This is a genomic window from Nocardia sp. NPDC056611, assembly GCF_042792755.1.
Classification (GTDB): Bacteria; Actinomycetota; Actinomycetes; order Mycobacteriales; family Mycobacteriaceae; genus Nocardia.
This window is the reverse complement of record NZ_JBHTVV010000002.1, coordinates 545,520-659,025: the sequence shown is the minus strand read 5'-3', so window position 1 is coordinate 659,025 and position 113,506 is coordinate 545,520. Positions and strand designations below refer to the sequence as shown.

The following is a 113,506-nucleotide window of genomic DNA, read 5'->3' as shown; positions in this document are numbered from 1 at the left end:
GGTTTCGAACACCACGCGCGGCAGCGGGCGGTCCAGTTGGGCGGCGGCCTCGACGTGACGCCCCTGCGCGGTGAGGGCGCGCACCATTACCGCGACCGCCCGGCCCAGCCACACCCCGAGCTGTTCGGCGGGCAGCAGGTTCAGCGCGGCGGCGGCGTGCCCGGCGGCCTCGACCGGATTGCCTTTGCGCAGCAGTGTTTCCGCGCGGGCCATGGCGAACAGCGCCTGCCAGGTCGGGGCGCGGCGCGCGGTCGCCTCCGCGAGCAGCGACGCGCACCAGGCGTCGGCGGCGTCGAGGCGGTCGGTGTACAGCAGACAGTCCACGGCGGCCACCAGCACTTCGACGGTGTCGGGCGCGAGGCGGTGCTGGGCGAGCATGCGTTGCGCCGCGGCGGCGGTCTCCTCCGGCGGACGCTGTTTCCACAGGCCGTCGAGCAGGTCGGCGGCCTGCCGGTGTGCCGAATCACGCTGCGGCGCACGCGGACCGGACGTCGCGGGGCGGGGTGTGCTCCGGGGAACCGGAGACCGTTTCGCGGCCGGCGAGCTCGCGGGATCGGCGTGTCCACCCGAGTGCGGGTCATGGTGTGCGATGACGGACGCCCGGGAGCCCGACGTCGCTCCGACGCTCGGTGCGGCGAGCAGCCAGGAGTGCCGCTGGGCTTGGACCGGGTGGGTGTAGCGCAGCCACGCGCCGAGGAACTCGAGCCGATCGCCGAGCGCGGCGTCCGCCTCCCGCCGCAGCCGCAGCAGGGCGTGGTCGGCGTGCAGTATGTGGCCGTGCCACAGCATCTGCAGCACGGTCATGGGTAGCTCCGGGCACGGCACCCGCCCGGTGCGCAGCGCCGCCTTGAGCCGCCCGAAGTTGCGGGTGCGACCGGACGGATTGATCCGCCATTCGACCGCGACCAGCTTCGTCGCGATCCCCGCCCGCTCGTCGGCTCGGCGACTGGCCCGATAGGCGAGCTCCAAATAGGTTCCGGCGCTATCCCATTCGTCCGCGTCGAAGGCGTGGTCGGCGACTTCCAGCAGCACCTGCGCCGCCCAGGACCCGCGCGTGTCCCCCGCCGCGACCAGGTGCGCCGCCACTACCGCCGCCGGAAGCCCCTCCCGGCACAGCAGTTCCGCCGCCGCCGCGTGCAACGCCCGCCGCTCCTCCTCCGGCAGTTCCCGCAGCACCAGCGCCGCCATGTCCGGATGCGGCCGACACTCCCCCACGATCAGTCCGGCCCGCACCAATTCCGCCGTCACCGCGCGGATCTCGCCCACGCCGCGGTCGAGTAGCGCCGCCACGCGGCCCAGGGAGGCGTGATCGCCCAGCACCGCCGAAACCCGCGCCACCCGCAACCGCTCGGCCTCGGCCGCGTTCGACCGAGGCACGGAGGCGTTCACCCGCCCGGCTCGCGCGATGACCGGAACCGCGGGGGCGGACCGTGGCTCGCCCGAATCCGTGTGTGCGCCGGACGCATCCGGCCGCGCTCGCGTCGCCGCCGGGCCGACCCGGCCCGCGGTCGTGCGGGTGGCGGGCGCGCCGCTCGTTCCGCCACCGGCCCCCACCGGTAATCCCCCTCGGTCCCGTGCGACCGACCGTGCCATCTGAGGTCCCTTCACCGAATCGCGGGCGCGCCCGGCTGTCGGACATGGCACGGCGAGCTTCGGTGTGCGCGAGCGGCATCATTGCAGCGAGGGCGTGTGGACGCCCAGGATCAGCCGGGGCACAGCGGGTTTCGAAATCTACTGCCAAACAGTGTATTTCACTTTCCCCTAGGAGGTGGGGGCGAGCACTCGCGGACGGTAGACCAGGGCGGCGGCCGCGTTGCCGTCCACGCCGAGGAACACCACGGACCGGGCCTCGTCGAGCAGGCCCTGGCCGGCCGCGCTCAGGTAGGCGTGCACCGGGCCTGCCGAATACGGGTCGCCCGCGAAGGGATCGATTCCGGCCACCGCCGCCGACGGCACCCCGACCCGGTAGGCCACGCGCTCGCGGAATCCGGCGGCCGGGGCCGGCGCGAGCAGCACCGCCGCGCCGGTCGCGAAGTCGCCGGGCTCCAGGCCCTCGCCGGAAAGGCATTCCCGCAGCACGGTTTCGGCGAGGTCCAGCGGATCGGAGGTGGCGGCGCGCACGGTCAGCGCGCCGCGGCCCGCGGTTCCGGCGGCTTCGAGGTCGGCCCACGCGGTCGGGGTGAGCGGGCCGCTGTTCCCCGCCGTGTAGAGGCGGCCGAAACCGCCCGCACCGCCGCCGGCGTGCAGCAGGATCGCCGCACCGCTGGCGGTGTACGGGAAGTCCTCCCGGCCGCGCTCGGTGGTGGGGTGGGTGTCCCCGGCGACGATGAGCGCGTACTCGACATCACCGAGCCCGGTGAAGCAGTGCGCGGTCATGAGGGCGTGCAGCACCCCGGTGCCGCCGTTGAGCAGATCGAAGGAGAAGGCGGGCAGGCGGCCGGTCTCGTACTCCAGGCCGACCTCGAGGCGCTTCTGGATCAGTGCGGCGACGGCGGGTTCGGCGATATTGCTGTCGCGGAACACCCCGGCGTTGATCACCAGGCCGACCCGGTCGGCGGAGATCTCGGCGGCGGCCAGCGCCTGCCGTCCCGCGCGGGCGGCGAGTTCGAAATAACTGCCGGTGTCGGCATCGGTGCACACGGCCGCGGAAACGATTGCGGTGGTCATGGATTCAGGCCTCCAGCCGGGAGATCGTCGCGGCGAGGTGACCGGATACCACCCCGGACGCCTCGGGGATCAGCAGCACCTTGGAACCGCGCGGAATTCGCCCCTGCGCCAGATGTTCGCGCAGCACCAGGAAGTGGGACGTGGACGCGGTATTGCCGTACTCGGCGTAGATATTGAGCGCCTGCGGCATGGGGGTGTCGAAATGGCGTTCGGTGAGCGAGCTGATGTACTCGATGGCCGGGCCGCTGAACTGGTGGTGGATCCAGTAGTCGTATTTCTCGCTCTCCCAGGCGCGGCCGGTCTCGAAGAGGAAATCGGCCATGCGGGAAATACCCTGCAGGAATCGCGATTCGCTGGCCAGTGCCCGGTTGTCGGTGTACATGGCGATGCCGGTCGTCTTGTCGCTCGGCATGCCGATGCAGTGTTCCGCTCCGGCCGAGGTGGTCATGAGTTCGATGTAGTGGATCTCGTCGTCATCGTCGCCGCGGTCGTCGACCACCACCGCCACCGCGGCGTCGCCGACGGTGAGCGCCGCGAACTGCGGGTCGTAGGGCTTGGAGATCTCGCGGGTGGCGGTCTCGGCGATGGGGGTGATCTGCTCGCCGCTGACCACCAGGCCGCGGCGCACCACGCCGGCCTTGATCATGCGGTCCAGCACCAGCACGCCGGTGATCATCCCCGCGCAGGCGTTGGACAGGTCGAAGTGCAGGGCCTTGCCCGCGCCGATGGCGGCGCCCAGCTGGGCGGCGAACGACGGGGCGAAGCAGTATTGCCCGGGCGCGGTGAAGCGGGTGATCGAGACCGAGATGATCACGTCCAGGTCCTCGGCCGTATAGCCGGAGCGTTCCAGGCAATCCTCGATGGCCCGCTGCGCGAGCACGAAGGAGGATTCATAGTCGCCGGGGTCGCTATTGTGCACGCGGCGATTCTTGATTCCGGTAATTCGTTCCAGATCCAAGGCCCGTGGAACCGACAGGGCATTGATGACGTCTTCCGTGGAACGGATAGTGCTGGGTGTATACGCGCCAATGGATTCGAAGCGTGTACGCATGTGGGATTCGAAGCGTGTACGCATGTGGCCCCCTGCTCTCTCGGGTGATTTTCGTAGGCCCCGATGCCGAGTCGAAGGCTACCGTACGGAGGGGTGGACGAGAGTCGGGCGATGATCACGGATCAGCCTGTTGTACACAGTATTTCGAATCCCCGTAGGGGTGGGATAGGGGGTGCGGAGTAACCGGTGTCGGTACCGCGAGACACACTAAAACTGTTGTATATCAAACGAATTCGAATCGCACGGCTGGCGGCCACGGTGAGCCCCGTGTAGCCTCACCGACATATTTCTCGCATTCCTCGACAATTCCCTGGGGGAAGTGTGTCGCATTCCTTGCCCACTGTCTATTGGCGCGCCCTCGATCGATTCACCGATATCGTTTCCGAGCATCCCGGCCGGGCGGCGGTGATCCATGCCGAGGGCCGGACCCGGGCCGGCCTGCCCGACTACCGGCAACTCACCTACACCGAACTCGACGCGTGGTCGGACACCATTGCCGAGCGGTTCCTCGCGGCCGGGGTGGGCCCCGGCGTGCGCACCATCGTGCTGGTGCGGCCGGGACCGGAGCTGTACGCGGTGCTGTACGGACTTTTCAAGATCGGTGCGGTGCCGGTGGTGATCGACCCCGGCATGGGGTTGTTCAAGATGCTGCGCTGCCTGCGTGCCGCCGACGCCGAGGCGTTCGTCGGGGTCACCGAGGCGCAGGCGCTGCGCATCGTGTTCCGCGCCTACTTCCGCAAGGTGCGGGTGGCGGTCACCGTGGGCCGCTCCTGGTGGCAGGGACCCACCCTCGAGAGCTGGGGCCGCACACCGGCTTCCGCCCTGCCCGAGCGCGAGCCCGCGCCCGATGACGAGCCGCTGCTCATCGCCTACACCACCGGCAGCACCGGACCCGCGAAGGCGGTGGTACTCACCCACGGCAATCTCGCCGCCATGATCGATCAGGTGGACGCCGCGCGCGAGCACGTCGCGCCGGAGACCTCGCTGATCACCGCGCCGGTGGCGGGCATCCTGGAACTGCTGCTCGGATCCCGGTGCGTGCTACCGCCGTTGATCCCGTCCAAGGTCGGGGCGACCGATCCCGCGCACGTGGTGGACGCGGTCGAACGGTTCCAGGTGCGGACCATGTTCGCCTCCCCCGCCGTACTGATCCCGCTGCTGGACCACATCCGCCGCACCGGGGCCGCCCTGCCGAGCATCCGCAGCGTCTACTCCGGCGGCGCGCCGGTGCCGGACAGCTGCATCGCCGGACTGCGCGAGGTGCTGCCCACCGACGCCCGGGTGTACTCGGGATACGGCGCGACCGAGGCGCTGCCCATGGCCACCATCGAATCCCGGGAACTGCTGGGCGAACTCGTGGCACAGGCTCACACCGGGCACGGGGTCTGTGTGGGCGCGCCCGCGCTGCACGTGCGGGCCCGCATCATCCCCATCACCGATGATCCGCTGCCCGACTGGTCGGATGTCGAGGGTCGGGGCGGCCTCGCGGGCCCGCTCGGGATCGGGGAACTGGTGGTCTCCGGGCCGAATGTCAGCACCCGCTACTTCTGGCCGCCGACCGCGGACCGGGTCGGCAAGATCGCCGACGACGAGGTGATCTGGCATCGCACCGGCGATCTGGCCTGGCTCGACGACGCGGGACGAATCCGGTTCTGCGGCCGCAAGAGTCAACGGCTGGAGACCGCGCGCGGCCCGATGTTCACCGTCCAGGTCGAGCAGGTGTTCAACACCGTCGCGGGCGTCGCCCGCACCGCGCTGGTGGGCGTGGGCACGCGCGGTGAGCAAGTGCCGGTGCTGTGCGTGGAGCTCGCGCCCGGCGCCGACCGCGACGCCGTCGAGCGCGAATTACGCGGGCGGCGCGACGAATTCGACATCACCAAGCCGGTGACCGAGTTCCTGTTCCATCCGCGCTTCCCGGTGGACATCCGCCACAACGCCAAGATCGGCCGCGAACGGCTGACGGTGTGGGCGGACAAGCAGCTCGGGCAGGGGGCGTCATGAAGGTCCTGGTGACCGGGGCCTCGGGGTTCCTCGGCGGTGCGCTGACCCGTCGCCTGGTCGGCGACGGCGAGCACGAGGTGTCGATTCTGGTGCGGCCCACCAGCGATCTGCGCGACCTGACCCCGGTCCTGGACCACGTCGAGCGGGTGGTCGGCGACCTGAGCGATCCGGTGTCCCTGGAGCGGGCGGCCGCGGGCGTGGACGTGGTGTTCCACAGTGCGGCCCGGGTCGACGAGCGCGGCACCCGCGCCCGCTTCTGGGCCGAGAACACCACGGCCACCGCGCGTTTGCTGGCCGCGGCCGCCGCCGGTGGCGCGCGCCGGTTCGTGTTCGTGTCGAGTCCGAGCGCGTTGATGGATCGTGACGGCGGCGACCAGATCGATATAGACGAGTCGGTTCCGTATCCGTCGCGCTATCTGAACCACTACTGCGAGACCAAGGCCGCCGCCGAACGCCTGGTGCTGGCGGCCGATGCGCCCGGCTTCACCACCTGCGCGCTGCGGCCGCGCGCCATCTGGGGCGCGGGCGATCGGTCCGGGCCCATCGTGCGGCTCCTGGAACGGGCGGCGGCGGGGACGCTGCCGGATCTGTCGGGCGGGCGCGGCGTCCACGCCTCGCTGTGCCACGTGGACAATATCGTCGACGCCATGGTCAAGGCCGCGGCCAGCGAGAATGTCGGTGGCAGAGCGTATTTCATCGCCGACGCCGAACGCACCGAGGTGTGGGGGTTCCTGGCCGAGGTCGCCGCCGACCTCGGGTATCCGCCGCCGGGCCGGGCACTGGACCCCCGTCTAGTGGCGCTGGTGGTGTCGGTGATCGAGAACCTGCGGCGGGTCCCCTATCTCGCCGAGCACTGGACCCCGCCGCTGTCGCGCTACTCGGTCGCGGTGCTCACCCGCACCGGCACCTACGACACCTCGGCCGCCGCCCGCGATTTCGGATACCGGCCCGTTATGGACCGCGACACCGGCATGGCCGAACTGAAATCCTGGATCCATCGCATGGGGGTGATCGCCGGATCCACCCACTGACCAGCGTTCGGGCGCTCTCCGCGAAACCTTGTGTTACGCGCGGTACCGGCTAGCATGGCTTGGATACAGCGCAGTACCGCACTCAATGAGGAGAGCGCCCGATGCCGGCATTCGACTATCACGGCGTATCCGTCGCCTACGACCACGCCGGATCCGGCGATCCGATCCTGTTCCTGCACAATATCGGCGGCGACCGCCACATCTGGGCCAACCAGACCCGCGCCCTGGCGGCCACGCACAGCGTCTACGCGCTGGACCTTTTCGGCTACGGCGACTCCGACTCCCCCACCGGCGGTTATACCGTCGCCAACTATGTGCGCCTGGTGTCGGAGTTCATCAGCGCCCACGATCTCACCAATGTGACGCTGGTCGGCAACTGCTTCGGCAGTGCGCTGTCGCTGCTCTACACCCGCGCCAACCCGCAGAACGTGCGCGCCCTGGTGCTGTGCAGCCCGCTCACCGCCGCCACGCTGCGGCCGACACCGACCGGTTGGACCGCCCGCGCCGCGTCCCGCATCCCCCTCGACTCCGTCGCGAGCGCCATCCGCCTGCCCGGCGTCGCCGCCAACCTGGTGGTCCGCGAACAGCTCGGCCCGCGCGGCCGCGCCATGACCTCCCCATCGTTCACGGCCCTGCGTCACCGCTGGTCCGAGCCGCGCCGCCTGTACCCGCCCGCCGCCATCGCGCGCGACCTCCCCACGCTGGCCACCCTCGACACCTTCCACCCCTCCCCCGCTTTCCCGCCCATCACCACGGTCTGGGGCGAGAAGAACCGCATCCTCTCCGCCGCCGCGGGCGCCCGTCTCAACGAAACCCTCCGCCCGGCCCACGCCATCACCCTCCCCGACTGCGGCCACCTGATCATGCTCGAGCGGCCCGAAACCGTCACCGCCGCAATCCGTTCCGCTACTACGACCGCTCTCGCGGGCTGAATTCATCAGCGCACGATCCGCTCAGCCGCCCCCGGCCGCGCGGTGCAGGAGCGTGGACAGTTCGCGCAGGCGGTCGACCAGTTCCGGTGGTTCGATGACCCGGAATTCGAAGCCGAAGCCCGCGACATGGACGGCTATCGCGTCCAGAGAGTTCGCGCCGGTGTGCAGGAGGCAGGTGGTCGCGTCGACGGCTTCGAGGACGCCGACCGTCGGGGAGATGCGGTCGGCGGCCCGATCGGCGGAGGTCAGCAGGGTGATCCGGGCGTGGTAGCGATAAGGCGCCGAGGTGACCCCGCGTGAAACCTGGTCGGCGGGGTCGGGGGCCTCGCGCGGGGTGAAACGCGGACCGGTGGGGAGGCGCGGGGTGAGACGGTCGACGCGGTAGGTGCGCCAGTCCTCGCGGTCGACATCCCAGCCGGTCAGGTACCAGCGGCGGCCGTGGTGGACCAGGCGGTGGGGTTCGGTGGTGCGGTAGGAGGTTTCGGCGCCCGCGTGGGTGCGGTAGTCGAAACGCAGACGGTGCTGGTCGCGGATGGCGGCGGCGATGGTGGTGAGGGTGTCGGGGTCGACGCGGGGGCCGCCGGAGGGGACCGACACGGTCGCGTCCTGGAGGGCGGTGAGCCGGTGACGCAGCCGCGACGGGAGCACCTGTTCGAGTTTGGTGAGCGCGCGCAGCGAGCTCTCCTCGATGCCCGCGATGGTGCCGCCCGCGGCGGTGCGCAGGCCCATGGCGACCGCGACGGCCTCCTCGTCGTCGAGCAGCAGCGGCGGCACATTCGCGCCCGCGCCCAGGCGGTATCCCGCGGAACCGGGCGTGGCGTCCACGGGATAGCCGAGGGCGCGCAACTTCTCGATATCGCGGCGCACGGTGCGCACGTCCACCGCGAGCTGGGCGGCCAGATCCGCGCCGCTCCACTCACGCGGGGTCTGCAACAACGACAGCAGTCGCAGCAGTCGAGCCGAGGTTTCCAACATGAATTCGATTCTTCCCGACAGCTAGGGCAGAACCTGTCCTAACCGGCTCGTAGCGTAGTTCTCATGAGCGAACAGGTCACTCCCTTCCGCATCGACATCCCTCAGACTCAGCTCGACGATCTGCGGCGGCGGCTCGAATCCGCCCAGCTGCCCGCCCCGCTGCCGGGCGACGACTGGGACACCGGCGTGCCCGTGCACTGGCTGCGGGAACTGGTGGAGCACTGGCGTACCGGATACGACTGGCGCGCGGCCGAAGCCGAACTCAACCGGTATCCGCAGTTCCACACCGAGATCGAGGGGCAGCGGGTGCATTTCCTGCACATCCGCTCGGCCGAACCGCGCGCGGTACCGCTGCTGCTGACCCACGGCTGGCCCGGCTCGGTGGTCGAATTCCTCGATGTCATCGGGCCGCTCACCGATCCGGCAGCGCACGGCGGCGACCCGGCCGACGCGTTCCACCTGGTCATTCCGTCGCTGCCCGGGTTCGGATTCTCCGGGCCGGTCGCCGACACCGGGTGGACGCGGGCGCGGATCGGCCGGCTGTGGGCCGAGCTCATGCGCCGCCTCGGCTATGAGCGCTACGGCGTACAGGGCGGCGACATCGGCGGCTCGGTCAGCCCCGAAGTGGCGCGGTCGGCACCGGACAAGGTGATCGGCGTGCACGTCAACGGCGGCACCAATCTGCCTCCGCAGTCGGCGGTGAACGACCTCGACGAACTCACCGACCTCGAACGCGATCGGATCCAGCGCATCCAGGCGTTCATGCGCGAGGAGTTCGGCTACATCGCGATCCAGTCCACCCGGCCGCAGGCGCTGGCCTACGGCCTGGTGGACTCCCCGGTCGGGCAGCTGGCCTGGATCATGGACAAGTTCCGCGAGTGGACGCACCCGCGCAATGTCGTGCCCGACAAGATCATCGACCGGGATCGCCTGCTCACCAATGTGATGCTGTACTGGCTGACCGGCACCGCGGGCTCCGCGGCCTATGTGGGCTACGCCCAGACCGGCGAATGGGGGGCTCCCGCAACCAATTCCGGTGTCCCGACCGGCGTCATCGCCTTCGCCCACGATGTCTGCATCCGGCGCTACTGCGAGCCGTCGAACACCATCACCCGCTGGACCGACGTCGACCGCGGCGGCCACTTCGCGGCGCTGGAGGAACCCGAGATCCTCGTCGGCGACATCCGCGAGTTCTTCCGCGACCTGCGCTGAGCGCCGGCGCCCGGAATCCGGTGCGGTCCGGCCGGATTCAGGGCACCAGCGGCCTGACCTGCTCGGCGGCGAAGCGGACGAAGCCGACCGGGTCAGGGTCGTCGCCGGTGGGTTGCAGCACGACACCGGTGGCCCCGGCCTCGGTCCAGGCGATCACCGCGTCGGCGATGGCCCGGGCGTCCCCGGTGACCCCGATCCCGGGGATGGTGTCGCGATTCTCGGCCCGCAGTTCCGCCGCCACCCGGTCGGCGGCTCCGGGCCCGGTGGCGGCCAGTAGGTACACGACGATCGGATATGGTTGCGCCGCCAGGGATTCCGGCCGGGCGGCCCGCACGATCTCGGCAGCCGTGCGGACGCCTGCGGCGGGAGTGGAGCTGGTGAGGATCACCCCGTCGGCCGCCGCGCCCACCAGTTCGAGGGTGCGGGGCCCGGTCGCGGCGGCCAGGATCGGCGGCGCGGCGGGCGGGGGCCAGTCGAGGGCGACGCCGTCGAGCTGAACATACCTGCCCCGCACCGAGATTCGCTGCCCGGCCAGCAGGGCCCGCAAGGCCTCGAGGTATTCGCGCAGCAGCGTGATCGGCGAGGCGACCCGCTCCCCCACCTGACCCATCCAGTCCTGCACCCCGTGCCCCACTCCCCAGATCCCGCGCCCGGGGAACATCCGTTCCAGCGTGGCCAGCTCCATGGCGGTGATCGCGACATTGCGCAGCGGTACGGGCAACACCCCGACGCCGATGCGCACGCGCTCACTCCAGGCCAGTGCGGCCGCCGCGGTGGCGATCCCGCCTTCGAGGAAGCAGTCCTCCCACAGCCACAGTTCGTCGAGCCCCGACGTGTCGGCTGCCCGCACCACCTCCCGCAGCCGCTCCGGCGGTTGCTGCGGCCGGAACACCACTCCCAGCGTCGTCATCCCCCATGCCTACCACGCGGACGGCGGAAACGACTGCGGCCCGGCCCCATTCGAGGGACCGGGCCGCGGGGAAGTGCTGCTCAGCCGAAGTGGCAGACGTAGTGGACCGGCTCCACGACCTCGATAACGAAGCTGGAGTCGCCCGGGACGGAGAAGGACTCGCCGCCCTTGTAGGCGACGGCCTCGGTCTCACCGGCGAGGGTGACGTTGCACTGACCCTCGAGCAGTTCCATGATCTCCGGCGCGCCCGTGTTGAAGGTCAGGGTGGCGGGGAGGATGACACCGACCGACTTGCTGGTGCCGTCGGCCAGCTCGATGTTGTGGCTCACGCACTTGCCATCGAAGTAGACGTTGGCGCGCTTGGTGACGGTGACATTCTCGAACTTCATGCTGCTACGGAGTCCTTTGCTCGGGTGGGGACCCGCCCTGGCGGGCGGTCCGGTTCGCGCCGATCGTACCGGTGACCTCCGGGCAATCGTTCAGTCGGGCAGGACGCCGGCGCCCGCGTCGGCAAGCGCGTCCAGGGCCGCGACGGCCAGCGCCCGGCCCTGCTCGATGATCGGGGCGGCGCGATGGAAATCCATGGTGCCGCAGATGTTCTGCGGCACCGAGATCACCAGGTCGGGCGGGTGGGCGGCGAGATGCTGGCGGGTGATGGAGGCCAGCATCAGATCGATCGCCCGCTGCGCGACATCGGTGGCGCGCACGCTGCTCAAGGCGGGCGGCTGCTCCTCGACGGTCGCGTCCGGGGTGCGCCCCAGCCGTTGCGCGGACGCCCGCCACCACTGGGTGAACCAGTTGGTCCGCGGTTGCGCCCGGTCGTAGGCGGGGTCGGGCGGACCGGACAGGTCGACCCCGACGAGCAGGTCGGCCGATCCCAGCGCCATGGTGGCGACCACCGGCAGCGGATCGAGGACGCCGCCGTCGACGAGGACATGGCCCTCGCGCAGTACCGGGGTGATGAAGCCGGGGATGGCGATCGAGGCACGGATGGCGGCGTCGAGTTCGCCGGCGCGGAACCAGGTCGAGCGACCCGTGGTGATGTCGGTGGCGACCGCGATGTAGGGAATCGGCAGCTGCTCGATGCACAGTTCGCCGAGCATCTCCCGGATCCGGTCCAGGATCTTCCCTGCCCGGATCACGCCGGGCTCACTGAATGCCGGATCCAGCAGGCGCGCCACCTCGAACTGGCCGAGAGTCGTTGCCCAGGAGGTGAATTCGTCGAGCTTGCCCGCCGCGTACAGTCCGCCGACCAGCGCGCCCATCGACGACCCGGCCACCCCGGTGATCTCGTAGCCGCGTTCGCGCAGCTCCGCGATCACGCCGATGTGCGCGTATCCGCGTGCCCCGCCGCTGCCCAGGGCGAGGGCCACCCGCTTGCCGGTCGGCACCGCGCCGCCCAGGGGCATCGCGCCGCCGATCGGCGCGGTGCTGCTCGTCGGCACCGAGTCGCTGCTCGTCGACACCGACTCGCTGCTCGTCGACGCCGAGTCGTCACGCGTCACCATGGCGTTCTCCCATCTCCACGACGACCGGACCGACGGGTTTCGGCTGCTCCCGCCGCCAGCGCCGCAGCAGGTAGACCCCGAGGGCACAGCCCGCGGTGATCCCCAGCGCCGCGTAGGCGGGCACCGGTTCGTGCGGCACCTGCGGCAGTCGATACCAGTGCGGTGAATACCCGATCCGCCCGAACGGCCTGCCGCGCAACGCGACCGCCGCCGACGGCACGAACAGCACCGACAGCGCGACCACCACACTCGTCGCGCGCCGCGGCAGCGCGGACCCGAGATTGCCGCCGCCCACCAGGCTGATGGCCACCACACCCAGCACCGCCCAGGTCGGATTCGCGACCCCGGTCACCGCGAGCAGCGCCGCCACGGCCGCCAGCACCGACGACGCCGCGATGGCGATGTAGGGGCGCGGCCGCAGCCAGGCCACCAGCAGTCCCGCCGCGACCGCCACGTCGATCAGCAGATTCGCCCAGCCCGGACGCGGCACGGTGACCACCGCGGACGCCGCGGTGGAGAAGGCGACCAGTAACAGCACCAGCACGCCGTCGCGGCCGGGCAGGATCAGCGCGGCCACGAACGCCCCGCCGATCACCAGCGCGACACCCGCGACGACCACCTCGACCCGGTCACCGCTCTCGGCGAGCCAGCGCGCGGCCCGCGCCAGCGTGAACACGGCGACCGCACCGGACAGGATCGGGGCCAGCGAGAAGTCCGGTCCCTCACCGGGCATCGGCCCGAGGTGATCGCGGGCCGGAAGATTCGCCGCCACCAGCGCAACGCCACCAGGATCAGCCACACCGGCGGCGCACCGCCGAACAGGCGGTCCAGGGTGCTCGACCACCGATCCTCGTCCGGAGGCTGGGCGAGATCCCCGAAGATCACCGAGCTCAGGCAGCCGAACAGATACGCGCCGCCCGCCAGGGACGGCGTCCACACCACGGGTGCGAGGCAGCCGATGATGACACCGGCGCACAGGGCGTCGACGTAGTTGACCGTGGTCAGCGAATCCATGCCGACCCCGGACATGCCCACGTGATTGACCAGGATGCCCAGCAGCGCGACCGCGACCGCGCACCAGGCGGCGCGGCTGCTGCCGATGCTGACCACCGCGGCCGCGCAGATCACCGCGACCATGGCACCGGACTCCATGGCCAGCGGCACGCTGCGCACCATGAGGTCGACCCTCTGGGGTGCGGAGGTGAACCAGCCGTAGCTGACGGGCATCATGATCGCCAGCCCGGCCGTCGCGGTGGCGGCGTACACCGCCGCGAACCGCACCAGCGCCCGCCACTCCACCATGTCCTTGACGGTACGGCGATCAGCGAACGGCCCGCAATCACGACTCGCGGACGCGCCGGACCGGATGGCGGGCGCTATCGTTCACCTATGTCTGCTGCAACTGAGAATGTTCGCGTAGATAGTGAGTTCGCGCCCCTGCGGACCGTGGTCGTCTCCCAGAGCGAATTCCGCGCCCCGGACAACACCGAGCTACTCGGCCACGCGATGCCGGTGGAACCGGCCGCGGTGGGCATCCTCGACGCTGTCTGGGGCAAGACGTTCGGTGAGGTGTACCCCGACAAGCAACGCGCGTGGGAGGCCGAACGCGACGAGCTGGCCGCGGTCCTGGAACGCCACGGCGTGGAGGTGCTGCGCCCGCGCCTGTTCACCGCCGCCGAGAAGGCGGCCGCCGGACCGGAGGGCTACGCCAACTTCTTCGTCCGCGATCCGTGGTTCACGGTGGGCGAGAACGTGATCGAGGGCGTACTCCAGTTCCCGCACCGCCGCCGCGAGGTCCTGCCCAGCCGGGATCTGCTGCTGGCGCGCGTGATGCCCGCCGCCGCGCACTACGTCTCGCTGCCGCAGCCGGGCATCGGCCATCCGGGACCCGGCCCGTTCCTCGAGGGCGGCGATGTCCTGGTCCTGGGCAAGCAGGTCTTCGTCGGGCTGTCCGGGATGGCGAGCAACGCCCTCGGCTACCATTGGCTCGCGAAATATCTTCGCCCCCAGGGCTTCACCGTCACCCCGGTCCGCATGCCCGAACACGTCCTGCACCTGGACTGCGCCCTGGGCCTGGTCCGCGAGGGCCTGCTCATCGCCTGCCCCGACCGCCTCCCCGACGGCTTGCCCGCGGCGCTGCGCGCTTGGGAGCGCATCGAGGTCACCGAGGACGAGGCCGCCGCCATGGCCACCAACGGCCTGCCCGTCGACAGCGAAACCTACATCACCGACCCGCGATTCGACCGGGTCGGCACCCTGCTGAAGGAGCGCGGCATCACCGTCGAGTACATCGACTTCTCGGTGTCGCGGCTGTTCGGCGGCGCGTTCCGCTGCTCCACCCAGCCGTTGCTGCGCGCCGAATGACCGCTCCCCCAACCCGTTTCGGGGCGGAGGGCGTCACGCGGCGGAGGTCACGCGGTAGACGTCGTAGACGCCTTCCACATTGCGGACCACATTGAGCAGGTGCCCGAGGTGCTTCGGGTCGCCCATCTCGAAGGTGAACTTGGAGATGGCGACGCGATCACCGGAAGTGGTGACCGCCGCGGAGAGGATATTGACCTTCTCGTCGGCGAGCACCTTGGTGACGTCGGAGAGCAGGCGGGTGCGGTCGAGGGCCTCGATCTGGATGGCGACCAGGAAGACCGACGACGGCGATGGCGCCCACTTGACCTCGATGATGCGTTCGGGCTCCGAGCGCAGCGAGTCGGCGTTGGTGCAGTCGGTGCGGTGCACGCTGACCGCGCCGCCGCGGGTCACGAAGCCCATGATCTCGTCGCCGGGCACCGGGGTGCAGCACTTGGCCAGCTTGGAGACGGTGCCGGGCGCGCCTGGAATCTCCACGCCCGCGTCACCGGTCGTGCGCTGGCGGGCCGGCACCGTGGACGGCGTGGACCGCTCGGCCAGTTCGTTCTCGACATCGCTGACGCCGCCGAGCTGGGCCATGAGCCGCTGCACCACGTGGTGCGCGGACACCTGGTTCTCGCCGACGGCCGCGTACAGCGCGGAGATGTCGGTGTAGTGCAGTTCGTGGGCGAGGGCGCTCATGGCGTCCACGCTCATCAGACGCTGCAGCGGCAGGCCCGAGCGACGGACCTCCTTGCTGATGGCGTCCTTGCCCGCCTCGAGGGCCTCCTCGCGGCGTTCCTTGGCGAACCACTGCCGGATCTTGGCCTTGGCGCGCGGGGACACCACGAAGTTCGACCAGTCCCGCGACGGTCCGGCGTTCTGCGCCTTGGAGGTGAAGATCTCGACGACCTCACCGTTCTCCAGCTGCCGTTCCAGCGCGACCAGGCGGCCGTTGACGCGCGCGCCGATGCAGCGGTGCCCGACCTCGGTGTGCACCGCGTAGGCGAAGTCGACCGGGGTGGACTTCTGCGGCAGCGTGATCACGTCGCCCTTGGGGGTGAACACGAAGATCTCCGGCGACTTCAGATCGAAGCGCAGCGACTCCAGGAATTCGGCCGGGTCGGCCGCCTCCCGCTGCCAGTCGAGCAGCTGACGCATCCACGCCATGTCGTCGACTTCGGTGGAGTCGTTGGAGTGCTTGCCCTTGGTCTCCTTGTACCGCCAGTGCGCGGCGATGCCGAACTCGGCGGTCCGGTGCATGTCCTGGGTGCGGATCTGCACTTCCAGCGGCTTCCCGTCGGGGCCGACCACCGTGGTGTGCAGCGACTGGTACACGCCGTAGCGGGGCTGGGCGATGTAGTCCTTGAACCGTCCGGCCATGGGCTGCCACAGCGAGTGCACGACGCCGACCGCGGCGTAGCAGTCGCGCACCTCGTCGCAGAGGATGCGGATGCCGACCAGGTCGTGGATGTCGTCGAAGTCCTTCCCCTTGACGATCATCTTCTGATAGATCGACCAGTAGTGCTTGGGGCGGCCCTCGACGACGGCCGTGATCCGGCTCGACGCGAGCGTGTTGACGATCTCGGCGCGCACCTTGGCCAGGTAGGTGTCGCGGGAGGGCGCGCGGTCGGCGACCAGGCGCACGATCTCGTCGTACTTCTTGGGGTGCAGGATCGCGAACGCGAGGTCCTCGAGCTCCCACTTGACGGTGGCCATACCGAGGCGGTGGGCCAGCGGCGCGATCACCTCGAGGGTTTCGCGCGCCTTCTTGGCCTGCTTCTCCGGCGGCAGGAAGCGCATGGTGCGCATGTTGTGCAGCCGGTCGGCGACCTTGATCACCAGCACGCGGGGATCGCGGGCCATGGCGATGATCATCTTGCGGATGGTCTCGGCCTCGGCCGCGGCGCCCAGGTTGACCTTGTCCAGCTTGGTGACGCCGTCGACCAGGTGGGCGACCTCGGTGCCGAATTCCGCGGTCAGCTCGTCGAGCGAGTACCCGGTGTCCTCGACGGTGTCGTGCAGCAGGGCGGCCACCAGGGTGGTGGTGTCCATGCCCAGCTCGGCCAGGATGTTGGCGACCGCGAGCGGATGGGTGATGTACGGGTCGCCGGACTTCCGGAACTGGTGCTGGTGCTTCTCATCGGCGACGTCGAAAGCCCGTTGCAGCAGAGCCAGATTCGCCTTCGGGTACAGCTCGCGGTGCACGCTGGCGAGCGGTTCCAGGACCGGCTTGACCGCCGCGATGCCGCGCTGCCCGGTCATACGGCGGGCCAGGCGGGCGCGGACGCGGCGGGAGGCGGAGGTGGGGACGGCGGTGGTGTTGCGGGCGGCGGCCGCGGACTGTGCGTTGGCCGCCGGGGTGGCGGATCCTTCCTCGGGCGATTGCCCCGAGTTCGCCTTCTCCAGATGCTGTGTCATGCCACCTCCGCTCGCGGCCTCGAAAGGAAAACCATATCGGACCGTTCAACCACCCAGATCATCCACTTTAGTCCTGGAATCGGATCACGACCGGGGCAGCGTCCACCGCCGGTGCCAACCGCTCCGGAGCGATGAACGATACCCGTCCTGCTCACTGTTCGCTCGGACTCGCCGCGAGCCCGTCGCGGGTCAATTCCAGCCGTCGTGTCACCCCGATGCCGGCCAGGAATCGCGGGTCGTGGCTGACCACCACGAGCGCGCCCTGGAAGCTCGCCAGCGCCTCGGTGAGATGCGCGAGGCTGGGCAGGTCCAGGTTGTTGGTCGGCTCGTCGAGCAGCAGCAGTTTCGGCGCCGGTTCGGCCAGCAACAGCATGGCCAGCGCCGCCCGCAACCGCTCCCCGCCCGAGAGCGCCCCGGCCGCGACGTCGGCGTCCGCGCCGCGGAACAGGAACCGGGCCAGCTGGGCGCGGATCCGCTCGGGTGCGGCGTGCGGCGCGGTGGCCGCGACGTTCTCGAACACGGTCTTCGATTCGTCGAAGACGTCGAGGCGTTGCGGCAGCATGCGCCACGGCACGGCCGGCCCCTCCTCCTGAATGCGGTGCAGCAGCGTGGTTTTGCCGATGCCGTTGCGTCCGGTGAGCGCGATGCGTTCGGGCCCGGTGATTTTCAGGGTCACGGTGGGTCCGCACGGCAGTCGCGCCTCGGTCAGGTCGAGGACGTCCTGGCCCGGGTAGAGCCGGGTGCCGGGTAGGTCGACACGGATCTCCCGGTCGTCGCGCAGCCGGTCCTGCATGTCGGTCAGATGATCCTTGGCCTCCTCGACCTTGCCGATGTGGTTGTTGCGCAGCTTGCCCGCCGACACCTGGGCCTGGCGTTTGCGTTCGCCCATGACGATCTTGGGTTCGCGCTTCTGGTCCCACATCTTCTGCCCGTACCGCTGGCGGCGGTCGAGTTTGATGCGGGCTTCGACGAGTTCGCGCGACTGCTTGCGGACATCGCTGCGCGCCTCCCGGATGGCCGCGCGGGCGGCTTCCTGTTCGGCGTCGATGATCCGTTCGTAGTCGGTGAAGTTGCCACCGAAGATCCGCACCTCGCCGTGCCGTAGTTCGGCGATGGTGGCGACCCGGTCGAGCAGTTCGCGGTCGTGGCTGACGGTGAGCACGGTGCCGGGGAACTGGCCGACGACCTCGTAGAGCCGCTCGCGCGCCACCCGGTCGAGGTTGTTGGTCGGTTCGTCCAGCAGCAGCACATCGGGTTCGCGCAGCAGTTCGGCAACCAGGCCGAGCAGCACGGTCTCCCCGCCGGACAGGGTGTCCAGGCGACGGTCCAGGTGCGCGACATCGCCTGCGACATAATGCAATCCGAGCCGCCCCAGCAAGGCCACCGCGCGTTCCTCGATGTCCCAGGCCGTGCCGACGGTCTCGAAGTCGGCATCGTCGCCGGTCCCGGATTCGATGCGGTGCAACGCCTTCCGGATATCCGACAGCCCGAGCACCTCGTCCACGCGCTGCCCCGCGGCGAGTCCGAGATCCTGCCGCAGGTACCCGAACCGCCCCGGCATGGTCACCGAGCCGCGCTGGGCGCGCAATTCCCCGGTGAGCAGGCGGAACAGGGTCGATTTCCCCGCGCCGTTGGTGCCGACCAGGCCGACGTGACCCGGCCCGAACTGGGCGTCGAGTCCGTCGAACACAGGGGTGCCGTCCGGCCACGCGAAGGTGAGATCGGAAACAGAAATAACAGGCATAGACATGCGGGCCTCCCGAGAGTGAGCGAATGCGGCGCGCGACTGCGGGCCACTCGGCGATCACCTCAGAAGATCAACGGCATGTCTCCGATCAGACGGGAATGAGAACCGAACTACGGTAACCGAGATCAACGGGCCGGGGCAAGAACATATTTCGTGAGCCGAGTCTCAGCGCACGTCAGCGCGCGGTGACACGCAGATACCCGAGCGCCGCCACCGCCAGCACGGCCGACACACCGCACATGACCGTCACGCCGCGCCCGAGGGTGATCCCGCCCAGCAAGCTCCCGGCCCCGATGCCGAGGTAGATGCAGGAGGCGTTCAAGGCCACCACCAGCCCGGATTCCGCGGGCGCGGCGGCGATGAGCCGGTGCTGCTGTGCGGGCGTCTGGCACCAGGTCGACGCACCCCAGCCGAGCGCCAGCACACCGACGAGCACGGGCAACCGCGCGCCGGTGGCGGCCAGCACGGCCATGACGCCGAGGGAGACGGCCATCAGCGCGTACCCGGAGGTGAGCACCGGGACGGGTCCGAACCGATCGGTGGCGTAACCCGAGAACAGATTGCCCGCGATCGCGCCGACCCCGTACAGCCCCAGCACCCAGGCGGTGGCCGAGGACCCGATTCCCAAGGCTCCCAACGCCGGAACCGCGTACGCGTACACGGTGTAGGCCGCACCCATGCCGAGCACGGTCAGTGGCAGCACGGCCGCCACGGACCGATCGCGCAGCACCGCCAGCCGAGTCGCCAACGGCACCATCGGATTTCCGGGCAGCGCGGGCACCCAGGCCGCGACTCCGGCCGCGGCCATCGCGCAGACCACCGCGACCCCGATCAACGCCGACCGCCACCCCATCCGCTCGGCCAGCAGGTCACCGAGCGGCACCCCGAGCGCCGTCGCGACGGTCAGGCCGCCCACGACGACGGCCAGCGCTCGCGCCCGGGTCTGCGGCGGGACGAGCGCCGAGGCCACGGCCGCCGCATTGGGGGTGAAGGCCGCGGCTCCGAGCGCGGCCACGATCCGGGTGGCCAGCAGCATCCAGAACGCCGGCGCCAGCGCCGAGCCGACATTGGCCAGGGCCAGCACCAGCAGCGCCGAGACCAGCAGGGTCCGGCGCGGCAGCCGCGCGGTCAGCGTCGCCAGCACCGGCGACCCGAGCGCGTACGTGGCGGCGAAGACGGTCACCGCCAGCCCCGCGCTCGCGAGCGAAACCCCCAGCGTCCCGGCCACATCCGGGAGAAATCCGGCGAGGATGAACGAGTCGGTGCCGACAGCGAACGTGCCCAGGGCCAGGATCCCCGTGCGCCGCAACCCGTTCCACGCACCCACCGCTCCCGACCCCGCGTCACCACCCACTCCCGCCGCCTGGTCCTCGGCTCGCACCGGGCGTTCAACCGGGATATTTCGCATCCCGAATCTCCTTCCGAAAAAACCCGGCGTATGCCGGGTCGGTTTCTCGCGTACGCGCGAACCGGTCATCCGGTCCTGTTCTCGTAGAAGCGCCGCGCGTACTTCGAGGCGTTGGCCGGGGTGCCCGCCATCACGTCGGCCACCGTCTGCGCCGTCAGCTCCCGTCGCCAAGCCAGTTCGGCCCGCCCCATGGCCGCGGCGATGCCGCACGGTTTGGCGAATTCCTCGCTCCCCCGCGCGGCCCCGGCGCCACGACGGCGAATCTCGGTGCACCGGAACGCCTCCGTGCGCCCTTCGACGGCGGCCACCACGTCCATCAAGGTGATGCGCTCGGGCGCGCGCGCCAGCCGGTATCCCCCGCGCGCTCCAGGTGTGGACTCGAGGATCCCTTCCCGCACGAGCGGCTGGAGCCGCTTCTTCAGGTATTCCGGCGGCAGTTCGAAGATTTCGGCGAGCCGGGCGGTGGCGATCGGCGCGTGGTCGTCGAGCCAGGCCAGGGCCACACAGCAGTGCAGCCCCCATTCGACGCCTTCACCCATCAACATGAATAGGGATAGTACATGTCCCGATAACCCGGGCCAACCCCGTTCAGCTGCCGATGCGGCGAGCCTTCATGCCATTGGCGAGGGGTACCTCGCCGACCTTGCCGCCGGCTTCGGCGTGCAGCATGCGGCCGCCACCGGTGTAGATGCCGACGTCGGAGGGCCCACGCGGCCCGAACGACCCGAAGACCAGGTCACCGGGCTTGGCCGACAGCAAAGGCACCTCGACGCCCTGTTCCCACTGCTGTTCGGCGGTCCGCGCCAGGGTGATGGTGCTGCCGCTGCCCGCGAACACCGCGGCCGCGGTCAATCCGGCCTGGTCGAAGCCGCCGTCGCTGGGCCCGCCGGGTCCACCGCCGCCGAAAACGTACGGCGTCCCGATCCACTGCTCACCGGCGGCCACGATCTGCGGCCCGAGATCGGCCCGCGAGTCGGCCTGGAACCGGCCCTCACTGCCGAGGCTGCGGAACCCGGGCTCGGCGGCGAGGATGCGCGCCACGTAGGGCCGGGTCTCGGTGTAGTGCCGCGAGATCTGGTTGGGCATGCCGCCCGAGGCCAGTACCGCGCCCTCACCGGCGTTGTAGGCCGCGACGGTCAGCGCGGTCAGATCACCGGACACCGTGCCCGCGGCCATCCAGCCCTCGATGGTCTTGGCGATGGCGCACATGTAGCGACCCTGCCCGATGATGGCGTCGGCCGGATCCAGCACGCTGGCATAGCCTTTGCCGTCGGCGTCGATCACGTAGGGCTGTCCGTCGGGGGCGAGGGCGCGGGCGGTGCCGGGCATGAACTGGGCGATGCCCTGCGCGCCGTCCGGGGAGACCGCGTCGGTGCGGAACCCGGATTCGGCCTGCCCCTGCGCCGCCAGCAGTGACGCGCCGATCTCCGGGCACAGCGAACCCGCGCGCCGGTACCAGATCTCGAGTTCGGCGGGCACCTTCCCGGAGGCGAGATTGCCGCCCGCGGTACCGAATCCGTTCTCGCAGTACGGCCCCGAGGGCGCGGGGATGCTGCCGCCGGCCAGCCACGGCATCGGGTCGACCTGATGCCCGCCGGTCATGCGCCCGCCCGGAACCAGCTCGAAATGCAGGTGCGGGCCCGAGGATTCGCCATTGCTGCCGACGTCGGCGATGTGGCGGCCCATCTGCACGATGTCGCCGGTGCGTACGAAGATGCCGTTCTCGTACATGTGCCCGTACACCGTGGAGTAGCGGCGGCCGCTCTCGTCGAGGGAGTCGATGACCACCCAGTCGCCGAAGCCCGAGGCCGCGCCCGAGGCCACCACCAGACCGTCGGCGGCCGCGTAGATGGGGGTGCCCGCGGCGGCGGCCATGTCCACGCCGAGGTGCGCGCCACCGCGCGCGCCGAAGGTGTCGGAGACGGTGAATGTGCCTGCGGCGAGCGGGTATTGGTGGCGGCCGGCGCCGGTGAGGCTGCCCGCCTCGTTCACCCGGCCGGGCGCGGCGGCCATGGAGGCGTTGGCGGGGGCGAGCACCGTCGAGGTGGGTGCCGCGTCCTTGACGCTGACCAGTACCCGGTCCAGGCGGTTGCGGGCCGCGTCGCCGCGATCGCCCAGCGGCGTCCACTGGATCCCGGCGGCCGCGCCGGGAGTCCAGCTGCGCTGCTTCCAGATCAGATAGTCGACGCGGAAGGCGGCGGCGTTCTCCTGGAGGAACGACACGATGGCGTCGCCCTTGCCGGAATCGCCGCCGACGATGAATTCCACGGCGCGCCCGGCCTTCAGGTCCGGGGTGGCGTCGTCGTCGACCACGCCGCGCATGTCCATCATCCCGAAGCGGGCCACCGTGCAGCGCAGGACGCGCAGCGCGCCCTCCTGTAGCCCCGCCTCGACGGGCGAGCCGGTGGACGGGCAGCTGGGTTCGGTGCGCGCGGAGGTGAGCGCGGGGATGGCGGGCGATCCGGGGCCGCAGCTGGTCTCACTGGCGGGCAGGATGATGACGAGCAGCAGCGTCATCATCCCCAATATCAGGCAGATCGCCCCACCCACGAGGTACTTGGGCCTCACGCCCGAAAGCTCCCGGCCGCCGCGCTGATCACTCGGACATCATGCCATGGCGGACACGCGGTTTCACGGACGTCCGCATCCGTCACACCCGTCGTGCGTGTCTCCACCGAACCGACCCGCGTGTCTGTTTCGGCGGGCGCAATGCGGGCATTCCTCGGATATGCCGTACCTTGCCCGCAATGAAGTCCGCGCCGCTGGCATCATCAGCGGCGTCGGCGCGCTCTTCGCCCTCATCGAGGGCATCTACATCCTGCTGCTGGTCTTCGACGCGGACCAGTCCAACAAGTTCTTCGGCTTCATCAAGCGGCTGGCCGAACCGCTCGCGCTGTTCTTCCCGGGGCTGTTCCACACCAGCAATGCCGACTTCAACATCATCCTGGACTACGGCCTCGCCGCGATCTTCTGGCTGGTGGTCACCGGATTCGTGGCCCGCATCATCGCCCGCTGACCGAGCGGCGCTGCGGGGACACGCCCCGCAACCCGATCCCCTTCCCCGCGGCGGCCGCGGGGAAGGGACGGCGCTGGCCTGAACGGATCAGAGCTTGACGATCGACGTCACCGGGTAGTCGCCCTGCCGTTCGCGGCCGTTCAGGAAACCCAGCTCCAAGACGACTGCCGCCGCCGTGACCTCGGCACCCGCGGCGGCGAACAGCTCGGCCGCGGCCGCCAGGGTGCCACCGGTTGCCAGAACATCGTCGAGCAGCAGCACTTTGCGGCCCTTCAGATCGATGCCATCGGCCGGGATTTCCAGTGCGGCGGAACCGTATTCGAGCGTGTATTCGCGGCTCAGCACCGGCGGCGGCAGCTTGCCCGCCTTGCGGACCGCGACCACGCCGGTGCCGAGGATGGCGGCCACGCCCGCGCCCAGCAGGAAGCCGCGCGCGTCGACACCGGCGACCAGATCGGCGTCGGGGGCGCAGGAGGCGAAGCAGTCGAGCACCGCACGGAAGCCCGCGGAATCGGCGAACACCGGGGTCAGATCGGCGAAACGCACGCCCGGCGTCGGGAAGTCATCGTGCCAGCGGGTCAGCCGCCGCACCGCTTCCTCGGCCCGCGCGGCCCGCTCCCCCACCAGTTCGGCCGTCTCCAGCATCTCGTGCTTGCTCATCTACACCCACTCCTCGTTCACCACGCCGGTCCGGCACAACTACCGTTTCAGTACCCAGCGATCCATATTCCAGCCCGCGCCCGCCTTCGTGGCGCTGGCGATCCCGTTCTCCATGCCGTTGCCGAACCCGATGGTGCGGGGGGAGGCGAACAGCGGAATCGACGGCATCTCGCTCCAGAGCAGGTTCTCCTGCTCATTGAGCAGATTCAGCACGGCTGTCGAGTTGTCGTCCGCCGCAAGCTGATCCGCGATGGCATCGTAGCGGCCGTTGCCGAACCGCCCGAAATTCAGGCCCGCGCCGGTGCGCAGCGCCGCGATGGCGTCGGTCGCGCCGAGCGTGCCGGAGGGGCCCGGCATGGCGGCGGTGCCGCCCAGGATCGCGTCGACCTTGCCCTCGGTGAGCTGCGCGGCGGTGAAATCCGGTGCGCCCGCGTCGATCACGTTCACCCCGGCGGCCTTGCAGGCGTCGGCGATGGCGGCGACCATGGCCGCGCGGCGTTCGTCGGGCTTGACGTAGCCGATCCGCACGGTCTGGTTGGCCACGCTCGAGGACGCGGCGGCCTGGGCGGCGGTGCCGTCGCCCTTGTACTTGTCGCCCGCACCCGAGATCGACTGGTAGTACACCGAATCCTGTTGCACGGTCCGCGAATTCAGCGGCCCGGCGCCCAGGCCGATCTTCACGGTGTAGTCCGGGTGCCCGAACTTCTCGAACAGCGCCTGCCGCGGCACGCACGAGGCGAACCCACGCCGCGCGTCCGCGCGGTCGAACACACCGCCGGTGGCGAGCACCAGCTGCTCGACACCGCGACCGGGCAGGTTCTGCCGGTGGAAGCTGCCCAGGCCCACGTCACCCAGTGATCCCGCGCCCACGTCCAGCACGCCGATCGAGTTGTCCGACACCTTGGACTTCAGGTCCGAGTGCCGGTCCCAGACCACGATGCGCCCGGTCCGAGGCTGGTTGCCCCACCACTTCTCGTTCTTCACCAGGACCAGGCCGTCCTTGTCGGTGAAGGAGTCGATCCGGTACGGGCCCGACGACGGCAGCACCGTGGTGTCCACCTTGCCGGGAGTGAGCTTCCAGCCGTTGTTCCAGAAGTCGGCGACCCGCTCCAGGGTGGGCTGGTCGCCGGTCTGCACCGGGGTCACCACGTTCGGGATCTTCACCTGGGTGGCGACCACGTGCGCGGGCATCAGCTCGGCGGCGTTGAACAGGGTCTTCCACGCCGAGTAATGCTTGCCCGGGCGGAACAGCACGGTGGCGTCCTTGGACCCGGGCTGGCAGTCGACGCGTTCGATATCGCGGTAGCCGTCGGTGCCGGCCGCCTCGAACAGCGGGACCGGGCCGCCCGGGGCGGGCTTGGTGAACCGCCCGCTGCGCGCGGCCCAGGTCAGCACCAGGTCGTCGCAGGAGGTCGGGATGCCGTCGGAGTAGACGCCCTCCGGGTTGAGCCGGTACTGGATGGTCTGGGCCTCGCCCGGCACCTCCTTGGCGGTGCCGGTGTCGGTGTCGGCCACCGGCTGCCCGTCGGGCCCGGTGTAGAAGAACCCGGTCAGCACCCGCGAGAACACCGCGGTCGCACCGCTGTTCGCGCCGAGCGCGCTGCCGCCGTTGTAGGAGGCGACGACCGCGTCCACGCCGTACCCGATCGAGGGCACCTGGTTCTTACCCGCGCAGCCCGCCAGCGCGCCGGCGGCGAGCGTGCCCGCCATCAGCGCGACGACGGTCCGGCGCACGGTCGTGTCGACGGCGGTCCGGCGCACAACCTTCTGGTCTTGCTTCACCCGCGAAACCCCCTGTGCGCCTAGTGCCGTCGCTGCTGTCGTTTCCCACTCGGCCGGGCGCCCGGACGCGGCGCCCGGGTGCCCTGGCTGCGCGGCCCGTGCTCGCGCGCGGCGCCGTTGGCGTCCGAACCGCGACCGGCGACCCCGGCCCGCTCAGCCGCCGCCGCGCCCACGCGGGCCCGGCTGCCGCCCGCGCGCCGGTTGAGCACCTTCTTGGTGTGCGCGGCGACCGGACCCCAGGTCTCCTTGAGCGACACCAGGATCGGGACGGCGAAGAAGATCGACGAGTAACCACCGACGATCATGCCGACCAGCTGCACCAGCGCCAGGTCCTTGAGCGTGCCGACGCCCAGCAGCCACACCGCGATCACCAGCATGCCGATGATCGGCAGGATGCCGATGACGGTGGTGTTGATCGATCGCATCAGGGTCTGGTTGGCGGCGAGGTTCGCCTTCTCCGCGTACGTGTGCTTGGTCAGGTGCAGCACACCGCTGGTGTTCTCCTCGACCTTGTCGAAGACGACCACGTTGTCGTAGAGCACGTAGCCCAGAATCGTGAGCAGACCGATCACCGCCGCGGGCGTCACCTCGAATCCGACCAGCGAGTAGATGCCCGCGGTCACGATGAGGTTGAACAGCAGCGAGGCGATGGCCGCGAACGACATATCGCGTTCGAAGCGGATCGCGATGTAGAGCATCGTCAATCCGACGAACACCACCAAGGCCAGCAAGGCCTTGTGGGTGACTTGGCCACCCCAGGTCTCACTGATCTCGGCCACGCTGATCGCGTTGCGGTTGGGTTGTCCGCTGGAGTCCTTCGGCTGGAACGAGTCGTACAGCGCGTTCTGCAGCTTGTCGGCCTGCTCGGCGTTCAGCGAATCCGAACGGATCTGGATGGTCGACGACGAGCCGGAGCCAACCTTCTGCACGGTCACCGGGTCGTGGCCGAGCGCGGATCGGTAGACATCCTCCACCTTGGAGGTGGTGACGCTGTCCGAGGCGGGCAGCTGGATGCGCGAACCGCCGGCGAAGTCGATGCCCAGGGTGAACCCCTTGAACACCATGCTGGCCATCGCGATCGCGATCAGCGCGGCGGCGATGCCGTAGTAGACCTTGCGCTTGCCGACGATCTCGAAACCGCCGGTGCCGGTGTAGAGCCGCTCGAACAGGCTGTGCCGCTTGTCCGCGGGCGTGGCCTCGTAGTCGAGCTCGGAGTCGGAATCCACCACGATGGGTGAGGACTTGGCCATGATCACGCCTCCTTCACCAGAACGCCGCCGGTGGCCTTGCGTTCCTGTGCCAGCTCTGCAATTGCGCCCAGGCCGTTCACCGACGGTTTCGCCCAGAACGGCGACCGCGAGACCAGCATCATCAGCGGCGCGGTCACCAGGTACAGGACGATGACGTCGAGGACGGTGGTGACACCGAGGGTGAAGGCGAAGCCCTTCACCTGACCCGCGGCCAGCAGATACAACACCGCGGAGGCGATCAGCGAGACCGTCTTACCCGAGAGGTTGGTGCGCTGGGCGCGCTGCCAACCACGCGGCACCGCGGAGCGGAAGCTGCGGCCCTCGCGCATCTGGTCCTTGATGCGTTCGAAGAACACGACGAACGAGTCCGCCGTCATACCGATACCGATGATCAGACCCGCGATACCGGCGAGGTCGAGGGTGAACCCGATCCACCGGCCCAGCAGCACGATCAGCGCGTACACCGCGACACCCGCCGCGAGCAGCGAGAAACCGGCCAGGAAGCCGAGCATGCGGTAGTAGAGCAGGCAGTACAGCAGCACCGCCACCAGGCCGATCGCGCCCGCGATCAGGCCCGCGCGCAGCGAGGACATGCCCAGGGTCGCCGAGACCGTCTCGGCCTCGGAGGTGGTGAACGACAGCGGCAGCGAACCGTACTTCAGGGAGTTCGCCAGCTCCTTGGCGGTGGTGGCGGTGAAGTTGCCGCTGATCTGGGTGCTGCCGCCGAACTGGTTGCCGGACTCGACCCGCGGCGCGCTGACCACCTTGGTGTCGAGCGCGAAGGCCAGCTGCTTGTTGAGGTACTCATTGGTCAGCTTGCCCCAGGCGTCCGAACCGCTCGACTTGAACTCGACGTCGACGACCCAGCGGCCCTGACGCGAATCCAGCTGGCCGGTCGCGTTCTTGATCTCCTGGCCGTCCAGCTTGGACTTGTCGAGGAGGTAGACCTCGGTGCCGTCACTGCTGCAGGCGACCAGAGGCAGGTTCGGATCGTCGTTGCCCTGCAGCGGATCCGGCTTGGTGCAGTCCATGGTGGCCATGGCCTGCAGCTGCGCGGCCTGATCGGTGCTCTGCCGCAACGCCTTCGCGGCCGCGATCTCCTGCTGCGACTGCTGTGGGCTCGGCGCCGGGGTCGGGGACGGGGTGGTGGGAGCCTGCGCCGGGAACACCCGGTTCTGCGGGACGGTCGCCTCGGTGGTCGCCGCGGCCGACGTGGTCGGCGCGGACGAAGTCGTCTCGGGCGTCACCGTGCTGGGCGCGGCCGGGGCGGTGGTCGGGGTGCCCGCGGGCGGCTGCTGCGGCTGAGTCTGCTTGCCGACCTGCGGTGCCGTCACATTGAGCACCGGGCGCACGTACAGCTTGGCGGTGGTGGCCAGCGACTTCGCCTGCGCGCCATCCTCGCCGGGGACCGTGATCACCAGGTTGTCACCCTCGATGACGACCTCGGAGCCGGCGACGCCGAGTCCGTTGACGCGCTTCTCGATGATGTCCTGGGCCTTCTTCAGGCTGTCCTGGCTGGGCTTGCCGCCGTCCGGGGTGCGAGCCGTCAGGGTGACCCGGGTACCGCCCTGCAGATCGATGCCGAGCTTCGGGGTGTGGACTTTGTCGCCGGTGAAGAAGATCAGGCCGAACATCAAAGCCACCAGCGCGGCGTAGACGCCGAGCAGGCGCAATGGATGCGCCGTTCCCTGTGAAGGTGGCACAGTACTTATCTCCTAGGCGGGATCGAGGGTGGAACTAGCGGGTACACACCGCAGCGCCACCGGCCGCCGGTGTACGTCGAGTACAGCCCGGAGCGGCCGATGGCGCCGGATGTGTTCAGTCCTTGGTCAGCCGCGGCGTGTCGTCGGCGGCTTCGGAGGCGGCGTCCCCGGCGGCCGCGGTGCCGTTGGCCGCAGCGGCGGTGCCGTTGGCCGCGGAGGGGGCGGCGGTGTCGTCGGCCGCAGGGGCGGCGGTGTCGTCGGCGGCGGCCGTGTCGTCGGCCTCGTCGTCGTTGCGCACCTCGAGCACCGACTTGCGCAGCCAGGTGGTGACGACCTCTTCCGCGATCTCCAGATCGACGGTGGCGTCATCGAGTTCGACCACGGTGCCGAACAGACCCGACGTGGTGACCACCCGGTCGCCGACCTTCAGGGCGTCCTGCATGTCGGTCACCTTCGCCATCTCCCGCTTCTGGCGGCGGACGCCGAGGAACATCGGGATGAGCAGGGCAACCAGCAGCAGTGGCAGCAGAAGATCCATCGTCGAAGTCAGCTCCTGGTCAGTGGTCAGACGGTTGTTTTCCAGACAGTCTGCCAGTAATCCCTGAGAGAACGCGCGGCGACCTGTCCCAGAGTCCACCCGTTTTCGCCCAGGGCTGATTCCCCGGGCCGCGCGGTCGACCCCCGACTGTGCCGACCGCGCAGTCTCACTCAGGCCGGCTGTTGTCCGTAGCTGTAGTCGTCGAGCGGGAAGCTGGACGCTTCGCGGTGGGCGTTCAGGGTGCTTGTCGGGCGCAGCAGGGCGGCCTCGCCGTGCTGGTTGAAGTAGTAACTGCGCGCGGTCGAGCACTGGCCGCCGTAGAAGACCGAGGAGCCGAGCTTGTCGGTGACGCGGTCCAGGAATTCGGCGTTGGCGCGCTCGGTGACCTCGAAGACCTGCTCGCCGCGGCGGAACATCTCACCGAACAGGCGCGTCATGTGCTTCATCTGCGCCTCGATGGTGGTGAAGTAGGACAGGCCGCTGTAGGAGTAGGGGCTGTTGAGGCTGACGAAGTTGGGGAACTTCGGCACCGTGATGCCCTCGTAGGCCTGGAAACGGTTGTCGCGCCAGAACTTTCCGAGGTTCACCCCGTCGCGGCCGATGATCTCGATGGCCGGGAAGTTGACGTCCCACAGGTTGAAGCCGGTGGCCAGGATGAGGGTGTCGACCTCGGTCTTGTGGCCGTCGGCGGTGACGATGCCGTCGGGCTCGATGCGCTCGATGGAGTTGGTCTCCAGGCGCACGTGCGGCTCGTTGAAGGTCTTGAAGTACAGGTTCGAGAAGGTGGGCCGCTTGCAGCCGAAATCGTAGTCGGGCGTGAGCTTCTCGCGCGTCTGCTTGTCGCGGACCTGGGTGCGCAGGTGGGCCTTGGCGAGTAGTCCGGCGGCCTTGTTGAGCGGCTTGGCCTGCTTGAAGTGCAGCACGCCGACCACCATGAGCGCCTCCAGCATGGAGGTGTTGACCAGGCGGGCGGCCTTCTGGGTGGCCGGGACTCGCGCGAACAGCTTCTGCACCGAGGGCGGGATGGGGGCGTCGACCTTGGGCACCACCCAGATCGGGGTGCGCTGGAAGACGGTGAGCGCCTGCGCCTTCTTGGCGACCTCGGGGATCAGCTGCACGGCGGTGGCGCCGGTGCCGATGATGGCGGCCTTGGTGCCGGTGAGGTCGAAGCCGTCCTCCCAGGCGGTGGTGTGGATGATCTTGCCCTCGAACGTGTCGATGCCCGGGAACGGCGGGGTGTAGGGCTGCGACAGGAAGCCGGTGGCGGCCATCAGGTAACGCGCGGTGAGGGATTCACCGTTCTCGACCGATACCACCCAGTGCTGCTGCTCGGCGTCCCAGCGGGCGCCGCCCACGGTGGTGCCGAAGCGCATGCGGCGGCGCAGGTCGTACTTGTCGGCGACATGTTCGGCGTACTTCTTGAGCTCCGAGCCCGGCGCGAACAGTCGCGACCAGTTCGGGTTGGGTTCGAAGGAGTACGAGTAGGTGACCGAGGCGATGTCCACCGCCAGGCCCGGATAGTGATTGACGTGCCAGGTGCCGCCGAGGTCGTCCTCGCGCTCGAGGATGAGGAAATTGCCCAGGCCGAGCCGATCCAGCTCGATTCCCGCACCCATACCGCCGAAACCCGCCCCGACCACGATGGCGTCGTACTGAGGTGCCACGCCGAACCTCCCGCTGAGCTGTGTTCTCTACGAAAACTGATTCATCTGTCACGGAATGACATCTCATTCCGTTTGTGATCACCGTATCATCGGCCTGGTGACGAAGCCATCCTCGAGAATCGAACGACGCAAGGCCGAACTCCGCCGGGAGATCATCGACACCGCGTTCGCGTGTTTCGCCGAGAAGGGCTATCACGCCACCGGCATCGCCGATATCGCCGCGGAGCTCGGCATCGGGCACGGCACCTTCTACCGGTACTTCGAGAACAAGCGCGACATCATCGACCACGTCATCGACGACCTGGCCGCGCGGATCATCGAAGCGCTGGGCACCGACAACGCCCCCGACGCGGCCGACAGTCTCGAGGAGTACCGGGCGCAGGTGGACCGGATCGGCGACGCGCTCAACCGGATCTTCCTGGAGGACCGGCGGGTGGCGCAGCTGCTGCTGTTCCAGGCCACCGGGATCGACTCCGAATTGACCGAGCGGCTCTACGGCCTGCTCGACACCGCCGACGCCCTGACCGCCGGATACCTCGAGCACGGGGTCGAACACGGTTATCTGCGTGCGGATCTCGACACCGTGAACACCGCGCGCGCGGTCACCGGCATGCTGCTGGCGGCCATCGTGCACGGCATCCGCACCCCCGACCCGCAGGCGGTGGACGATCTCAGCCATGCCATCCGGGCGCTGCTCATCGACGGCGTGCGCAAGCACTGAGGCGGCAATCCGGCAGGCGCTGACACCCGTGTACAAACAGACCCGTATGTCCGGTGCCGCCGGATCCGCATGGGGCGGAAGTAATTCGGACACGAAGCTCTTGGCACAATGGCGCGAGTGACCCCTGAGGACGTCCGCCGCCGCCGGTTCGGCCCCGCGCCGCACGGGCCGCACGGCTACCACCCCGCCCAGGTGGACGCCTTCTGCGCGCGCATCGCCGACACCATGGCGGGCCACGACCATCTGACCGTCGCCGAGATCCGGCTCGTCGAATTCGACGGTCCCCCACCCGGGCAACACGGTTACGACATCGAACAGGTCGACGATTTCCTCGACCGGCTGTGCATGGAACTGGAGTACCTACGCCTGGGCCGGACCCACCAGCCCGTGAGCCGCACCCACGACCAGCTCACCCCCGACGACGTCCTGCACATCCAATTCTCCACTCCCCCTTACGGTTTCCGCGGCTATCGAGCCGAGGAGGTGGGGGCTTTCCTGGACCGCCTGGCCGCCACCCTCGCCCATCACGGCCCCAACGGCCTCACCCCGGACGAGGTCCGGGCCATCACCTTCCACCTCGCGCCCATCGGCGATCCCGCCTACCACCTCGACGAGGTCGACGCTTTCCTGGACCTGGTGGTCCGCCAACTCGAAGCGGTGCGCGCGGAGCCACATCAGCCCCGCGCACACTCCTGACTGCTGTTCTTGAAGCCCCTTTTTCTGACTACTTTTCTTGACTGCCCTCTTCTTTTCTCGACTGCCCTCTTCTTTTCTTGACTGCCCTCTTCCTGACTGCTGTCCCGACCGCTTTCTGTCGGCCCGCCGGCTCGAGTTCAGCCCCGCTGCACGAGTTCAACCCCGCTACACGAGTTCAACCCCGCTACACGAGCTCAACCCCGCTACACAAGCTCAACCCGCTGCACAAGCTCAACCCGCTGCACGAGTTCAACCCCGCTACACGAGCTCAACCCTGCTGCTCGAGTTCAGCCCTGCTGTTTGAGTCCTCGTGCGGGGTCGATGAATTCGTTGGTGACCAGGGTGGTCGCCGTCAGATTGTCGGGGACCTCGCGGCCGCGGGCCTTCAGCAGCGGGGTGACCTGGGCTATGGACCGGGTGACGCGGTCGAGGTCGAAGTTGCCGAGGGTGTTGCCGGGGCCGTTGGCGACGATCTTCTCCTGCAGCTGCACTTTGACCGAGTCGGTGTTGCCCGCGGCGGACATGGGCGGGCCGTCGGGGATGGTCTGGGCGATGTGGAGCAGGGCCTGGTTGGTGGGTTCGGGGTTGGTGACGTAGTCGATTTCGGCCTGCTGCAGCAGGGGGACGAGTTTCTGCAGGCAGGGGCGGAGTTTGTCGAGTTCGCCGCTGCGGACCGACCAGGCGTGGGGGTAGCTCTCGTAGCCGGCGTCGGCGACCAGGAGGTGGCCGGTGGCCTTCTGCCAGCCCTTGACGTCGTGTTCCCAGCGGTAGGGCTCATTGGAGACGTAACCCTGTTGCATGACGCGGCCGTGTTCGGCGACGAAACGGCTGGGGGTGCCGTCGTAGGAGGCGTCGGCCTGTTCCTTCTTCACGTCTCCGTGGGCGATCAGGTAGTCCATGTAGATCTTGCCCTCGGAGTACAGGATCGGGGCGTTGGTGCCGGGCACGTCCTTCCACGAGTTGACCGTGTAGGTGGCCGGATCCCACATGACGATCTGCGGGTTCTTCTGCAGGGACGCGAAGACGCCGGTGAGCGGGAACTTGGCGGCGGCGCGGACCTGCTCGTCGGTGGGGACCAGGCCGAGGGTGATGGAGGTGTCCTGGTACATCTGGGCGGGTACCGGCTGCCCACCGAGGAACGGACCACCCAGTCGCACTTCGACATTCACGCCGGTGTCGCCGAGCGGGCCGGAGTAGGCGCCCTTCTTGGCGTCGACGGTGCCGTTCGGGCCGACCAGCTGATACGCGGCGGCGCGTTCGGGCGTCGCGAACCAGTCGGTCTGGATGACGACGGTGGACGGGCACACACCGGCCAGCGCGCCCTTCCCGGTCGGGGCGGGAGTCGATGCGCCGCCACCGCAGGCGGCGGTGAGCAGGACGCTACCGGCGAGCGCGGCAGCAGCGAGGACACGTTTCTTCACGAGCATTCCTTGGGTTGGGCACAGTGGGGTTGAGACACGACGGGGTTGGGCACAGTGGCGTTGAGACACGGTGCGGTTGAGACACCGTGGTGCTGCTAGCGGCGGGCGCGCTTGCCGTGGGCGCGGTCCACGCGTCCGGCGAGGAAGTCGAAGATCCAGAACAGGATCAGGCCGACGAGGGAGGACAGCAGCAGCGCGGTGAGCAGTTCCTCGGTGGCGAGCCGCTGCCGGTAGACGTCGATCATGCGACCGATGCCCGGATTGCCCTGGCGGAAGAAGAAATCCGCGACGATGGAGCCGATCACGGCCATCCCCGCGGAGATCTTGAAGCCGGAGATCATGGCCGGGAGGGCGGCGGGGAGCTGGAGTTTCAGCAGGCGCTGCCACCGGTTGGCGCCGTGCAGGGTGAACAGATCATGCTCGGAAGGCTGCACCGATTTCAGGCCGAACAGGGTGTTGGTGATGACCGGGAACAGCGACACCATGACGCAGACGATCACCCGGCTGCCGAACTCGTAGCCGAACCAGAATCCGAACAACGGCACCACGGCGAGCACCGGAATCGTCTGCAGGATGACCGCGTACGGGTAGAGCGAGTACTCGGCCCAGCGGGCCTGGCTCATGATCACCGCGAAGGTGACGCCGAGCACGATCGCGATCACCAGGCCCACCAGCGCGATCTGCACGGTCGCGCCCAGCGCCTGCAGGATCTCGGCGCGGGTGGCGGCGTCGAGCAGCCCCTTGGACACCACCGCTTCCGGCGGCGGCAGCAGGAACCGGGATTCCGGCGCGATCAGGACGTGGCTCGCGATCGACCACGCGGACATGACCAGCACGAACACGAAGATGGGCGCGAAGACCCGGACCGGCGCGATCGCGAAGGGCCAGCGCGGCTTCCGGATTCGACGCACGGGCTGCCCGCCTGCTTCGGGCGCGGCCGTGGCGCCGGCCGCCTCGGATACCGGGGCCGCATCCCCGTTCGCGGGCGACGTCGTCAGGTCACCGGCCTCACGCACCGTCGTCGGGTCGCCCGCCACGGATGCGGCGATCGGCGCGTCCGACCCGGACACAGCGATCTCGCTGTCCGCGGCCGCGGTCATGCCGCCCTCCCCAGCGTCTGGGCGGTGCCCCGTTCGGCGTCGTGCAACGCCGCCGAGACCTCCGCCGCGACGGCGCCGAACTCGGCCGTGTACCGCAGCTCGGGCGAGCGCGGAAAGTCCAGCGGCACCGCGATATCGGCCGCTACGCGTCCGGGCCGCCCGGTCAGCACAATGACCCGGGTCGACATGAAGACCGCTTCGGCGACCGAGTGGGTCACGAAGACCCCGGTGAATCCCGAGCGCCGGTACAGCCCGCTCACCTCCTCGTTCAACCGTTGCCGCGTAATCTCGTCGAGAGCGCCGAAGGGTTCGTCGAACAGGAACAGTTCGGGCGCTCCGGTGAGGGCGCGCGCGATCGAGGTGCGCATCCGCATGCCGCCGGAGAGCTGCGCCGGCTTGTGGTTCTCGAATCCGGTGAGCCCGACCAACTCCAGCGCCTCCCTCGCCGCGGCCCGGCGAGTCGTCTTGTCGACGCCCGCGAGTTCGGCGGGTAGCTCCACATTCCGCAGCACCGACCGCCACGGCAGCAAGGTCGCCTCCTGGAAGACGTAACCGAGCTTGCCGGTGCCGAGGGAAATCGTTCCGGCGGTGGGCTTCTCGAACCCGGCGGCCAGTCGCAGCAACGTGGACTTGCCGCAGCCGGAGGGACCGACCAGCGAGACGAATTCGCCGGGCCGGATGGCGATATCGATGCCGTCGAGCGCGTGGGTGCCGTTCTCGAAGGTCAGGCCCACATGATGAAAGGCCAGGGCCTGGTCGGTGTATACGGTGTCGGCGGCGGCGGTGGCATTCCCGCTCGCGGTGGCGTCCGTATTCCCGTCCGGGCCTTGGCCTTTGACGGTGGTTGAGGCGGTGGTGCGCATGTCCACATTTCTATCGGCGGCTCGTTGCCGAATGCGGTCCAGGCGATTACACCCTTGTTTCGTATACGATCAGTGTGGATCAGTTCGGCGGTCAGTCGCCGAGCAGGCGCCCGTCCCGCGCGACCACGCGGCCACGCTTGACCACCAGCGAACGTCGCGGCACGGAAACCACGGCGGCAGCGGGTGTTTCGGCGTCCACCGTGAACAGGTCGGCGGTCGCGCCTTCCCGCAGCCCGTAGTCCTCGATCCCGAGTAGGGCCGCTCCCCCGTAGGTGCCCGCGGCCAGGGCCAGTTCGATGTCCTCGTCGAAGACCAGGCGATCCCGGAACGCCACCTGCATGACCCGGCGCAGCATGTCGCCGTCACCGTAGGGGGTCCACAGGTCCCGGATGCCGTCATTGCCGAGGGCCAGCCCGGCCCCGGCGGCGTGCATGACCCGGACCGGCACCACGGGCGCGCTCCCGACGGCGCAGGTCACCATCGAAACCCCGGCCTCGGCGAGGCTTTCCGCGATCCGGCGCTGTTCGCCCGGCTCCAGCTCGCCCATCGCATAGGCGTGGCTGATGGTGACCCGGCCCGCCAGACCGGTGGCCTTGGTGCGAGCCACGATCAGGTCGTACTGCCAGGCGCCGAGCGCGCCACGGTCGTGCAGGTGGATGTCGATGCCGGCCCCGTACTTCTCGGCGAGGTCGAACAGCACATCCAGCTGCCCGGCCGGATTCCCGTCGTACCCGGCGGGATCCAGCCCGCCGACCACCTCCACCCCGTCGGCGAGCGCGGCTTCGAGAAGCTCGGCGGTGCCCGGCCGGGTCAGCAGCCCGCCCTGAGGGAAGGCCACGAGCTGGACGTCCACCCGATCGGCGTGCCGGGCCGCGGCCGCCCGCACCGCTTCCACGCCCCGCAACCCGACTTCGGGATCGATGTCGATGTGGCTGCGCACGTGCGCGGTCCCCGCGGACACCATGGCCCCCAGCAGGTTCGACGCGTAGTCGGCGCTCGGCAGCCCGAGTTCGTCGCGGCGGCCCTCACCGTTGGCGATCCGCCCGGCGAGCGTGCCGCCGCCGGTGTTCGGCACCCACGGCCCGCCGTACATGGTCTTGTCGAGGTGGCAGTGCGAGTCCACCAGGCCCGGGAGCACCAGCGCCCCCGCCAGATCCACGGACTCGACGCCGTCGGCGGTGAGCCCGTCCCCGATCGCGGCGATCCGCCCGTCGCGAATCAGGATGTCGGCGAGCGTGACCGGCGTACCGGGCGTCCAGGGCCGGCCGCCGCGGAGCAGGAGATCGTTCATGAGATGCACCACCTGTGTCGTAGGAGAAGGGAGAACGGAGTCGGGACGGAACAACGTCAGGACAGCAGCATGGCCGCGCCCGCGCCGACCCCGAACACGATGACCACCGCCCGGAAGGCTCCCGGCCGCAGCCGATCCGCCACCCGGGCGCCGAGAACGCCGCCGAGCAGGCAGGCCGGGGCGAGCACCGCGACCGCCCACCACTCGACGGGCCCGAACAGTGCGACCGCGATCACCGCGGTACTCGACACCGTGAGTGTGAGGAGGCTTTTCAACCCGTTGAGCCGGGTGATCGAGGCATCGATCCCCAGGGCCAGCGCGGTGAGCAGCACGATCCCCATACCCCCGTTGAAGTACGCGCCGTAGGCCGCGCCGAGGAACACGCCCGCGAACAGTCGCAGGCGTGAGTCCCCGCCGTGCTCGGACAGCTTGCGCGACACCAGCGGCTGCGCCGCGAACAGCGCGGTGGCGGCGAGAATCAGATAGGGCACCAGCGCCGCGAACACCTTGGGCGGTGCGGCCAGCAGCGCGATCACCCCGCCGGTGGCGCCCACCACGCCGGTGAGGACCAGCCCCGGGACCAGGGTGCGGTGTTCGTCGAGCCGCTTGCGCAGCGCGGCGGCGCCGCCGAGATAGCCGGGCCAGACCGACACCGAGTTGGTGACCGTCGCCGTGACCGGCGGCAGCCCCGTGGCCAGCAGCGCCGGGAACGACAGCAGACTGCCGCCCCCGGCGATGGCATTGCAGACGCCCGCCCCTACTCCGGCGGCGAACAGGAGCACGAGATGTGCGAGATCCATGAGTTCCTTCCGAACAGAATGGCCGCATCGTATACAAACTGCCGCAGGACGGCGACCCGAAACCGCTGTGGCGCAGTCGGACCCGTGAATACGACCGCCGTCCAGTGACTTTCGGGCGGATACAGTAGATTTGCCACATCCCGTCGGCCGAGGCCACGATGGATCGTATGCAACTCCCCGTTCCACCGAATCCCTGATGAGGCTGCCGTGACCAGCACCGCCGGGCGCATGACACCGCAACAACTGTGTCGCGCCATCCGTGACGACATCATCCGCGGCGCTTACGCCCCCGGCCAGCGCCTGACCGAGGACGCGCTCGCGGAGAGCTACGGGGTGTCCCGGGTGCCGGTCCGGGAGGCGCTCCGCACCCTGGAAGCCGAGGGTTTCGCCTCGTCACGACCCTACGCAGGTGTTTTCGTGGCGGCACTGACCGAGGACGAGGCCGCGGACCTCCTGGAGATCCGGGCTCGCCTGGAACCGCTGTGCGCGTCCCGCGCCGCCGTCCGGCGCACCCCCGAACAGCTCGGCCGCCTGAAGGAGCTCACGGCCCTCGGCCAGGACGCCGTGCGTGCGGGCCGTCTCGACGAGCTCGCTCGCCTCAACAGCCGCTTCCACGAGGTCCTCGCGGAGGCGTCCGGGAGTACCCTGCTCGCGCAGCTGATCATGCAGCTGAGCTGGAAGATCGCCTGGGTCTACTCGGTCGAACTCCCCCGCCGCGCGACCGACTCCTGGCACGAGCACGAACAGATCTGCGCCGCTCTGGAAGCCGGTGACCCCGACCGCGCCGCCGCCGTGGTCACCGCCCACATCGCCCACGCCGCCACCGCCTACCGGTTCCGGAAGCGCGCCGAAGACCCTGCGCCACAGCCCGGTTCGGCTCCGCGCGCTTCGTAACACCGGGGAAGCAATTACCGCCCCCGGACGAAACACGGCTCTCGTATACAAACGGAGTCACTTTCGTTTCCGGGAGGTAGCCATGACGGATTCGACTCCGCGCCAGGTGGATTTGCTGCTGCGGGCCGCCCGCATCGCCGACGACGCGGACCTGGTCGACATCGCGATCTCCGAGGGCGCCATCGTCGCGATCAGCCCCGAGCTCCCGGAGCACGGCGCCGAGGAGATCGACTGCGCCGGCCGCGTAGTCATCCCCGGCCTCGTCGAATCCCACGTCCACCTGGACAAGGCGCTCCTGGACGCCGAGAAGTCGAATCCCGACGGCACCCTGGCCGGAGCCATCAGCGTCACCGCCGAACTCAAACGCGGCTTCACCGTGGCCGCCATCCGCGACCGGGCCCGCCGCGTACTCGACATGGCGATCGCCAACGGCACCACCGCCATTCGCGCTCACCCCGACGTCGACCCGATCGTCGGTCTTCGCGGCGTCACCGCACTGCTCGACCTCCGCGAGGAGTACCGAGACCGCCTGGACCTCCAGATCGTCGCCTTCCCCCAAGAGGGCATCCTCCAGTCCCCCGGCACTCTCGACCTGCTGCGCGAAAGCCTGCACGCGGGCGCTGATGTACTCGGTGGCTGCTCGTACAACGAGCGCACTGTGGAGGACTGCCGCCGCCACATCGATCTCATCTTCGATCTGGCCGCCGAATTCGATGTCCCCCTGGACATTCACGCCGACTTCGCCGACGACGCCACCGATCCGCGGTACGCCATGGCGGACTACATCGCCTCGGTCACCGAGCTCACCAGCCGTCATGGTCGAGTGACGCTGGGGCACATGACGTCCCTCGCCGGTCGATCTCCATCGGATCGTGCGCGGACACTCGAGCGTCTCGCCTCCGCGGGGATCTCCGTGGTTCCACTTCCTGCGACGGACATGCATCTGGGTGGTCGGTCGGACGTCGCCAATGTGCGTCGTGGGATCGCGCCGATTCGGGAGCTGTGGGAGGCCGGGGTGACCACTGCGTACTCGTCCAACAACATTCGGAACGCCTTCACGCCGTATGGGAATGCCGACATGCTCGATATCGGGCTATTCCTGGCTCAGACCGGGCATTTGTCGGGGCCCGAGGACTTGAATCGGATTCTCGGGATGGCCACTACTGAGGCCGCGCGGACCATCGGGATCGCGGATCGATATGGCGTGCGGGTGGGGGCTGAGGCTGATCTCGTGGTGCTGTCGACCTATCGCGTTGCTGACGCGCTACTCGATCGGCCTGACCGGAACTATGTGTTCAAGGGTGGGCGTTTGACGGCTCGGACCACTCGGGTTCGGGAGCTCGTCGGGACTCGAACCGAACCCTAAGAACCAAAACCCAAAGACAGAGAAGCTCAAAGATAAAAGACGCCTGGAGAAGGAAGAGAGGTGGCCGAGCTTGCGAGGCCCCTCACCTACCAGCCCCCACCGGAGAAGACAGGAGCAGGAAGAGAGGTGGCCGAGTTTACGAGGCCCCTCACCTACCAGCCCCCACCGGAGAAGACAGGAAAAGGAAGAGAGGTGGCCGAGTTTACGAGGCCCCTCACCTACCAGCCTCCTCGAGGTTCGGCCGTGCATCGTCCCGGCGTAGGGGAACAGCGGCGGGTGGGATCCTCGAAGTGGCTTGTCGTCCAAGGGTTCTTCGGGTCTTCTCTCTCGAGAAGGTGATGCGTGCAGTCCGTGGGCCGGGGGCGGCGGGTAGCAGCTCCCAGCCCGGCGTCAACCCAAGTCCGGCAGGGCAGGCGAGGTGACCACACTCCGCGTAGCTTTGCGCACGCCAGTCAGGCACGAACGGCTCGGTTTCGACGACACCCGTGAGCGCCACTGCCGACAACTCGAATCGACCGCAGCAGCGATCACCTGCCCCACATGATGACGATCGTTCACACGCGGGATCCCGGTGGGATCAACACTCTTCGGAGCGATCCACCCCGTTCGGCCCGCATGAGGTGAGTCCTTGCCCATCACAACGGTTTTCCACCCATCCGGGCCGTCGTTGATCAACGCGTGGCAGTGATCGCACGCGAACGCCAGATTATCGATATCGGTCGGCCCGCCTTTGGCCCAATCAACAACGTGGTGGGCGGCGCACATACTGGCTGGTTGCTCACACCCGGGTCGGGTGCATCCTTTGTCGCGGGCCAGTAGTGCGAGGCGTTGGGCTTCGCTGGCGGTGCGGCGGGAACGTTGCAGATACAGCGGCATCCCGTCCCCGTCGAGGACCGCGATCACCGGATGCGAATCCCCGGCCATCTTCAACGCCTCAGCAACCGACACCTGGGTCCCGGAGGCGGTGGTGGCGACCCCGGTCCCGTTCTCGAAATCCGCCAAGCTCATCGTGAACACGACCTGGACCGGCATCCCACGATGCGAACCCAGATCACTCACATCCACACCGGGCTGCAGCAACGCGAACAACGCGTCATGAGTGCGCTGCCCCGCATCACGACGGTCACGACCGGCAGCAGCATCCAGGACCGCGTTCTCGATGAAACCGTCACGCGCGGTGGGGCTTTCACTGTCTTCGAGGTTACACATACCGGGCCGCGCCAGCTTCGCAAAAGCAGCATCCAGCAGCGCACGCAACTCAGGGGTGATCCACCCTTCGATCCGCGTCATCCCGTCCACACCGGGACGACACAACGTGATCCCACGACGGCGACGACGATCGGTATCGGAGACGACCTTCCCATCCGGATCCAAGCGCGCGAGAATGTCACGGCCGATCTTCAACAAATCATCCGGCCACCCGTTACGGGAGTAATCGACGAGGATCTGCTCGGCCTCGGCACGAGCCTCAGCGGGAACATCAAGGGGCAGGTGATTCATCACATCCATGATGTGACGCACATGATCACGCGAGATCTCCCCCGCGGCAAACGCTTCGGCGGCCACCGGCAACACCGGCGGTGCGACATGGCCCGTCTGCTGCACGAATTCCCCACAGTGGTGCGTGATCTTCACCCGAACCGACGCGTCATAACGGGACAGCCCGAGGGTATGACGCAAGAACGGCACCATCTTCCCCGCACCACTGCGTGAGTGCAGTGAACGTTCTCCGGCTTCGATGATCAGACGGGTATCCAGCGCGGCGAGCTGACGCTTACAGGTTTCGAGCTGCCGCATCAACGACACAACATCCTCGTCGGAGAACTCCACCATCTTCCCGCCCTGCAAGGATTCAGTCAGGCTCGCCACCGCGGCCGCCAGTTCAGCGATACCGCAGTCGTCGAGTGTCACCCCATTCGAATCCATTCCCCAATTTTACGCCTGTTCGATCATGCCGGGAACCCGAAATATCCAGTATCCCTTATCTTTTCACCCAATATCAACACCACATTCAAATCCGTACCGGGCGCCCCAACCAAACACAAACCACTCGGAATTCCCCGTATCCTCGCCAAGGGAAAGCTAACCGCCGGCCCGCCCACAATCGACGCCAAACACGTCAAATGCAACGTCCGCGCCCGCCCCGACTCCAACGCCCCAGCGGATGCCACCCGAAGCGGCGGAAGCGTAGCGACCGTCGGCAACACAAGAAACCGCCCACGCAAGGCATCCCGAAGCACGCCCACCGCATCCCGAAGCACCGAGCGCGCCGCGCACGCCTCCCCAGCAGTAACTGTCGAGGCGATACGAAACCGCTGCGCCACTTCCGATTCCAACGAACCCGGATGCGCCGAGATCCACGCGCCGTGGTTCCTCCAGGCTTCGAACGCCTGCACTGTCCGGAATGCCGTGAACCACGATTCGAGGTCGGCGTTCAGGCGGTAGTCGACCGCACCGAGCTGCCGGGCCGCCTTCAAGCCGGCTTCGGAGACCTCGGCATCGGCCACAGCGCACAAGTCGGGGTCCACGATGAGCTCGTAGGGTCCCGAATTCTGTTCGGGAAGCAGGCATTCCGCGACCGCTCGCAGCGTGTCCAGGTCCCGTGTCATCCAGCCCACGGTGTCGAAGGACTCCGCCAGCGGCAGTAGTCCCGCCGTGGAGATGCTCCCGTGCGTGGTTCGCATCCCCCACAGCCCCTGATACGCCGCGGGCACCCGAATCGATCCCGCCGTGTCGGTCCCCAACCCGATGGCGGCCTCCCCGCGCGCGACCGCCACCGCGGACCCGCTCGATGATCCACCCGGAATCCGCTGCGGGGCAGCCGGATTGATCGGCATACCATAACGCCCATTGCCGCCGGTGATGCTGTAGGCGAATTCATCGGTCTGCGCGATCCCGGCGATATCCGCCCCGGCCGCGAGCAGAGAAGCGACGACCGGCGCATGCGCATCCATGAGCGCTCCCAGAAACTCCGGGACCCCGCCGCCGAGTGGATACCCGGCGACAGCGTAGAGATCCTTCACCGCCACGGTGTGTCCACTGAGCACCCCGTCACCGGTAGCGGCAACCAGCGGCGCGCCCCGCTCCCGCCACACCCGGGGATCGAAATCGGCTGTCTGCTCGCCCAATCCGCGTGCCGCCGTCATCAAACCCTCGCCAGCACGCGCCTGGCCAGCTCGGTAGCGGCATGACCGGCGAAGTCCGCCACCCGCACCTCACCGTGCACACCCCGCACCTGGTCCACAGCCTGCGAGATAGTGAAATCCGCCGCGGCACTGAGATACAGATACGCCTGCTGCGGATCCGCGTCGAACAGCGACACCACCAGCTCGATGGCGTTCCGGACACACAGTTCCAGCGCCTGGTTCAGATCCTCGCTCAAACCCGTCGGGATCAATAGCCCATGTGAAGCCGCGAACGGTCCGATTCCCCGCCCCAGACCGGCCGCGACCTGGGCCGCCGGAATGACATCGACCGTCAACGTGGCCCGCAGCGGCGCTTCCAGCGCGGTGAGCGCCACTTCCCCGTTCCCTTGGGCGAAGTGTGGATCCCCGATATAGAACAGCGCCTCCGCGACCTGCACCGGCAGAAACAGTGTCGCCCCCGCCGTCAGCCTCCGGATGTCGATATTGCCGCCGTGCGCCCCGGGCGGCACCGACGACACCCGCGTATCCGTATCGGTCGCGACGCCGATGATGCCGAGGAACGGGTGCAGCGGAAACCCGGCCTGCCCCGGCCGATCCGGATGCAGCGGCATGGTCCCGTACCAGGCCCCGTCCCGCTCTTCGACAGCGCAGAACTGCCCGTAATTGCCGTCGAACCGGGGCTTGCCGGCCAGCACACCACGCCCGTGCCGAGTGGATACGACGCCATAGGGCGCACGCATGGCCAGCGCGTCGATCCGGATTGCGAGCAGGTCCCCCGGTTTCGCGCCCGCGACCGCGATCGGCCCGGTGATGATGTGCGGCCCCGCCAGCGAGTCCCGGCGGCGGGTTCCGGCCACCTCGATCGCGTCGGCGAGCACCTGGTCCCGCTCGACCCCGTGCCGCCCGAAGTAGGCCAGCGGATCGGACCCCTGATCCTCCAGAATCCCTTCGTGACTCACGGTGTCGACCACGATGGTCCCGCCCGCCTCGACGGTCGCCACCGGCTTGTCGCCGACTCGCGGCAGCCGCCCCCACAGCACCGCCGTGGGGTCGACCGGCAGATACCCGGCGTCCTCGATCCCCTCCCCCGGTTGCAGTACCGGAAACGCCGGGGCGAACCCCCGCACAATCGACGTCACGCGCCCTACCTTCCCTACCCGGCCAGAATTGGTCGGACCATCCGATATTCCGACCATAAGTCGGCCCGACCGACGGTGCGGGGCCACGAAACCTAACGTAACTGCCGTTTTACCTACCCGAAATGGTCTGCCTGGGAAGGGATTTAGACTCGGGGCGTGACGGCATCGATTCCGCCGCTCCGCCGGCGCGCACGCAGCGTCAGCGCGGAGGTCGCGGCGCACCTGGAGGGTTTGATCACCAGCGGGGAACTGCGGGCCGGGGATCGGCTGCCGCCGGAACGCGACCTGGCGGCCGGCTTGAGCGTGTCGCGATCCTCGTTGCGGCAGGCCATGTTCGAGCTGGAATCCAAGCAGCTCATCGAACGCCGTCAGGGCCGCGGCAGCACCGTCATCGAGAACCCGCGCCGGGCAGGTGATCTCGCGGGCGGGCTCGCGGACCTCGATATCGAGCTCGGCCACGCCATCGAACTCCGCGACCTGGTGGAACCGCGCATCGCCGAACTGGCCGCCCTCCGCGCCGTCGAATCCAACCTGCTGTCCCTCGACGACGTCCTGGCCCGCTCCAGCGACTCACTCTCCCCCGCCGAATCCCTGCGCCTCGACATCGAATTCCACACCCTCCTCGCCCGCGCCGCCCAGAACCCCTTGCTGGTAACCCTCTGCACCATGACCACCGACTGGACCCGCCGCACCCGAGCCCTCTCCCACCGCACCCGCCACGCCCGCGCCCTGTCCATAGACGGCCACCACCGCATCTACACCGCCGTCGCGGCCCACGACGGCCCGGGCGCGGCGGCGGCGATGGAACAGCACCTGCGTGAGGTTCGCGAGGTCAGCCGCCCGCGCCGGTGAGCACCGCTTCGCTCCGGAAGGTGCGGCGATAGGCCAGCGGTGCGACGCCGATCGCCTCGTGCAGATGCTGCCGCAGCGAGGCGCCGGTCGCGAACCCGACCTCACCGGCGATCCGGTCCACGGAAAGCTCTGTGGATTCGAGTAGTTCGCGCGCCCGGAACACGCGCTGCTGGATCAGCCACCGGCCGGGACTCGTCCCGACCTCGTCGCGGAAGCGTCGCGCGAAGGTGCGGCCGCTCATGCGCGCGCGATCGGCGAGGTCGGCCATGGTCAGTGGCCGGTGCAGGTTTTCCAGTGCCCACTGCCGGGCCTCGGCCGTGCCAGCGGCTGTCGGCGGCGGGACCGGCTGCTCGATGAATTGCGCCTGCCCGCCCTCGCGCCACGGCGGGACGACGCACCGCCGCGCGACGGCGTTCGCGACCTCGCTGCCGTGGTCGCCGCGAATCAGGTGCAGGCACAGGTCGACTCCGGCGGACGCGCCCGCGGAGGTCAGGAGGTCGCCGTCATCGACGTAGAGCACGTTGGGGTCGACGCGGATGCCCGGAAAGGCTCGCTGGAAGCGGTCGGCGATGTTCCAGTGGGTGGTGGCGGGCCGGTCGTCGAGCAGTCCGGCCGCGGCGAGCACGACAGCGCCGGTGCAGATGGACACGAGTCGCGTACCGGGACGGATCGACGCCAGCGCCGCCGAAACCTCGTGCGGCAGTCCCTGTTCCAGGATCGGATTCACATCGCACGGCGGAATCACCACGGTGTCCGCGTTTTCCAGCACGCGCGCGTCGTGCGCCACCGCGATATCGAAGTCCGAGCTGCTGCGCACCGGTCGACCGTCGAGCGAGCAGGTGATCACCCGGTACCGCCCGTCCGCGGTCCCGAACACCCGGTTCGGGATGCCGAGCTCGAACGGATACACCCCGTCGAGCGCCAGCACCACCACGGTGTGCGGCCGAGCAACCTCCGACTCCATGGCACGATCCTATCGAATAATGGCGATCATGCCATTTCCCGGGCCCGCCCCTGACGGCAGGCTGAGAGGCATGAGCGACAAGGACTACACCCTCCCCACCACCATGACGGCCATCGGACAGGACGTGCTCGGCGGACCCGAGGTCCTGCACGAGGTGAAAATGCCGGTGCCCCAGCCCGGTCCGAGCGAGCTGCTGGTCCGGGTTCGCGCCACCGCGCTGAACCCGACCGACTGGGGGCACCGTGCCCGCGCGGGCCTGTTCCTGCCCGCACCCCCGTTCGTGCTGGGCTGGGACGTCTCGGGCGAGGTGGTCGCCACCGGTGTCGGCGTCACCCTGTTCGAGCCCGGTGACGAGGTGTTCGGCATGCTGCCGTACCCGCACGGGCACGGCGCGGCGGCCGAATTCGTCACCGCACCGGCCCGCGCCTTCGCCCGCAAGCCCGCCAATCTGGGGCACCCGGAGGCGGCCGCGATCCCGCTGGCCGCACTGACCGCCTATCAAGCCCTGGTCGACACCGCGAATGTCGTGGCCGGGCAGCGGGTCCTGATCCACGCCGCCGCCGGGGGCGTGGGCCACTTCGCCGTACAGATCGCCAAGGCCCGCGGCGCGCACGTGATCGGCACCGCGAGCGCGGCCAATCACGATTTCCTGCGGAGCATCGGCGCGGACGAGGTACTCGACTACCGCACCACCGATTTCGCCGAGACGCTGCGCGATATCGACGTGGTTCTCGACCCCATCGACGCCGACCACGCGCTGCGCTCACTGCGGACCCTGCGCCCCGGCGGTCTCGTGGTCACGTTGCGCGCCTTGGGCACCGACCATCTGAAGGCCGCGGCCGAGGAACTCGGCGTCCGGGCCGCGGTCATGCTGGTCGAGGCTGATCACACGGGCATGAACGCGCTGCGCGAGCTCGCCGAGACCGGTGCGTTGCGGCCCGCCCTCGCGGGAGTGTTCCCGCTCGCCGAGGCCGCCGCGGCGCACGCCCTGGGCGAAACCGGCCACACCGTCGGCAAATTGGTTCTCACCGTGGACTGACGGCGCGCGACGCGCACCGGCTGTCGCGAGACGGCCGGTGCGGCACCGCCCTACGGCTCGAACAGGTCCATCTGCGGTTCGTGCCGCCGCACCTCGATCGAACCGAAGACCAGGTCCGGGGGCGGGACCAAGCCCAGGTGCTCCCAGGCGGCGGCGGTGGCGATGCGGCCGCGGGGTGTGCGGGCCACCAAACCTGCTCGCACCAGGAACGGTTCGCAGACTTCCTCGACCGTGGTCGCTTCCTCGCCGACAGCGACGGCCAGGGTGGACACGCCGACCGGGCCGCCGTTGAAGCTGCGGATCAGGGCGCTCAGGACGGCGCGGTCCAGGCGGTCGAGGCCGAGGGAGTCGACGTCGTACACCGCGAGTGCGGCGTGGGCGATTTCGGGAGTGACGAGGCCGTCGGCCTTGACTTCCGCGTAGTCGCGCACGCGGCGCAACAGGCGGTTCGCGATACGCGGCGTGCCACGGGAACGTCCGGCGATCTCGGCGGCCGCGTCGGATTCCAGGCGTACGCCCAGGATTCGGGCCGAGCGTTCGAGGATCTGCTGCAGTTCGAGCGGCTCGTAGAAGTCCATGTGGCCGGTGAAACCGAACCGATCGCGCAGCGGGCCGGTCAGCGCGCCCGAGCGGGTGGTCGCGCCGACCAGGGTGAACGGGGCGATGTCGAGGGGAATCGAGGTGGCGCCGGGGCCTTTGCCGACCACCACGTCGACGCGGAAGTCCTCCATCGCGAGGTACAGCATTTCCTCGGCGGGGCGCGCCATGCGGTGGATCTCGTCGATGAACAGGACGTCGCCCTCGACCAGGTTGCTGAGCATGGCGGCGAGGTCGCCGGCGCGTTCCAGGGCGGGGCCGGAGGTGAGGCGCAGGGCGGTGCCGAGTTCACCGGCGATGATCATGGCCATACTCGTCTTGCCCAGCCCCGGTGGGCCCGACAGCAAGACGTGGTCGGGGGTGCCGCCGCGCAGTTTCGCGCCGCGCAGCACCAGGGCCAGCTGTTCGCGCACCCGCGGCTGGCCGATGAAGTCGTCGAGCGACTTCGGGCGCAGGCTGGCCTCGATCTCGCCGTCGGACTGCAGATAGCTCGCGGTGACGCTGGATTCGTCCGCGTCGAAGCCCGCGTCGTCGAAGTCGTCGAAATCCTCTGCCATGACCGGTTATCGATTCTTGCCGAGCAGGCCCAGCGCCGTGCGCAGCGCCTGGGAGGTGCCGATGCCGGGTTCGTCGGCGAGCACCGCGTCGACGGCACCCTCGGCCTGCCGGGCCGGGAAGCCGAGACCGATGAGCGCGTCCACCACCTGCTCACGCACCGGCGTGACCATGGGCGCGGGACCCGATCCGGGCGGACCGGACTGCACCGGAACCAGATTCACCTTGTCGCGCAGCTCCACCACCATGCGCTCGGCGCCGCGCTTGCCGACGCCGGGCACCCGGGTCAGCGCGGTCACGTTCGATTCCGCGAGCGCCTTGCGCAGCGCCTCGGGCTCCAGCACCGCGAGCACCGCCATGGCCAGCTTCGGGCCGACGCCGGACACGGTCTGCAACAGCCCGAACAACTCTCGCGCCTCGGTGTCGGCGAAGCCGAACAGCGTCATGGAGTCCTCGCGCACGATCATGGTCGTGTAGAGGCGGGAATCCTCGCCGCGGGTCAATCCGGCCAGGGTCGCCGGGGTGGCGTTGAGCCGGTAGCCGACTCCCGCCGCCTCGATCACCACATGGTCGAGCCCGATCTCGAGCACCTCGCCGCGCACCGACGCGATCACCGCGTTACCGCCTTCCGATTCGGAGATTCACCACGCTGGGAACCAGCACCGCGCTGGCCGTCTCCGCTGCGCGGAGGGCGGCCGTTACCGCGTTGCTGGGCAAGCCTTTCCTCGTACAGCCGCCGCTGCTTCTCGGCCATCGCCTCCGCCTTGGCCATGCGATCCAGCATGGGCGCACGCCAGCAATGGCAGATGGCCAGGGCGAGCGCGTCGGCGGCGTCGGCGGGTTTCGGTGCGACGGACAGCCCGAGGATACGGGTCACCATCGCGGTCACTTGCGCCTTGTCCGCCGAACCGTTGCCGGTGACCGCGGCTTTCACCTGCGACGGGGTGTGGAAGTGCACCGGGATCCCGCGGCGCGCGGCCGCGAGGGCGATCACGCCGCCCGCCTGCGCGGTGGCCATGGCGGTGCGGACATTGTTCTGGGAGAAGACCCGTTCGATGGCGACGACTTCGGGCCGGTGATTGTCCATCCAGGCCTCGGCGGCGTCGGAGACCCGCAGAAGCCGTTGCGCCAGATCCATTTCCGGTGGGGTGCGCACCACGCCGACCTCCAGCATGGACACCTGCCGGCCGAGAGCTCCGACCACCATGGACAGACCGCACCGGGTGAGCCCGGGGTCGACGCCCATCACCCGCACCGAAACCCCTCTCACCGTGAACGAACAACTGTTCGAGAGTCTAACGGACCACCGCCGCGACATTGTCCATCGACACGGCCGGTCGGGGGCCGGATCCAGCGCTCACACCGCGAAGACGCGACGCGGGCCGCCTCCCGGAAGGGAAGCGGCCCGCGTCGTGAGAGCCGATGCCGGTTCGTGAGAGCGGACGCTAGGCGTCGAGCTCGGCCAGCACCTCGTCGCTGATGTCGACATTGGTGTAGACGTTCTGGACGTCGTCGCTGTCCTCGAGCGCGTCGACCAGCTTGAACACCTTGCGGGCCAGGTCCACGTCCGCGGGCACGGTCACCGACGGCTGGAAGCCGGACTCGGCGGAGGTGTAGTCGATCCCGGCCTTCTGCAGCGCGGAACGCACCGCGATCATGTCGCCCGGCTCGGAGATCACCTCGAACTCGTCGCCCAGGTCGTTGATCTCCTCGGCGCCCGCGTCGAGCACCACATCGAGGATGTCGTCCTCGGACTGCCCGGCCTTGTCCAGCACCACGACACCCTTGCGGGAGAACAGGTACGACACCGAACCGACGTCGGCCATATTGCCACCGTTGCGGGTGACGGCCAGACGCACCTCGCCGGCCGCGCGGTTGCGGTTGTCGGTGAGGCATTCGATCAGCAGGGCGACACCACTGGGGCCGTAGCCCTCGTACATGATGGTCTGCCAGTCCGCGCCGCCCGCCTCTTCACCGCCGCCACGCTTGCGCGCGCGCTCGATGTTGTCGTTGGGCACCGACGACTTCTTCGCCTTCTGGATGGCGTCGTACAGCGTCGGGTTGCCGTCCGGGTCACTACCACCGGTGCGGGCCGCCACCTCGATGTTCTTGATCAACTTGGCGAAGAGCTTGCCGCGCTTCGCGTCGATCCCGGCCTTCTTGTGCTTGGTGGTGGCCCATTTGGAGTGGCCGCTCATTCCCTACTTCCTCGTTTCAGGGGGCTGAATGGTTTCCGACATTCGAGCGTACGTCAGACCCCGGCGCGCGGACGCACCGCGGTGTCGACGAACAGCCTGTGGACCCGCAGATCACCGGTTACCTCCGGATGGAAGGACGTGGCGATGACATTGCCCTGCCGCACCGCCACGATCCGGCCCGCGGCCGGACCCGACGGCACCCGCGCCAGCACCTCGACGCCGTCACCGGCCCGCTCCACCCACGGCGCGCGGATGAACACCGCCCGCACCGGTCCGTCGGTGAGGCCCGCGAAATCCAGATCGGTCTCGAAGGAATCGACCTGACGACCGAAGGCATTGCGGCGCACCGTCATATCGATGCCGTGCAGCGCCTGCATGTCCGGGCGGGTGTCGAGCACCTCCGAGGCCAGCAGGATCATGCCCGCGCACGACCCGTAGGCGGGCAGGCCGTCGCGCAGCCGCTGCCGCAGCGGCTCCAGCAGCTCGAAGACTTCCAGCAGTTTGCTGATGGTGGTGGATTCGCCACCGGGGATGACCAGTCCGTCGACGGCGGCGAGCTCGGATTCCCGGCGCACCGGGACCGCCTCCGCACCACAGGCCTCGAGAGCGTGCAGATGTTCGCGCACATCGCCCTGCAGGGCCAGCACACCAATCGTCGGTTTCACGCCGTCGAGCATACGTTTGCCGGAGTGTGTGGCCCTGCTCACCCAGGGCGTCAGGGTTCCGTCAGGACGCGTGTCCACCGGGGATTTCGGGTGAACACTCGCGAATGTGACCGATGTACTTCCGCAAACCTCGCCCGGGCCGCGCGGCGGAGACCACTCCCCCTCCGCGCAGCCCGGGCTGACCGAATCCCGCTCCGGGCAGCCGACGTCGCGGCCCGGGCAGACCTCATCGCACCATCGGCAGGCGCGGCCTTCCCTCCTGCGTTCCCCGTCCTCGAACAGCCGGACGCGATCCCGGCGTGGTCCGAGTCGGTCCAGGTACGGGGTTACCCGGCCCCGGCACGGGCTGACGGTGGCTACAGGGCTGGCCGGGCTCTCGCTCGACGCGATGGCCTCGGTCGCCTACGGACCGGAGGCGATCGTGCTGGTCCTGGCCGCCGCGGGTGCGGCCGGACTGGGCTTCACGGTGCCGGTCACGCTGGCGATCGTGGTGCTGCTGGCGGTCCTGATCGCCTCCTACCGGCAGGTCATCGCGGCCTTCCCGAACGGCGGCGGCGCGTACGCGGTGGCGAAGGCACGGCTCGGGCGGCGGACCAGTCTGGTGGCCGCGGCGTCACTGATCGTGGACTACGTGCTGAACGTCGCGGTGTCCATCGCCGCGGGTGTGGCCGCACTGACATCGGCGTTCCCACAGCTGTTCCCCTACACGGTCTGGATCTGCCTGGCGGTGCTGGCGGGCATCACGGTGCTCAATCTGTACGGCATCCGCGAGAGCGCCCGCGCCTTCATGGCCCCGACCGCGGTGTTCGTGCTGGGCATCCTCACCGTGATCGTCGCCGGGCTGCTGCGCTCGGAACCGGCGACCGTCGCCACCGGCGTGGCCGTCTCCGAGAACGCGCGCACCATCGGAATCCTATTGCTGCTCAAGGCGTTCTCCAGCGGCTGTGCGGCGCTGACCGGTGTCGAGGCCATCGCCAACGCGGTACCCACCTTCGCCGAGCCCAAGGTCAAGCGCGCGCAGCGGGCCGAGGTGGCGCTCGGCGCGCTGCTCGGCGTCATGTTGATCGGACTGGCCGCCCTGATCGGCAAGTTCGCGATTCACCCGATCGAGGGCACCACCGTCCTGTCACAGCTGACCGAAGCCGCGCTCGGTCACGGCATCGCCTACTACATCGTGCAGTTCGCGACGGTGATCCTGCTGGCTCTGGCCGCCAACACCTCCTACGGCGGCCTGCCGACACTGACCAAGATCCTCGCCGACGACAACAGCCTGCCGCACCGGTTCGCGGTGAGCTCGCAGCGGCAGGTGTACCGCTTCGGTGTGCTCACGCTGGGCATCTCGTCGGCGGTGCTGCTGGTCGGCTCCGGCGGCGATATGAACGCGCTGGTGCCGCTGTTCGCGATCGGCGTGTTCGTGGGCTTCACCATCGCCCAGGCCGGGATGGTCCGGCACTGGCTGGCGGTGCGTGGCCCGGGCCGGCAGTGGCGTGCCGTCCTCAACGGTTTCGGCGCGGCGCTCACCTTCGTGGCGCTGATCGTCACCACCGCAATGAAATTCACCGAGGGCGCGTGGCTGATCGTGGTGGTGCTGCCGCTGCTGGTGGCCGCCATGGAACGGATTCGAACCATCTACACCCGCATCGACGGCTGCCGGGGCGCGGGCTGCGTGCCCGCCGAGCCGAAGGCCACCGAGACCGCGATCGTGGTGCCGGTGTCGGAGGTGTCGGAGCTCAGCCGGGAGGCGCTCTCGGCGGCGATGTCGCTGGGCCGGGACGTGACCGCGGTGCACGTGTGCCTGCCGGGCGAGAACATCACCGTCTTCACCAAGGAATGGGAGACCTGGCATCCGGACGTGCGCCTGGTCCTGCTCGAGGACGGCGATTCGACCGTCGGCGGCCCGGTGGCGCGCTACGTCGCCGACCATTTCGCCGGGCGCCGCAAGGTGGTGGTGATCGCGGAGGTCGAGCCGCCCGCCGGATGGAATCACGTGCTGCCCAGCCATCGCAGCGACGAGCTGGAACGGGTGCTGCGCAAGATGAACGACACCGTCGTGTGTCACCTGCGGGTGCAGACCGCCTGATCGCGAAACAACGAGCGCGCCGCCGGATTCCACCGGCGGCGCGCTCGATTCGTTTGTCGCTCAGGCGGTTCCGGGCGGGTACGACTGCGCCTGCGGATCCTTCAGGGTGCGGGTCAGCCCCTCCTGCATGACGACCGCCACCAGTTCCCCGGCCTGGTTCCAGATCCGGCCGCCGGTCAGCGCCCGGCCCGCGCCCGCCGACGGCGACTGCTGGTCGTAGAGCAGCCAGTCGTCGGCGCGGAACGGGCGCAGGAACCACATGGCGTGGTCGAGCGAGGCGTTCTGGGTGGGCTCGTCGGGGTGGATGACCTTCGAGGAGCCGAGCAGGGTCATATCGCTCATGTAGGCGAGCGTGCACACGTGGAACAGCGGGTCGTCGGGCAGCGGGTGCCGGTAGCGGAACCACACCTGCTGCTGGGCGGCCAGGCCGCCACGGCGGTCCACCTCGTCCTGCGGGATGGTGCGGATGTCCCAGTGCTCCCATTCGCGCATGGCCCACAGCCGTTCCGGGCTCATGGACTCCTTGGCGTCGGGCAGGTCCGCGGGCGGCGGGACGTTGGGCATCTGATCCTGATGCTCGGGCCCCTCGTCGCCCACATGGAACGAAGCCGACATGGTGAAGATGGCCTCGCCGTTCTGCACCCCGGTCACCCGGCGGGTGCAGAAGGAGCGGCCCTCACGGATGCGTTCCACCATGTAGACGGTGGGCCGCTCCGGGTTACCGGGCCGCAGGAAGTACCCGTGCAGCGAATGCACCTGATAGTGCGGATCCACCGTGCGGACGGCCGCCACCAGCGCCTGTCCGGCCACCTGCCCGCCGAATGTGCGGGGCAGCTGCGTCTTGATGGACGCGCCGCGGAAGATGTCGCGTTCGAGTTGCTCTATTTCGAGCGCCTCTTCGATCGTCGCCATGCACCCGTCCCTTCGCGTTTGTCCCGCTCAGGCTAACAACCGGAGCAATCTATCACTTTATGTACGATCGTTTCTGATACGATAGAATCATGTCCCGGAAGCGCCGCCTCCTGATCGCCGCGAGTTGCGTTGCCGCCCTGCTGTTGTCGGCGGGCGGATGCGTCGTCGTGCAGCACGACTTCGACATTCGCACCGAACAGGTCACCATCACCGGCGGAGCACACCCCCTGCACGGCACCCTGGCGCTACCCGAAAAGGGTGACGGCCCCTTCGGACTCGTGGTTTTCGTCCACGGCGACGGGGTGGCCACCGCCGACCGCGACGAGTTCTACCGGCCGATCTGGGAGAGCTTCGCCGAGGCCGGATACGCGTCGCTGGCGTGGGACAAGCCCGGGGTGAACGGCGCGCCCGGGAACTGGCTGGACCAGACCATGCACGACCGGGCCGTCGAGACCGAAGCGGCCATCGCCTGGTCACGCGGACGCCCCGAGATCGACGCGCAGCGCATCGGCCTGTGGGGCATCAGCCAAGCCGGATGGGTGCTGCCCGAGGTCGCGGCCCGGCACCCGGAACTGCGGTTCATGATCCTCGCCGGTCCGGCGATCAACTGGATCCGGCAGGGCGAATACAACCTGCGCGCCGAGCTGGATCAGCGCAACGCCTCCGCGGACGAGCTCGCCGACCAGCTGCGGCGACGCGAGAACGATCTGACCCTGTTGCGCGAGGGTGCCGACTATCCCCGATATCGCACGGCCACAACGGATTCCCCGCCGATGTCCGAGGATCGGTGGCGGTTCGTCGGCAAGAACTACCTCGCCGATATCACCGAAGCCCTGCCACGGGTGCGCGTTCCGACGCTGCTGGCACTGGGCGAGCGCGATCTCCATGTCGACGTCGCCGAGACCGCGCGCGTGTACCGCGAGTCGATGCCCGCGAGCCTGCTCACGGTGCGCACCTATCCCGACGCCTCGCACAACATCGTCACGTTCGAGCTGGACAAGCCCGACAGCGTCCGGTCCTTCCTGGTCGCCCTGTTCGCGCCCCGATCCCTGTACGCCCCCGGCTATCTCGACGCGCTGCGCGACTTCGCCGCCGATCCTTCGAAACACTGAACCACCGAGTCACGGGAGCACCGCCATGAAAGTCCTCGCCCTGGGCGCGGCCGGCGCGATGGGAGCCGCCGCCGTCGAGACCGCCGCCACCCTCCTCGGCGTCGAGCACATCGTGATCGCCGATCGCGACGGCGACGCGGCCGCCGCCACCGCCCGGCGGTTCGCCGCGGCGCGGGTACCGGTCGCCGCGCGCACCGTCGATGTCACCGACGCGGCCACCCTGCGCGACGCGCTGTCCCGAGCGGACCTGGTGCTCAACACCGTCGGCCCCTACTACCGTTTCGGCCGCACCGTGCTGAGCGCGGCCATCGACACCGGCACGCACTATCTCGACATCTGCGACGACTGGGAACCGACGCTCGACATGCTCGGGCTCGACGACGCGGCGCGCGAGGCCGGGGTGTGCGCGATCGTGGGCATGGGAGCCAGCCCCGGGATCAGCAACCTGCTGGCCGCGCTGGCGGCGGCCGAGCTCGACACCGTCCACGACGCGTATACCGCGTGGCCGGTGGATGTTCCGGGCGCGGGCGAGGACGAGTCGCTGCTCACCGGCGGGCAGCCGACCGCCGCGGCCGTGCACTGGATGCGGCAGAGCAGCGGCACCATCGCGGCGGTGACAGCGGGACGTCTGGTCTCCCAGCGCCCGCTGCGCCCGGTCGAGCTCACCCTGCCCGGCGGGCGGCGCGGCACCGCCTACACCGTCGGCCATCCCGAGCCGATCACCTTGCAGCGCAGCCTGAAACCGGTCGGCGACGCCGCCAATCTGATGGTGGTGACGCCCACGACGCTGGCCTACCTGGACATGCTGCGCCGCGACATCGACGCCGGGAAGCTCACCAACGAAGCCGCCGCACGAGAACTCGCGCGCCCGTCGCTGGGCCGGATCGCCCGCTCGGTGCCCACCGCGCTGCGCACCAGAGGGCCGGGCAATCTGCCGCCCTTCTTCGCCACCGTCTCGGGCCGGCGCGCCGGTCGCGAGCACCGGGTGCTGGCGCACCTGGGCCCGAACGCCGCCGGCGGTCTCGATAAGCTGTTCGCCGATATGGCGCGAGCGACCGGGATCCCGTTGGCACTGGGCATGTCCCAGGTCATCGACGGCTGTGCCCGCCGCCCGGGCGTGCACCCGCCGGAGGCCGTCATCGACGCGCCCCGCTTCTTCGCCGATCTGGGACGCGAATTCGGCGGCGCGTCACCGGTGGTCATCGAGCAGGAACCGGCCGGACAGTGAGGTTTACACAGTGGACGACCTGATTCCGGCCACCGAGATTCCCACCCGGTCGCTCGTGGAGAGCATGATCCGCGAGGACGCCACCATCGACGCCGGCGAACTCTACGATGTCGCGGCCGCGCTCGGCATGACCGATCAGCAGGTTCGGTTGTGCATCAAGAGGGTTGTCGCCGAAGGGCTGTTCACGCACGAGGGTCGCGGCCGCAAGGCGCTCCTGCGCGCCACCGAGGACACCCGCGCGGTGCTCGCACCCGAGCTCGAGTACCTGCGACTGATGTACGCGCAGGACCGCGGGCGGGCCGGCTGGGACGGCGTCTGGCACGTGGCGGCGTTCGCGGTGCCCGAGACCGACCGGACGGCACGCGATGCCATGCGCAACACCATCGTCGAACTCGGCGGCGCGCCGATCCAGGGCGGCCTGTACGCCTCGGCGCACCCGTGGGAGGAACGAATCCGTTCGGCAGCAGGCGAACTCGGTATCGCAGGCTCCCTCACCACCTTCTCCACCCGCGACCTGACCGTCGGCGAATCCACCGCGGCACGTGAGCTGGCAGCCCACCTGTGGCCGCTCGACCGGCTCGCGGCCTGCCACGAACGCCTCCTCGGCATCGCCGAACACGTGCGCTCGACCCTCCCGACCGCGCAGGAGACCGAACGCGTCACCCTCGCCATCACCCTGGCGGCCGAATTCGACCGCGCCCACAATCCGGACCCGCTGCTACCGCCCGAACTGCTCCCCCAGCCCTGGATCGGCGCGGCCGCGCGCGCGGTGGTCGCCGAATGCTGGGCAGCCCTGGACGCCGCTCCCCTGCCGCCGATCCGCCTGTTCCGCTGGTACGCGGACGCGGTCTCGGAGATCACCGACACAACACCCCGCCGCTGAACGAACCGGCGACCGAGCGCACGGCTCGGCACAATGCGCACACCTCGCATTCAGTGACTCCCACACAACGGCCGCCGTGAGCACCCCATCACCACCGCGCCCGCCGTGCTCGGTGCTCGGCGGCGCCGAGAAGGGCCCCAGTGCAACGGGATCGGCCCTGACGCCAGTGCGCAGGTTCGCGCCAGGGGAGCTCGCCGATCACGGTGGGAGCCGTCCGGGGGTCGCGCCCGATGACGGGGCAGGCCGCGGGCGGCGCCCAGGCCATGAGGTGGTCGGTGGCCGTTGCCCCCACGGGCGTCGGGTGCGAGACCTCCCGCAAGATGGTGCAGTGCCCGATTTCACTGCCCTCGCTCCGGACGCGCTGCTCGAGCTGATCGCCGAGCGGGCCGGGGCGCTGCCGGGATACGCGGTGGTGGCGGTGGACGGTGCGGATGCCGCCGAGCCGCTGCGGGTGGCGAGTGGCGTTGCCGACGTGCTGCGGACGCGCGGGCGTCCGGCCGAGGTGATTTCTCTGCACGACTTCGTGCGACCGGCGTCGGTGCGGCTGGAATACGACCGGGACAGTGAATTCACCTATCGAACAGGGTGGTTCGACTATGCCGCCGTGAATCGCGAAGTCGTGAAATCGCTTCGGGACAGCGGGCGATTCCTGCCCGCGTTGTGGAACGAGCGCACCGACCGGTCGGCCCGCGCCCGGATTCGGGACGCCGCCGGCTCGACGGTGTTGTTCGTCGCCGGGCCCATGCTCCTCGGGCGGGGACTGGACTTCGATCTGACTGTCTTCCTGCGCATGTCGGAGGGGGCGCTGCGGCGGCGGACCGATCCGGAGCAGGCGTTCACCGTGGACGGCCTGGTGGAATATCAGCGCGAGCACACCGAGCGACCGGACATTCTCGTCGCCTGGGACCACCCCGACCGCCCGGCCGTGCATGCCGGGTAGGTCCGGGCGCGGTCGAAGAGTCTCAGGCGGCCCCGGTTTCGAGCAATATCCTGGCGCGATCCAGCCCTGAGACCTCCGCGGTCATCGTCTTCTGGACCGGGCCGCTCATGAGCTTCTTCAGGCCGGACAACTGCGCCGACAGCGAGAAGGTCACCTCGGTGGCGGCGTCTCCCACCGGCACGAATGTGTAGCTGACAGTGGGCCGCAGCGGTCCGGCGATGCCGTGCAGCACCACCGCCCGGTTCGGCAGGTACTCGGTGATCTCGACATCGGCGGGGATACCGCGCCCGCCCGGCCCGGAGACGGTCTGGCGATAGATGGTGCCCACGGCCGGCACGCCCTCGGCGGTGATCTCCTTGACGCCGCTGCGCCACCGCGCGCTGTTGGTGGTGTCGGCGAAGAACGCGAAGACCTGGTCGATCGGGCGGGCAATGGTCACCGTGCGGGTCGCGGTGGGCATGACGGTCCTTTCCCCGGGGTGTGCGGAGCGATGCTGGCGTTCATGACACCAGCAACCGGACCGTCAGGCCACGACCGTCGCGGTGTGTCTCACCACTGCCGATGCCGGGCGTCGAAGGTGTCGGTCGGATACTCCTCGGCCGCGGGGGCGCTCCCGGCGCGGCGCGCGGGCCAGAACCGGCTGGCGTACTGCCCGCGGATGCGGCTCAGATCCGGCTCGTCGATCTCGGTGATCCCGACCTGGAACAGCAGGATCATGGTCGCCATGCTGACCGCGATGATCAACGGCGTCAGCAGCTGCGCGGGCTGCGCCCCCGACGGCGCCTGCATGTGCGCCGCCATGTGCGCGTGCATCGAGAACATCCCCGTGTAGTGCATGCCGCATACCGCGACCCCCATGATGAGCGCGGCGCTGACCGTGGAGATGATGCCGTTCACGTGCAGCGTGAACCAGAGCGCCGCGATGGCCGCGACCACCGCGATCACGATGGACAGCAACACCACCCACGGGTCGTACGCCACCATCGCGTCGGTCTTCATCGCGTACATCCCCGAGTAGTGCATCGCCCCCACCCCGAGCCCCGTGATGGTCCCGCCGGTGATCAGCGCGAACGCCTGCCCGTGCTGATGCACCACGATGTAGAGCCCCAGCCACACCACCCCCATCGCGATGGCGGCACTGAGCAGTGTGATCGGCACGTTGTACCGAATAGTGCTGTCCTGCACCGAGAACCCCAGCATCGCGATGAAATGCATGACCCAGATCCCGGTCCCCCCGAGCGCGATCGCCCCGGTGATGATCCACCCGCCGTGCCCCTGCTGATTCCGCGCCCGCACCATGCACCGCAGGGCCAGCAACGAGCCGGTAACGGACATGACATAGGCCAGGACGGGTGTCAGCCAGCCATAGGTGAAATGGTCGATCGCCAGCATGCGGGCTCCTTGCCAGAAACACGATATTTGACTGTTCACCGGTGACTCAGCCGAACACTAGCCACGAAACACCAGGTAGTAAATTTGCCGAACCCCACTGCCCGAAAAGCGATCACAGTTTGCCGGCCGGTATGCACGCAGGTAGCCACCGGTATGGACACCCCCACGCCCCGCCACGCTCCACGTCTGCCGCCCTTGACAGCTAGCACCCACCCCGCAAACTCAATAGGGCCGAAAGTCCCTCGCGCACAATGAAAAACCGCCGGGTGGTCACGAAAACCACCCGGCGGTGTGAATCAGACTGCGGCCGAATCGATTACCGGCCGCGCTCGGCGAGGATTACCAGCCGCGCTCGGCGAGGCGGTGGGGCTGGGGGATCTCCTCGACGTTGATGCCGACCATGGCCTCGCCCAGGCCGCGCGAGACCTTGGCCAGGACGTCGGGGTCGTCGTGGAAGGTGGTGGCCTTGACGATGGCGGCGGCGCGCTCGGCCGGGTTGCCGGACTTGAAGATGCCGGAGCCGACGAAGACGCCCTCGGCGCCGAGCTGCATCATCATGGCGGCGTCGGCGGGGGTGGCGATGCCACCGGCGGTGAACATCACGACGGGCAGCTTGCCGGTCTCGGCGACCTCGCACACCAGCTCGTAGGGGGCCTGCAGTTCCTTGGCGGCCACGTACAGCTCGTCCTTGGACAGCGAGGTCAGGCGGCGGATCTCGGCGCGGATCGTGCGCATGTGGGTGGTGGCGTTGGAGACGTCGCCGGTGCCGGCCTCACCCTTGGAGCGGATCATGGCCGCGCCCTCGGTGATACGGCGCAGCGCTTCGCCCAGGTTGGTGGCGCCACACACGAACGGGACGGTGAAGGCGAACTTGTCGATGTGGTTGGCGTAGTCCGCGGGGGTCAGCACCTCGGACTCGTCGATGTAGTCGACACCGAGCGACTGCAGGATCTGCGCCTCGACGAAGTGGCCGATCCGAGCCTTGGCCATGACCGGGATGGAGACGGCGTTGATGATGCCGTCGATCATGTCCGGATCCGACATGCGGGACACGCCACCCTGAGCACGGATGTCGGCCGGGACCCGCTCGAGCGCCATGACGGCGACCGCGCCGGCGTCCTCGGCGATCTTGGCCTGCTCCGGCGTGACGACATCCATGATCACACCGCCCTTCAGCATCTCGGCCATGCCGCGCTTGACGCGGGCGGTACCGATGGTGGGCGTGGTGTCGGGCGTGGTCACGGCAAACTCCTGGGTCATGTGGGCCAATCGGATCGTTTGAATTCGAACACCGGCTCGGAATCGAACACCACGATTCTAGGCTGCGGGTTCAGGCCACTTCATAGCCAGTCCGACACGACTGGACTGCCCACCTGCACCGGAATGACGGGCGTCACAATTCCGGGGCTACCGCGTCGCAAATACTCGTTTACCCGAACACGCCCCGCCCGCCAGGATCGACGGCGATGACAAGTGAATCGCACGAGGTCCGCGCGCTGCTCGCCGCGAACGGTGTGAGCGGCCCGGCACACACACTGCGCCGGATCGCCGACACCCTCCCCGTCGATGAAATGGCCTCGATCACAGCCGAATTGGCGGACCGCACAAAGCCGACGGCACCCCGGACTCGGGGGACGATCGCACTCCGCCCGACCCCGACCAGGTCCTGGCCGATTTCGTCGCCGCCACCCGGCACACCTGGCAGCTGGGCTCCCGGGCCCGGTGAATTCACCGGGCCCGGTGCGCAGCTCGTTCTTCGGCTGAGCGCTCGAGACCGGTGAGCGCTCAGCCCAGCTGAAAGAAGTAGCGGCTGGTGGGGACGAGGTCCAGGTTCAGGTGCGCCCCGAACCGGACCACGCTCTCCATCATGGCCGTGACCCGGCGCTGCAGTTCGGCATCGTCGCCGCCGCTGCCGTAGAAAGCGTGCGCGCTGGTCATGGCGGCCATCGGGAACAATTCCTCGACGAGCGCGTCGACCTGCTTGCCCTCGGTGACGGCCTGGGCGACGGTGTTCTGCACGTAGCCGAAGGTGTCCTGGGTCTCGATGGCCACCGGGGTGTGCAGGACGTGCCAGTTGTGCAGCCACTCCTCGCGGGTGAGGTTCTCGGGGATGCGCAGGATGGCGATATTGGCCAGTGCGTCGGTGCGCTCGCCGTCGGCGACCTCGGGCGGTTCGATCGGGCGGCGCTCGTGCACGACCCACCCGTTGACGTCGTCGGCCACCGCCCGCATCACGGCCGTCACGGCCTCGTGGTCACCCTCGGTCCACACGCTGACGATGGCGTCGATCGGCGCGTCATAGGTGGTGTGCCGCACCTGGGCGGCCTCCACATCGGCGTCCCGGACGTTCACCTGCAAGGCGCTGACCCCCAGCCCGGTCAGCTCTTTGCGCAGCTGCTCGCCCCGCAGCCGCTCCCCCAGATCCGCACCCCACAACGCGTACATCAACTTCATGCCGTAAGTCCTTGCCACAGATCACCATTGATCGGCCCACCGTAACCGCGGATCGGCTCCGGCGGACGAGTTCGCGCTCGCGGTCCCACCCAGCGGACGCGCCCGGGGTCAGCGGATGGAGCGGACTTCGGGATCGGTGTCGGAGTCGGCGGCGGTGATCGCCTCGGCGAGCAGGTGATCGAGGTGGTACGGATACACGGTTTCGCCCGAGTGGTCGAGGTGGGCGATGTCGGTGGGGGTGCACCACTTGTTGCCGGTGATGGAGCGGCGTTCGATGAAGTTCAGGTTGGTGGGGACCGGGTCGAAACTCTTGGCGCGCAGGGCGAAGAAGAGTTCCTCCGAGCGGATCAGCTCACCGTTGAACGGGAACACCGCGACGCGCCGCCACAGCGGACCGCGCAGCGCCGACGAGTCGGCGGCGTGACCGGTCTCCTCGTAGAGTTCGCGGATCGCGGCCTCACGCAACGTCTCCCCCGGATCGACGCCGCCGCCGATGGTGAACCAGAACGGCACATCCGGGATCTTCGGGTCGACGCCCTGCAACAGCAGGACCCGATCCTGCTCGTCGATCAGCACCACGCGGGCCGAGGTCCGGACGGTGTCGACCTCGAGGCCGGTCGAGGCGGCCGCGGTGACCCGTTCGGCGATCTCGAAGTACACCGGCAGCGGCGCGGTACCGCCGAGGTGCAGCCACCGGACCAGGCGGCGGGTGCGCAGGGCGAGGGTGTCGCGGACGGCGTCGTTGTGGAAGCGGCGGGCGATGAGCACCCGCGCCTCGGCGTCGGCCAGCTCGGCCACCAACTGCGGCGGCAGCAACGCGATGTCGACCGCGGACAGCGCCGCGGCGAGCTGATTCTCGACGGTCTCCCGGTCGCGCCAGTTGGAGCGTTCGGCGCGGTCGGCCAGCGCGGTCAGCCGGCGGGCCTGCTCGACCAGCGCCGGATCGTAGAGACCGGCCAGCGTGGTCGCCACCGACCGCGCGACGACCGCGCGCCGGGCCAGCGCCGCGTCCAGCGCGTGGCGGGCCTGGTCGGTGCGCACGTGCAGGCGGTCGAGGCGGTTGGCGGTGGTGTACGCCCAGACCGCGGCCGCGATGACGGCCGCCGCGACGAGCGCGAGAACCAGAATGGTCGTCGCGGAGAAAGTGATCATCCGGCGGTCCTGACGCGCACGTCACCGACGGTGACGGTCTCGTACACCCGCAGGATCTGCTCGGCCACGACCGGCCAATCGTATTCGCCGACAACCTGATTGGCGGTGCGGATGTACTCCTCGCGCCGCTCGTCGTCGGTGAGCATGGCGCTGATCGCCGCCGACAGCCGCGCGGAGTCGCCGACCGGCACCAGCATGCCCGCGGTGCCGTCGCGCAGCACCCGGCGGAAGGCGTCCAGATCGCTGGCCACCACGGCGGTCCCGGCGGCCATGGCCTCCACCAGCACGATGCCGAAGCTCTCCCCGCCCAGGTTGGGCGCGACGTACACGTCGGCACTGCGCATGGCCGAGGCCTTCTCCGCATCGGTGACCTGCCCCAGGAACCGCAGATGACCCGCGTTCTCCCCGGCCTCACGGCGCAACCGGTCCTCGTCACCGCGCCCGACGATCAGGATCTCCACGTCGGGATGCTCGCGGACCAGCTCGGGCAGCGCGCCCAGCAGGACCTCCATGCCCTTGCGCGGCTCGTCGAACCGGCCCAGGAACAGCACCGACTTGCCGGGCTTCGGATAGCCGTCCAGCAGCGGCGCGTGCGCGAACGCGGGCACGTCGACCCCATTGGGGATCTCGACCGCGTCGCCGCCGAGCGCCTCCACCTGCCAGCGCCGCGCCAGCTCGCTCACCGCGATCCGGCCACTGATCTTCTCGTGGTACGGCCGCAGCACGCCCTGGAAAGTACTCAGCACCAGCGATTTCGTGGTCGAGGTGTGGAAGGTGGCCACGATCGGCCCCTCCGCGATCTTCAACGCGAGCATGGACAGGCTGGGCGCGTTGGGTTCGTGGATGTGCAGGACATCGAAGTCGTTGTCGGCGATCCAGCGCCGGATGCGGGTGTAGGCGGTGGGCCCGAAGGACAGTCGCGCGACCGACCCGTTGTAGGGGATCGCGACCGCTTTACCGGCGGAGACCACGAAGTCGGGCAGCGGCGTGTCGTCGGCGGCGGGCGCGAGCACGCTCACCTTGTGGCCGCGCTCGATGAGCACCTGCGCCAGCTCCACGACATGCGACTGCACCCCGCCCGGAACGTCGAACGAGTACGGGCAGACCATGCCGATCTTCATAGTGCCCCTGTCCCCGGCTCCTCGGAGCCAAACGCCTGCTGCTCCCGAGAGCCCAGCGCCTGCTGCGCGGCCGCGATGCGATCCAGCCTGGCCTGCGATAAATCACTCTTCCACACCGGCTGCAACATGTGCCAGTCGGCCGGATGGGCGGCGATATTGGCCGCGAACACATCGGTCAGCGCCTGGGTGGCGGGGGCCATGCCGCCCGCCAGATCGAGGGCCTCGAACACCTGCATGCCCCAGCCTTCACGGCCGGCGGCGTCGACGGTGAACCAGCAGTGCACCGGCAGCAGCGCGGCCCCCGTGTCCTGGGCGAGCTTGGCCGCGCCCGCGGGCAACCAGCTGTCCTCGCCGAAGAACGTGACCGGCACGCCCTTGCCGGTGATGTCGCGTTCCCCCATCAGGCACACGATCTTGTTGTCCCGCAACCGATCCGCCAGCTGCGGGAACGGCGGCTGCTCACCGCCGGTCAGCGGGAACACCTCGAAGCCGAGGCTCTCGCGGTATTCGACGAACCGCTCGAACAGCGACTCCGGCTTCAAACGCTCGGCGACCGTGGAGAACTGGCCGTAGTTCTGGACCAGCCAGACCCCCGCCATGTCCCAGTTGCCCGAATGCGGCAGCACCAGCAGCACGCCCTTGCCGCGGGCCAGCGCGGCGTCGACGTGCTCGATGCCCTCCACGCGCAGCGACTTGCCCAGCGCCACGTGGTCCATCGACGGCAGCCGGAACGCCTCACGCCAGTAGCGGGCATACGAGCGCATGCTGTCGCGGATCAGGCTGTCCGGCACCAGGTCCGGCGTGGTGCCCAGCACCCGCGCCAGGTTCTTGCGGAGCTGGTTCGGATTGCCCCGGCGCGCGGCCTTGTTCGCCTTGCGGGCGGCGAGATCCGCGCCCCGGTCGAACAGGCGGCGCGCGGTGCGTTCGGGCAGAGCTCGGACCAGCCGCCATCCGGCCGCGTATGCCTTGTCGGTCATCGCGGACGTGAAATCGGTTGTCACCGCTGCGGTTCCTCCGGGGACTGCGCCGCGGGGGCGATGATGTCGCGGGCGCCGGGCGAATTGCGAACCGCCAGCACCCGCTGGAAGACGGTGACGATGCTGAGCACGGCCAGGATGTACATAGCGACATAGACCGCGTACGACAGCCATTCGATGCCGAAATAGCCGCCGATACCGGTCAATCCGGCGCCGACCAGCACGATGACCAGACGGTCGGGCCGCTCGATCAGGCCGCCGTCCGCCGAGAGCCCGCTGGCCTCCGCGCGCGCCTTGGCGTAGGAGATGACCTGCGAGGTCACCAGCACCACCAGCGTCGCCACGAACAGGTGCTTCGAGTGCTCGGTGTACACCGCCCACCAGGCCAGCGCCGCGAAGATGGCGCCGTCGGCCACGCGGTCACACGTGGCGTCCAGCACCGCACCGTATTTCGTGCCGCCGCCGCGCGCGCGGGCCATGGCGCCGTCCAGCATGTCGAACATGACGAACAGCCAGATCACCATGGTTCCCCAGAACAGGTGATCGGTCGGGAACAGCGTCACCGCCGCGGCGATCGAGGCGGTGGTGCCGATGAGCGTCATGGCGTCGGGGGTCAGCCCCGTGCTCACCAGCGCTTTGCCCAGGGGCGCGGTCGCTTTGGCGAACGTCTCGCGACCGAAGAAGCTCAGCACGCTACAAACTCCCGGCCACTACCGCTCATACGGGGCCCTTCGGGCATGAGCGGGGGCCCTCCATGGTCACGCTTCGCTACCGCTTCCGGGCCTGACCCGCTCATGCCGTATCCGCTTCCTTCCACGCCTGTGCCAGCAGCGCCCGGGTCTCCCGGAGCAGCTGCGGCATCACCTTCACTCCGCCGACGACGGTAATGAAGTTCGCGTCCCCACTCCAGCGCGGCACGATATGTTGATGCAGATGATCGGCGAGTGAACCCCCGGCAACGCCACCGAGATTCAGCCCGACATTGAAGCCCTCGGGCCGCGACACCTGCTTCATCACCCGGATCGCCTGCTGGGTGAACGCCATCAGCTCGGCGCTCTCCGCGGCGGTCAGGTCCTCCAGGTTGGCGACGCGACGGTAGGGCACCACCATCATGTGGCCGGGGTTGTACGGGTACAGATTCAGCACCGCGTACACCGATTCACCGCGCGCGATGATCAGCCCGTCCTCGTCCGACATCTCGGGGATGTCGGTGAAGGGGTGCCCGGTCTTCTTGGGCGCGTCGGCTTTCGGCTCGGTCGCGGTGTCGCGATCCTCGGCCTCGCCGGTGATGTAGGACATCCGGTACGGGGTCCACAACCGCTGCAGGCGATCCGGATCTCCCGCACCGGTGTCCACGATCTGCTCGGGCACGGGTACGAATGCTTCGCTCATCGACCCGCCTTGCGGATCTCGAAGCCCTCCGCGGTCGGCGAGCTGTTCTCCCGCCGCTGCACCCAGTCCACGACGGTGGCGACCGCGTCGGCCACCGGCACACCGTTGACCTGGGTGCCGTCGCGGAAGCGGAAGCTGACCGCGTCACCCTCCACGTCGCGCGCGCCGGCCAGCAGCATGAACGGCACCTTCTGCGCGGTCTGGTTGAAGATCTTCTTCTGCATGCGGTCGTCGCTGCGGTCGAGCTCGGCGCGAATCCCGTTGTCCTGCAACTGCTCGATCACCTTGTCCAGGTGCTCGGCGAAGGCCTCGGCGACCGGGATGCCGACGACCTGCACCGGCGACAGCCACGCCGGGAACGCGCCCGCGTAGTGCTCGGTGAGCACGCCGAAGAAGCGCTCGATGGAACCGAACAACGCGCGGTGGATCATGACCGGGCGGTGCTTGGCGCCGTCGGAGCCGGTGTACTCGAGCTCGAAGCGCTCGGGCAGGTTGAAGTCGAGCTGGATGGTCGACATCTGCCAGGTGCGGCCCAGGGCGTCCTTGGCCTGCACGGAGATCTTCGGGCCGTAGAACGCGGCGCCGCCCGGATCCGGGACCAGCTCCAGACCGGAGTCGGTGGCCACCTTCCGCAGGGTCTCGGTGGCCTCCTCCCACAGCTCGTCGGAGCCGACGAACTTCTTCGGGTCCTTGGTCGAGAGCTCCAGGTAGAAGTCGTCGAGGCCGTAGTCTCGCAGCAGCGAGAGCACGAACTGCAGCGTGGAGGTGAGCTCCGCGTGCATCTGCTCCTTGGTGCAGTAGATGTGCGCGTCGTCCTGCGTCATGCCGCGCACCCGGGTCAGGCCGTGCACGACGCCGGACTTCTCGTAGCGGTAGACCGAGCCGAATTCGAACATGCGCAGCGGCAGTTCACGGTAGGAGCGCCCGCGCGACCGGAAGATCAGGTTGTGCATCGGGCAGTTCATCGGCTTGACGTAGTAGTCCTGGCCGGGCTTGCGCACGGTGCCGTCCTCGTTGAGTTCGGCGTCCAGGTGCATGGCCGGGAACATGCCCTCGCGGTACCAGTCCAGGTGGCCGGAAACCTCGAAGAGGTGCCCCTTGGTGATGTGCGGGGTGTTGACGAACTCGTAGCCGGCGGCGGTGTGGCGGCGACGCGAGTAGTCCTCGAGCTCCTTGCGGATGATGCCGCCCTTGGGGTGGAACACCGGCAGGCCCGAGCCCAGCTCATCGGGGAAGGAGAACAGGTCCAGTTCCAGGCCGAGCTTGCGGTGGTCGCGCTTCTCGGCCTCTTCCAGCAGGCGCAGGTGCTCGTCCTGGGCCTCGGTGGACTCCCAGGCGGTGCCGTAGATGCGCTGCAGGTCCTCGCGGGACTGGTCACCGCGCCAGTAGGCGGCCGAGGAGCGGGTCAGTTTGAACGCGGGGATGTACTTGGTGGTCGGCAGGTGCGGGCCGCGGCACAGGTCGCCCCAGATCTTCTCGCCGCTGCGCGGGTCCAGGTTGTCGTAGATGGTCAGCTCTTTGCCGCCGACCTCCATGACCTCCGGATCGTCGATGCCCGACTTGTCGGAGATGAGCTCGAGCTTGAACGGCTCCTTGGCCAGTTCGACCCGGGCCTCGTCGATCTCGACCACCCGGCGCGAAAACCGCTGCGCGCCTTTGATGATCTTCTTCATCCGGGACTCCAGCTTGGCCAGATCCTCCGGGGTGAAGGGACGGTCGACCTGGAAGTCGTAGTAGAAGCCGTCCTTGATGTACGGGCCGATGCCCAGCTTGGCCTCGGGGAACTCCTGCTGCACGGCCTGGGCCAGCACGTGCGCGGCCGAATGCCGGATCACATTGCGGCCGTCCGGCGAATCGGCGGTCACGACCTCCACCTCGGTGTCCAGCTCCGGCACCCAGGTCAGATCCTTCAACGCGCCGTCCGCGTCCCGCACCACGAGCACCGCGCCCGGGCCCTTGCTCGGCAGGTCCGCCTCGCGCACCGCGGCCCCGGCGGTAGTCCCAGCCGTGACCCGGACGCGGGCGGCTGGGGTCTGCTGGGGTGAGGTGGTCACGGCTGGACACTCCTAGGCGTTTCACGGCGGCGATCCATCCGCCGTACAGGTTGGACATGACGACCGGGCACCCCCCTCGTGAAGGGCAGAGCCCCGGCGGCCACCACTCTATCGGCACGGTTGTCCCCGCGCGCCGATGGACCACCCCTGCGCCCCAGGGTGTTCGGCCCCGTACACGCCGTCAGCCGCGCGCGGCGACCTCGGCGAGCAGCACCTCGCGCTCCGCGGCGGGGCGTTTGGGGCAGCTGGTGCACATGGTGCAGCCGGGAACCTCGAAGACCAGGCAGCAGGAAATGCGGCGGACGAAGGTGCGGCCGCCGACGTCCTGGAATCGGGGTACGGGCAGGCGTCCGGCCACGTCGCGGGCCAGCCGCGCACCCGCTTCCTCGGCTCCGATGTCGAGGGCCCGGTTGCCGATGGCATCGGCCACGATCGCCCACAGTGCGGCCACGCCCGCACCGGACACCTCGGCGACCACCGGGATCACCCGGGAGAGGGTGTGGCGCAGCGCGTGCCCGACAGATGCTGTCGCGCAGCCGCTTTCGGGCCCCGAGACGCAGCCTCCGAGGTCGGTGGAGCGAACTTCGGGCTCGGTGTCACCGGTGGGCGCGGGCGTCAGCGGATCCACGATCGACGCGGCGGCCATGTCCGGGGCGGTCGCCGCGTCCGATCCGAGGGCGATCAGGCGGGCGGCGATCCGGTAGCCGTGCGGTTCGCCCAGCACACGCTCGACGCCGCCGTCCGGCCGGATCTCGAGGACGATGTGCTCGAGTGCGGGGTCGAACGCGGGCGCATCGCTGGCGATCGCCGCGACGATCGGGTCCACCAGGGACGACGCGGCCATGCACCACCACAGGGTGCCCGAGACCCGCGAGTCGGCAGTCCCCCACGAGATCCCCATGTCGGCGATCCGTTCGGCCAGCCACTCCGGGCGTAGCAGCTCGGTGCCCGGCACTAGGGCCTGTGAAACGGGGGGCTGCGCAACCATTTCCATTCGACTCCGATCCGGCCGTTCACGGTGATTACTACCCACGATGTCACGTTTGGACGCCGAAGTGGACCGCTCCCCCGCGACCCTCCCGCGCACCCGATCAACCCGCGATTCCGCGAGGCGCGCTCAGCGTACGGCGCGCGTGCCGAACCGCCCGGCAGACGCGCCAGGCGAACCCGCCCGAGGACGGTGCGGCGTCCCTCGGTCGACACCGGTCGGCGGAGGAGACCGATCACGAAGGGCCATGCGGCCCGACCACGCGACCGTGCGAGCTCGCCCCACCGGCCCTTCATGGTCCACGGGACCGAAAAGCACGGTGGCGCGGGCAATCCCGGATGGACTGCCCGCGCCACCGCGTGGTGTGGGTCGATCAGTGGGTGTGCGCCAAGGCCGATAGCTCGGGGGCGTCGATCTCCCGGATGCCCGCCGAGGTCACCTCGAGCACGCGGGCGGTGCCGATGTCGAAGAACAGGCCCTTGATCTGCAGGCCGTGTTCCGCCATGGCGCGCCGGACCACGGGGTGGGCCCGCAGGGTGTCCAGCTGCACCGCGACATTGACGATGGAGAGCTGGTCGTCCACGCCGTAGCCGGCCCGGGCGGCCGCGGCGGCGACCGGGTCGTCGGGGTGGAAGCGGTCCAGGCTGGCGCGGCCGTGGACCAGCCAGTTGCCCAGGCCGGGTCCGGTGGGTCCGCCCGCGACCAGGGCTTTCATCGCCCCGCAGGCCGAGTGGCCGCAGACCACGACATTGTCGACGCGTAGTTCCTCGATGGCGAACGACAGCGCCGCCTCGATGGAGGTGTCGCGGCCGCCGGGGACCACGAAGTTGCCGACATTGCGGATCGTGAACAGATCACCGGGTCCGGTATTGGTGATCACGTTGGGCACGATCCGCGAATCCGCGCAGGTCAGGAAGAGCGAGTGCGGGTTCTGGACGTTGCGTAGCTCGTCGAGGTGCGGGCGCACCACGTGGGCGTTGCGGCGGTGGAAGGCGGCCACGCCGTGGGTGATCGGGTTGCCGTCGTCCTCGCGCCAGGGGCGCAGCACGTCGTCGAGCAGGGTGCGGGCGCGGCCGCGGACCGGCGGGCCGGCCAGGGCGTGCGCCATGCGGGCGGTGCCGAGTTCCACGTATTCGACTGTGCCGCCGGTGTTCTCGTGCTGGCCGGCCCAGTCGTGGATGGCCTCGTAGGCGGCGTGGTCGAGGAAGTCGACGCTCAGCTCGACCAGCACGTCGGCGCCGGTCGGGACCTTGCCCAGTTCCGTGGACAGTTTCGGCAGCGCCAGGAAGGTGCAGGTGCCGTCGATGCTGACCAGCCAGCGATCGGTTCCGGCGACCTCGCCCGCGGTCACCGACACGCGCACGACTCGCCAGAGCAGCAGTCCGAAGGCCAGGACCAGGCCGATGATGACGCCCTCGAGCAGGTTCAGGAACACCACGCCGAGCACGGTCACCACATAGACGAGCAGGTCGCCGGTGCGGCGGGCCAGCTTGATGTGGGCCAGCTTCACCAGCTGCACGCCGACCACGATGAGCAGACCGGCCAGCGCCGACTTCGGAATCTGCTGTACCAGTCCGACCAGCGCGACCGAGAACACCAGTACCCAGACGCCGTGCATCAGGGCGGAGGCGCGGGAGCGGGCCCCGGCCTGCACATTGGTGGCACTGCGCACGATCACGCCGGTGACGGGCAGACCGCCCAGGGTGCCGGAGATCATGTTGGCCGCGCCCTGACCGATCAGTTCGCGGTCGAAGTTGGTGCGCGGGCCGGTGTGCATCTTGTCCACCGCGACCGCCGACAGCAGGCTCTCCACGCTGGCGATCAGAGCGATGGTCAGGGCGGCGAGCACCACCGCGCCCCAGTTGCCGGACGGCATTCCGGGCAGGCCGATGGCGTCGAACAGCGAGCCGCTCAACACGATTCGCTCCGGGGAGCCGGGCAGCACCAGCGACAGCACGGTGCCGACGACGACCGCGACCAGCGGGCCGGGCAGCACCTTCACCTTGCCGGGCACGTACTTCCAGCCGAACATGATGGCCATCACGACCGCGCCGATCAGGAAGTCGTCGCCGTGGATGCTGGACAGCTCACCGGGGAGCTGGATCACGTTCTGCCAGGCCGAACTATGGGACGCGCCGCCGAGCAGCACATGCAGCTGCTGCAGCGCGATGGTGATGCCGATTCCCGCCAGCATGGCGTGCACCACCACGGGTGCGATGGCCAGGGCGGCGCGGGCAATTCGGCTGAGCCCGAACAGAATCTGGAGCAGACCGGCCAGGACGGTAATGAAACACGCCGTCTTCCAACCGAACTGGGTGATGGTTTCGGCGACGACGACCGTCAGACCGGCTGCGGGGCCGCTGACCTGCAGCGGGGAACCGCCGAGCAGGCCGACCACGATACCGCCGACCACGGCGGCGATGAGTCCGGCCGCGATGGGCGCGCCGGAGGCGACCGCGATGCCGAGTGACAGCGGCAAGGCGACGAGAAAAACTACGAGGGATGCAGGCAGATCGTGACGCAGCAGGCTGTCGAGCCTGCCTTCGGATCTACCTGGCGGTGAATCGGTGTCGCGAGACATATCGCTCCTCAGCGAGCATGTACAGGGGCATCGAATAAAGACCGCGGACGGCGTTGGCCGCGCACTCACCGGACGAGCAAAGGCCAGGCTAAAGGTAAAGTCTTAGCAAAGTCTGAGAAAAACTGCCGCCCAACGTAACAAGGGGGTGAAGCCTGCCGGATTCACGCCCCTTTTGCCCGAAAACCCTCACTAACACCCCAAATCACACGCGCCTCACGCGGGCTGGGCCACCCTCCCCACGCCGTCGATCTCCGCGATCCCGTCCACGGTGACCTCCACCACCCGCGCCGTGGCGATGTCGAAGAACAGCCCCGACAGCACCACCCCGCGCTCCTCGACCCCGCGCCGCACCACCGGATGCGCGTACAGCGTCTCCAGCTGCACCGCCACATTCACCATGCCGAGCTGATCGATAGGACCGAATCCGGCTGCGGCGGCGGCTATTCCGACCGGATGCCCGAGCCGGAACCGGTCCAGGCTGGGCCGGGCGTGCGCGAGCCAGTCGTCGAGCCGGGACCCGGTGACCAGTTCACTGTGCAGCGCGCCCATCGCGCCGCATCCGGAGTGCCCGCACACCACCACCGAGCGCACATCGAGCTTGTCGAGGGCGTAGATCAGCGCGGCCTCCATGGACGAGTCCTGGGCGTCGCGCGGAATCAGATTGCCCACGTTGCGCACCGTGAACAGATCGCCGGGACCACTGTTGGTGATCACGTTCGGCACGATGCGCGAGTCGGCGCACGTGACGAAAAGCGAGTCCGGTTCCTGCCCGTCGCGCAGTACACCCAGGTGTGGCCGCACGACGTGCGCGTGACTGCGGTGGTAGGCCGCCACACCCGCGACGATCGGGTCCACATCGGTCGCGGTGCGCCGCCACGGCCCGAGCACCTCGTTGAGCAGGTGCCGCGAATGCCCGCGCGCGGACGGACCCGCCGCGGCGTCGGCCATGCGGACCGCGCCGACCTCGATGAACTCGACCGTGCCACCGTCGGCGCGGTGCTGGTCCACCCATTCCTGCAGGGCGTCGTAGGCGGCGTGGTCCATGAAGTCGACCGTCATCTCCAGCACCACCTCGGCGTTCGGCGGCACCTTGGCGAGTTCACTGGTGAGCTCGGGCAAGGCCAGGAAGGTGAAGCTGCCGTCCACCGTGACCCGCCAGCGCACGGCGTCGGTACCGCCCAGCCCGACCTCCTCGGCGGTCACCGTCACCCGCACCACCCGCCACAGCAGCAGCGCGAAGGCCAGTGCGAGACCAACGACCATGCCCAGCAACAGATTCCAGAACACCACCACGAACACGGTGGCCGCGTACACCACCAGGTCGCCGGTGCGCTGAGCGCGCCGGATGTGGGCCAGTTTGATCAGCTGGATCCCGACCACGATGAGCAGGCCGGCCAGCGCCGCCTTGGGAATCGAGCGCGCCACCTCGACCAGCGCCACCGAGAACAGCAGGATCCACAGCCCGTGCAGCATGGTCGAGGCCCGGGTACGCGCTCCCGCTTTGACATTGGTGATGCTGCGCACGATGACCGCGGCCACGGGCAGGCCGCCGATCAGGCCGGAGACCACGTTGGCCGCGCCCTGCCCGATCAGTTCGCGATCCAGATCGGTTCGGCGAGTGGCGTTTTGACGCATCCGGTCGACCGCGACGGCCGATAGCAGGGTCTCCACGCTGGCGATGAGCGCGATGGTCACCGCCATCAGGGCGATGGCGGCCCAGCTGCCGTGCGGCAGCTGCGGCAGCCGCAGTTCGTCCAGCAGCGATCCGTCGATGGTGATGTGCTCGACGCGCACCGGCAGCAGCCGGGCCAGCACCGTGGCGACCAGCACCGCGGCCAGCGGCGCGGGCACCTTGCGCACGGGTTCGGGCATGTGCCGCCAGCCGACCAGGATGGCGATCACCACCAGCCCGATGCACAGGTCGCCGGCCTTCACCGAGGCCAGCTGGTGCGGCAGCCCGGCGATGGCCGCCCAGGACGAGGTCAGGGTGTCACCGCCCAGCAGCACGTGCACCTGTTGCAGGGCGATGACGATGCCGATCCCGGCGAGCATGGCGTGCACCACGACCGGCGCGATGGCGAGCACGCCGCGCGCGATCCGGCTGAGCCCGAACAGGATCTGCAGTCCGCCCGCCAGCATGGTGATGAAACACGTGGCGGCCCAGCCGAACTGGTTGATGGATTCGGCGACCACCACGGTCAGCGACGCGGTGGGCCCACTGACCTGTAGCACCGAGCCGCCGCAGAGCGCGGCGACCACCCCGCCGACCACCGCCGCGATGAGACCGGCGGCGACGGGGGCGCCCGCGGCCACCGCGATGCCGATCGACAGCGGTAGCGAGACGAGGAAGACGACGAGCGAGGCCGGGAGGTCGTGGCGCACCAGGGTGGCCCACGAGTCCCGGCGCGCGGGACCGGGAAGCGACGTCCGTGGAGGCTGATCGGTGTCGGTGGACATATTTCTCCTTCGCCGGCACGGCGGGGCCGCCCGGTTCATCGGTCAACATGTACTGGCATCGAGAGGCAGCGGCGGGCGAGGCTGGAGAACCACGACGCTAGGCAGAACGCGGTAAGCGTAAAGACAAGGCAAAGGGAACGAAAAGCGTTTGCGGCGATTGATGCGAACCGCTACCAAACTGTGACACAGCTCACGCGTTGGCGCGAATCGGATATCACCGTTTGTTCACCCGATACACCCTGCGGGTTCGCCCGCGATGCCTACTGTGCGCGCGAGATTGCTGTGGAACCCGGAGTGAGTCGGGGTCCTTCGGAAAGGGTCCCGAGGAATGTCGCTCCCCCGCCGCGTCGTCGTCGCGGCCGTCGTCCTCGCGACCCTGTCCGCCGCCGCCTGCGGCAAGCCTCCGGAGCCGAAAACGGTTCCGGCGGCGACCAGCTCGTGGACCGCGCCGCCCGGGCTGCGCGGCGAACTGACCCTGTACTCGGCCAATCCGCAGGACCTCACCGACGATCTGGTGGCCGCCTTCACCAAGGCGTCGGGGGTCAAGGTGACCGTGTTCAGCGCCGAGACCGGCAAGATCACGGCCAAACTCGACAAGGAGGGCGCGAGTCCGGCCGCCGACGTGGTCTACCTGGCGTCGTGGACGCCCGCCGCGCAGTACGACCTCGACGGCCGCACCCTGCCCTACACCCCGCGCGGCGCGGACCGCGTGCACGACGGGTGGATCGGCAAGAACCACGGCTTCCTGGGCCGCGACGGGTCCGCGCTGACCATGGTGGTCAACACGAAGCTGTCCCCGCGCCTGCCCAACGACTGGGCCGACCTGGCCGCGCCGGAGTTCCGCGGCAAGGTGATCATGCCCGACCCCCGCGAATCGGGCACCGCGCGCGACCTGCTGGCGGCCATGGTCAGCGCGTGGGGCAAGGACGACACCTGGGCCGTCTTCGACGCGCTGTTCGCCAACGGGATGGTGGTGCGCGGCGGCAACGGTCCGGCCCTCGACGATGTCGGCTCGGGCAACGGCTGCGCGGTGATCCTCGGCGGCGTCGACTACGCGGCCTACGACGCGGCCGCCAAAGGCGTTCCGCTGCGGGTCATCTCGCCCGCCTCGGGCACCATCGTGACGCCGCGCCCGGTCTTCATCCTGAACACCACCAAGAACCCCGCCGCCGCGAAGGCGCTGGTGGACTACATGTTCACCCCCGAGGCCCAGCAGATCTCGGCGGCCCACAAGATGATTCCCGCCCGCACCGACATCCCGGTGGCCCCGGGCACCCGCACCTACGCCGAGGTCAAGCAGCTGCCGTTCTCCTGGGACCAGATCAAGGGCAACGGCGCCGCGATCCTCGCCGAGTTCATCCAGCGCTACCTGCACTGACCCCGCGCGACCTCAGCCGCGCCCGTGCGCCCGCTCGTAGGCCGCGCGGGCGTCGGCGGCGCGGGCGCGTTCGCGCTGATCGGCTAGATTCGGGTCCAGGCCGTGCTTGGCCAGGCGAGCCCGCCGGAACACGTACATCAGCGCCGCGGTGAAGTAGATGAGCGGCAGGTACAGCAGCGCCATCATCGACGCCCCCATCCACAGCGGCCCGGGAATCAGCAGGAACAGGCACAGCGGCGGAATGATCGGAATCAGGATGCGCAGCATGTAGCGGCGGGCCGCCCCGGGCCCGGTCAGATCCTCGATCACCCACGGGTGCATCGACGCGGGCAGGGCGCCGCCCGCGATATAGCGCAGGCGCTGCCAGAGATTCGGGGTGTCGTTCGTGCTCATCGATGCCTGCTTTCGGCGGGATGGGAGACGAGTTCGCGGGCGACCGCGATGGCGTCGGGGGTCTGATCGAACAGGTGGCCCGGGCCGGGCAGCGCGCCGACGGCCGCGAGCGTGCGCCGGTGGTCCTCGCGCAGGCCGGACATGAGCACGGTGATGTCGCGATGCTCGAGCTTGCCGACGGCGTCGCGCAGGGTGAGCGCGCCGGTGGTGTCGAGCGCGGTGAGGTGGGACATGCGCAGGATGACCACCCGCACCTGCGATACCTCGGCCAGTTCCAGCAGGAAGCGGTGCGCGGCGGCGAAGAAGAGCGGCCCGTCGAGGCGGTAGGCCACGATGTGGTCGTGCAGCAGCTCGTGCTCCTCGGCCAGGTGGTCGGCGTCGTCGAGCGGAATCTGGTGCAGCCGCGCCTCTTTGGCGACCGTGCGCAGCGCCAGCAGCACCGCGATGCCCACCCCGACGGCGACCGCGCTGACCAGGTCCAGGGCGACGGTGACCCCGAAGGTGATCGCCATGATGGCCGCGTCGCCGCGGGAGGCGCGGGCGATGGCGGCCAGCGAGGCGGTCTCGACCATGCGCACGGTGGTGGCCAGCAGCACGCCGGCCAAGGCCGCCAAGGGAATCGACGCGACCAGCCCGGAGCCGAGGAAGACGATGCCCGCCAGCACCACCGCATGGGTGAGCGCGGCCAGCCGGGTCCGCGCGCCCGAGCGCACGTTCACCGCGGTGCGCGCGATCGCCCCGGTGGCGGGCACTCCGCCGAACAGGGGGGCGGCGATATTGGCCAGGCCCTGCCCGAACAGTTCGCGGTCGGGATCGTGGCGGGTGCCCACGGCCATGGAGTCGGCCGCGGTCGCCGACAGCAGTGATTCCAGCGCCGCCAGCGCGGCCACGGCCACCGCCGGGGCGATCAGCCCGCCGAGCTGGTCCAGGTGCACGAAATCCAGTGTGGGCGCTCGCAATCCGGACGGGATGGCCCCGATCAGGGTCAGGTTCAGGTGAAAGACCTTGGCCGCCAGGGTCGCCAGCACCACGGTGAGCAGCGCGAACGGCAGTCGCGGCAGATAGCGGCCGCCGATCAGCACGACCGCCGCCACCACCAGCGCGGTGCCCGGGGACACCCAGCCGGGGGCGGCGGCGAACTGCCGCACCGCATCCCACGCCGACTGCCACACCTTCTCGCCCTGCGCGTGCGCGACCCCCAGCGCGGACGGGAACTGCTGCAGCGCGATGACCACCGCGATCCCCGCGGTGAATCCCTCGATCACCGGGGCGGGCATGTAGCGCACGGCGCGCCCGACCCCGGCGATCGCGAGCACCACCAGCACGAGCCCGGCCAGCAGCCCCACGGCCAGCACCCCGCTCGCTCCGTGCCGGTGGACGATCGGAACCAGCACCACGGTCATCGCGCCCGTGGGCCCGGTGACCTGGAACCGGGAGCCGCCGAAGACCGCGGCGAGCGCACCCGCCACCACCGCGGTCGCCAGCCCGGCGGCCGCGCCGAGCCCGGAGCTGATGCCGAAGCCCAGCGCGAGCGGCAGCGCGACCAGCGCGACGACGAGCCCGGCCAGCAGGTCCGCGCCCGGGGCGCGCACGGCGGGCAGCCAGTCGGCGCGGTTCGGCAGCAGGTGGGCCACGGTCAGAGCGCCTCGGCCAGACGTAATTTCAGCGCGGCCAGTTCGGCGCGCAAGGCGTCGGGCAGGCGGTTGCCGCCGATGCTCGCGTACCACTCGTCAATGGATTCCAGCTCGCGCACCCATTCGTCGACGTCTACGGCCAGGGCCGCGCCGGCCAGGCCGCGGTAGCCCGCGCCCAGGCCCTGGAGGTCGAGCGCGTCCGCGGTGGGCACGTGGCCGATGGGGGTGCGCACGGCGTCGGCGGTGCCGTCCAGACGTTCGAGCGCCCACTTCAGCACGCGCACATTGTCGCCGAAGCCGGGCCACAGGAACTTGCCGTCGGCGCTGCGGCGGAACCAGTTGACCTGGAAGATCTTCGGCAGCTGCGCCCCCTCGCGGGCGCCCATGGCCAGCCAGTGCGCGAAGTAGTCGCCCACGTGGTAGCCCAGGAACGGCAGCATGGCCATGGGGTCGCGGCGCACCACGCCGACCGCGCCCGCGGCGGCCGCGGTGGTCTCCGAGGACAGCACCGAGGCGGTGAACACGCCGTGCGCCCAGTCGAAGGACTCGGCGACCAGCGGGATGGTGGTGGCGCGGCGCCCGCCGAAGAAGATGGCCGAGATCGGCACCCCGCGCGGGTCGTTCCATTCCGGGGCCACCGACGGGCACTGCTCGATCGGGGTGCAGTAGCGCGAGTTCGGGTGCGCGGCCGGGGTTCCCGATTCGGGGGTCCAGTCATGGCCGCGCCAGTCGATCAGGTGGGCCGGGGGCTGTTCGGTCAGGCCCTCCCACCAGGCGTCGCCGTCGTCGGTGCGGGCGGTGTTGGTGAAGATGGAGTTGCCCGCCTCGATGGTGGCGATGGCGTTGGGATTGGTCTTGGCGCCGGTTCCCGGTGCGACGCCGAAGAATCCGGCCTCCGGGTTGACCGCGTAGAGCCGTCCGTCCGCGCCGAAGCGCATCCAGGCGATGTCGTCGCCCACGGTCTCGGCCTTCCAGCCGGGCAGGGTGGGTTCGAGCATGGCCAGGTTGGTCTTGCCGCACGACGACGGGAACGCGGCGGCGATGTAGTGCGTCTTCCCCTGCGGCGAGGTCAGTTTCAGGATGAGCATGTGCTCTGCCAGCCAGCCCTCGTCGCGGCCGATGACCGAGGCGATGCGCAGCGCGAAGCACTTCTTGCCCAGCAGCGCGTTGCCGCCGTAGCCGGACCCGTAGCTCCAGATGGTGCGGCTCTCGGGGAAGTGCGCGATGTACTTGGTCTTGTCGCACGGCCACGGCACATCGGCCTGGCCCTCCGACAGTGGAGCGCCCACCGAATGCAGGCACTTCACGAATTCGGTGCCGGGGGTGAGCTGTTCCCAGACCTGCGCGCCGGACCGGGTCATGATCTGCATCGAGACCGCCACGTACTCCGAATCGGTGATCTGCACACCGTATTTCGGTTCCCCGGCGTCGAGCGGGCCCATGCAGAAGGCGATCACGTACAGGGTGCGCCCGGCCATCGCGCCGCGGTAGTGCTCGGTGAGCACGGTGCGCATGTCGACCGGGTCCACCCAGTTGTTGGTGGGCCCGGCGTCGCTCTCGCGCTCGGAGCAGATGAAGGTCCGATCCTCCACGCGCGCCACGTCGTCCGGATCGGAGACGCACCAGAAGGAGTTGGGTTTGGCGGGCAGCGGGACGAACGTGCCCTTGGCGACCAGGTCCGCGGTGAGCCGGTCCCATTCGTCGCGGGACCCGTCGCAGTAGACGATCCGCTCGGGCGCGGTCAGCTCCGCGACCTCGGCGACCCAGGCCGCGATCTCCGGGTGCGCGGTCGGGGCCGCGGCGGGGGCGACGGTGGCGGTAGGACGTTCGGGCACGGCGAACCTCTCTTCACGAAACAACTAGGTTTTCATTTTAGAAAACATGCAATCAGTGGGTGGGCGGACCCCCGGGAAAACCGTGGGCCCCGCGGCTACGCGGAGTGCTCGAGCGCCTCCGCCTGGCCGGTCACCACGCCGGTGAGGATGGCTCGCGCGACCGCCAGCAGCTCCGCGACCTGCGGCGAGGTCAGTTCGTAGGTGACCGAGAGTCCTTCGCGGCGGGCCGAGACCAGCCCGGCGCGGCGCAGAATCGACAGCTGCTGCGACAGATTCGCGGCCTCGACGCCGATCTCGGTCAGCATCTCCGAGACCGCGTACTCGCGCTGGCTCAGCAATTCGAGGACCCGGATCCGCACGGGATGGCCGAGCGTCTTGAAGAAATCCGCCTTCATTTGATAGAGCGGCCGTTGCAGTCCTGGCATGTCGCGAGCCACTCCTTCCGAGGGCGGATGGGCATCCGGATGCGCTGCCCGACCCGGTGATTGCAGAGTTTAGCAAACAGGACAATCATGCTAGGTTCGGTCGTTCCCCGGACCGCCCACAGGAAGACCGAACGTGCCCATCGCCACCCTCAACGGGATTCGCCTCAACTACGACGTCACCGGCAACGGACCCCTGGTCGTCCTCGTCATGGGCACCGGCAGCCCGGGCCGGGTCTGGCGGACCTACCAGGTTCCGGCCCTGGTGAAGGCGGGTTTCCGGGTCGCCACCTTCGACAACCGCGGCATCGCGCCCTCGGAGGAGAGCGCCCACGGCATGCGGATCGAGGACCTGGTCGCCGACACCGCGGCCCTGATCGAACTGCTCGGCGGTCCCGCGCACGTGGTCGGCACCTCGCTGGGCGCGCGCGTCACCCAGGAACTCGCGCTGGCCCGGCCGGATCTGGTGACAAAGGCCGTCATGCTGGCCACCACCGGCCGCTCGCATCCCCTGGCCAGCACGCTGAACAAGGGTGAGCAGGCGTTGCAGCAGCAGGGCGTGAAGCTGCCGCCGGAGTACGCGGCCGCGGTCAAGGCGATGCTGAACCTCTCCCCCGCCACCCTCGAGGCCGACGACTCCGCGCAGCAGTGGCTCGACATCTTCGAGTACTCGGCGAGTGTCGCGCCCGGGCCGGGCGTGCTCGCGCAGATGCGCATGGACCGGACCGGCAACCGCCTGGCCGACTACGCCCGCATCACCGTCCCGAGCCTGGTGGTCGGATTCGCCGACGACCGCATGCTGCCCCCGATGTTCGGCCGCGAGGTGGCCGAGGCGATTCCAGGGGCGCGGTACGTGCAGCTCGACAAGTGCGGCCACTACGGGTATCTGGAGCAGCCCGAGGCGGTCAACAGCACCATCATCGACTTCCTCACCGGCGTCCACGCCTGAGCCCCACCGACTTCCGTCCCCGCCACCGACCGAGGAGCCGATCGTGTCCGACTCGCTGCCGCCGTGTCCCGCCTGTTCCAGTGAATACACCTACGAGGTGGGCGGATTGCTCACCTGCCCGGAGTGCGCGCACGAATGGACCGCCGAGACCGAGGCGGCGGCCGAGGACGGCGTGATCCGGGACGCGGTCGGCAACGTCCTCGCCGACGGCGACACCGTCACCGTGATCAAGTCGCTGAAGGTGAAGGGCAGCCCCACCGGCATCAAGGCGGGCACCAAGGTCCGCAATATCCGCCTCGTCCAGGGCGTCGGCGACCACGACATCGACTGCAAGGTCGACGGCATCGGCGCCATGCAGCTGAAATCCAGTGTGGTGAAGAAGGTCTAGAGCGGACCTCGCGCGCGGGTCAGTCGGCGGGTTCCTGCTGGGTGGTGCAGTGGATGCCGCCGCCGCCCGCGGCGATGGCGTCGATATTGATCTGCACCACCCGGCGATCCGGGAACAGCCGGGCCAGCGTGGCGTAGGCGGCCGAATCGGCTTCCGAGTCACCGAATTCCGGGGCGATGACGCCGCCGTTGCAGACGTAGAAGTTGACGTATCCGGCGGCGAAGTCGTCGCCCGCGCCGCGGTAGCGTAGATCGACCGGCGCTTCGAGGGTTTCGATCTCGAGCGGCCGTCCCTGCGCGTCGGTGGCGTTGTGCAGGATCTCGAGGTGGCGGCGGGTGACGTCGTAGTCGAAGGACTCCTCGTCATTGTCCAGGGCCGCGACCACCACGCCCGGGCGGGCGAAACGGGCGTAGAAATCGGTGTGGCCGTCGGTGATGTCCTGCCCGGCGATGCCGGGTAGCCAGATCACCTTCTTGATGCCCAGCACATGGTCGAGCTCGGCCTCCACGTCGGCCTTCTTCCAGCCGGGATTCCGATTCTTGTTCAGCACACAGGATTCGGTGATGAGCGCGGTGCCCTCGCCGTCGACCTCGATGCCGCCGCCCTCGAGCACCAGATCGGTGTGCGTGGTCTCCACGCCGGCGCGGCCGTCGACGACGGTGGCGACCTTGCTGTCGCGCTTGTGCTGCTGTTTGCCGCCCCACCCGTTGAAGTTGAAATCGACACCGGACTTGCCGTGATTGCCGTGCACGAATACCGGTCCGGTGTCACGCATCCACAGATCGTCGAGGTCGGCCACGATCAGTTCGACGTTCGCGCCGCCGATCAGCCGCCGCGCCAGATCGAGTTCGTCCTGGCGCACCAGCATGGACACCGGCTCGAAGCGGGAGATGGTGGAGGCGATGGTGGCCAGGTTCTCGCGCACCTGCGGCAGCAGCTGCCGGCCCCAGATCGCTTCGCTCGCACCGAAAGCCATCCAGGTGCGCTTGTGCGGCGCGCCCTCGTCGGGCATCACGCCGGAGTGACCCTCGTGGGACGAGCCCGTCGAGGGCTCGCCGTTGAACCACGACGAGATGGATCCCTCACAGCCCGCGAGCAGCAGCCCGCCCATCGTCAAGATTCCCGATCGCATGAACCGGCGTCGTCCTTGCATTGCACTGTCTCCTTTGAAAGAAGGCCCGGCGCGGCGATTCCTCTCCGGCGCGCTGAATCCACTGAACCCGCTGATCAAACGGCCGCCACACACGGAACGGCCCGAGCCGGGCACCAGCGACTCTAATCTCTGACTGAATTTTCAGTCAAGGCCGGTCGGTGTGATCCGGCTCCCTCCGCGACCGGGCGCGCGCAGACTGGGAAAGATGACCACCGCCCGCGTTTCCGCTGCTCTGGCCTCCGCAATCGTCATCACCGGGGTCGTGGCCGTCGGCCAGGCCACCGCACCCGCCCACGCCTACGGACCGGCCTCGTGCGTCCCCGGCGACCCCACCCGCCCCACCGGCGAGCTGTTCGCCACCACCAACACCGCCACCATCACCGACCCCGCCGACCCGCGCCTGGCCGATCGGCTGGAGCTGCTCGAGCTCGACGAGAACTTCACCGCCCTGACCGAACTGGCCCTGCCGGTCGCATCACAACTGGTCGACGGCGTGGCCTGGTCGGCCGGCACCGGCCTCACCTACGAACGCTCCAAGCGATTCCTGCTGGCCTGCACCGACTACAAGAACCTCTGCTGGGTCGCCGACGACCTGCGCGGGCGCTACCGCCAGGAAACGGTCCTGACCTTCGAATACCTGCCCGGCGCGGACACGCGCGCCGACGGCTTCAGCGTGACCGTCACCGGCGTGGACCGCACCCGCTTCGGCGAGGCGCTCGCCGCGAATCCCGCGGTGGCCGAACGGCTCGGCGGCGGCTCGTTCACCACGTCCGGCGATCTGATCCTGGTCGGCGACCGCGCCGACACCGCGGTGATCCACGACTTCGTCACCGGCCTGGGCGGCGCCTGGGATGGCACCCAATTCCGTTACGGCGACCGGGAATTCGTCCGTTCCACCGGCACCGACGCGCTGGCCTGCGCCGTGTGACCGGACCGGTCCGGTTAGTCTCGAATCATGGTGTCGCGCAGGAACGGGACGGTGCTGCCACCCAGCCTGGTGGAAATGGCGACGCGGCATCTGCGGGCGGAGGTGCTCAGCGGCGCGTTCGCGCCCGGCGACCGCATCGGCGAGGAAGCGCTGTGCGCGCGGCTGGGCACCAGCCGCGCGCCCGTGCGGGAAGCTTTGCGGCTCTTGGCGCAAGAAGGGCTGATCGAGCATCTGCCCCGGCGCGGATTCCGGGTGGCGGTGTGGTCGCGGACCGATATCCTGGAGCTGTTCGAGTTGCGTCGGGTGCTCGAGCGCTACGCCATCGACAGCGCGTTCCCGCTGGCCGCCGACGGCGACGGCGACCCGCTGCGACGGGTCCGAGCGGCACTCGAGGAGATGCGTGTCGCCGACGCCGCCGGGAACGCGTTCGAGCGCGACAATGCCCACCGCCGGTTCCACGCGGCCATCGTGGCGCTGTCCGGTAATCGGCAGCTGGAACTGGCCTACGAGCCGATCCTGGTGAAGCTCCAGCTGCCCATGGCGCGCAACCTGCGCGCCGAGGCCCGGCTCGCCCAGCGCCACAACGGCATTCGACGGCACGAGGAGCTGCTGACAGCCCTGGAATCCGGTGACGCCGCGACCGCGCGCGAGGCGCTGTTGCGGCACGGGGAGCGGGCCTACCTGGACCTCGATATCCGCTAACACAGCGGATACATTGCGACACCGCCGATTTCACACATTCTGTCGACAATCGACAAATGGTGAACCCGAGCCCCACGGTCGCGGAAATCCTGGCCTCGCACGAAAGCGGCAGCGGCTCTCCGACCCACACCGCCGCCCGGGTCGCGGACGCCATCGCGGCGCGCGGCGACGACGGCACCTGGATCACACCGGTCCCGCGCGAACAGCTGCTGGCCGCGGCCGCCGAGATCGAGCGACGGCCCGGCGCGCGCACGCTACCGCTGTACGGCGTGCCGTTCGGGGTCAAGGACAGCATCGATGTCGCGGGCCTGCCCACCACACTGGCCTGCCCCGACTACGCCTACACCGCCACCAGCACCGCGCCCGCGGTCGAGCGGCTGCTGGCGGCGGGCGCGCTGTTCGTCGGCAAGACGAACCTCGACCAGTTCGCGACCGGCCTCAACGGCACCCGCACGCCGTATCCGATCCCGCGCTCGGTGTTCGGCGGCGACTTGATCTGCGGCGGTTCCAGTTCCGGGTCCGCGCGCGCGGTGGCCCTCGGCGAGGTGCCGTTCTGCGTGGCCACCGACACCGCCGGGTCGGGGCGGGTTCCCGCGGCGCTCAACGGAATCCTGGGCTGGAAGCCCTCGCGGGGGCTGATCAGCGCGCGGGGCCTGGTCCCGGCGTGCAAGTCGCTGGACTGCCTGACGCTGATGGCGGGCACCGTCGAGGACCTCGATCGGGTCTTCGAGGTGATCGCGGGCGTGGATCCACGCGATCCGTGGAGCCGGGCGCGCGGGCCGCGCTTCGGCGGCGGGCGGCTGCGGGTCGGACTGCCCGATCCCGGCGAGCTGGAGTTCTTCGGGGACGAGGTGTTCCGCACCGCGCACCTCGACACCCGGAATCGACTGGAACGCCGCGGCTTCGACCGCGTGCCGACCAGCCTGGAACCGTTCCTGGCCGCGGGCGAATTGCTCTATCAGGGCCCGTGGGTGGCCGAGCGGCTGGTGGAGTTCGAGGACTTCCTCGCCGAGCGACCGGATTCGATCCTGCCGGTGATCCGCGAAATCCTCACCGGCGGTTTCCGATTCACCGCGGTGGACGTCTTCCGGGCGCAGCAGCGCCTGCAAGAACTGCGCGCCACGGTGGCCCGGGTCTGGGACGCCGTCGACGTGGTGATCACGCCGACCATCGGCACCACGTTCACCGTCGCGCAGGTGCTGGCCGATCCGATCGCCACGAACACCGTGCTGGGCCACTACACCCACTTCGGCAATCTGCTGGACCTCACCGCGATCTCGGTGCCGATGGGACTCGCCGCGGACGGCCGCCCACTGTCGGTGATGGTGTTCGGCCCGGCGTTGGCCGACGACGTGGTGCTCGCCGCGGCGGCCCGCCTGCTCGACGAACCGCGCCCGGTCGTGGCGCACGCGGATCTCCGGCTCGTACAGAAGGAACGGCAATGACGGCACTCTCCCGCGTCCCGGCGCAACCGGGCGACTTCACCTTCGACCCGAACAGGGTGGCGCTGCTGGTCATCGACATGCAACGCGACTTCCTGCTCCCCGGCGGCTTCGGCGAGAGCCTGGGCAATGATGTGGCCCTGCTGCGCACGGTCATCGAGCCGCTGGCCGGGCTGCTGGCCACCGCACGGGCGGCCCGGATTCCCGTGATCCATACCCGCGAAGGCCATCGGCCCGACCTGTCGGATTGCCCGCCCGCGAAACTGCTGCGCGGGGATCCCGCCCAGCGCATCGGCGACCCGGGCCGGTTCGGCCGCATCCTGATCCGCGGCGAGTACGGGCACGACATCATCGACGAGCTCGCGCCGGTGGACGGCGACATGGTGATCGACAAGCCCGGCAAAAGCGCGTTCTACGCGACCGACCTGGCAGATGTCCTGGCGGACCGGGGAATCCGCTCGCTGCTGGTCACCGGGGTCACCACCGAGGTCTGCGTGCACACCACGGTGCGCGAGGCCAACGACCGCGGATTCGAGTGCCTGGTGGTCTCCGACTGCGTCGGTTCGTATTTCCCGGAGTTCCAGCGTGTCGGGCTGGCCATGATCGCCGCCCAGGGCGGCATCTTCGGCTGGGTCGCCGACTCGGCCGCGGTCCGCGCCGCGCTCGCCTCCGCCGTCTCCCCCAGCCCGGCCCAGTGAACAGGAAAGCCCATGTCCGTCGAAACCCCGATCGCCGGTGAAACCGGCAGCGCCGCACCGCTGTCGCTGCCGTGGTGGACCCGCGGCGACACCAATGCCTTCTTCGGCCTGTCGTTCAACATCCTCGTCAATGTCCTGACCCTGACCACGCTGTCGATCGCGGTGGTGAAGATCCCGAGCGCCGACGTGCTGGGCACCGTACTGCCCGCACTGGGTGTGGCGCTGGTGCTGGGCAATCTGTACTACATGCTGCTGGCGCGGCGGCTCGCGCGGCGTGAGGGCCGCGCGACGGTCACCGCACTGCCCTACGGGCCGAGCGTCCCGCACATGTTCATCGTGGTGTTCGTGGTGATGCTGCCCATCTATCTGAAGACCAACGACCCGATGCGGGCGTGGTCCGCGGGTCTGGCGTGGGCGTTCATGATCGGCGTGATCGTCATGATCGGCGCGTTCGTCGGACCGTACATTCGCCGGATCACCCCGCGCGCGGCCATGCTCGGCACGCTGGCGGGCATCTCGATCACCTTCATCGCCATGCGGCCCGCCGCGCAGATGTGGGAAGCGGCCTGGATCGGATTGCCGGTGCTGGCCATCATTCTCATCGGCTTCTTCACCGATGTGCGACTGCCCGGCAATATTCCGGTCGGCCTGGTGGCGCTGCTGGTGGGCACCGCCATCGGGTGGATCGGCGGTTACATGTCGGTCCCCGACGTCTCCCGGGCCGCGCAGGATATCGCCCTCGGGTTGCCGGACCTGCGCCTGCACCTGCTCTTCGACGGGCTCGGGCACCTGGCGCCCCTGCTGGCGACCGCGATTCCGCTGGGCGTCTACAACTTCACCGAGGCCATGAGCAATGTCGAGAGCGCCGCCGCCGCGGGCGACAACTACAACCTGCGCAGCGTGCTGCTGGCCGACGGCTTCGGCGCGATCATCGGCTCCGGTTTCGGCTCGCCCTTCCCGCCCGCCGTCTACATCGGCCATCCCGGTTGGAAGGACGCGGGCGGACGCACCGGCTACTCGCTCGCCAGTGGAGCGATCATCGGATTGATGTGCCTGCTGGGCCTTTTCGGTGTGCTCGCCACCCTGCTCCCCATTCCGGCGATCGTCCCGATCCTGCTCTACATCGGCCTCCTGATCGGCGCTCAGGCTTTCCAGGCCGTCCCGCGCCTGCACGCGGTCGCGGTGGTCGCCGCGCTGCTGCCCAATCTGGCCGAGTGGGGCGTCGGCCAGATCGACAACGCGCTCAGCGCTGCCGGGACCTCCGCCGACAAGATCGGCGCGGGCGCGCTCGGCCAGGCCGGCGTGGTCTACGACGGCCTGAAGACCCTCGGCGCGGGCGCGGTGCTCGCCGGGCTGGTGCTCGGGACCATGGTTACCTTCATCCTCGAAAAGCGCTTCCGCGCAGCCGCTCTCGCTGCCGCGGTCGGCGCCGCGCTCAGCTTCGTCGGCCTCATCCACGCCGCCGAGGTGGCCTGGGCCGCCGCCCCGAAGGTCGCCCTCGGCTACCTCTTCTTCGGACTCGTCTGCCTCGCGTGTTCGTTCCTGCGCGGCACCCGCGCAGCCCCTGACGCCGTCCTCCCCGACTGAGCCGCCCGGACGGTCACCGTCCCGCATCCGACGGCGGCCGCCCCGCACCGCCCCCATCCGTCTCGTCCAGAAAGATCCGCAAGCCCTCTCCGATCTTGCCCGCGGCATTCTCCAACTGTTCGGGCGAGAGCACCTTCCCGAACGACGCCGCCTTCAGCAGCTGCCGCTGCACCTCTTTGAGGTTCATCGTCGCCCAGTCGCGTCGTGACAGTTCCGGCATGGTCCGGGACAATACCTCGAGTAGAACGTTTGTTCGAGTGACGATGGTCGTGACAGTGGCGCGTCAGGGCGGTGTCAGCTCCATGTAAGCGCGGGTGGGGATTGTCAGTGGCGTGAACAGCACCCTGATCGCCGATTCCGGACTGCGGACGATGCACGGCAACCCGATGGACTTCGAGGCCATCGATCTGGGCATCGAGCGTGGGCTCGCCGCCGCGAGCCGGTTTCTGCGCGGGGATCATGTGGTCGCGCAGCTGATCCGGTTCGCGGTGGTCGGCGGAGTCAGCAATATCGCGTATGTGCTGATGTTCATGGCGGTCAACGACAGTGGGGCGCTGGTGGCGAATATCGCGGGGTCGGTGGTCAGTACGGCGGTCGCGAACGAGCTGCACCGGCGGTTGACCTTCCGGGCGGCCGGGCGGGTCGGATGGTTCAGCGCACAATGGGAGGGCGGCGGGCTGGCCGCGGTCGGGCTGGTGATCAGTACGGCCGCGCTGGCGGGACTCGATGTCTGGGCGCCCGGGCTCGGGGAGCTCAGCCAGGCGACGGCCGTGCTCGCGGTGATGGCGGCGGTCGGGGGGATGCGGTTTCTCGCCTTGCGCGGGTTCGTGTTCTGAGGCGGGCTGTCACATGTCGATCGGCCGCGGTGTCCAGTGGATGACACGAAAGACGGGAGCCCACCCATGATCGGTACCACCGCCGCCACCGATGCGTTCGTCGCGCACCGGAATCTGTTGTTCACGGTCGCCTACGAGATGCTCGGGTCGGCGGCCGACGCCGAGGACGTGCTGCAGGAGACGTGGCTGCGCTGGATCGGCGTCGACCTCGCGGAGGTGCGGGATCAGCGGGCATATCTGGTGCGCATCACCACCCGGCAGGCGCTGGGCCGGTTGCGGACGCTGGGCCGGCGCAAGGAGTCCTATGTCGGGCAGTGGCTGCCGGAGCCACTGCTGACCGCGCCGGATGTGGCCGAGGACGTCGAACTGGCCGAAAGCGTGTCGATGGCCATGCTGCTGGTACTCGAGACGCTCGCCCCGACCGAGCGCGCGGTGTTCGTGCTGCGCGAGGTGTTCAACCTGCCGTACGACGAGATCGCCGCGGCGGTGGACAAGTCCGCGGCCGCGGTCCGGCAGATCGCGCACCGCGCCCGCGCGCACGTGGCGTCCCGCCGCCCGCGCGGCCCGGTGTCACCCGCCGAGTCCCGTGAGGTGCTCGACGCGTTCCACCGCGCGGTCGAGACCGGTGACCTGCGAGGTCTGCTGGATCTGCTCGCACCGGATGTCGTCGCCTTCGGTGACGGCGGTGGGCTCCGGGCCGCACTGCCGCACCCGATCGTGGGCGCCGACACGGTGGCTCGCGTACTCACCACGGGCTGGCGGCGATTCGGCGACAGCGCGTCGTTCGACACCACAATGGTCAACGGCCATCCCGCGCTGGTCATGCGACGGGAGGGCGAGGTGGACACCGTACTGGCGTTGCGGATCGACGACGGCCTCATCACCGGGCTGTACGCGGTCCGCAACCCGGAGAAGCACTCGCACATGGACCGGGTGACCGCCCTGAGCCGATGACCCGGCCGGGCGTCAGGCGGGTGAGGGTTGCGTTTCGCCCGGGCCGATAATGCCGTGCAGCACAAGGCCGACGAGGCGGTCGGTGGCCGCCGCGGCAACGTCGGACCGGTCACTGGTCCACGCGATGGCGGTAGCGAGCTTGACGATGTCGTCGGTGCTGACCTCGGGGTGCGCGCGTCCTGCCCGTTGGGCGCGGACCAGCACGGCGCCGGCCGCATCCAGTGCCGCGGCGCAATGCGGGGCCAAGGGGCTGTCGGGGATTTCGAGGGCTCGCAGGATCTCCTCGGACAGCCCCCGCACCCGGCGAATGTGCGATACCAGCGCGGCGATCCACCGCGAGAGAGCGGCCGCGGGGTCGGGTTCGGCGTCGAGAGCGCTCGCGAGCGCGGTGACCTCGTCGAGGCTGGTGCCGACCACGGCGGCGATGAGGTCTTCTCGCCGCGGGAAATGCCGATAGAGGGTGGCCGGGCCGACGCCGGCACGGCGGGCGATCTCATTGAACGACACGTCGACGCCATCGCTGGCGAACATCGCGCGGGCGGTGTCGAGCAGTCGTGCGCGGCTGCGCCGGGCATCGGCTCGGGCCCCGCCCGGCGGCGGTGATTCTGCTTGCTCCACAGGACTCCTCGGGCGAATCGGAATGCCATTCCGTATATTCGGAATGGCATTCCGAATTGTAGTGGACAGGAGTCGAACATGACGTTGCCGACCAACTTGCCGCGCACCGGCATCTGGGTGAACGGGCTCGATCTGCAAGCGCCGACGGTGGCGACGGGGCTGGCCGCAGAGCTGGAGGAACTGGGGCTGGGCGCGATCTGGCTCAGCGAAGGGCTCGCGCACGACCCGTTCGTCACGGCCGCCGGATTGCTCTCCGCGACAAGCGGACTGGTGGTCGGCACGGGGATCGCGGTGACATACGGCCGCCATCCGCACTGGATGCGAGCCTCGGCCCGAGCCGTCCTGGATGCCTATCCGGATCGGTTCGTGTTCGGGGCCGGCACCTCCAATCCCCGCGTCGTCGAAGGCGTGCTCGGACTCGAATACCGCAGACCGCTGGCCGCGCTGCGCGACTACCTCGACGATCTCGACACACCGGACGCCTTGCGGGCCCAGCTCGGATTGCCGGACGCCGGCCGGTTGCCTCGCGTGCTGGCGGCGCTCGGTCCGAGCGCGTTGCGGCTGGCTCGGGACCGGGCCGACGGCGCGATCACCTACCTCGTGACGCCCGAACACACCGCGCAGGCCCGCGCCGCGCTCGGACCGGACCGGACGCTCGTGGTCGAACAGGCTGTCGTGGTCGGGGCCGCCGGCGCGGACGCCCGAACCCGCGCACGGGCACACGTGGGCGCCTACCTGTCCAACCCCGGCTACCGTGCGAGCTGGCAGCGACTCGGCTTCACCGACGCCGATCTCGGCGGCAGCGACCGGCTCGTCGACGCGTTGGTCGCGATCGGGGAAGACCAGGTCCGGCAACGGATCACGGACCACATCGACGCCGGCGCCGATCATGTGTGCTTGCAGGCCCTACCGGCGGAGCCGTTCACCATCCCGGCACAGCAGTGGAAGCTGCTCGCCTCTCTGGATGACGGCCCCCGCCGACGACACGATGACACCGGAACGGCGGTCACCCCGTCCGGTCAGCCGCGGCCGATGTAGGGCATGCCCGTCGCCATCACGGTGACGAACGGGACGTTCACGTCCAACGGCAGGTCGACGGTCTGGGCGACGATCCGGGCGACATGCGCGGCGTCGATGGTCGGTTCGGGCCGGATGCTGCCGTCGGCCTGCAATGATCCCGCCGCGATGCCCGCGGTGAGTTCGGTTGCGGCATTGCCGATGTCGATCTGCCCGACCGCGATGTCGTACGCGCGGCCTTCCAGGTTGAGCGCCTTGGTGAGACCCGTGATGCCGTGCTTGCTGGCGGCGTAGGCCACCGTGTTGGGGCGCGGGGTGTGCGCGGAGATGGATCCGTTGTTGATGATCCGCCCGCCCCGCGGCGTCTGGGTCTTCATGAGCCGGAACGCGGCCTGCGCGCACAGGAACGCGCCGGTGAGGTTGATGTCGACGACCTGCCGCCACTCTCCCGCGGACAGTTCGTCGATCGGCTTGCTGGGCCCGAAGATCCCGGCATTGTTGACCAGTGCGTCGAGCCGCCCCCACTGCCGCGTGATGTGCGCGAACACCTCGTCCACCGCGGCGGGGTCGGTGACATCGGCGGGGACGACGTCCACGCCGCCCGCGCCGGGTGCGGCCGCGGCGGTCTCGTCGAGGGTGGCACGGGTGCGTCCCACCGCGACGACCTGATGCCCGGCGGCGGTCAGCGCGTGGGTCATGGCGCGCCCCAATCCGGCTCCGGCTCCGGTGACGAGAACGATCTTCGATGTGCTCACGGGATCCGAGCGTATTCGGTCAGTCCGCGGCCCGATCCGCCGGAAGCACGTTGGTGCGCAGGTGCCGGACCAGCGCGACCAGCCGTTCGAGGGTGGCGTGCTCGGGATCGGCGAGCCGCAACTGGAGCAGTTCGCGACCGGAGGCGTGCAGGATGCGCGCGGTGTATTCGGGATCGGGCAGTTTCGGAAACGCCTGCCGCAGTTCCTGTTCCAGGAATCCCCGGACGGCCGCCTGGGAGACGGCCTGGCGCTCGTGCAGTTCCGGCGGCGCGCCGGCGGGCGGGAACAGGAACAGCCGCCACGTCTCGGGATGCGCGTCGATGGCTCGGACCGCGCCCTCGAAGGCCCGCACGAACGGGTCCGGGTCGGCGGTCTCGTCCACCTGCGCGAAGCCTTCCGCGAACTGGGTCGCGGCACGGACGCTCTCCCGGTCGATGAGGGCGACGAAAAGCCCTGCCATATCGCCGAATTGCTGATACAGCACGGGCCGGGTGACCCCGGCCGCCTCGGCGATCCGGTTGGGGGTGGCCGCGGGGAAGCCTTCCGCCCCGACGATCTCGTGGGTGATGTCGAGGATCTGCTCGCGGCGGTTCTCTGCGCTCATCCGCCGCCGCGTCCGGGGAGCGGTGGTCACCCTTGACAGGGTAACTTACAACCTGTCAGCCTCTAACTAACAGGTTGAAAGTTGAGGTGCTCCGATGTCGCCGCACTACCCCGAACTCGCCGAGCGCGTGCGCAGTCAGCGCGCACTGCAGCCCGGCCTCTACGGCTCGATCGACTTCGACGAGTCCCCCTTCCGCTTCACCGTCGATCCCGGCGACAAGTCGTCGCTGCCCGGCTGGGTCGCGCCGCGCGAGCCGCTGCTGGCCGACGATCGGGTCGTCGAATTGATGCGCACCGCAACGATGCTCGGCGATGTGGTGGCCGACCCGTACGCGGCGCTCGCCCCGGAGTACGGCGTCCAGGGCTTGATCGGGATGCTGCGGCAGGCGTGCCGTGCGGGGGTCGACTCGGTGCCCGGCGCACCCGATGAACTGGGGGCGTTCCTGGCGGCCATGGAGGCGACGCCCGCCTGGCTGGACAGGGAGCTGGTCGAGGAGGGCGCGCGACATTCGCGGGTCGGCGCGGCGTTCCTGTCACCGGTCCTGATCCGGGGCGCGTTCCTGGCGACGTTCCTCAATACCTATGCGGCCCTGCCGATGACACTGACCGGGGCGCTGTCGGGGCGGCGGGCGGCGCGGCGGGTCAACGAGACCGCCTCGTTCTTCGCGGTGACCACGCTGCCCGGTGCGCTGGAACGGCACGGCGAGGGTTTCGAGGCCGCGGCCATGGTGCGCCTGATGCATTCGATGGTGCGCTACAACGCGTTGGCGCGCGGGGACCGGTGGGACGCCGACGTGTACGGGGTGCCGCTGCCGCAGGTCGATCAGATGCCCGCCGGGCTGATCAATATGTATCTGCTCGCGACGATGGCGATCCGCCGGGGCCGCACCGAGTTCAGCGCCCGCGAACGCGCGATCCTCGAATTCAGCCGCTACCGCTGCTTCCTGCTGGGCCTGCCGGAGGAATTGCTGCCGACCACCGCGGCGGGCATCCTCGAGGTCTTCCACGGCCGGGCCGCCGTCCTGCGCGACGACTTCGACGACGCCACCTGCGGTGCGCTGGTCCGCTCCACCATGTCCGCGTACCTGCGCCCGGGCCGCTCGCGCTACGACCGGGTCGCCGACGCGATCGAGAAGAGCTGGAGCCGGGTGTTCTTCCTCGGCTTCTGCGGCGGCAATCGCAAGGCCGCGGCCGCCATGAGCGTGACGCTGACCCTCCCCGACGCGATCCGGGTGGGCCTGACCGCGCCGTTCATCATCCTGCGGTTCATTCTCATGACCGTGGCGAGTCAGTCGCCCACCCTGCTCCGGGCGGCCGACGCCTACACGGTCCGCAAGGTGCGCGAGCAGCTCGTGGTCTACGGCAACCCCGAGTACACGACCGACTCCCGCGCGTATCCGGGAGCCGATTCGGGGGAATGACGCGCTGTCAGGCGGATCCGGCCGCCGTCACCCGGGCCGCCAGGCCGTCGAGCACCACGGCCCGCTCGGGTGGCACGCCGATGTGCATGTGCACCAGATCGGTTCCCGCGGCGGCGAATTCGAAGGTGAAGAAGGAACAGCAGCTGGTCTCACGCGCGGCGAGTTCGCGGGCCCGGGGCTCGGCGCTGCCGTCGAGATCCAGCCGCAGCCGGGTCGCCGAGATCCGGTCCCAGCCGAGCACCGCGTCACGGAAGAGGGCGTCGAATTCGGCGACGCGCAAGGGTTGTTCGGCGGTGGGTAGCGCGCAGGCTTCCACCGGGACCCACGACGGCGCGGAGAGGTTGCCGATCGATCGAATCTCGGGTTTGCCGGCCATGACTCGCACCTCCTGCCGCCCGGGCCGTCGGTCCGGGATCTCCCTACGATGCTATGCCGTTCCGGTGGGCGCGCCAGGGGCCGTTGTGATGTCGGCGCAGGTTGTCACATCCGCTCGCACAGCAGGAGATAGGCGTCGAGTTGGGCCGCGCCCGACAGCAGGGCGCGGCCGCGGGCGTTCAGGCGCTGCTGCCAGGCGGTGAGGAAGGCGGTGAGCGCCTCGGTTCCGCCTGCCTCGTGCAGGGATTCGAGGAAGTGCGCGACGCGTGCCAGCGGATATCCGCCGCGGCGGAGCTGCCGGGCGATCTCCGCGTCGCGCACGGCGTCGGGCCGGTAGTGGCGGTAGCCGGTGGCGGGGTCGCGTTCCGGACGCAGGATGCCTTCGGTCTCCCAGGTGCGCAGGGTGGCGGCGTGCACGCCGAGGCGGTGCGCGAGTTCGCCGACGGTCAGGGGGCGGCCGGGAATCGGGTCGGGCGGGGTGGCGGAGAGGTTGTCGAGCGCGGTCGCGACGTCGGTGTGGGTGCCGCGTTCGGTGTGCAGCGCGGTATGGGTGGCGTCGATGAGCCGGTAGGCGGATTCGGTGTCGCCGCGATGGCAGGAGCGCAGGATCTCCGCGGCGCGTTCGTGGCCGTGGCCGGCGCGCAGGGCGAGGAAGGCGCGCAGCGCTTGCGCGTGCGCGGGGGTGTAGCGGCGGTAGCCGTTGTCGGTGCGCTCGGTGGGCGGGAGGATTCCCGCATCGTCGTAGTTGCGGATCGCCTGTGCCGACAGGCCGTGCTCGCGGGCCAGATCGATCGGGCGCACAGCCACCTCCTTTGAGGGTTCTCCCGCTCCGAACAGGAAGAACATCACACAAGTTTCACTCCAACCTTCAACGATACTGTCAAAGGCAGTCCTGCTGGAAGGAGTGCCATGTCCGCAACCACCCCCACCTCGCCGAGCGCGATCGGCCACCGAGCCGATGATCTCGCGACCCTGGGCCTCGCTCTGGACGAGCTGTTGTCCGCCCGCACCACACCACCGGCCGTGTTCGCGCTCGGCGAGCCGACCCATGGGATCGCGGCATTCCCGCTGCTGCGCAACGACATTCTGAGCCGGCTAGCCGACCGGGGGTTCCGGTCGATCGCGCTGGAGATCGATTTCCTCGCGGCGGGGATCGTCGATGACTACGTCAATGGGTCGGCGGCGGCGATCGACACCGTGCTGGACAGCGGGTTCAGCCACGGGTTCGGATCGATACCCGGTAATCGCGAACTGGTCGAGTGGCTGCGCGAATACAACGCGGGCCGCGCGCCCTCGGAGCGGGTGCGGTTCTACGGATTCGATGCGCCGGTGGAGTATTCGGGTGCGCCGAGCCCCCGGTCCGCGCTGTGCGCGCTGGCCGACCGGCTGCCGAAGGCTCTGCTGCCCGCATCGGTCGCCGAGCTCGACGGGCTGCTCGGCGCGGACGCCGAGTGGACGAACCAGGCGGCCATGTACGATCCGTCCGCCTCGATCGGCGACTCCGACCGCGCCCGCGCGCTGCGTCTGATCGCCGACGACCTCGCCGATGCCCTGCACCGCGCGGGACCCTCGCTGCGCGCGACCGATCCGACCGGTTACGCCCAGGCCGTCACCCACGCGCGGACCGCGCTGGGGCTGCTGCGCTACCACGCCGCCATGGCCACCCCGGGCCCCGACCGCATCGGCGGCCTGTCCGGTGTGCGATCGGAGATGATGGCGGACAACATCCTGGCGATCGCCGAGCGCGAGCAGCAGCGCGGGCCGACGCTCGTCTTCGCACACAATGCGCACCTGCATCCCCGGGTGCCGGACCAGCCCGCATGGAGCAACGCGGGCGCGCTGACCGCCTTCACCCTGGGCGAGCGCTATCTGTTCGTGGCGACCGACGCGACGCCCGCCCCGGTTCCGGGCACCCTCCAGGGTGTGCTCGCCGAGGCGACCCCCGGCCGCGCCCTGTTCCCGGCACGGGCGCTCGTCGCCGCCCTGTCCCCCGCGATCGTGTCCGCCGAACCGATTGTGCGCGGCCATTTCCCGCTCACGATCGCCGATCTCGACGGCGCCGACGCGGTCGTCTTCATCACCGACACCGACGGCGCACAGCATCAATACTGGTTGACGTCATCTACTGCCTGAAGGCCGGAGATTCGGACGGAAAGACTGACGGTCCCTCCGCAGGCGTTCAGCCTCTCCGCCCGTCCGGCGGCGAGGATGTGGTGGGCGGCGTGCAGATCGCTGTCGTGGGTGGTTCCGCCGCCCGCGGCAACGGCACGCCGGCCAGCGCCCGACGCAGCCGATCGATCTCGATGCGGCCCCGATCCAGCGCCACATCTGGGGCCCACGACACAGTCCGCAGAGCTTGAAACTCGAGCTAGCGGAGGTACGGCGCCGGCTGAACCCAGTGGAACCCACGCGAGATCAACCGGAAGCGGTCGAGATCGACCCGGGTCAGGCGCAGATGGACCGGACGGCCGGCCAGCTGACCGTCCAGCATCAGCTGATCAGGCTGGGGCTGTTCGTAATTCAGGACGGCGAGCTTCCACTGGTGCGCCAGATCCTTCGTAATGGTCACGGTGTGCAGATCGGTATCGATCTCCACCGGGAACGACACCAGCGAGTCGTCCATGCGCTGAGCGGTCACGCCCTGCGGGATGTCGAAGATGAGACGGCGGAATCGGTCCGCCGGACCGATGAGACGGCCATCCGATGGCGTGGACCGGAAGTCGACCAGCGCCGGGACCTCCTGGCCCGCGACCGTGTACTCGGTGACATTCCAAATCCCGTAGAGCGGCGAGTGCGGTCGGCCATTTCCGTACGTCTGCCAGGCGTCGTGCCCCTCGCCGAGAGTCGTGAAGAGTATCCACATCCCCAGAATCACCTGTGCCGCCACCAGGATTCGCCGCCCGCGCGGCGAGGAGACCAGCGGCTCGGGCCGGCGCACCGGCACCGCGCGCCCGACCAGCGCCCGGACGGTGCGTGCGATATCCGGGGCAGCCAGCACCATCGCATACACCAGCAGCTCGCCGGAGAGTATTTTCACCGGCACATCGAAGCTGAGGTTCAGCAGGAACACCTGGAGGGTCACCACGACTGACAGGAGCGCACCCAGCCCCGCGGTGAACGGCAGGATCAGCAGCAAACCTGCGGTGACTTCTGCTGCGCCCAAGGCGATTTCGTACGGCTCAGAGCTGGCCGTCTGCGACCACAACACCGCCATCGGGCTCAGATCGCCGAACGGCTCCACCAGCCGGTCCAGCGCGAACGCCATCTGCGAGGGCAATAGTTTCGTGACGCCGTACAGCAGCAGGGCGCTCATCAGGGCCAGACGTACCACCATCCGGAACCACGCGTACAGCCGCACATAGTCCGGCCGCCGCCGGTCCAGCACCGACCACACCGCCGTGATCGGCACCGCGACGAACAGCAGGGTGAAAAGCGACACCCAATTCGCCGCGGTATCTCCGCTTCCCGTGTACGACCAGTCGACATGGACGCCGAAGACATGCTCCCCCAGCCAATCCGTGAGCGGATGCAGTGCCGTCCATTTCGCCACACCCACCACGGTCTGCTGCGAGACTCCCACCGACCGCAGCAGCATGTGCAGCACCCACACCCCGGCCATTCCAACACCCAGCGTCACGAACGAATACCGGAACACCATCCGCCGCAACGGACTCCATCGCGGCTCACCCGTCACCGCGACGTCCGCCTCGACGGCCAACTGCACAACCACACCGATTCCTCCGAGAGTTACCGCAACTGATTACCCTGCGACGCTGAACGTTAGGTCGGCGAACGGTCGGTTCGTACCCGGCAAATCCCTTGCCCCTACACCCCTTGCCCCCGGGATCGGGGCCAGGAGCGGCGGCTCCCGGCCGACGGCCCCGGCTGGGGCGCATCCTGCGTCGGAGGCTTATCGTGCGCTGGCCCTTCGCCCGGTCATCTCGCATCGAGTCCGATCCGGCGCGATGGCGGGCCCTGACGGACCTGCTCGCAAGGGCTTGAAACTCGAGCTAGCGGACATTCCGGTAGCGCCGCCCGCCCCGCGGACACCCGCCACGGTCGGGTGTCACGGAATTGTCTGTGCCCACTGCCAGACTCACCGGTATGCGGTGGGCGGTGGCGGAGACGGGTGACGGCGGGGCACGGGTGTGCCCGCTGGACGAGCGCGGCCGTCCGGCGGGCCCGGTGGTCGAGGAGTCCTCGGTCGCGGAGGCGGTGCGGGTGCGGCCGGAGGTCGAGCGGTGGGTGTGGCGGTCGACGGCGGCGATCTACAAGCGGCTGCTCGACGCCGGGGTGCGGGTCGACCGCTGCTATGACGTGGAGTCGGCCGAGGCGCTGCTGATCGGGCACGAACAGGGCCAGTCCGGGCAGGCCCGGTCGCTGGCCGCCGCGTGGGCGCGCCTGCACGACCTCCCTGTCCCCCAGGACGCGCCCGCCCGGGCCGCCGACACCGAACCGACCCTGTTCGAATCCGGGCCGGTGCCACTGCCGTCCGGGACCGACGAGTTCACCGCGCTGCTCGAGGTGTACGCGGGACAGGTGGCGCGGACGGCCGCGGCCGAGTACCCGGCCCGCATGCGGATGTTGCTCGCCGCCGAGTCGGCGGGGCTGCTGGTGGCGACGGAGATGTCGCGCGCCGGGATTCCGTGGCGCGCCGACGTCCACCGCGAGCTGCTCGATTCCCTGCTGGGCGAGCGCGTGCCGAGCGGGTCGGAGCCGCGACGGCTGGCCGAGCTGGCCGACGAGGTGTCGCGGGCGTTCGGGACGGGGGTGCGGGTCCGGCCCGATCTCCCCCAGGACATCATCCGCGCGTTCGCCCGCGCGGGAATCCTGTTGTCCTCCACCCGCAAATGGGAGCTCCAGGACATCCACCATCCGGCCGTCGAACCGCTGCTGGAGTACAAGAAGCTCTACCGCCTCCACACCGCCCACGGCTGGTCCTGGATCGACCAGTGGGTGCGCGACGGCCGATTCCGGCCCGAGTACCTGCCGGGCGGCACGGTGACCGGCCGCTGGACCACCAATGGCGGTGGCGCGCTGCAGATTCCGAAGATCGTGCGCCGCGCCATCCGCGCGGACCCCGGGTGGCGGCTGGTGGTCGCCGACGCCGACCAGATGGAACCGCGAGTGCTGGCCGCCATCTCCCGCGACCGCGGGTTGATGGAGGTGGCGGGCCGCGGCGAGGACCTCTACGCCGATCTGGCCGCCCGGGCCTTCGGCGGCGACCGCGCCCAAGCCAAGATCGCCATGCTGGGCGCGATCTACGGCCAGACCTCCGGCGACGCGCTCACCCACATGGCCGAACTGCGGCGACGCTATCCGGCCGCGGTCGCCTTCGTCGACGACGCGGCCACCGCCGGTGAACAGGGCCGCCTGGTCCGCACCTGGTTCGGCCGAACCTGCCCGCCCGCAACCGCTTTCGACCAACCCGACGACGAGGCAGGCGGTTCCCCGGGTTTCGGCAGCACCCCGCGTGCCCGGGCCCGAGGCCGCTTCACCCGCAATTTCGTCGTCCAGGGCAGTGCCGCCGACTGGACGCTGCTGGTGCTCGCGGGCCTGCGCCACGCCCTGCACACCACCGGACTGCGCGCGGAACTGGTGTTCTTCCAGCACGACGAGGTCATCGTGCACTGCCCCGCGGAGGAAGCCGCGACCGTCGCCGACGCGATCGCCCGAGCCGCCGACACCGCCGGTCAGCTCGCGTTCGGCCCGACGCCGGTGCGCTTCCCCTTCACCACCGCCATCGTCGAGTGCTACGCGGACGCGAAGTAGGCCCGAATCAGCAGCGGGCGGCACCTGTGCGGGCGAGCCACGTGTGGTGGCGGCGAGTGTGCCGTGCGTCGTGCACTCGCCAAGGCCTGCGGCGTGGGTCGCCCTTGCCGCGTCGGGTAATCACCGCGCGTTGCGGCTACCCGCCTCCGGCATGGCCGCTGCGACAGGCCCGCGGGCACCGTCCGCCACGGCGACTGCTCGGGGTGGCTCAGCGCCGTCGCTCAGTGGTCACTGCCCGCCCGCACCCTCGAGCAGTCGCGCCTGGTAGTGCCGCATGCCCGCCAGCCAGCGGTCGTAGTCGGCGCCCTTGCGGCGGTACATGTCGAGGACTTCCGGGTGCGGCAGGATCAGGAAGCGCTCGTCGTCGACGGCGGCCAGGACCAGTTCACCGACCTCGTCGGGGGTCAGGACCGCGCCCGCCGAGGTGACCGCGCGGGTGGCGGCCATGCCGAGAGTGTCGCCGGAGTGTTCGCCCGCGCGCAGCAGCGCGGTCTCCACGCCCATCGGGCACAGGCAGCTGACCCGGATCCCGGCGTCGCCGTAGGTGACCGAGAGCCATTCGGCGAATCCGACGGCGGCGTGCTTGGTGACCGAGTATGCGGCCGAACCGATCTGGGTGAGCAGCCCCGCCGCCGAGGCGGTGCTGACGAAGTACCCCTCGCCGCGTTCGACCCAGCCGGGCACCAGCAGCCGCGCCGCCCGGATATGCGCGTTGAGGTTCACGTCGAGGGTGACACCCCAGTCCTTGTCGTCGCCGAGCCCGACCCCGCCCATGACGCCCGCATTGGCGAAATACAGGCCCACCGGCCCGAATTCGGTCTCGCACCGGGCGATGAGCTCGGCGATGCGATCGGTGTCGGCCACATCGGCGCCGACCGCCACGGCCGCGCCCGGGAATTCCGGTTCCAGCGCGGCGACCACGGCCGCGGCCGCGTCGGCGTTCAGATCCGCGACCACCACCCGCGCCCCGGCCCGCACCAGCCGGGCGGCGATCGCCCCACCGATGCCGCCGCCTCCTCCGGTGACGATGGCATTCTTACCCGCGACCTGCACGGATGCTCCCTCCAGCCGATTCCGGCCGCCGATCCGGGCCGTCGGAGGCTGGATCGAACGCGCCGGCTCATGGAAATATGAACCCTGCGTCGGATTCAAGTTCATGACTCCCCCGGCGTCAACCGTCCCGGTCTCGAGAGGTGAACAGCCGATGCGGACAGCACATCCGGTGGACGAGTGGAATCGCCTGCGCAGCGGGCAGGTCGCGACCAATGGCATCGACCTGCGGGTGGTCGAGCACGGCGAGGGCGCGCCGGTGGTGTTCTGCCATGGGTTCCCGGAGCTCGGCTTCTCGTGGCGGCATCAGGTGTTCGCGCTGGCCGAGGCCGGTTTCCGGACGCTGACACCGGATATGCGCGGCTACGGCGGCAGTTCGCGACCGGCCGGGATCGAGGCGTACGACCTGCTCACGGTGTGCCGGGATCTGGTCGGGCTGCTGGACGCGTACGGGCTCGAGGACGCGATCTTCGTGGGCCACGACTGGGGCGCGTCGGTGGTGTGGCATCTGGCCCGCGAGTTCCCGGAGCGGGTGCGGGCGGTGGCGGGGTTGAGCGTGCCCGCCACCCCGCGCTCGTCGGCGCCACCGCTGCCGATCATGCGCAAGCGGCTGGGCGAGGACTTCTACATGGTGTGGTTCCAGGAGCCCGGCGTCGCGGACGCGGTGCTGGCGGCGGATGTGCGGCGCACGCTGTTGCGTGACGACATCGTCACCGCGGGAACGTTCCTGGACACCGGTGAGCCGGAGCCGCCGCTGCCGCCGTGGCTCAGCGAAGCCGAATTCGATTACTACGTGGAGGCTTTCACCCGCACCGGGTTCACCGGCGGGCTGAACTACTACCGCACCCTCGATCTGACCTGGGAGCTGACCGCGCACCTGGAGGGCGTGAAGATCGACTGCCCGTCGCTGTTCATCGCCGGGTCGACCGATCCGGTCATCCGTTTCACGCCGATGCACAAGATGGCGGCGGTGCTCGGTGATCTGCGCGGCTCGCTCATCCTCGACGGCGCGGGCCACTGGATTCAGCAGCAACGGCCCGAGGAGGTCAATGCCGCGCTGATCGAGTTCGCGCGCGGCCTGGACTGATCGGTCAGTCCGTCTTCAGTTGCAGCGCGTTCACCCACAGCTGGGTCAGGGTGGTGACGAGCTTCTCGAACGGAATCCGTTGCTTCTGAACGAAAACCATCGACGCCATCCGGCTCACCATGGCCGACAGCGCGTGCGCGGTGATCATCGGATCCAGGTCGGCGCTGGCCTGCCCGGACTCCTGCAGTTCGCGGATCATGCGCGCGTTGCGCTGCGCGAACGCCTTCCCGCGTTCCATCCGCATGCGCCGGAAGTTCTCGTCGATCTGGGCGACCTGTTCGAACAGGGCCATGAGCCGGGCATTGCGCTTGTAGGACAACAGGTAATCGCGGTTGGCCGCCTCGATCAGGGCGCGCGGATCGGTGATCCCACTGCGCTCACGCACATGCGGATGCAGCATCTCCTCCGACACCTGCTCGACCAGCGCGGCGAAGATCTCCTCCTTGCTGTCGAAGTAGGTGTAGAAGGATCCGGCCGCCATGCCCGCCGTCTTGGAGATGTCGGCGATCTTGGCGTCCAGGTAGCCGTCCCGCTCGAACACCTCCCGCGCGGCCGCGATCAGCGCACCCCGGGTCCGCTGTCCACGCCGGGTGGGCGGCGCGGCCCGCCGCGACGCACTCTCGCCTGCCATCGATTCGGACGCCAAAACTGATCACTGCCTGTCGTTTCGCGGATGATTCTCCAGGCAGCAACCGTATCAATACGGGCGGGCCGGACAGCACAGGACGGCGCGCGACCGCCCATCCCGCGTTCCGCGGCGGATCGGGTGGAGACTGGGCGGATGCAGGATGCCTCGCAGGTGATCGTGGTGGACGCCGCCAATGTGGTCGGGTCGCGGCCGGACGGGTGGTGGCGCGACCGGGCCGGGGCGGCGCGGCGGCTGCTCGGCGAGCTGGGTGCGCTGCGGACGCGACTGCCCGGCTCGACGCGGATCATCGTGGTGCTGGAGGGCGCGGCCAAGGCCGCCGCCGACCGGGCCGGTGACGGGCACGCCGACGCGGGTGAGAGCGGGTCGGCGGGATTGCGCGTAGTGCTGGCCGGCGGGTCCGGCGACGACACGATCGTCGAGGTGGTGGCCGCCGAGGTCGGGGGCTCGGATCCCATGCCCGCGATCACGGTGGTGACGGCCGATCGCGGATTGCGGGCGCGGGTCGAATCCCTCGGCGCGACAACGGTCGGGCCCGGCTGGCTTCGAAACCACCTGTCGTAGGCGGCCTTCCACCCCCTGGTGATCGCGTTTACCCTGATACCGCCCTGAGGCGATATCCCCCGCGGGTGGGATTTCCCGGGCGGCGGTTTTCGGTAGGTTCGGAACGGTGCAGCCGCCGTCGAACGTTCGTCTGCGCGGGGTGGGCCTGATCATCGGTGTGCTCTGCGTGTCCCTGCTGGGTTCCTGGTTCGCGCCGCAGGCCCGGGCCGACGGGGCCGCGAGCGGCGGCGATCTGACGGTGGCGCAGTCACTCGGGGCCCGGGAGCTGACCGTTGTGGTGCGGCGGGCCGAGGCCGGACCGGTGCGGGTCGAGGTCGTGACGCACGCGGGGACGGCGCCGGGGACGCTGGCGCTCACCGCGACGCCCGTCGATCGTGGGGGTGAGTCGTCCACGGGGACCGTCGAGCTCGGGGATCGGCCCGGCATCTACGCCGCGACCCTGCGGGTGGATCACGCGGGGCCGTGGGAGTTGACCATCGCCGATGGCGAACGCACCGCGCGGATTCCGTTCCTCGTGGCCGCGCGGGTGGTGACGCCCTGGGAGCGAGCGGCTTACGGCGGATTCTTCGCGGCCGGAGCGCTGCTGCTGGTGGCATTGGGCACCGCGCTGCTCTCCAAGCGGGGTTGGCCGACCTTGATCCCGGTGGGCGCGTTGATCGCCGCGGTGACGGTGGGCACGACCGGGGCGGTGTTGTCGTCGCACGCACCGCAGCCGCGGCCCGCGGGCAGTCTGTTCGATCCGACCTCGGGCAATGTCGGAAATCCGTACCCGGAGCGGGATCTGCCGCTGACCACGAATTACTCACGGCCCCCGGCCAATCTGGCGGTGCGCGCGCAGGCCGCCGACGCGGGCAAGCCGGCCGAGCTCGCGCTGTCGCTGACCGATTCGGCGACGGGGCGGCCGGTGGACGACCTGCTGGTCAGCAATGACGCGCTGCTGCATCTGATGGTGGTCGGTCCGTCCGGACGGCTGTGGCATCGGCATCCGATCCGGGTCGCGCCCGGCGAGTATCGGGTCAGCCTGGGGTCCATCGAATCCGGTGATTACGCGGTGGCCGCCGAGATCGCCCGGCGCGGTGGCGGCGTCCAACTGCTGCGCTCCTCGCTGCGGATCGGTGGCCGAGGCGACTCCGGTCCGGCCGACGCCCACGGCGTCGCGCCGAGCGGGGCGACGCTCACCACGACCGAGGCGGTCGCGGGCGAACCCACCACGCTCACGGCCGCATTCGGCGGCCCGGCCGATCTCCAGCCCTGGCTGGGCATGGTCGGCCATCTCATCGCGGTCGGCCCGCTGCCCGACGGGGTGCCCGCCGGAACGGCCGCGGCCAGCGTCCCCGTCTGGGCGCACGCGCACGCCATGGCCCCGCTGCCCGCCGTCGGCTCGCAACCACCCGACGAGACCGTGGCCGCGTTCGGCCCGAATGTGGCTTTCACCTTCACTTTTCCACTGCCCGGCCGGTACCTGGTGTGGGCGCAGGCCGAGCGCGGCTATTCGGTGATGACCGTGCCGGCCACCGTCGACGTTCGAGCGGGGGTTCCGCAATGACCAAGCGCACCGGAGTGATCGTGGCCGTCGTCGCCGCGCTGGCGGCGGTCGCGGCGTGGCTGTGGTGGCCCGCCGATGCCGCGCCATCGGTGTCCCGCAGCGCCGCCGGGCCCTATCAGGTGGAACTGCGGGTGTCGGGCGGCTCCGCGCATGTCGGTGACAACACCGTCGATCTCGAGATCACCGACGCCCAGGGTACGGCCGCGACACCGGACAAGGTGTCGGTGGAGCCCGCCATGCCACAGATGGGTCATGCCCTCCCGCCGAGCACCGCCACCGCGGTCACTCCGGGCCACTACCGGGCGACGGTCACGCTGCCGATGCCCGGGCAGTGGGAGATCGCCGTGAAACTGTCCGGCGCACCGGGTTCCGGGAGCGCCGTCTTCTCCGTTCCGGCCCATTGAATCGAAGGAAAGAGGATCAGGAGCAGCACATGGACCTCACCGCCAATGGTCGCGGGCTCACCGCCGAAGCGACCGCACCGATCACCGTCCGCCCGTGGCTACCCGCGGCGATCCTCTTCGCCGCCAGCATGACCTTCGCGGTCGGGTCCACCTGGGACATCCAGTGGCACACCGATGTCGGCCCCGACACCTTCTTCACCCTGCCGCACCTGTTCATCTACGCCAGCGCGGCGGTCGCCGGATTCACCGGTCTGACAGTCATTCTCATCACCACCGCCGCCGGGCGTGCGGGCCGCCGGGTGGACGGCGAACTGGGCGGTCCCGGTATCGGCGTGTTCGGCCGCACCTTCACCGCGCCGCTCGGCTACATGGTGGCGGCCCTCGGCGCGGCCTCGTTCCTGCTGTACGGGCTGTGGGATCTGTGGTGGCACAGCCTCTACGGGTTCGACGCCATCATCGACTCGCCGCCGCACATCGGATTGTTCCTGTCCAGCACGGTGATCTCGGTCGGCACGGTGATCGTGTTCGCGGCGGCGCGGGCGCACCGGTGGGGCCGGGTGGGCGCGCTGTTCGCGCTGGCGCATCTGGCGACGTCGAGCACCGTCACCGCGCTGGCGGTGCAGCGGCTCAGCGTCGGGTCGGTGCGGTGGACCGTGGCGGTCACCGCGTTCATGGTGATCCTGCTGATGGTGGTCGGCGCTGGCTTCGAACGGTGGGGCGCGACCGTCACCGCGGTCTTCGCCTCCGGCATCCAGGGCGTGTTCTGGTGGTTCGCGCCGTGGGCGGCCCGGACCTACGCCGATTTCGTGGGATTGCCCCTGCGCGAACATATTCGGGGCATTCCGGCGACCCCGGCACTCATCCCGTTCTGCCTGATCCCCGTCGGCATCGTGATCGACCTGCTCCTGCGCCGCGCCGACGCCCGGTCCCGCCTGCTGCCGGTCCTGGCGGGCGCCCTCGGCGGGGCGATCATCGGCGGCTTCAACCCCGTCCAGCAGATCATCATCTACGACGCCCACCTACCCCGGACCACGGTCATCGTGGCCACCATCGTCGCAGCCGCCGTGCTCGGCGCGCTGGCCGGGTACCTGGGCCGGCCGTTCGGCGAGATGCTGCGTCTGGCCGCCCCCTCCGAGAAGGTCAGCGCATGATCAACCGCCTCGTCACTCTCGCCGCAACGCTTTTCGCGATCATCGGACTGACCGCGGCCACCGCGGGCACGGCGTCGGCTTATCAACCGGTGAATATCGTGCACACCGAACATGTGCAGGCCGGGCCCTATTCGATAACCGTCGGCTTCAGCGAATGGCCCCTGCGCGCCATGCAATCCCTGGACTTCACGTTCATCCCCGACGGCGGTGTCGAGGACAAGACCGGCACCCTCACCGAATACCAGCCCAATGGCAAAGTCCGTCGCGCCGAACCCCTTTCCCGGCATCCGCGCAAGCGCGATGTGTGGGGCCTGGATGTCCGCTCGCTCGACCAGGAGGGGGTGTGGAAGTTCCATTTCGTCATCGACGGCCCGCAGGGCCGCGGTGAAGGCGATCTCGCCGACCTCCAGGTGCTCGAACAGCCCGGCCCGCCACTGGGTATCAGCTGGGCGATCAGCACGCTTCCTCTGATCGGCCTGATCGCCTTCCTCGCGTACGCGTGGCGGCGCAACCGCCGCCCTGCCCCGGTCATGCAGCCTGCGTGACGGCCTGATCGGTAGTCCCGGCGACAGCGTGGGACTACCGCCCGAAGGGGCGGGCGCGGACGAGGATCTCGTCGACGGTCTCGGAAACCGTCAGGTCCGAGGTATCGAGCCAGAGACCCAGAGGTGGCGTGTTGTCGCGAAGGCCGATATCGAGATCGGCGACCGTGAAGGTGCCGTACGCCTTCTTGGTTCGGGCCGACTCGCGCCGTGCCACCGCCTCCCTACTCGGTGCCAGGACCACCACGTACAGCGGATCCGTACGGATCTCGCCGATCAGATACGGCAGCATCTCGCCGAGCACAACGTCCTGGACCACCGCCGTGAACCCGGCGTCAGCGTAGGCATCGGCGGTCCGTGCCGCGAGCCGGTGCCGCAGGCGCAATTGCTCGACCGCTTCGGGGGTGGGATCGGGTGACATGTCCTCACGACCGTTCACCACGAAACGCCGATAGACGTCGCCTCGAACATGGGCCGACCGTGGAAGCCGCTCGGCAAGCGCTTGGGCGACAGTCGATTTCCCGGACGCTTGAATGCCGGTGATCAGATACACCGCCGGGGCGGGTGGGGCCGGGGAGGATTCGTCGGTTCCGGGCATGACCCGAACGTAGCCGACAGATACTGGGCAGCGGGGGTGCGTTGTTCGGTGTTTTCGGGAGTAAGGCGGGACCGATATGAACTCTCCGCATTGGCAGGGATCCGAGGCTTCTCGGCGGGCGGTGCGGGCCGCACAGGAGTCGGGGCGGCTGGCGGGAGGGGGCAGCGGAGGGTGCTTGGCCAGCATGATCGTCGCCCTGTTGATCGCGCTGGCCGTATTGGGCATCGCGGCACCGTTCACTCGGCGGATTCTTACCCGGGCCGGAATTTAGTGTCCGGTAGAACATAATTCGCTCCGGACGGATGGCGAGCTTCGAGCACAAGATGATTCGCGAGGTGGAGAACCGCGGGTTGCCGGAGAAGGCCGGGGTGAAGCGCACCTCGAAGTACCTCGAGCAGACTTTGCGGATCGGTCATGCCGAAGCTAGCGCTCGTGTGCGGGCCGCCGAGTTGCTCGGGCTGCGCCAGGAAGCCGGGCGGGTGGCCGAGCCCTGGCTGGCATGGACGGCCGCGTTCCAGGAAATGGGTTTGGTGTCAGTCGATTCCGCCCGTGCGATCGCGAAGATCGTGAACCGAATTCCCACCAAGGTCGACGCTGATACTCGTGACCGTGCCGAATTTCAGCTGGCCCACTTCGCTGCCACCTCCACCCCTGACGACCTGCCCAAAGTCGGTGACCGACTCCTCGGTTATCTCGATCCCGATGGGCGTCTCACCGATGACGCTGAAAGCCCCTGGACCACAGAAGGACTCGACGACGAAGCCCTCGCCGGTTTGGAGCGGGCGGCGCGCCGCGACACCCGTACCGCCGCGCAGCGCAACCACGACGCGTTGGTGGCGTTCCTGCGTCCGGAGATGGGCCCGGCGAACGTGGGTCAGCATCGCGGACTGCCCGTGTCCACGATCATCACCATGAGCCTGGCAGAGGTCGAAGCCGCTGCCGGTGTAGCGACCACCGCTTCAGGCGGGACCGTGCCGCTGGAACAGGCTTTGCAGCTGGCGCAGAAGTCCAAGCCGTTTCTTGCGATCTTCGACCACGCCGGACGCCCCTTCCCCTGGATGACGCGCGGCCGAGCCGTGAGCGGGGCTGGTACGTGAGGGGGCCTCGCAAGCTCGGCCACCCTCTCCCTTCTTGGCTTCGTGACACTCCGATGATCTCTGCGTGTATCGACTACACCCGCGGTCCGGTTCGCCTAGCGTGAGCACGTTGGCGTCGAGAGGGGTCGAAGATGCGGGCCGGAATGTTGAGCGTGACGGACCTGGTCGCCAGGGTCGCGGCGGGCACGGTGGACACGGTGCTGGTGGCCATGACGGACATGCAGGGCAGGTTGCAGGGAAAGCGTTGTTCGGCACGGTATTTCGTGGAGGAAGTGCTCAACCACGCGACCGAGGCCTGCGACTACCTGCTGGCCGTGGATGTGGAGATGACGACTGTCGACGGGTATGACATGTCGTCCTGGGACACCGGCTACGGCGACTTCGTCCTGCGGCCGGACCTGAGCACCCTCCGCCTGTTGCCCTGGTTGCCGGGCACCGCCCTGGTGTTGTGCGACGTCGAGCAGGTCGACCCCCATGGCGACCAGGGGAAGCCCGTCACCGCCTCCCCCAGGCAGGTGTTGCGCGCACAACTGGATCGCCTGGCCGAGCACGGGTTGTACGCCTACGTCGGCACCGAACTCGAGTTCCTCGTCTTCGACGACACCTACGAGTCCGCGTTCCGCGGCGGCTACCGGGACCTGACGCCCGCCAACCAGTACAACGTCGACTACTCGATGCTCGGCACCGCGCGCATCGAACCCCTGCTGCGCCGCATCCGCACCGAAATGTCCGGCGCGGGAATGTATGTCGAGTCCGCCAAGGGCGAATGCAACCCGGGCCAGCACGAGATCGCCTTCCGCTACGACGAGGCGCTGGTCACCTGCGACAACCACAGCGTCTACAAGACCGGCGCGAAGGAGATCGCGGCGCAAGACGGCCGCAGCATCACCTTCATGGCGAAATACAATGAGCGGGAAGGCAATTCCTGCCACATCCACATCAGCCTGCGCAATGCGGGCGGCGAGCCGGTATTCACCGACGGCGACGGCCCCTCGAAGCTGATGCGGCACTTCATCGCCGGGCAGCTGGACTCGCTACGGGACCTCACCTACTTCCTGGCTCCGAACATCAACTCCTACAAGCGCTTCCAGGCCGGAAGCTTCGCCCCGACCGCGCTGGCCTGGGGTCGCGACAATCGCACCTGCGCCCTGCGCACCGTCGGCCACGGCTCGTCACTGCGCTTGGAGAACCGCATCCCCGGCGGCGACGTGAACCCGTACCTGGCCGTCGCGGCGGTCATCGCCGCGGGCCTGCACGGTATCGACCAGCAGCTCCCCCTGGAGCCGGAGTTCCACGGCAACGCCTACAGCTCCAACCGCCCGCGCGTACCGAAGACCCTGCGTGAGGCGGCGCACCTGTTCGGCGAGAGCAAGGTCGCCCAGCAGGCGTTCGGCGCGGACGTGGTGCGGCATTACCGCAATGCCGCACAGGTCGAGCTGGACGCTTACGATGCGGCGGTGACCGATTGGGAGCGCATCCGTGGCTTCGAACGACTCTGACCCCGCACCGCGGCCGATCATCGGCCTGCCCACCTACTCCGAACGCACCCGCTTCGGCCACTGGGACGTGGACGCCGCCGTGCTGGCGCGCACCTACGTGGACCTGACCGAGCGGGCGGGCGGGATTCCGGTCCTCTTGCCGCCCACCGGCGCCGCGCGGCCCGAGCTGGTCGAGCGCCTCGACGGCCTCGTGCTCACCGGTGGCGCGGACCTGGATCCGGCCCGCTACGGCGCGGCGCCCCATCCCGAGACGGGCAGGCCGCGGCGCGACCGCGACGAATCGGAATTCGGGCTGTTCGAGCTGGCACGGGAGGCGGGTCTGCCGATCCTGGCGATCTGCCGCGGACTCCAGCTCGTGAACGCCGCCCTCGGCGGCACCCTGCACCAGCACGTCCCGGATGTGGTCGGCCACACCGATCATTCACGCACGCCCGGCGTCTTCACGGTCACGACCGTCACCACCGTGGCGGGCACCCGGCTGGCGGAGATCACCGGCCCGGAGTTGAAGGCGCACTGCCACCACCATCAGGCCATCGACACCCTCGCCCCCGAGCTCACCGTCGCCGCGCACGCCCAGGACGGCATCATCGAGGCGGCCGAGACCCGCGACGGACCGTTCCTGCTGGGCGTGCAATGGCATCCGGAGGAGAACACCACCGAGACCCGCCTCATGCGGGCCCTGGTCGATCAGGCCGCACAGTACGCGAAGGAGCGCAACCGGTGACCACGACCGACGTCGTCAACCCTGCCACCGAGACCGTGGTGGCCACCATCGAAGCGGCCGACGCGGCCGCCACCGACGCCGCCATCGAACGCGCCTACCGCGCGTCGGCCGGCTGGCGAGCCGTCTCCCCCGGCGATCGGGCGCGGCTGCTGCGCCGCTTCGCCGAGGCGGTCGACGCCGAGATCGAACAGCTCGCCCGGCTCGAGGTGAGCAATGCCGGCCACACCATCGGCAATGCCCGCTGGGAGGCCGGCAATGTCCGCGATGTGCTGCACTACAGCGCGGGCATGCCGGAACGGTTGACGGGCAATCAGATTCCGGTCGCGGGCGGGGTGAACATCACCTTCTGCGAACCGCTCGGAGTCGTCGGCATCATCGTGCCCTGGAACTTCCCGATGCCGATCGCGGCGTGGGGCTTCGGGCCGGCGCTCGCGGCCGGGAACACGGTGGTGCTCAAGCCCGCCGAGCTCACCCCGTTGACCGCGATCCGGCTCGGCGAGCTGGCACTGGAAGCGGGCCTGCCCGAGCATGTCTTCCAGGTGATCCCGGGCCGCGGCTCGGTGGTCGGGGCGCGCTTCGTCACCCACCCGGCCGTGCGCAAGGTGGTGTTCACCGGCTCCACCGAGGTGGGCAAGCAGATCATGGCCGGTTGCGCCGATCAGGTGAAGCGGGTGACCCTCGAACTCGGCGGCAAGAGCGCCAATATCGTGTTCGCCGACGCCGACCTGGAGCGCGCCGCCGCCACCGCGCCCTACGGCGTGTTCGACAATGCCGGGCAGGACTGCTGCGCCCGCTCCCGGATCCTGGTGCAGCGCAGCGTCTTCGACCGCTTCCTCGAACTCCTCGAACCGGCCGTGCACGGCGTGCGGGTCGGCGATCCGGGTGACGAGTCCACCGAGATGGGACCGCTCATCTCCGCCGCCCACCGCGACCGCGTCGCCGGATTCCTGGAACCGTCGACCAAGGTGGCCTTCACCGGCGCCCGCCCCGACGGCCCCGGATTCTGGTTCCCGCCCACGGTGGTGCTGCCCACCTCCCCGACCGACCGGGTGCTCACCGAGGAAGTGTTCGGCCCGGTCGTCGCGGTGCTCCCGTTCGACGATGAGGCCGACGCCCTGCGCATCGCCAATGACACCGAGTACGGCCTGTCCGGCTCGATCTGGACCTCCGACGTCGGCCGCGCCCTGCGGGTGGCGCGCGGCGTCGAGGCGGGGAACCTGTCGGTGAATTCCCATTCCTCCGTGCGGTATTGGACGCCGTTCGGCGGATTCAAGCAGTCCGGCCTGGGCCGGGAGCTGGGACCCGACGCGGCGAGGGCCTTCACCGAAACCAAGAACGTCTTCCTCGCCACCGAATAGCCCGCACCGCCGACATCCATCAACCGAAGGAGATACGTTGCAGCGCTTACAGGATCGGGTCGCGGTCGTCACCGGCGGCGGCAGCGGCATCGGACTCGCCACCGTTCGCCGGTTCGCCCAGGAGGGCGCCAAGGTCGTGGTCGGCGATATCGACCCCGTCGCCGGTGAGGCCGCCGCCGCCGAGGTCGGCGGGCTCTACGTGAAGGTCGACGTCACCGACGAGGAGCAGGTGCGGGCCATGTTCCAGACCGCCGTGGACACCTACGGCGGCCTCGACATCGCCTTCAACAACGCGGGCATCTCACCGCCGGACGACGATTCGATCCTCACCACCGGCATCGATGCCTGGCGCCGCGTGCAGGAGGTCAATCTGACCTCGGTGTACCTGTGCAGCAAGTACGCGATCGAGCACATGCTCGAGCGCGGCAAGGGTTCGGTCATCAATACCGCGTCGTTCGTGGCGGTGATGGGCGCGGCCACCTCGCAGATCTCCTACACCGCCTCCAAGGGCGGCGTGCTGGCCATGAGCCG

103 protein-coding genes and 1 pseudogene (2 of these 104 only partly in view) are annotated in these 113,506 nt (G+C 69.4%); 42 read left to right on the top strand and 62 right to left on the bottom strand.

Annotation, left to right across the window (positions count from 1 at the left end; all coding sequences use genetic code 11):
• The 3 genes from ACFRAQ_RS11650 to ACFRAQ_RS11640 form a co-directional block, all read right to left on the bottom strand.
• Nucleotides 1–1,377, bottom strand: partial view of a LuxR C-terminal-related transcriptional regulator gene (locus tag ACFRAQ_RS11650; RefSeq protein WP_379097654.1) — the 5' portion only. 753 nt of this gene lie to the left of the window's left edge; 1,377 of the gene's 2,130 nt are visible here — the first part of the coding sequence; it begins with the start codon at nt 1,375–1,377; its stop codon lies off the left edge, out of view.
• Nucleotides 1,378–1,761: 384 nt separating this feature from the next.
• Nucleotides 1,762–2,667 (bottom strand): hypothetical protein, encoded by a 906-nt coding sequence (locus ACFRAQ_RS11645; RefSeq protein WP_379097651.1) that lies wholly within the window; start codon nt 2,665–2,667, stop codon nt 1,762–1,764.
• A gap of 4 nt (nt 2,668–2,671) precedes the next feature.
• Entirely contained in the window at nt 2,672–3,586 is a 915-nt protein-coding gene (locus tag ACFRAQ_RS11640; RefSeq protein ID WP_357288162.1) for a 3-oxoacyl-[acyl-carrier-protein] synthase III C-terminal domain-containing protein, read from the bottom strand.
• Between the two features lie 465 nt (nt 3,587–4,051).
• Here ACFRAQ_RS11640 and ACFRAQ_RS11635 point away from each other — a divergent pair, with 465 nt between their 5' ends.
• The 3 genes from ACFRAQ_RS11635 (at nt 4,052) to ACFRAQ_RS11625 (ending at nt 7,682) form a co-directional block, all read left to right on the top strand.
• Nucleotides 4,052–5,719: a fatty acid CoA ligase family protein gene (locus ACFRAQ_RS11635; RefSeq protein WP_379097648.1), complete on the top strand. Its 1,668-nt coding sequence runs from the start codon at nt 4,052–4,054 to the stop codon at nt 5,717–5,719.
• A complete protein-coding gene (locus tag ACFRAQ_RS11630; protein ID WP_379097645.1) occupies nt 5,716–6,750 on the top strand; it encodes an NAD-dependent epimerase/dehydratase family protein in 1,035 nt (344 codons plus the stop codon). Before ACFRAQ_RS11635 ends, ACFRAQ_RS11630 begins: the two co-directional genes overlap by 4 nt.
• A 101-nt stretch (nt 6,751–6,851) precedes the next feature.
• Nucleotides 6,852–7,682, top strand: a complete 831-nt coding sequence (locus ACFRAQ_RS11625) for an alpha/beta fold hydrolase (protein ID WP_379097642.1) — start codon at nt 6,852–6,854, stop codon at nt 7,680–7,682.
• A gap of 21 nt (nt 7,683–7,703) precedes the next feature.
• Here ACFRAQ_RS11625 and ACFRAQ_RS11620 read toward each other — a convergent pair whose 3' ends face one another.
• On the bottom strand, nt 7,704–8,657 hold the full coding sequence (locus ACFRAQ_RS11620; protein ID WP_379097639.1) for a helix-turn-helix transcriptional regulator: 954 nt from the start codon (nt 8,655–8,657) through the stop codon (nt 7,704–7,706).
• A 63-nt stretch (nt 8,658–8,720) separates the two neighbouring features.
• On the opposite strand from ACFRAQ_RS11620, the gene ACFRAQ_RS11615 reads away from it, so the two are divergent.
• Nucleotides 8,721–9,869 (top strand): epoxide hydrolase family protein, encoded by a 1,149-nt coding sequence (locus ACFRAQ_RS11615; protein ID WP_379097637.1) that lies wholly within the window; start codon nt 8,721–8,723, stop codon nt 9,867–9,869.
• Nucleotides 9,870–9,906: 37 nt separating this feature from the next.
• Here ACFRAQ_RS11615 and ACFRAQ_RS11610 read toward each other — a convergent pair whose 3' ends face one another.
• The 4 genes from ACFRAQ_RS11610 to ACFRAQ_RS11595 form a co-directional block, all read right to left on the bottom strand.
• Entirely contained in the window at nt 9,907–10,779 is an 873-nt protein-coding gene (locus tag ACFRAQ_RS11610; RefSeq protein ID WP_379097634.1) for an LLM class flavin-dependent oxidoreductase, read from the bottom strand.
• Nucleotides 10,780–10,859: 80 nt separating this feature from the next.
• Nucleotides 10,860–11,168: a pyrimidine/purine nucleoside phosphorylase gene (locus tag ACFRAQ_RS11605; protein ID WP_379097631.1), complete on the bottom strand. Its 309-nt coding sequence runs from the start codon at nt 11,166–11,168 to the stop codon at nt 10,860–10,862.
• Nucleotides 11,169–11,258: 90 nt separating this feature from the next.
• Nucleotides 11,259–12,188 (bottom strand): patatin-like phospholipase family protein, encoded by a 930-nt coding sequence (locus ACFRAQ_RS11600; RefSeq protein WP_379100221.1) that lies wholly within the window; start codon nt 12,186–12,188, stop codon nt 11,259–11,261.
• An 85-nt stretch (nt 12,189–12,273) separates the two neighbouring features.
• Nucleotides 12,274–13,020 (bottom strand): hypothetical protein, encoded by a 747-nt coding sequence (locus ACFRAQ_RS11595; protein WP_379097628.1) that lies wholly within the window; start codon nt 13,018–13,020, stop codon nt 12,274–12,276.
• A gap of 656 nt (nt 13,021–13,676) precedes the next feature.
• On the opposite strand from ACFRAQ_RS11595, the gene ACFRAQ_RS11590 reads away from it, so the two are divergent.
• Nucleotides 13,677–14,651, top strand: coding sequence for a dimethylarginine dimethylaminohydrolase family protein (locus ACFRAQ_RS11590; RefSeq protein WP_379097625.1), 975 nt, complete (start codon nt 13,677–13,679; stop codon nt 14,649–14,651).
• Between the two features lie 33 nt (nt 14,652–14,684).
• On the opposite strand, the gene ACFRAQ_RS11585 is transcribed toward ACFRAQ_RS11590, so the two are convergent.
• The 5 genes from ACFRAQ_RS11585 to ACFRAQ_RS11565 form a co-directional block, all read right to left on the bottom strand.
• Entirely contained in the window at nt 14,685–17,051 is a 2,367-nt protein-coding gene (locus ACFRAQ_RS11585) for a RelA/SpoT family protein (protein ID WP_357288192.1), read from the bottom strand.
• A 151-nt stretch (nt 17,052–17,202) separates the two neighbouring features.
• Nucleotides 17,203–18,801 carry an ABC-F family ATP-binding cassette domain-containing protein gene (locus tag ACFRAQ_RS11580; RefSeq protein WP_379097622.1) on the bottom strand — a complete coding sequence of 533 codons (1,599 nt, stop codon included), beginning with the start codon at nt 18,799–18,801 and terminating at the stop codon, nt 17,203–17,205.
• Between the two features lie 172 nt (nt 18,802–18,973).
• Complete coding sequence (locus tag ACFRAQ_RS11575; RefSeq protein WP_379097619.1) at nt 18,974–20,206, bottom strand: MFS transporter; 1,233 nt, start codon at nt 20,204–20,206, stop codon at nt 18,974–18,976.
• 65 nt (nt 20,207–20,271) lie between these two features.
• Nucleotides 20,272–20,751, bottom strand: a complete 480-nt coding sequence (locus ACFRAQ_RS11570) for an RrF2 family transcriptional regulator (RefSeq protein ID WP_379097617.1) — start codon at nt 20,749–20,751, stop codon at nt 20,272–20,274.
• A gap of 43 nt (nt 20,752–20,794) precedes the next feature.
• The gene (locus tag ACFRAQ_RS11565) at nt 20,795–22,774 is read right to left on the bottom strand and encodes a peptidoglycan DD-metalloendopeptidase family protein (protein WP_379097614.1); all 1,980 of its coding nucleotides are present in this window, start codon (nt 22,772–22,774) and stop codon (nt 20,795–20,797) included.
• Between the two features lie 160 nt (nt 22,775–22,934).
• Between ACFRAQ_RS11565 and ACFRAQ_RS11560 the strand changes: the two genes are divergently transcribed.
• Nucleotides 22,935–23,222, top strand: a complete 288-nt coding sequence (locus tag ACFRAQ_RS11560; protein WP_379097611.1) for a hypothetical protein — start codon at nt 22,935–22,937, stop codon at nt 23,220–23,222.
• An 87-nt stretch (nt 23,223–23,309) separates the two neighbouring features.
• On the opposite strand, the gene ACFRAQ_RS11555 is transcribed toward ACFRAQ_RS11560, so the two are convergent.
• The 6 genes and pseudogenes from ACFRAQ_RS11555 to ACFRAQ_RS11530 form a co-directional block, all read right to left on the bottom strand.
• On the bottom strand, nt 23,310–23,882 hold the full coding sequence (locus ACFRAQ_RS11555; protein WP_379097608.1) for an adenine phosphoribosyltransferase: 573 nt from the start codon (nt 23,880–23,882) through the stop codon (nt 23,310–23,312).
• A gap of 39 nt (nt 23,883–23,921) precedes the next feature.
• Complete coding sequence (locus tag ACFRAQ_RS11550) at nt 23,922–25,592, bottom strand: ABC transporter substrate-binding protein (protein ID WP_379100219.1); 1,671 nt, start codon at nt 25,590–25,592, stop codon at nt 23,922–23,924.
• 92 nt (nt 25,593–25,684) lie between these two features.
• The gene (gene secF / locus ACFRAQ_RS11545; protein ID WP_379097605.1) at nt 25,685–26,914 is read right to left on the bottom strand and encodes a protein translocase subunit SecF; all 1,230 of its coding nucleotides are present in this window, start codon (nt 26,912–26,914) and stop codon (nt 25,685–25,687) included.
• 2 nt (nt 26,915–26,916) lie between these two features.
• Nucleotides 26,917–28,617 carry a protein translocase subunit SecD gene (gene secD, locus ACFRAQ_RS11540; protein WP_379097602.1) on the bottom strand — a complete coding sequence of 567 codons (1,701 nt, stop codon included), beginning with the start codon at nt 28,615–28,617 and terminating at the stop codon, nt 26,917–26,919.
• Between the two features lie 232 nt (nt 28,618–28,849).
• A pseudogene (gene yajC / locus ACFRAQ_RS11535) lies at nt 28,850–29,155 on the bottom strand (preprotein translocase subunit YajC); the annotation flags it as partial.
• A gap of 170 nt (nt 29,156–29,325) precedes the next feature.
• Nucleotides 29,326–30,819, bottom strand: a complete 1,494-nt coding sequence (locus tag ACFRAQ_RS11530) for a flavin-containing monooxygenase (RefSeq protein ID WP_379097599.1) — start codon at nt 30,817–30,819, stop codon at nt 29,326–29,328.
• A gap of 55 nt (nt 30,820–30,874) precedes the next feature.
• Here ACFRAQ_RS11530 and ACFRAQ_RS11525 point away from each other — a divergent pair, with 55 nt between their 5' ends.
• Nucleotides 30,875–31,540, top strand: a complete 666-nt coding sequence (locus ACFRAQ_RS11525; RefSeq protein WP_379097596.1) for a TetR/AcrR family transcriptional regulator — start codon at nt 30,875–30,877, stop codon at nt 31,538–31,540.
• A gap of 117 nt (nt 31,541–31,657) precedes the next feature.
• Nucleotides 31,658–32,236: a DivIVA domain-containing protein gene (locus ACFRAQ_RS11520; protein ID WP_379097593.1), complete on the top strand. Its 579-nt coding sequence runs from the start codon at nt 31,658–31,660 to the stop codon at nt 32,234–32,236.
• Nucleotides 32,237–32,523: 287 nt separating this feature from the next.
• Here ACFRAQ_RS11520 and ACFRAQ_RS11515 read toward each other — a convergent pair whose 3' ends face one another.
• The 5 genes from ACFRAQ_RS11515 to ACFRAQ_RS11495 form a co-directional block, all read right to left on the bottom strand.
• Entirely contained in the window at nt 32,524–33,657 is a 1,134-nt protein-coding gene (locus ACFRAQ_RS11515; RefSeq protein WP_379097591.1) for an ABC transporter substrate-binding protein, read from the bottom strand.
• Nucleotides 33,658–33,752: 95 nt separating this feature from the next.
• Nucleotides 33,753–34,757, bottom strand: coding sequence for an ABC transporter permease (locus tag ACFRAQ_RS11510; RefSeq protein ID WP_379097588.1), 1,005 nt, complete (start codon nt 34,755–34,757; stop codon nt 33,753–33,755).
• Nucleotides 34,754–35,620: an ABC transporter ATP-binding protein gene (locus ACFRAQ_RS11505; RefSeq protein ID WP_379097585.1), complete on the bottom strand. Its 867-nt coding sequence runs from the start codon at nt 35,618–35,620 to the stop codon at nt 34,754–34,756. The genes ACFRAQ_RS11510 and ACFRAQ_RS11505 overlap by 4 nt, the downstream gene beginning before the upstream one ends.
• Nucleotides 35,621–35,711: 91 nt before the next feature.
• Nucleotides 35,712–36,911 carry an amidohydrolase gene (locus ACFRAQ_RS11500; protein WP_379097583.1) on the bottom strand — a complete coding sequence of 400 codons (1,200 nt, stop codon included), beginning with the start codon at nt 36,909–36,911 and terminating at the stop codon, nt 35,712–35,714.
• A gap of 56 nt (nt 36,912–36,967) precedes the next feature.
• Nucleotides 36,968–37,711 (bottom strand): sulfite exporter TauE/SafE family protein, encoded by a 744-nt coding sequence (locus tag ACFRAQ_RS11495; RefSeq protein ID WP_379097580.1) that lies wholly within the window; start codon nt 37,709–37,711, stop codon nt 36,968–36,970.
• Nucleotides 37,712–37,918: 207 nt separating this feature from the next.
• Here ACFRAQ_RS11495 and ACFRAQ_RS11490 point away from each other — a divergent pair, with 207 nt between their 5' ends.
• Nucleotides 37,919–38,605, top strand: coding sequence for a GntR family transcriptional regulator (locus ACFRAQ_RS11490; protein ID WP_379097577.1), 687 nt, complete (start codon nt 37,919–37,921; stop codon nt 38,603–38,605).
• 82 nt (nt 38,606–38,687) lie between these two features.
• A complete protein-coding gene (locus ACFRAQ_RS11485; protein ID WP_379097574.1) occupies nt 38,688–39,971 on the top strand; it encodes an amidohydrolase family protein in 1,284 nt (427 codons plus the stop codon).
• Nucleotides 39,972–40,361: 390 nt separating this feature from the next.
• Here ACFRAQ_RS11485 and ACFRAQ_RS11480 read toward each other — a convergent pair whose 3' ends face one another.
• The 3 genes from ACFRAQ_RS11480 to ACFRAQ_RS11470 are packed head-to-tail and all read right to left on the bottom strand — an operon-like array spanning nt 40,362 to nt 44,256.
• Nucleotides 40,362–41,897, bottom strand: coding sequence for a DUF222 domain-containing protein (locus ACFRAQ_RS11480; RefSeq protein ID WP_379097571.1), 1,536 nt, complete (start codon nt 41,895–41,897; stop codon nt 40,362–40,364).
• A gap of 23 nt (nt 41,898–41,920) precedes the next feature.
• Nucleotides 41,921–43,117: an amidase family protein gene (locus ACFRAQ_RS11475; RefSeq protein WP_379097568.1), complete on the bottom strand. Its 1,197-nt coding sequence runs from the start codon at nt 43,115–43,117 to the stop codon at nt 41,921–41,923.
• The gene (locus ACFRAQ_RS11470) at nt 43,117–44,256 is read right to left on the bottom strand and encodes an acetamidase/formamidase family protein (protein ID WP_379097565.1); all 1,140 of its coding nucleotides are present in this window, start codon (nt 44,254–44,256) and stop codon (nt 43,117–43,119) included. Before ACFRAQ_RS11470 ends, ACFRAQ_RS11475 begins: the two co-directional genes overlap by 1 nt.
• 156 nt (nt 44,257–44,412) lie before the next feature.
• Here ACFRAQ_RS11470 and ACFRAQ_RS11465 point away from each other — a divergent pair, with 156 nt between their 5' ends.
• Nucleotides 44,413–45,108 carry a FadR/GntR family transcriptional regulator gene (locus ACFRAQ_RS11465; RefSeq protein ID WP_379097562.1) on the top strand — a complete coding sequence of 232 codons (696 nt, stop codon included), beginning with the start codon at nt 44,413–44,415 and terminating at the stop codon, nt 45,106–45,108.
• Here the strand turns inward: ACFRAQ_RS11465 and ACFRAQ_RS11460 are convergent.
• Nucleotides 45,089–46,072, bottom strand: coding sequence for a GlxA family transcriptional regulator (locus ACFRAQ_RS11460; RefSeq protein ID WP_379097559.1), 984 nt, complete (start codon nt 46,070–46,072; stop codon nt 45,089–45,091). The two genes, ACFRAQ_RS11465 and ACFRAQ_RS11460, sit on opposite strands and share 20 nt — an antisense overlap.
• A 70-nt stretch (nt 46,073–46,142) precedes the next feature.
• Between ACFRAQ_RS11460 and ACFRAQ_RS11455 the strand changes: the two genes are divergently transcribed.
• The gene (locus ACFRAQ_RS11455; protein ID WP_379097556.1) at nt 46,143–47,111 is read left to right on the top strand and encodes an NADP-dependent oxidoreductase; all 969 of its coding nucleotides are present in this window, start codon (nt 46,143–46,145) and stop codon (nt 47,109–47,111) included.
• Between the two features lie 50 nt (nt 47,112–47,161).
• Here the strand turns inward: ACFRAQ_RS11455 and ruvB are convergent, their stop codons facing one another.
• From ruvB to pdxT, 5 genes are all read right to left on the bottom strand, one after another.
• On the bottom strand, nt 47,162–48,265 hold the full coding sequence (ruvB, locus tag ACFRAQ_RS11450) for a Holliday junction branch migration DNA helicase RuvB (RefSeq protein ID WP_379097554.1): 1,104 nt from the start codon (nt 48,263–48,265) through the stop codon (nt 47,162–47,164).
• A 6-nt stretch (nt 48,266–48,271) separates the two neighbouring features.
• Entirely contained in the window at nt 48,272–48,877 is a 606-nt protein-coding gene (gene ruvA, locus ACFRAQ_RS11445; protein ID WP_357083645.1) for a Holliday junction branch migration protein RuvA, read from the bottom strand.
• Nucleotides 48,874–49,518, bottom strand: a complete 645-nt coding sequence (ruvC, locus tag ACFRAQ_RS11440; RefSeq protein ID WP_379097549.1) for a crossover junction endodeoxyribonuclease RuvC — start codon at nt 49,516–49,518, stop codon at nt 48,874–48,876. The genes ruvA and ruvC overlap by 4 nt, the downstream gene beginning before the upstream one ends.
• Nucleotides 49,519–49,708: 190 nt before the next feature.
• Nucleotides 49,709–50,461 carry a YebC/PmpR family DNA-binding transcriptional regulator gene (locus ACFRAQ_RS11435; protein ID WP_357285273.1) on the bottom strand — a complete coding sequence of 251 codons (753 nt, stop codon included), beginning with the start codon at nt 50,459–50,461 and terminating at the stop codon, nt 49,709–49,711.
• A 53-nt stretch (nt 50,462–50,514) separates the two neighbouring features.
• The gene (pdxT, locus tag ACFRAQ_RS11430; RefSeq protein ID WP_357285655.1) at nt 50,515–51,138 is read right to left on the bottom strand and encodes a pyridoxal 5'-phosphate synthase glutaminase subunit PdxT; all 624 of its coding nucleotides are present in this window, start codon (nt 51,136–51,138) and stop codon (nt 50,515–50,517) included.
• Between the two features lie 376 nt (nt 51,139–51,514).
• Between pdxT and ACFRAQ_RS11425 the strand changes: the two genes are divergently transcribed.
• Nucleotides 51,515–53,206 carry an APC family permease gene (locus ACFRAQ_RS11425; RefSeq protein WP_379100217.1) on the top strand — a complete coding sequence of 564 codons (1,692 nt, stop codon included), beginning with the start codon at nt 51,515–51,517 and terminating at the stop codon, nt 53,204–53,206.
• Nucleotides 53,207–53,266: 60 nt separating this feature from the next.
• Here ACFRAQ_RS11425 and ACFRAQ_RS11420 read toward each other — a convergent pair whose 3' ends face one another.
• The gene (locus ACFRAQ_RS11420) at nt 53,267–54,118 is read right to left on the bottom strand and encodes an acyl-CoA thioesterase (protein ID WP_379097545.1); all 852 of its coding nucleotides are present in this window, start codon (nt 54,116–54,118) and stop codon (nt 53,267–53,269) included.
• Between the two features lie 89 nt (nt 54,119–54,207).
• On the opposite strand from ACFRAQ_RS11420, the gene ACFRAQ_RS11415 reads away from it, so the two are divergent.
• The 4 genes from ACFRAQ_RS11415 (at nt 54,208) to ACFRAQ_RS11400 (ending at nt 58,281) form a co-directional block, all read left to right on the top strand.
• Nucleotides 54,208–55,230 carry an alpha/beta hydrolase family protein gene (locus tag ACFRAQ_RS11415; protein WP_379097542.1) on the top strand — a complete coding sequence of 341 codons (1,023 nt, stop codon included), beginning with the start codon at nt 54,208–54,210 and terminating at the stop codon, nt 55,228–55,230.
• Between the two features lie 25 nt (nt 55,231–55,255).
• Nucleotides 55,256–56,458, top strand: coding sequence for a saccharopine dehydrogenase family protein (locus ACFRAQ_RS11410; protein ID WP_379097539.1), 1,203 nt, complete (start codon nt 55,256–55,258; stop codon nt 56,456–56,458).
• A gap of 64 nt (nt 56,459–56,522) precedes the next feature.
• Nucleotides 56,523–57,341 (top strand): PaaX family transcriptional regulator C-terminal domain-containing protein, encoded by an 819-nt coding sequence (locus tag ACFRAQ_RS11405; protein ID WP_379100215.1) that lies wholly within the window; start codon nt 56,523–56,525, stop codon nt 57,339–57,341.
• Between the two features lie 328 nt (nt 57,342–57,669).
• Complete coding sequence (locus tag ACFRAQ_RS11400; RefSeq protein ID WP_379097536.1) at nt 57,670–58,281, top strand: hypothetical protein; 612 nt, start codon at nt 57,670–57,672, stop codon at nt 58,279–58,281.
• A 22-nt stretch (nt 58,282–58,303) separates the two neighbouring features.
• On the opposite strand, the gene ACFRAQ_RS11395 is transcribed toward ACFRAQ_RS11400, so the two are convergent.
• From ACFRAQ_RS11395 to ACFRAQ_RS11335, 13 genes are all read right to left on the bottom strand, one after another.
• Nucleotides 58,304–58,741: an SRPBCC family protein gene (locus tag ACFRAQ_RS11395; RefSeq protein WP_379097534.1), complete on the bottom strand. Its 438-nt coding sequence runs from the start codon at nt 58,739–58,741 to the stop codon at nt 58,304–58,306.
• Between the two features lie 89 nt (nt 58,742–58,830).
• Nucleotides 58,831–59,673: an MHYT domain-containing protein gene (locus ACFRAQ_RS11390; RefSeq protein WP_379097531.1), complete on the bottom strand. Its 843-nt coding sequence runs from the start codon at nt 59,671–59,673 to the stop codon at nt 58,831–58,833.
• Between the two features lie 339 nt (nt 59,674–60,012).
• Nucleotides 60,013–60,915 carry a pyridoxal 5'-phosphate synthase lyase subunit PdxS gene (pdxS, locus tag ACFRAQ_RS11385; RefSeq protein WP_033089600.1) on the bottom strand — a complete coding sequence of 301 codons (903 nt, stop codon included), beginning with the start codon at nt 60,913–60,915 and terminating at the stop codon, nt 60,013–60,015.
• A 543-nt stretch (nt 60,916–61,458) separates the two neighbouring features.
• A complete protein-coding gene (locus ACFRAQ_RS11380) occupies nt 61,459–62,127 on the bottom strand; it encodes a hypothetical protein (RefSeq protein WP_379097526.1) in 669 nt (222 codons plus the stop codon).
• 108 nt (nt 62,128–62,235) lie between these two features.
• Nucleotides 62,236–63,276, bottom strand: coding sequence for an NUDIX hydrolase (locus tag ACFRAQ_RS11375; protein WP_379100213.1), 1,041 nt, complete (start codon nt 63,274–63,276; stop codon nt 62,236–62,238).
• Nucleotides 63,276–64,400 (bottom strand): glycosyltransferase family 4 protein, encoded by a 1,125-nt coding sequence (locus ACFRAQ_RS11370; protein ID WP_357285291.1) that lies wholly within the window; start codon nt 64,398–64,400, stop codon nt 63,276–63,278. The genes ACFRAQ_RS11375 and ACFRAQ_RS11370 overlap by 1 nt, the downstream gene beginning before the upstream one ends.
• A complete protein-coding gene (locus ACFRAQ_RS11365) occupies nt 64,397–65,377 on the bottom strand; it encodes a phosphatidylinositol mannoside acyltransferase (protein WP_379100211.1) in 981 nt (326 codons plus the stop codon). Before ACFRAQ_RS11365 ends, ACFRAQ_RS11370 begins: the two co-directional genes overlap by 4 nt.
• Before the next feature lie 20 nt (nt 65,378–65,397).
• Nucleotides 65,398–66,069: a phosphatidylinositol phosphate synthase gene (gene pgsA, locus ACFRAQ_RS11360; protein WP_379097522.1), complete on the bottom strand. Its 672-nt coding sequence runs from the start codon at nt 66,067–66,069 to the stop codon at nt 65,398–65,400.
• Nucleotides 66,070–66,169: 100 nt separating this feature from the next.
• The gene (locus ACFRAQ_RS11355) at nt 66,170–66,769 is read right to left on the bottom strand and encodes an HIT family protein (RefSeq protein ID WP_379097519.1); all 600 of its coding nucleotides are present in this window, start codon (nt 66,767–66,769) and stop codon (nt 66,170–66,172) included.
• Nucleotides 66,766–68,823, bottom strand: coding sequence for a threonine--tRNA ligase (thrS, locus tag ACFRAQ_RS11350; RefSeq protein WP_379097516.1), 2,058 nt, complete (start codon nt 68,821–68,823; stop codon nt 66,766–66,768). Before thrS ends, ACFRAQ_RS11355 begins: the two co-directional genes overlap by 4 nt.
• Before the next feature lie 181 nt (nt 68,824–69,004).
• Nucleotides 69,005–69,778: a (2Fe-2S)-binding protein gene (locus tag ACFRAQ_RS11345; RefSeq protein WP_379097513.1), complete on the bottom strand. Its 774-nt coding sequence runs from the start codon at nt 69,776–69,778 to the stop codon at nt 69,005–69,007.
• Nucleotides 69,779–70,184: 406 nt separating this feature from the next.
• Nucleotides 70,185–72,392 (bottom strand): SulP family inorganic anion transporter, encoded by a 2,208-nt coding sequence (locus ACFRAQ_RS11340; protein ID WP_379097510.1) that lies wholly within the window; start codon nt 72,390–72,392, stop codon nt 70,185–70,187.
• 213 nt (nt 72,393–72,605) lie between these two features.
• Nucleotides 72,606–74,849, bottom strand: a complete 2,244-nt coding sequence (locus ACFRAQ_RS11335) for a SulP family inorganic anion transporter (RefSeq protein ID WP_379097507.1) — start codon at nt 74,847–74,849, stop codon at nt 72,606–72,608.
• 328 nt (nt 74,850–75,177) lie between these two features.
• On the opposite strand from ACFRAQ_RS11335, the gene ACFRAQ_RS11330 reads away from it, so the two are divergent.
• Nucleotides 75,178–76,227 carry an extracellular solute-binding protein gene (locus tag ACFRAQ_RS11330; protein WP_379097504.1) on the top strand — a complete coding sequence of 350 codons (1,050 nt, stop codon included), beginning with the start codon at nt 75,178–75,180 and terminating at the stop codon, nt 76,225–76,227.
• Nucleotides 76,228–76,239: 12 nt separating this feature from the next.
• Here ACFRAQ_RS11330 and ACFRAQ_RS11325 read toward each other — a convergent pair whose 3' ends face one another.
• The 4 genes from ACFRAQ_RS11325 to ACFRAQ_RS11310 form a co-directional block, all read right to left on the bottom strand.
• Complete coding sequence (locus tag ACFRAQ_RS11325; protein WP_357285307.1) at nt 76,240–76,620, bottom strand: DUF5313 family protein; 381 nt, start codon at nt 76,618–76,620, stop codon at nt 76,240–76,242.
• Nucleotides 76,617–78,254 carry a SulP family inorganic anion transporter gene (locus tag ACFRAQ_RS11320; RefSeq protein ID WP_379097501.1) on the bottom strand — a complete coding sequence of 546 codons (1,638 nt, stop codon included), beginning with the start codon at nt 78,252–78,254 and terminating at the stop codon, nt 76,617–76,619. The genes ACFRAQ_RS11325 and ACFRAQ_RS11320 overlap by 4 nt, the downstream gene beginning before the upstream one ends.
• Before the next feature lie 2 nt (nt 78,255–78,256).
• Entirely contained in the window at nt 78,257–80,089 is a 1,833-nt protein-coding gene (locus ACFRAQ_RS11315) for a phosphoenolpyruvate carboxykinase (GTP) (RefSeq protein ID WP_379097498.1), read from the bottom strand.
• Nucleotides 80,090–80,184: 95 nt separating this feature from the next.
• Nucleotides 80,185–80,514 (bottom strand): metalloregulator ArsR/SmtB family transcription factor, encoded by a 330-nt coding sequence (locus ACFRAQ_RS11310; protein WP_357285311.1) that lies wholly within the window; start codon nt 80,512–80,514, stop codon nt 80,185–80,187.
• 133 nt (nt 80,515–80,647) lie between these two features.
• Here ACFRAQ_RS11310 and ACFRAQ_RS11305 point away from each other — a divergent pair, with 133 nt between their 5' ends.
• Nucleotides 80,648–81,460, top strand: a complete 813-nt coding sequence (locus ACFRAQ_RS11305) for an alpha/beta fold hydrolase (RefSeq protein WP_379097494.1) — start codon at nt 80,648–80,650, stop codon at nt 81,458–81,460.
• 43 nt (nt 81,461–81,503) lie between these two features.
• The gene (locus ACFRAQ_RS11300) at nt 81,504–81,848 is read left to right on the top strand and encodes a zinc ribbon domain-containing protein YjdM (protein ID WP_379097491.1); all 345 of its coding nucleotides are present in this window, start codon (nt 81,504–81,506) and stop codon (nt 81,846–81,848) included.
• Nucleotides 81,849–81,867: 19 nt separating this feature from the next.
• Here ACFRAQ_RS11300 and ACFRAQ_RS11295 read toward each other — a convergent pair whose 3' ends face one another.
• Nucleotides 81,868–83,001 carry an agmatine/peptidylarginine deiminase gene (locus ACFRAQ_RS11295; protein WP_379097488.1) on the bottom strand — a complete coding sequence of 378 codons (1,134 nt, stop codon included), beginning with the start codon at nt 82,999–83,001 and terminating at the stop codon, nt 81,868–81,870.
• 205 nt (nt 83,002–83,206) lie between these two features.
• On the opposite strand from ACFRAQ_RS11295, the gene ACFRAQ_RS11290 reads away from it, so the two are divergent.
• Genes ACFRAQ_RS11290 through ACFRAQ_RS11270 form a run of 5 tightly spaced genes read left to right on the top strand, consistent with a single transcriptional unit; the run spans nt 83,207 to nt 88,358 of the window.
• A complete protein-coding gene (locus ACFRAQ_RS11290) occupies nt 83,207–83,929 on the top strand; it encodes a hypothetical protein (protein ID WP_379097485.1) in 723 nt (240 codons plus the stop codon).
• 27 nt (nt 83,930–83,956) lie between these two features.
• Nucleotides 83,957–84,631, top strand: a complete 675-nt coding sequence (locus ACFRAQ_RS11285) for a GntR family transcriptional regulator (RefSeq protein ID WP_379097482.1) — start codon at nt 83,957–83,959, stop codon at nt 84,629–84,631.
• A gap of 56 nt (nt 84,632–84,687) precedes the next feature.
• A complete protein-coding gene (locus ACFRAQ_RS11280; RefSeq protein ID WP_379097480.1) occupies nt 84,688–86,076 on the top strand; it encodes an allophanate hydrolase in 1,389 nt (462 codons plus the stop codon).
• Nucleotides 86,073–86,771, top strand: coding sequence for a cysteine hydrolase family protein (locus ACFRAQ_RS11275; RefSeq protein WP_379097477.1), 699 nt, complete (start codon nt 86,073–86,075; stop codon nt 86,769–86,771). Before ACFRAQ_RS11280 ends, ACFRAQ_RS11275 begins: the two co-directional genes overlap by 4 nt.
• A gap of 12 nt (nt 86,772–86,783) precedes the next feature.
• Nucleotides 86,784–88,358, top strand: a complete 1,575-nt coding sequence (locus ACFRAQ_RS11270) for a regulator (protein WP_379097475.1) — start codon at nt 86,784–86,786, stop codon at nt 88,356–88,358.
• A 13-nt stretch (nt 88,359–88,371) separates the two neighbouring features.
• On the opposite strand, the gene ACFRAQ_RS11265 is transcribed toward ACFRAQ_RS11270, so the two are convergent.
• Nucleotides 88,372–88,578 carry a DUF6374 family protein gene (locus ACFRAQ_RS11265; RefSeq protein WP_379097472.1) on the bottom strand — a complete coding sequence of 69 codons (207 nt, stop codon included), beginning with the start codon at nt 88,576–88,578 and terminating at the stop codon, nt 88,372–88,374.
• 166 nt (nt 88,579–88,744) lie between these two features.
• On the opposite strand from ACFRAQ_RS11265, the gene ACFRAQ_RS11260 reads away from it, so the two are divergent.
• Nucleotides 88,745–89,194: a GtrA family protein gene (locus tag ACFRAQ_RS11260; protein ID WP_379100209.1), complete on the top strand. Its 450-nt coding sequence runs from the start codon at nt 88,745–88,747 to the stop codon at nt 89,192–89,194.
• A 66-nt stretch (nt 89,195–89,260) separates the two neighbouring features.
• Nucleotides 89,261–90,148 carry an RNA polymerase sigma-70 factor gene (locus tag ACFRAQ_RS11255; RefSeq protein WP_379097470.1) on the top strand — a complete coding sequence of 296 codons (888 nt, stop codon included), beginning with the start codon at nt 89,261–89,263 and terminating at the stop codon, nt 90,146–90,148.
• 12 nt (nt 90,149–90,160) lie between these two features.
• On the opposite strand, the gene ACFRAQ_RS11250 is transcribed toward ACFRAQ_RS11255, so the two are convergent.
• The gene (locus ACFRAQ_RS11250; protein ID WP_379097467.1) at nt 90,161–90,766 is read right to left on the bottom strand and encodes a TetR/AcrR family transcriptional regulator; all 606 of its coding nucleotides are present in this window, start codon (nt 90,764–90,766) and stop codon (nt 90,161–90,163) included.
• A gap of 78 nt (nt 90,767–90,844) precedes the next feature.
• Here ACFRAQ_RS11250 and ACFRAQ_RS11245 point away from each other — a divergent pair, with 78 nt between their 5' ends.
• Nucleotides 90,845–91,804 carry a TIGR03620 family F420-dependent LLM class oxidoreductase gene (locus ACFRAQ_RS11245; RefSeq protein WP_379097464.1) on the top strand — a complete coding sequence of 320 codons (960 nt, stop codon included), beginning with the start codon at nt 90,845–90,847 and terminating at the stop codon, nt 91,802–91,804.
• Here ACFRAQ_RS11245 and ACFRAQ_RS11240 read toward each other — a convergent pair.
• Nucleotides 91,786–92,538 (bottom strand): SDR family oxidoreductase, encoded by a 753-nt coding sequence (locus ACFRAQ_RS11240; protein ID WP_379097461.1) that lies wholly within the window; start codon nt 92,536–92,538, stop codon nt 91,786–91,788. The genes ACFRAQ_RS11245 and ACFRAQ_RS11240 overlap by 19 nt on opposite strands.
• Nucleotides 92,539–92,557: 19 nt before the next feature.
• Nucleotides 92,558–93,142 (bottom strand): TetR/AcrR family transcriptional regulator, encoded by a 585-nt coding sequence (locus tag ACFRAQ_RS11235; protein WP_379100207.1) that lies wholly within the window; start codon nt 93,140–93,142, stop codon nt 92,558–92,560.
• Nucleotides 93,143–93,236: 94 nt separating this feature from the next.
• Here ACFRAQ_RS11235 and ACFRAQ_RS11230 point away from each other — a divergent pair, with 94 nt between their 5' ends.
• Nucleotides 93,237–94,562, top strand: coding sequence for an oxygenase MpaB family protein (locus ACFRAQ_RS11230; RefSeq protein WP_379097458.1), 1,326 nt, complete (start codon nt 93,237–93,239; stop codon nt 94,560–94,562).
• Nucleotides 94,563–94,569: 7 nt separating this feature from the next.
• Here the strand turns inward: ACFRAQ_RS11230 and ACFRAQ_RS11225 are convergent, their stop codons facing one another.
• Entirely contained in the window at nt 94,570–94,938 is a 369-nt protein-coding gene (locus tag ACFRAQ_RS11225; protein ID WP_379097455.1) for a hypothetical protein, read from the bottom strand.
• 104 nt (nt 94,939–95,042) lie between these two features.
• The gene (locus ACFRAQ_RS11220; RefSeq protein WP_379097452.1) at nt 95,043–95,738 is read right to left on the bottom strand and encodes a TioE family transcriptional regulator; all 696 of its coding nucleotides are present in this window, start codon (nt 95,736–95,738) and stop codon (nt 95,043–95,045) included.
• 108 nt (nt 95,739–95,846) lie between these two features.
• Between ACFRAQ_RS11220 and ACFRAQ_RS11215 the strand changes: the two genes are divergently transcribed.
• Nucleotides 95,847–97,070: an erythromycin esterase family protein gene (locus ACFRAQ_RS11215; RefSeq protein ID WP_379097450.1), complete on the top strand. Its 1,224-nt coding sequence runs from the start codon at nt 95,847–95,849 to the stop codon at nt 97,068–97,070.
• Between the two features lie 235 nt (nt 97,071–97,305).
• Here the strand turns inward: ACFRAQ_RS11215 and ACFRAQ_RS11210 are convergent, their stop codons facing one another.
• On the bottom strand, nt 97,306–98,667 hold the full coding sequence (locus ACFRAQ_RS11210) for a DoxX family protein (protein WP_379097447.1): 1,362 nt from the start codon (nt 98,665–98,667) through the stop codon (nt 97,306–97,308).
• Nucleotides 98,668–99,017: 350 nt separating this feature from the next.
• Here ACFRAQ_RS11210 and ACFRAQ_RS11205 point away from each other — a divergent pair, with 350 nt between their 5' ends.
• Nucleotides 99,018–100,709: a bifunctional 3'-5' exonuclease/DNA polymerase gene (locus ACFRAQ_RS11205; RefSeq protein WP_379097444.1), complete on the top strand. Its 1,692-nt coding sequence runs from the start codon at nt 99,018–99,020 to the stop codon at nt 100,707–100,709.
• Nucleotides 100,710–100,937: 228 nt separating this feature from the next.
• Here ACFRAQ_RS11205 and ACFRAQ_RS11200 read toward each other — a convergent pair whose 3' ends face one another.
• On the bottom strand, nt 100,938–101,762 hold the full coding sequence (locus ACFRAQ_RS11200) for an SDR family oxidoreductase (protein WP_379097442.1): 825 nt from the start codon (nt 101,760–101,762) through the stop codon (nt 100,938–100,940).
• A 151-nt stretch (nt 101,763–101,913) separates the two neighbouring features.
• Here ACFRAQ_RS11200 and ACFRAQ_RS11195 point away from each other — a divergent pair, with 151 nt between their 5' ends.
• On the top strand, nt 101,914–102,846 hold the full coding sequence (locus tag ACFRAQ_RS11195) for an alpha/beta fold hydrolase (protein ID WP_379097440.1): 933 nt from the start codon (nt 101,914–101,916) through the stop codon (nt 102,844–102,846).
• 4 nt (nt 102,847–102,850) lie between these two features.
• Here ACFRAQ_RS11195 and ACFRAQ_RS11190 read toward each other — a convergent pair whose 3' ends face one another.
• Nucleotides 102,851–103,477, bottom strand: coding sequence for a helix-turn-helix domain-containing protein (locus ACFRAQ_RS11190; protein ID WP_357083777.1), 627 nt, complete (start codon nt 103,475–103,477; stop codon nt 102,851–102,853).
• A 150-nt stretch (nt 103,478–103,627) separates the two neighbouring features.
• On the opposite strand from ACFRAQ_RS11190, the gene ACFRAQ_RS11185 reads away from it, so the two are divergent.
• The 5 genes from ACFRAQ_RS11185 (at nt 103,628) to ACFRAQ_RS11165 (ending at nt 107,702) form a co-directional block, all read left to right on the top strand.
• Nucleotides 103,628–104,056, top strand: coding sequence for a hypothetical protein (locus ACFRAQ_RS11185; RefSeq protein ID WP_379097437.1), 429 nt, complete (start codon nt 103,628–103,630; stop codon nt 104,054–104,056).
• Between the two features lie 106 nt (nt 104,057–104,162).
• Nucleotides 104,163–105,602 (top strand): hypothetical protein, encoded by a 1,440-nt coding sequence (locus ACFRAQ_RS11180; protein WP_379097434.1) that lies wholly within the window; start codon nt 104,163–104,165, stop codon nt 105,600–105,602.
• Entirely contained in the window at nt 105,599–106,006 is a 408-nt protein-coding gene (locus tag ACFRAQ_RS11175; protein WP_379097431.1) for a FixH family protein, read from the top strand. The genes ACFRAQ_RS11180 and ACFRAQ_RS11175 overlap by 4 nt, the downstream gene beginning before the upstream one ends.
• A gap of 29 nt (nt 106,007–106,035) precedes the next feature.
• Nucleotides 106,036–107,157 (top strand): hypothetical protein, encoded by a 1,122-nt coding sequence (locus ACFRAQ_RS11170; protein WP_379097427.1) that lies wholly within the window; start codon nt 106,036–106,038, stop codon nt 107,155–107,157.
• On the top strand, nt 107,154–107,702 hold the full coding sequence (locus ACFRAQ_RS11165; protein ID WP_379097424.1) for a hypothetical protein: 549 nt from the start codon (nt 107,154–107,156) through the stop codon (nt 107,700–107,702). Before ACFRAQ_RS11170 ends, ACFRAQ_RS11165 begins: the two co-directional genes overlap by 4 nt.
• A gap of 34 nt (nt 107,703–107,736) precedes the next feature.
• Here the strand turns inward: ACFRAQ_RS11165 and ACFRAQ_RS11160 are convergent, their stop codons facing one another.
• The gene (locus tag ACFRAQ_RS11160; protein ID WP_379097421.1) at nt 107,737–108,297 is read right to left on the bottom strand and encodes an AAA family ATPase; all 561 of its coding nucleotides are present in this window, start codon (nt 108,295–108,297) and stop codon (nt 107,737–107,739) included.
• 302 nt (nt 108,298–108,599) lie between these two features.
• Here ACFRAQ_RS11160 and ACFRAQ_RS11155 point away from each other — a divergent pair, with 302 nt between their 5' ends.
• The 5 genes from ACFRAQ_RS11155 to ACFRAQ_RS11135 form a co-directional block, all read left to right on the top strand.
• Nucleotides 108,600–109,394, top strand: a complete 795-nt coding sequence (locus ACFRAQ_RS11155) for a DUF222 domain-containing protein (RefSeq protein WP_379097418.1) — start codon at nt 108,600–108,602, stop codon at nt 109,392–109,394.
• Between the two features lie 143 nt (nt 109,395–109,537).
• Nucleotides 109,538–110,893, top strand: coding sequence for a glutamine synthetase family protein (locus ACFRAQ_RS11150; RefSeq protein ID WP_379097415.1), 1,356 nt, complete (start codon nt 109,538–109,540; stop codon nt 110,891–110,893).
• Nucleotides 110,874–111,617, top strand: coding sequence for a gamma-glutamyl-gamma-aminobutyrate hydrolase family protein (locus ACFRAQ_RS11145; RefSeq protein ID WP_379097412.1), 744 nt, complete (start codon nt 110,874–110,876; stop codon nt 111,615–111,617). The genes ACFRAQ_RS11150 and ACFRAQ_RS11145 overlap by 20 nt, the downstream gene beginning before the upstream one ends.
• Nucleotides 111,614–112,975, top strand: a complete 1,362-nt coding sequence (locus ACFRAQ_RS11140; protein WP_379097409.1) for an aldehyde dehydrogenase family protein — start codon at nt 111,614–111,616, stop codon at nt 112,973–112,975. The genes ACFRAQ_RS11145 and ACFRAQ_RS11140 overlap by 4 nt, the downstream gene beginning before the upstream one ends.
• Nucleotides 112,976–113,012: 37 nt before the next feature.
• Nucleotides 113,013–113,506 carry the 5' portion of a 3-oxoacyl-ACP reductase gene (locus tag ACFRAQ_RS11135; protein WP_379097406.1) on the top strand. Its footprint extends 271 nt past the window's final position, so 494 of the gene's 765 nt are visible here — the first part of the coding sequence; its start codon is at nt 113,013–113,015; its stop codon lies beyond the right edge, outside the window.

What these genes read in the sequence shown, in the direction of transcription:
- ACFRAQ_RS11230 (WP_379097458.1), top strand. Translation starts at nt 93,237, where the DNA reads ATGTCGCCGCACTACCCCGAACTCGCCGAGCGCGTGCGCAGTCAGCGC.
- ACFRAQ_RS11605 (WP_379097631.1), bottom strand. Translation starts at nt 11,168, where the DNA reads ATGAAGTTCGAGAATGTCACCGTCACCAAGCGCGCCAACGTCTACTTC.
- ACFRAQ_RS11370 (WP_357285291.1), bottom strand. Translation starts at nt 64,400, where the DNA reads ATGAAGATCGGCATGGTCTGCCCGTACTCGTTCGACGTTCCGGGCGGG.
- ACFRAQ_RS11420 (WP_379097545.1), bottom strand. Translation starts at nt 54,118, where the DNA reads ATGGCGACGATCGAAGAGGCGCTCGAAATAGAGCAACTCGAACGCGAC.
- ACFRAQ_RS11480 (WP_379097571.1), bottom strand. Translation starts at nt 41,897, where the DNA reads ATGGATTCGAATGGGGTGACACTCGACGACTGCGGTATCGCTGAACTG.
- ACFRAQ_RS11310 (WP_357285311.1), bottom strand. Translation starts at nt 80,514, where the DNA reads ATGCCAGGACTGCAACGGCCGCTCTATCAAATGAAGGCGGATTTCTTC.
- ACFRAQ_RS11275 (WP_379097477.1), top strand. Translation starts at nt 86,073, where the DNA reads ATGACGGCACTCTCCCGCGTCCCGGCGCAACCGGGCGACTTCACCTTC.
- ACFRAQ_RS11365 (WP_379100211.1), bottom strand. Translation starts at nt 65,377, where the DNA reads ATGACCGACAAGGCATACGCGGCCGGATGGCGGCTGGTCCGAGCTCTG.
- ACFRAQ_RS11410 (WP_379097539.1), top strand. Translation starts at nt 55,256, where the DNA reads ATGAAAGTCCTCGCCCTGGGCGCGGCCGGCGCGATGGGAGCCGCCGCC.
- ACFRAQ_RS11150 (WP_379097415.1), top strand. Translation starts at nt 109,538, where the DNA reads ATGTTGAGCGTGACGGACCTGGTCGCCAGGGTCGCGGCGGGCACGGTG.
- ACFRAQ_RS11170 (WP_379097427.1), top strand. Translation starts at nt 106,036, where the DNA reads ATGGACCTCACCGCCAATGGTCGCGGGCTCACCGCCGAAGCGACCGCA.
- ACFRAQ_RS11190 (WP_357083777.1), bottom strand. Translation starts at nt 103,477, where the DNA reads ATGGCAGGCGAGAGTGCGTCGCGGCGGGCCGCGCCGCCCACCCGGCGT.
- ACFRAQ_RS11610 (WP_379097634.1), bottom strand. Translation starts at nt 10,779, where the DNA reads ATGACGACGCTGGGAGTGGTGTTCCGGCCGCAGCAACCGCCGGAGCGG.
- ACFRAQ_RS11505 (WP_379097585.1), bottom strand. Translation starts at nt 35,620, where the DNA reads ATGCGCACCACCGCCTCAACCACCGTCAAAGGCCAAGGCCCGGACGGG.
- ACFRAQ_RS11260 (WP_379100209.1), top strand. Translation starts at nt 88,745, where the DNA reads ATGGACTTCGAGGCCATCGATCTGGGCATCGAGCGTGGGCTCGCCGCC.
- ACFRAQ_RS11335 (WP_379097507.1), bottom strand. Translation starts at nt 74,849, where the DNA reads ATGTCCACCGACACCGATCAGCCTCCACGGACGTCGCTTCCCGGTCCC.
- ACFRAQ_RS11625 (WP_379097642.1), top strand. Translation starts at nt 6,852, where the DNA reads ATGCCGGCATTCGACTATCACGGCGTATCCGTCGCCTACGACCACGCC.
- ACFRAQ_RS11630 (WP_379097645.1), top strand. Translation starts at nt 5,716, where the DNA reads ATGAAGGTCCTGGTGACCGGGGCCTCGGGGTTCCTCGGCGGTGCGCTG.
- ACFRAQ_RS11460 (WP_379097559.1), bottom strand. Translation starts at nt 46,072, where the DNA reads ATGGAGTCGGAGGTTGCTCGGCCGCACACCGTGGTGGTGCTGGCGCTC.
- ACFRAQ_RS11495 (WP_379097580.1), bottom strand. Translation starts at nt 37,711, where the DNA reads ATGGATCTCGCACATCTCGTGCTCCTGTTCGCCGCCGGAGTAGGGGCG.
- ACFRAQ_RS11215 (WP_379097450.1), top strand. Translation starts at nt 95,847, where the DNA reads ATGTCCGCAACCACCCCCACCTCGCCGAGCGCGATCGGCCACCGAGCC.
- ACFRAQ_RS11415 (WP_379097542.1), top strand. Translation starts at nt 54,208, where the DNA reads ATGTCCCGGAAGCGCCGCCTCCTGATCGCCGCGAGTTGCGTTGCCGCC.
- ACFRAQ_RS11615 (WP_379097637.1), top strand. Translation starts at nt 8,721, where the DNA reads ATGAGCGAACAGGTCACTCCCTTCCGCATCGACATCCCTCAGACTCAG.
- ACFRAQ_RS11330 (WP_379097504.1), top strand. Translation starts at nt 75,178, where the DNA reads ATGTCGCTCCCCCGCCGCGTCGTCGTCGCGGCCGTCGTCCTCGCGACC.
- ACFRAQ_RS11570 (WP_379097617.1), bottom strand. Translation starts at nt 20,751, where the DNA reads ATGTTGATGGGTGAAGGCGTCGAATGGGGGCTGCACTGCTGTGTGGCC.
- ACFRAQ_RS11575 (WP_379097619.1), bottom strand. Translation starts at nt 20,206, where the DNA reads ATGCGAAATATCCCGGTTGAACGCCCGGTGCGAGCCGAGGACCAGGCG.
- ACFRAQ_RS11175 (WP_379097431.1), top strand. Translation starts at nt 105,599, where the DNA reads ATGACCAAGCGCACCGGAGTGATCGTGGCCGTCGTCGCCGCGCTGGCG.
- ACFRAQ_RS11595 (WP_379097628.1), bottom strand. Translation starts at nt 13,020, where the DNA reads ATGCCCGGTGAGGGACCGGACTTCTCGCTGGCCCCGATCCTGTCCGGT.
- ACFRAQ_RS11160 (WP_379097421.1), bottom strand. Translation starts at nt 108,297, where the DNA reads ATGCCCGGAACCGACGAATCCTCCCCGGCCCCACCCGCCCCGGCGGTG.
- ACFRAQ_RS11380 (WP_379097526.1), bottom strand. Translation starts at nt 62,127, where the DNA reads ATGAAGTTGATGTACGCGTTGTGGGGTGCGGATCTGGGGGAGCGGCTG.
- ACFRAQ_RS11645 (WP_379097651.1), bottom strand. Translation starts at nt 2,667, where the DNA reads ATGACCACCGCAATCGTTTCCGCGGCCGTGTGCACCGATGCCGACACC.
- ACFRAQ_RS11580 (WP_379097622.1), bottom strand. Translation starts at nt 18,801, where the DNA reads ATGTCTATGCCTGTTATTTCTGTTTCCGATCTCACCTTCGCGTGGCCG.
- ACFRAQ_RS11285 (WP_379097482.1), top strand. Translation starts at nt 83,957, where the DNA reads ATGGTGTCGCGCAGGAACGGGACGGTGCTGCCACCCAGCCTGGTGGAA.
- ACFRAQ_RS11555 (WP_379097608.1), bottom strand. Translation starts at nt 23,882, where the DNA reads ATGAGCAAGCACGAGATGCTGGAGACGGCCGAACTGGTGGGGGAGCGG.
- ACFRAQ_RS11585 (WP_357288192.1), bottom strand. Translation starts at nt 17,051, where the DNA reads ATGACACAGCATCTGGAGAAGGCGAACTCGGGGCAATCGCCCGAGGAA.
- ruvB (WP_379097554.1), bottom strand. Translation starts at nt 48,265, where the DNA reads ATGGCAGAGGATTTCGACGACTTCGACGACGCGGGCTTCGACGCGGAC.
- ACFRAQ_RS11280 (WP_379097480.1), top strand. Translation starts at nt 84,688, where the DNA reads ATGGTGAACCCGAGCCCCACGGTCGCGGAAATCCTGGCCTCGCACGAA.
- ACFRAQ_RS11295 (WP_379097488.1), bottom strand. Translation starts at nt 83,001, where the DNA reads ATGCAAGGACGACGCCGGTTCATGCGATCGGGAATCTTGACGATGGGC.
- ACFRAQ_RS11235 (WP_379100207.1), bottom strand. Translation starts at nt 93,142, where the DNA reads ATGAGCGCAGAGAACCGCCGCGAGCAGATCCTCGACATCACCCACGAG.
- ACFRAQ_RS11265 (WP_379097472.1), bottom strand. Translation starts at nt 88,578, where the DNA reads ATGCCGGAACTGTCACGACGCGACTGGGCGACGATGAACCTCAAAGAG.
- ACFRAQ_RS11255 (WP_379097470.1), top strand. Translation starts at nt 89,261, where the DNA reads ATGATCGGTACCACCGCCGCCACCGATGCGTTCGTCGCGCACCGGAAT.
- ACFRAQ_RS11325 (WP_357285307.1), bottom strand. Translation starts at nt 76,620, where the DNA reads ATGAGCACGAACGACACCCCGAATCTCTGGCAGCGCCTGCGCTATATC.
- ACFRAQ_RS11425 (WP_379100217.1), top strand. Translation starts at nt 51,515, where the DNA reads ATGGCCTCGGTCGCCTACGGACCGGAGGCGATCGTGCTGGTCCTGGCC.
- ACFRAQ_RS11225 (WP_379097455.1), bottom strand. Translation starts at nt 94,938, where the DNA reads ATGGCCGGCAAACCCGAGATTCGATCGATCGGCAACCTCTCCGCGCCG.
- ACFRAQ_RS11355 (WP_379097519.1), bottom strand. Translation starts at nt 66,769, where the DNA reads ATGAGCGAAGCATTCGTACCCGTGCCCGAGCAGATCGTGGACACCGGT.
- ACFRAQ_RS11395 (WP_379097534.1), bottom strand. Translation starts at nt 58,741, where the DNA reads ATGCCCACCGCGACCCGCACGGTGACCATTGCCCGCCCGATCGACCAG.
- ACFRAQ_RS11590 (WP_379097625.1), top strand. Translation starts at nt 13,677, where the DNA reads ATGTCTGCTGCAACTGAGAATGTTCGCGTAGATAGTGAGTTCGCGCCC.
- ACFRAQ_RS11290 (WP_379097485.1), top strand. Translation starts at nt 83,207, where the DNA reads ATGACCACCGCCCGCGTTTCCGCTGCTCTGGCCTCCGCAATCGTCATC.
- ACFRAQ_RS11165 (WP_379097424.1), top strand. Translation starts at nt 107,154, where the DNA reads ATGATCAACCGCCTCGTCACTCTCGCCGCAACGCTTTTCGCGATCATC.
- pdxT (WP_357285655.1), bottom strand. Translation starts at nt 51,138, where the DNA reads ATGCTCGACGGCGTGAAACCGACGATTGGTGTGCTGGCCCTGCAGGGC.
- ACFRAQ_RS11405 (WP_379100215.1), top strand. Translation starts at nt 56,523, where the DNA reads ATGATCCGCGAGGACGCCACCATCGACGCCGGCGAACTCTACGATGTC.
- ACFRAQ_RS11510 (WP_379097588.1), bottom strand. Translation starts at nt 34,757, where the DNA reads ATGACCGCGGCCGCGGACAGCGAGATCGCTGTGTCCGGGTCGGACGCG.
- ACFRAQ_RS11270 (WP_379097475.1), top strand. Translation starts at nt 86,784, where the DNA reads ATGTCCGTCGAAACCCCGATCGCCGGTGAAACCGGCAGCGCCGCACCG.
- ACFRAQ_RS11155 (WP_379097418.1), top strand. Translation starts at nt 108,600, where the DNA reads ATGGCGAGCTTCGAGCACAAGATGATTCGCGAGGTGGAGAACCGCGGG.
- ACFRAQ_RS11560 (WP_379097611.1), top strand. Translation starts at nt 22,935, where the DNA reads ATGCCGTACCTTGCCCGCAATGAAGTCCGCGCCGCTGGCATCATCAGC.
- ACFRAQ_RS11600 (WP_379100221.1), bottom strand. Translation starts at nt 12,188, where the DNA reads ATGCCCCTGGGCGGCGCGGTGCCGACCGGCAAGCGGGTGGCCCTCGCC.
- ACFRAQ_RS11475 (WP_379097568.1), bottom strand. Translation starts at nt 43,117, where the DNA reads ATGACGGCGGCACGCGGATTGGGCGAGCAGACAGCCGATTTCGATCCC.
- ACFRAQ_RS11500 (WP_379097583.1), bottom strand. Translation starts at nt 36,911, where the DNA reads ATGAACGATCTCCTGCTCCGCGGCGGCCGGCCCTGGACGCCCGGTACG.
- ACFRAQ_RS11195 (WP_379097440.1), top strand. Translation starts at nt 101,914, where the DNA reads ATGCGGACAGCACATCCGGTGGACGAGTGGAATCGCCTGCGCAGCGGG.
- ACFRAQ_RS11245 (WP_379097464.1), top strand. Translation starts at nt 90,845, where the DNA reads ATGACGTTGCCGACCAACTTGCCGCGCACCGGCATCTGGGTGAACGGG.
- ACFRAQ_RS11435 (WP_357285273.1), bottom strand. Translation starts at nt 50,461, where the DNA reads ATGAGCGGCCACTCCAAATGGGCCACCACCAAGCACAAGAAGGCCGGG.
- ACFRAQ_RS11340 (WP_379097510.1), bottom strand. Translation starts at nt 72,392, where the DNA reads ATGTCTCGCGACACCGATTCACCGCCAGGTAGATCCGAAGGCAGGCTC.
- ACFRAQ_RS11455 (WP_379097556.1), top strand. Translation starts at nt 46,143, where the DNA reads ATGAGCGACAAGGACTACACCCTCCCCACCACCATGACGGCCATCGGA.
- ACFRAQ_RS11485 (WP_379097574.1), top strand. Translation starts at nt 38,688, where the DNA reads ATGACGGATTCGACTCCGCGCCAGGTGGATTTGCTGCTGCGGGCCGCC.
- ACFRAQ_RS11550 (WP_379100219.1), bottom strand. Translation starts at nt 25,592, where the DNA reads ATGGCGGGCACGCTCGCCGCCGGCGCGCTGGCGGGCTGCGCGGGTAAG.
- ACFRAQ_RS11185 (WP_379097437.1), top strand. Translation starts at nt 103,628, where the DNA reads ATGCAGGATGCCTCGCAGGTGATCGTGGTGGACGCCGCCAATGTGGTC.
- secF (WP_379097605.1), bottom strand. Translation starts at nt 26,914, where the DNA reads ATGGCCAAGTCCTCACCCATCGTGGTGGATTCCGACTCCGAGCTCGAC.
- ACFRAQ_RS11390 (WP_379097531.1), bottom strand. Translation starts at nt 59,673, where the DNA reads ATGCTGGCGATCGACCATTTCACCTATGGCTGGCTGACACCCGTCCTG.
- ACFRAQ_RS11620 (WP_379097639.1), bottom strand. Translation starts at nt 8,657, where the DNA reads ATGTTGGAAACCTCGGCTCGACTGCTGCGACTGCTGTCGTTGTTGCAG.
- ACFRAQ_RS11525 (WP_379097596.1), top strand. Translation starts at nt 30,875, where the DNA reads ATGACATCTCATTCCGTTTGTGATCACCGTATCATCGGCCTGGTGACG.